At 57.7% G+C, this 114635-nt stretch carries 103 protein-coding genes, 1 other RNA gene, 3 pseudogenes and 1 other annotated feature (1 of these 108 running past the window's edge); of the genes and pseudogenes, 57 read left to right on the top strand and 50 right to left on the bottom strand.

All coding sequences use genetic code 11. The annotated features are described in order from the left end of the window. From GJV78_RS00540 to ybaK, 8 genes are all read left to right on the top strand, one after another. A protein-coding gene (locus tag GJV78_RS00540) for a FecCD family ABC transporter permease (RefSeq protein WP_330998768.1) crosses the window boundary here: on the top strand, positions 1-755 show its 3' portion. The gene continues 238 nt to the left of window position 1, outside the view; 755 of the gene's 993 nt are visible here — the last part of the coding sequence; its start codon lies off the left edge, out of view; it ends in the stop codon at positions 753-755. Continuing rightward, on the top strand, positions 752-1522 hold the full coding sequence (locus GJV78_RS00535; protein ID WP_155106479.1) for a heme ABC transporter ATP-binding protein: 771 nt from the start codon (positions 752-754) through the stop codon (positions 1520-1522). The genes GJV78_RS00540 and GJV78_RS00535 overlap by 4 nt, the downstream gene beginning before the upstream one ends. A 307-nt stretch (positions 1523-1829) precedes the next feature. Then, positions 1830-3224: an MFS transporter gene (locus tag GJV78_RS00530; protein ID WP_155106478.1), complete on the top strand. Its 1395-nt coding sequence runs from the start codon at positions 1830-1832 to the stop codon at positions 3222-3224. Between the two features lie 93 nt (positions 3225-3317). Continuing rightward, a complete protein-coding gene (locus tag GJV78_RS00525; RefSeq protein ID WP_167519290.1) occupies positions 3318-4355 on the top strand; it encodes a LacI family DNA-binding transcriptional regulator in 1038 nt (345 codons plus the stop codon). Between the two features lie 4 nt (positions 4356-4359). Next, entirely contained in the window at positions 4360-5340 is a 981-nt protein-coding gene (locus GJV78_RS00520) for a nucleoside hydrolase (RefSeq protein ID WP_155106477.1), read from the top strand. A 290-nt stretch (positions 5341-5630) separates the two neighbouring features. Beyond that, positions 5631-8132 carry a copper-exporting P-type ATPase CopA gene (copA, locus tag GJV78_RS00515; protein WP_155106476.1) on the top strand — a complete coding sequence of 834 codons (2502 nt, stop codon included), beginning with the start codon at positions 5631-5633 and terminating at the stop codon, positions 8130-8132. Positions 8133-8243: 111 nt separating this feature from the next. Continuing rightward, on the top strand, positions 8244-9038 hold the full coding sequence (locus GJV78_RS00510; RefSeq protein ID WP_155106475.1) for a TraB/GumN family protein: 795 nt from the start codon (positions 8244-8246) through the stop codon (positions 9036-9038). A 284-nt stretch (positions 9039-9322) separates the two neighbouring features. Then, entirely contained in the window at positions 9323-9802 is a 480-nt protein-coding gene (ybaK, locus tag GJV78_RS00505; protein WP_155106474.1) for a Cys-tRNA(Pro)/Cys-tRNA(Cys) deacylase YbaK, read from the top strand. A gap of 84 nt (positions 9803-9886) precedes the next feature. On the opposite strand, the gene ushA is transcribed toward ybaK, so the two are convergent. Next, entirely contained in the window at positions 9887-11539 is a 1653-nt protein-coding gene (ushA, locus tag GJV78_RS00500) for a bifunctional UDP-sugar hydrolase/5'-nucleotidase UshA (RefSeq protein ID WP_155106473.1), read from the bottom strand. A gap of 161 nt (positions 11540-11700) precedes the next feature. Here ushA and GJV78_RS00495 point away from each other — a divergent pair, with 161 nt between their 5' ends. Then, positions 11701-12921: an MFS transporter gene (locus tag GJV78_RS00495; RefSeq protein ID WP_155106472.1), complete on the top strand. Its 1221-nt coding sequence runs from the start codon at positions 11701-11703 to the stop codon at positions 12919-12921. A 211-nt stretch (positions 12922-13132) separates the two neighbouring features. Then, positions 13133-14809: a YbaL family putative K(+) efflux transporter gene (ybaL, locus tag GJV78_RS00490; RefSeq protein WP_155106471.1), complete on the top strand. Its 1677-nt coding sequence runs from the start codon at positions 13133-13135 to the stop codon at positions 14807-14809. A 129-nt stretch (positions 14810-14938) separates the two neighbouring features. On the opposite strand, the gene hemH is transcribed toward ybaL, so the two are convergent. The 8 genes from hemH to GJV78_RS00450 all read right to left on the bottom strand — a co-directional run bounded on the left by hemH (position 14939) and on the right by GJV78_RS00450 (position 23225). Then, on the bottom strand, positions 14939-15907 hold the full coding sequence (hemH, locus tag GJV78_RS00485) for a ferrochelatase (RefSeq protein ID WP_155106470.1): 969 nt from the start codon (positions 15905-15907) through the stop codon (positions 14939-14941). A gap of 147 nt (positions 15908-16054) precedes the next feature. Continuing rightward, entirely contained in the window at positions 16055-16699 is a 645-nt protein-coding gene (adk, locus tag GJV78_RS00480; RefSeq protein WP_155106469.1) for an adenylate kinase, read from the bottom strand. Positions 16700-16976: 277 nt separating this feature from the next. Beyond that, positions 16977-18851, bottom strand: coding sequence for a molecular chaperone HtpG (gene htpG, locus GJV78_RS00475; RefSeq protein ID WP_155106468.1), 1875 nt, complete (start codon positions 18849-18851; stop codon positions 16977-16979). A 110-nt stretch (positions 18852-18961) separates the two neighbouring features. Then, positions 18962-19567 carry a recombination mediator RecR gene (gene recR, locus GJV78_RS00470; protein ID WP_155106467.1) on the bottom strand — a complete coding sequence of 202 codons (606 nt, stop codon included), beginning with the start codon at positions 19565-19567 and terminating at the stop codon, positions 18962-18964. Between the two features lie 164 nt (positions 19568-19731). Continuing rightward, positions 19732-20061, bottom strand: coding sequence for a YbaB/EbfC family nucleoid-associated protein (locus GJV78_RS00465; RefSeq protein ID WP_001515903.1), 330 nt, complete (start codon positions 20059-20061; stop codon positions 19732-19734). Positions 20062-20114: 53 nt separating this feature from the next. Further along, positions 20115-22040: a DNA polymerase III subunit gamma/tau gene (gene dnaX, locus GJV78_RS00460; RefSeq protein ID WP_155106466.1), complete on the bottom strand. Its 1926-nt coding sequence runs from the start codon at positions 22038-22040 to the stop codon at positions 20115-20117. Continuing rightward, positions 20718-20782 (bottom strand) — a sequence feature (DnaX frameshifting element). It overlaps the preceding gene by 65 nt. 112 nt (positions 22041-22152) lie before the next feature. After that, positions 22153-22704 carry an adenine phosphoribosyltransferase gene (gene apt, locus GJV78_RS00455; protein WP_155106465.1) on the bottom strand — a complete coding sequence of 184 codons (552 nt, stop codon included), beginning with the start codon at positions 22702-22704 and terminating at the stop codon, positions 22153-22155. A gap of 143 nt (positions 22705-22847) precedes the next feature. Then, a complete protein-coding gene (locus GJV78_RS00450; protein ID WP_155106464.1) occupies positions 22848-23225 on the bottom strand; it encodes a DUF454 family protein in 378 nt (125 codons plus the stop codon). Positions 23226-23294: 69 nt separating this feature from the next. Between GJV78_RS00450 and priC the strand changes: the two genes are divergently transcribed. After that, a complete protein-coding gene (gene priC / locus GJV78_RS00445) occupies positions 23295-23822 on the top strand; it encodes a primosomal replication protein N'' (protein WP_167519289.1) in 528 nt (175 codons plus the stop codon). Between the two features lie 13 nt (positions 23823-23835). Further along, complete coding sequence (gene rsmS, locus GJV78_RS00440) at positions 23836-24015, top strand: pleiotropic regulatory protein RsmS (RefSeq protein ID WP_155106463.1); 180 nt, start codon at positions 23836-23838, stop codon at positions 24013-24015. A 62-nt stretch (positions 24016-24077) separates the two neighbouring features. On the opposite strand, the gene mscK is transcribed toward rsmS, so the two are convergent. Together mscK and acrR are read right to left on the bottom strand one after the other, a co-directional pair. Further along, complete coding sequence (gene mscK, locus GJV78_RS00435; protein ID WP_407929001.1) at positions 24078-27485, bottom strand: mechanosensitive channel MscK; 3408 nt, start codon at positions 27483-27485, stop codon at positions 24078-24080. A 76-nt stretch (positions 27486-27561) separates the two neighbouring features. Continuing rightward, positions 27562-28203: a multidrug efflux transporter transcriptional repressor AcrR gene (gene acrR, locus GJV78_RS00430; RefSeq protein WP_155106462.1), complete on the bottom strand. Its 642-nt coding sequence runs from the start codon at positions 28201-28203 to the stop codon at positions 27562-27564. 141 nt (positions 28204-28344) lie between these two features. On the opposite strand from acrR, the gene acrA reads away from it, so the two are divergent. The 5 genes from acrA (at position 28345) to GJV78_RS00405 (ending at position 35634) form a co-directional block, all read left to right on the top strand. Beyond that, on the top strand, positions 28345-29538 hold the full coding sequence (acrA, locus tag GJV78_RS00425) for a multidrug efflux RND transporter periplasmic adaptor subunit AcrA (RefSeq protein WP_155106461.1): 1194 nt from the start codon (positions 28345-28347) through the stop codon (positions 29536-29538). Between the two features lie 22 nt (positions 29539-29560). Then, positions 29561-32710, top strand: a complete 3150-nt coding sequence (acrB, locus tag GJV78_RS00420) for a multidrug efflux RND transporter permease subunit AcrB (RefSeq protein ID WP_155106460.1) — start codon at positions 29561-29563, stop codon at positions 32708-32710. A gap of 1312 nt (positions 32711-34022) precedes the next feature. Further along, the gene (tomB, locus tag GJV78_RS00415; protein WP_155106459.1) at positions 34023-34397 is read left to right on the top strand and encodes an Hha toxicity modulator TomB; all 375 of its coding nucleotides are present in this window, start codon (positions 34023-34025) and stop codon (positions 34395-34397) included. A 27-nt stretch (positions 34398-34424) separates the two neighbouring features. Continuing rightward, positions 34425-34643 carry an HHA domain-containing protein gene (locus GJV78_RS00410; protein ID WP_155106458.1) on the top strand — a complete coding sequence of 73 codons (219 nt, stop codon included), beginning with the start codon at positions 34425-34427 and terminating at the stop codon, positions 34641-34643. A gap of 520 nt (positions 34644-35163) precedes the next feature. Beyond that, positions 35164-35634, top strand: a complete 471-nt coding sequence (locus tag GJV78_RS00405; RefSeq protein ID WP_155106457.1) for a YlaC family protein — start codon at positions 35164-35166, stop codon at positions 35632-35634. A gap of 189 nt (positions 35635-35823) precedes the next feature. On the opposite strand, the gene ffs is transcribed toward GJV78_RS00405, so the two are convergent. Next, positions 35824-35920: signal recognition particle sRNA small type (gene ffs, locus GJV78_RS00400), an RNA gene on the bottom strand. 160 nt (positions 35921-36080) lie between these two features. On the opposite strand from ffs, the gene GJV78_RS00395 reads away from it, so the two are divergent. After that, positions 36081-36392 carry an MGMT family protein gene (locus tag GJV78_RS00395; RefSeq protein ID WP_155106456.1) on the top strand — a complete coding sequence of 104 codons (312 nt, stop codon included), beginning with the start codon at positions 36081-36083 and terminating at the stop codon, positions 36390-36392. Between the two features lie 31 nt (positions 36393-36423). Here GJV78_RS00395 and GJV78_RS00390 read toward each other — a convergent pair whose 3' ends face one another. After that, complete coding sequence (locus GJV78_RS00390) at positions 36424-36993, bottom strand: YbaY family lipoprotein (RefSeq protein WP_155106455.1); 570 nt, start codon at positions 36991-36993, stop codon at positions 36424-36426. A gap of 216 nt (positions 36994-37209) precedes the next feature. Here GJV78_RS00390 and tesB point away from each other — a divergent pair, with 216 nt between their 5' ends. Together tesB and GJV78_RS00380 are read left to right on the top strand one after the other, a co-directional pair. Then, the gene (gene tesB / locus GJV78_RS00385) at positions 37210-38070 is read left to right on the top strand and encodes an acyl-CoA thioesterase II (protein WP_155106454.1); all 861 of its coding nucleotides are present in this window, start codon (positions 37210-37212) and stop codon (positions 38068-38070) included. Positions 38071-38411: 341 nt separating this feature from the next. After that, on the top strand, positions 38412-39266 hold the full coding sequence (locus GJV78_RS00380; protein WP_155106453.1) for a hypothetical protein: 855 nt from the start codon (positions 38412-38414) through the stop codon (positions 39264-39266). Here GJV78_RS00380 and GJV78_RS00375 read toward each other — a convergent pair. The 9 genes from GJV78_RS00375 to GJV78_RS00335 all read right to left on the bottom strand — a co-directional run bounded on the left by GJV78_RS00375 (position 39261) and on the right by GJV78_RS00335 (position 50138). Beyond that, on the bottom strand, positions 39261-41372 hold the full coding sequence (locus tag GJV78_RS00375; RefSeq protein ID WP_155106452.1) for a peptidase domain-containing ABC transporter: 2112 nt from the start codon (positions 41370-41372) through the stop codon (positions 39261-39263). The two genes, GJV78_RS00380 and GJV78_RS00375, sit on opposite strands and share 6 nt — an antisense overlap. Beyond that, positions 41365-42648 carry an HlyD family secretion protein gene (locus GJV78_RS00370; RefSeq protein WP_155106451.1) on the bottom strand — a complete coding sequence of 428 codons (1284 nt, stop codon included), beginning with the start codon at positions 42646-42648 and terminating at the stop codon, positions 41365-41367. Before GJV78_RS00370 ends, GJV78_RS00375 begins: the two co-directional genes overlap by 8 nt. Before the next feature lie 371 nt (positions 42649-43019). Beyond that, positions 43020-43292: a hypothetical protein gene (locus tag GJV78_RS00365; protein ID WP_155106450.1), complete on the bottom strand. Its 273-nt coding sequence runs from the start codon at positions 43290-43292 to the stop codon at positions 43020-43022. A gap of 449 nt (positions 43293-43741) precedes the next feature. Then, positions 43742-43969 (bottom strand): hypothetical protein, encoded by a 228-nt coding sequence (locus GJV78_RS00360; protein WP_155106449.1) that lies wholly within the window; start codon positions 43967-43969, stop codon positions 43742-43744. A gap of 300 nt (positions 43970-44269) precedes the next feature. Then, a complete protein-coding gene (gene amtB / locus GJV78_RS00355; protein WP_155106448.1) occupies positions 44270-45550 on the bottom strand; it encodes an ammonium transporter AmtB in 1281 nt (426 codons plus the stop codon). Between the two features lie 30 nt (positions 45551-45580). After that, positions 45581-45919, bottom strand: coding sequence for a P-II family nitrogen regulator (gene glnK / locus GJV78_RS00350; protein ID WP_155106447.1), 339 nt, complete (start codon positions 45917-45919; stop codon positions 45581-45583). 171 nt (positions 45920-46090) lie between these two features. Continuing rightward, positions 46091-47869, bottom strand: coding sequence for a SmdB family multidrug efflux ABC transporter permease/ATP-binding protein (locus GJV78_RS00345; protein ID WP_155106446.1), 1779 nt, complete (start codon positions 47867-47869; stop codon positions 46091-46093). Then, positions 47862-49634: a SmdA family multidrug ABC transporter permease/ATP-binding protein gene (locus GJV78_RS00340; RefSeq protein WP_167519287.1), complete on the bottom strand. Its 1773-nt coding sequence runs from the start codon at positions 49632-49634 to the stop codon at positions 47862-47864. The genes GJV78_RS00345 and GJV78_RS00340 overlap by 8 nt, the downstream gene beginning before the upstream one ends. Positions 49635-49679: 45 nt before the next feature. After that, a complete protein-coding gene (locus tag GJV78_RS00335) occupies positions 49680-50138 on the bottom strand; it encodes an Lrp/AsnC family transcriptional regulator (protein ID WP_155106445.1) in 459 nt (152 codons plus the stop codon). 111 nt (positions 50139-50249) lie between these two features. Here GJV78_RS00335 and GJV78_RS00330 point away from each other — a divergent pair, with 111 nt between their 5' ends. After that, a complete protein-coding gene (locus GJV78_RS00330) occupies positions 50250-51305 on the top strand; it encodes a PLP-dependent cysteine synthase family protein (RefSeq protein WP_155106444.1) in 1056 nt (351 codons plus the stop codon). 61 nt (positions 51306-51366) lie between these two features. On the opposite strand, the gene cof is transcribed toward GJV78_RS00330, so the two are convergent. Next, the gene (gene cof / locus GJV78_RS00325; RefSeq protein WP_155106443.1) at positions 51367-52182 is read right to left on the bottom strand and encodes an HMP-PP phosphatase; all 816 of its coding nucleotides are present in this window, start codon (positions 52180-52182) and stop codon (positions 51367-51369) included. Between the two features lie 166 nt (positions 52183-52348). Here cof and GJV78_RS00320 point away from each other — a divergent pair, with 166 nt between their 5' ends. Together GJV78_RS00320 and queC are read left to right on the top strand one after the other, a co-directional pair. Continuing rightward, a complete protein-coding gene (locus tag GJV78_RS00320) occupies positions 52349-54049 on the top strand; it encodes an SgrR family transcriptional regulator (RefSeq protein ID WP_155106442.1) in 1701 nt (566 codons plus the stop codon). 65 nt (positions 54050-54114) lie between these two features. Continuing rightward, complete coding sequence (queC, locus tag GJV78_RS00315) at positions 54115-54810, top strand: 7-cyano-7-deazaguanine synthase QueC (RefSeq protein ID WP_155106441.1); 696 nt, start codon at positions 54115-54117, stop codon at positions 54808-54810. A 49-nt stretch (positions 54811-54859) separates the two neighbouring features. Here the strand turns inward: queC and GJV78_RS00310 are convergent, their stop codons facing one another. From GJV78_RS00310 to GJV78_RS00295, 4 genes are all read right to left on the bottom strand, one after another. Then, entirely contained in the window at positions 54860-55258 is a 399-nt protein-coding gene (locus tag GJV78_RS00310) for a YbgC/FadM family acyl-CoA thioesterase (RefSeq protein ID WP_155106440.1), read from the bottom strand. 400 nt (positions 55259-55658) lie between these two features. Continuing rightward, positions 55659-56021, bottom strand: a complete 363-nt coding sequence (locus GJV78_RS00305) for a helix-hairpin-helix domain-containing protein (RefSeq protein ID WP_155106439.1) — start codon at positions 56019-56021, stop codon at positions 55659-55661. A 212-nt stretch (positions 56022-56233) separates the two neighbouring features. Beyond that, on the bottom strand, positions 56234-57208 hold the full coding sequence (locus GJV78_RS00300) for a phage integrase (RefSeq protein ID WP_155106438.1): 975 nt from the start codon (positions 57206-57208) through the stop codon (positions 56234-56236). A gap of 27 nt (positions 57209-57235) precedes the next feature. Beyond that, a complete protein-coding gene (locus GJV78_RS00295; protein WP_155106437.1) occupies positions 57236-57505 on the bottom strand; it encodes a helix-turn-helix transcriptional regulator in 270 nt (89 codons plus the stop codon). A gap of 99 nt (positions 57506-57604) precedes the next feature. Here GJV78_RS00295 and GJV78_RS00290 point away from each other — a divergent pair, with 99 nt between their 5' ends. From GJV78_RS00290 to GJV78_RS00260, 6 genes are all read left to right on the top strand, one after another. Beyond that, entirely contained in the window at positions 57605-57868 is a 264-nt protein-coding gene (locus GJV78_RS00290; protein WP_155106436.1) for a hypothetical protein, read from the top strand. A 31-nt stretch (positions 57869-57899) separates the two neighbouring features. Beyond that, positions 57900-58922 (top strand): hypothetical protein, encoded by a 1023-nt coding sequence (locus GJV78_RS00285; protein WP_155106435.1) that lies wholly within the window; start codon positions 57900-57902, stop codon positions 58920-58922. Continuing rightward, complete coding sequence (locus GJV78_RS00280; protein WP_155106434.1) at positions 58919-59911, top strand: P2 family phage major capsid protein; 993 nt, start codon at positions 58919-58921, stop codon at positions 59909-59911. Before GJV78_RS00285 ends, GJV78_RS00280 begins: the two co-directional genes overlap by 4 nt. Then, positions 59911-60237: a hypothetical protein gene (locus GJV78_RS00275; RefSeq protein ID WP_155106433.1), complete on the top strand. Its 327-nt coding sequence runs from the start codon at positions 59911-59913 to the stop codon at positions 60235-60237. The genes GJV78_RS00280 and GJV78_RS00275 overlap by 1 nt, the downstream gene beginning before the upstream one ends. A gap of 224 nt (positions 60238-60461) precedes the next feature. After that, positions 60462-61337, top strand: a complete 876-nt coding sequence (locus GJV78_RS24255; RefSeq protein ID WP_456237466.1) for an ash family protein — start codon at positions 60462-60464, stop codon at positions 61335-61337. A 142-nt stretch (positions 61338-61479) separates the two neighbouring features. Further along, positions 61480-64158 (top strand): DUF927 domain-containing protein, encoded by a 2679-nt coding sequence (locus GJV78_RS00260; RefSeq protein WP_155106432.1) that lies wholly within the window; start codon positions 61480-61482, stop codon positions 64156-64158. Positions 64159-64419: 261 nt separating this feature from the next. Here GJV78_RS00260 and GJV78_RS00255 read toward each other — a convergent pair whose 3' ends face one another. Beyond that, a complete protein-coding gene (locus tag GJV78_RS00255) occupies positions 64420-64962 on the bottom strand; it encodes a hypothetical protein (protein ID WP_155106431.1) in 543 nt (180 codons plus the stop codon). A 776-nt stretch (positions 64963-65738) separates the two neighbouring features. Here GJV78_RS00255 and GJV78_RS00250 point away from each other — a divergent pair. Next, positions 65739-65999, top strand: coding sequence for a hypothetical protein (locus tag GJV78_RS00250; protein ID WP_155106430.1), 261 nt, complete (start codon positions 65739-65741; stop codon positions 65997-65999). Between the two features lie 293 nt (positions 66000-66292). On the opposite strand, the gene ppiD is transcribed toward GJV78_RS00250, so the two are convergent. The 7 genes from ppiD to bolA all read right to left on the bottom strand — a co-directional run bounded on the left by ppiD (position 66293) and on the right by bolA (position 76230). Then, on the bottom strand, positions 66293-68170 hold the full coding sequence (ppiD, locus tag GJV78_RS00245) for a peptidylprolyl isomerase (RefSeq protein WP_155106429.1): 1878 nt from the start codon (positions 68168-68170) through the stop codon (positions 66293-66295). Positions 68171-68653: 483 nt separating this feature from the next. Further along, positions 68654-68947 (bottom strand): nucleoid-associated protein HU-beta, encoded by a 294-nt coding sequence (hupB, locus tag GJV78_RS00240; RefSeq protein WP_155106428.1) that lies wholly within the window; start codon positions 68945-68947, stop codon positions 68654-68656. Between the two features lie 185 nt (positions 68948-69132). Beyond that, positions 69133-71487 carry an endopeptidase La gene (gene lon, locus GJV78_RS00235; RefSeq protein ID WP_155106427.1) on the bottom strand — a complete coding sequence of 785 codons (2355 nt, stop codon included), beginning with the start codon at positions 71485-71487 and terminating at the stop codon, positions 69133-69135. Positions 71488-71746: 259 nt separating this feature from the next. Beyond that, positions 71747-73021 (bottom strand): ATP-dependent protease ATP-binding subunit ClpX, encoded by a 1275-nt coding sequence (clpX, locus tag GJV78_RS00230; RefSeq protein ID WP_155106426.1) that lies wholly within the window; start codon positions 73019-73021, stop codon positions 71747-71749. Positions 73022-73325: 304 nt separating this feature from the next. Beyond that, a complete protein-coding gene (clpP, locus tag GJV78_RS00225) occupies positions 73326-73949 on the bottom strand; it encodes an ATP-dependent Clp endopeptidase proteolytic subunit ClpP (RefSeq protein WP_155106425.1) in 624 nt (207 codons plus the stop codon). Positions 73950-74270: 321 nt separating this feature from the next. Continuing rightward, positions 74271-75569, bottom strand: coding sequence for a trigger factor (tig, locus tag GJV78_RS00220; protein ID WP_155106424.1), 1299 nt, complete (start codon positions 75567-75569; stop codon positions 74271-74273). A 343-nt stretch (positions 75570-75912) separates the two neighbouring features. Continuing rightward, the gene (gene bolA, locus GJV78_RS00215) at positions 75913-76230 is read right to left on the bottom strand and encodes a transcriptional regulator BolA (RefSeq protein WP_155106423.1); all 318 of its coding nucleotides are present in this window, start codon (positions 76228-76230) and stop codon (positions 75913-75915) included. A 290-nt stretch (positions 76231-76520) separates the two neighbouring features. On the opposite strand from bolA, the gene GJV78_RS00210 reads away from it, so the two are divergent. From GJV78_RS00210 to cyoE, 7 genes are all read left to right on the top strand, one after another. Beyond that, a complete protein-coding gene (locus tag GJV78_RS00210) occupies positions 76521-77099 on the top strand; it encodes a lipoprotein (RefSeq protein WP_155106422.1) in 579 nt (192 codons plus the stop codon). Between the two features lie 47 nt (positions 77100-77146). Further along, on the top strand, positions 77147-78619 hold the full coding sequence (ampG, locus tag GJV78_RS00205) for a muropeptide MFS transporter AmpG (protein ID WP_155106421.1): 1473 nt from the start codon (positions 77147-77149) through the stop codon (positions 78617-78619). 594 nt (positions 78620-79213) lie between these two features. Further along, complete coding sequence (gene cyoA, locus GJV78_RS00200) at positions 79214-80170, top strand: cytochrome o ubiquinol oxidase subunit II (protein WP_155106420.1); 957 nt, start codon at positions 79214-79216, stop codon at positions 80168-80170. An 11-nt stretch (positions 80171-80181) separates the two neighbouring features. After that, positions 80182-82173, top strand: a complete 1992-nt coding sequence (gene cyoB / locus GJV78_RS00195) for a cytochrome o ubiquinol oxidase subunit I (protein WP_155106419.1) — start codon at positions 80182-80184, stop codon at positions 82171-82173. Continuing rightward, positions 82163-82777: a cytochrome o ubiquinol oxidase subunit III gene (locus GJV78_RS00190; protein ID WP_155106418.1), complete on the top strand. Its 615-nt coding sequence runs from the start codon at positions 82163-82165 to the stop codon at positions 82775-82777. Before cyoB ends, GJV78_RS00190 begins: the two co-directional genes overlap by 11 nt. Further along, positions 82777-83106: a cytochrome o ubiquinol oxidase subunit IV gene (locus tag GJV78_RS00185; protein WP_155106417.1), complete on the top strand. Its 330-nt coding sequence runs from the start codon at positions 82777-82779 to the stop codon at positions 83104-83106. The genes GJV78_RS00190 and GJV78_RS00185 overlap by 1 nt, the downstream gene beginning before the upstream one ends. 11 nt (positions 83107-83117) lie before the next feature. Continuing rightward, positions 83118-84008 (top strand): heme o synthase, encoded by an 891-nt coding sequence (cyoE, locus tag GJV78_RS00180; protein WP_155106416.1) that lies wholly within the window; start codon positions 83118-83120, stop codon positions 84006-84008. A 40-nt stretch (positions 84009-84048) separates the two neighbouring features. Here the strand turns inward: cyoE and GJV78_RS00175 are convergent, their stop codons facing one another. Further along, positions 84049-84807: an IclR family transcriptional regulator domain-containing protein gene (locus tag GJV78_RS00175; protein WP_155106415.1), complete on the bottom strand. Its 759-nt coding sequence runs from the start codon at positions 84805-84807 to the stop codon at positions 84049-84051. 152 nt (positions 84808-84959) lie between these two features. Between GJV78_RS00175 and GJV78_RS00170 the strand changes: the two genes are divergently transcribed. From GJV78_RS00170 to GJV78_RS00120, 11 genes are all read left to right on the top strand, one after another. Continuing rightward, complete coding sequence (locus GJV78_RS00170; protein WP_155106414.1) at positions 84960-85781, top strand: shikimate dehydrogenase family protein; 822 nt, start codon at positions 84960-84962, stop codon at positions 85779-85781. Continuing rightward, positions 85778-87478, top strand: coding sequence for an FAD-dependent oxidoreductase (locus GJV78_RS00165; RefSeq protein ID WP_155106413.1), 1701 nt, complete (start codon positions 85778-85780; stop codon positions 87476-87478). The genes GJV78_RS00170 and GJV78_RS00165 overlap by 4 nt, the downstream gene beginning before the upstream one ends. Beyond that, entirely contained in the window at positions 87468-87788 is a 321-nt protein-coding gene (locus GJV78_RS00160) for an NIPSNAP family protein (RefSeq protein ID WP_155106412.1), read from the top strand. Before GJV78_RS00165 ends, GJV78_RS00160 begins: the two co-directional genes overlap by 11 nt. Before the next feature lie 10 nt (positions 87789-87798). Continuing rightward, entirely contained in the window at positions 87799-89502 is a 1704-nt protein-coding gene (locus tag GJV78_RS00155; RefSeq protein ID WP_155106411.1) for an FAD-dependent oxidoreductase, read from the top strand. 62 nt (positions 89503-89564) lie between these two features. Beyond that, complete coding sequence (locus tag GJV78_RS00150; protein WP_155106410.1) at positions 89565-90383, top strand: sugar phosphate isomerase/epimerase family protein; 819 nt, start codon at positions 89565-89567, stop codon at positions 90381-90383. Between the two features lie 10 nt (positions 90384-90393). After that, positions 90394-91758, top strand: coding sequence for an MFS transporter (locus GJV78_RS00145; protein ID WP_155106409.1), 1365 nt, complete (start codon positions 90394-90396; stop codon positions 91756-91758). 222 nt (positions 91759-91980) lie between these two features. Further along, a complete protein-coding gene (locus GJV78_RS00140; protein ID WP_155106408.1) occupies positions 91981-92562 on the top strand; it encodes a Csu type fimbrial protein in 582 nt (193 codons plus the stop codon). A gap of 19 nt (positions 92563-92581) precedes the next feature. Further along, positions 92582-93292 (top strand): fimbrial biogenesis chaperone, encoded by a 711-nt coding sequence (locus GJV78_RS00135; protein ID WP_155106407.1) that lies wholly within the window; start codon positions 92582-92584, stop codon positions 93290-93292. Further along, entirely contained in the window at positions 93258-95609 is a 2352-nt protein-coding gene (locus GJV78_RS00130; RefSeq protein WP_167519285.1) for a fimbria/pilus outer membrane usher protein, read from the top strand. Before GJV78_RS00135 ends, GJV78_RS00130 begins: the two co-directional genes overlap by 35 nt. Continuing rightward, positions 95600-96550: a Csu type fimbrial protein gene (locus GJV78_RS00125; RefSeq protein WP_155106405.1), complete on the top strand. Its 951-nt coding sequence runs from the start codon at positions 95600-95602 to the stop codon at positions 96548-96550. Before GJV78_RS00130 ends, GJV78_RS00125 begins: the two co-directional genes overlap by 10 nt. Positions 96551-96770: 220 nt before the next feature. Next, positions 96771-98135 carry an MFS transporter gene (locus GJV78_RS00120; protein WP_155106404.1) on the top strand — a complete coding sequence of 455 codons (1365 nt, stop codon included), beginning with the start codon at positions 96771-96773 and terminating at the stop codon, positions 98133-98135. 39 nt (positions 98136-98174) lie between these two features. On the opposite strand, the gene GJV78_RS00115 is transcribed toward GJV78_RS00120, so the two are convergent. After that, a complete protein-coding gene (locus GJV78_RS00115) occupies positions 98175-98666 on the bottom strand; it encodes a YajQ family cyclic di-GMP-binding protein (protein ID WP_155106403.1) in 492 nt (163 codons plus the stop codon). A 180-nt stretch (positions 98667-98846) separates the two neighbouring features. Here GJV78_RS00115 and panE point away from each other — a divergent pair, with 180 nt between their 5' ends. Further along, entirely contained in the window at positions 98847-99758 is a 912-nt protein-coding gene (gene panE, locus GJV78_RS00110) for a 2-dehydropantoate 2-reductase (protein WP_155106402.1), read from the top strand. Continuing rightward, positions 99721-100314: a protein deglycase YajL gene (gene yajL / locus GJV78_RS00105; protein ID WP_155106401.1), complete on the top strand. Its 594-nt coding sequence runs from the start codon at positions 99721-99723 to the stop codon at positions 100312-100314. The genes panE and yajL overlap by 38 nt, the downstream gene beginning before the upstream one ends. 29 nt (positions 100315-100343) lie before the next feature. On the opposite strand, the gene GJV78_RS00100 is transcribed toward yajL, so the two are convergent. Together GJV78_RS00100 and thiI are read right to left on the bottom strand one after the other, a co-directional pair. Then, complete coding sequence (locus tag GJV78_RS00100) at positions 100344-100976, bottom strand: hypothetical protein (RefSeq protein ID WP_155106400.1); 633 nt, start codon at positions 100974-100976, stop codon at positions 100344-100346. Between the two features lie 23 nt (positions 100977-100999). Further along, entirely contained in the window at positions 101000-102448 is a 1449-nt protein-coding gene (gene thiI, locus GJV78_RS00095; protein ID WP_155106399.1) for a tRNA uracil 4-sulfurtransferase ThiI, read from the bottom strand. 194 nt (positions 102449-102642) lie between these two features. Between thiI and xseB the strand changes: the two genes are divergently transcribed. Genes xseB through dxs form a run of 3 tightly spaced genes read left to right on the top strand, consistent with a single transcriptional unit; the run spans position 102643 to position 105672 of the window. Further along, positions 102643-102885 carry an exodeoxyribonuclease VII small subunit gene (gene xseB, locus GJV78_RS00090; protein WP_155106398.1) on the top strand — a complete coding sequence of 81 codons (243 nt, stop codon included), beginning with the start codon at positions 102643-102645 and terminating at the stop codon, positions 102883-102885. After that, entirely contained in the window at positions 102886-103785 is a 900-nt protein-coding gene (ispA, locus tag GJV78_RS00085; protein ID WP_155106397.1) for a (2E,6E)-farnesyl diphosphate synthase, read from the top strand. A gap of 24 nt (positions 103786-103809) precedes the next feature. Beyond that, positions 103810-105672 (top strand): 1-deoxy-D-xylulose-5-phosphate synthase, encoded by a 1863-nt coding sequence (dxs, locus tag GJV78_RS00080; RefSeq protein ID WP_155106396.1) that lies wholly within the window; start codon positions 103810-103812, stop codon positions 105670-105672. Positions 105673-105746: 74 nt separating this feature from the next. On the opposite strand, the gene pgpA is transcribed toward dxs, so the two are convergent. From pgpA to nrdR, 6 genes are all read right to left on the bottom strand, one after another. Further along, positions 105747-106262, bottom strand: coding sequence for a phosphatidylglycerophosphatase A (gene pgpA / locus GJV78_RS00075; RefSeq protein ID WP_155106395.1), 516 nt, complete (start codon positions 106260-106262; stop codon positions 105747-105749). Continuing rightward, the gene (thiL, locus tag GJV78_RS00070) at positions 106240-107217 is read right to left on the bottom strand and encodes a thiamine-phosphate kinase (RefSeq protein ID WP_155106394.1); all 978 of its coding nucleotides are present in this window, start codon (positions 107215-107217) and stop codon (positions 106240-106242) included. The genes pgpA and thiL overlap by 23 nt, the downstream gene beginning before the upstream one ends. A 79-nt stretch (positions 107218-107296) precedes the next feature. Then, the gene (gene nusB, locus GJV78_RS00065) at positions 107297-107716 is read right to left on the bottom strand and encodes a transcription antitermination factor NusB (RefSeq protein ID WP_167519284.1); all 420 of its coding nucleotides are present in this window, start codon (positions 107714-107716) and stop codon (positions 107297-107299) included. A gap of 19 nt (positions 107717-107735) precedes the next feature. Next, the gene (gene ribH, locus GJV78_RS00060) at positions 107736-108206 is read right to left on the bottom strand and encodes a 6,7-dimethyl-8-ribityllumazine synthase (RefSeq protein WP_155106393.1); all 471 of its coding nucleotides are present in this window, start codon (positions 108204-108206) and stop codon (positions 107736-107738) included. 405 nt (positions 108207-108611) lie between these two features. Next, on the bottom strand, positions 108612-109715 hold the full coding sequence (gene ribD / locus GJV78_RS00055) for a bifunctional diaminohydroxyphosphoribosylaminopyrimidine deaminase/5-amino-6-(5-phosphoribosylamino)uracil reductase RibD (protein WP_155106392.1): 1104 nt from the start codon (positions 109713-109715) through the stop codon (positions 108612-108614). 3 nt (positions 109716-109718) lie between these two features. Further along, positions 109719-110168: a transcriptional regulator NrdR gene (gene nrdR / locus GJV78_RS00050; RefSeq protein WP_155106391.1), complete on the bottom strand. Its 450-nt coding sequence runs from the start codon at positions 110166-110168 to the stop codon at positions 109719-109721. A gap of 98 nt (positions 110169-110266) precedes the next feature. Between nrdR and GJV78_RS24085 the strand changes: the two genes are divergently transcribed. Together GJV78_RS24085 and GJV78_RS00040 are read left to right on the top strand one after the other, a co-directional pair. Continuing rightward, entirely contained in the window at positions 110267-110512 is a 246-nt protein-coding gene (locus tag GJV78_RS24085; protein WP_155106390.1) for a SadB/YajI family lipoprotein, read from the top strand. Between the two features lie 343 nt (positions 110513-110855). Beyond that, the gene (locus GJV78_RS00040) at positions 110856-111740 is read left to right on the top strand and encodes a nucleoside-specific channel-forming protein Tsx (RefSeq protein WP_155106389.1); all 885 of its coding nucleotides are present in this window, start codon (positions 110856-110858) and stop codon (positions 111738-111740) included. A 258-nt stretch (positions 111741-111998) separates the two neighbouring features. Here the strand turns inward: GJV78_RS00040 and GJV78_RS00035 are convergent. Beyond that, positions 111999-112427, bottom strand: a pseudogene (locus GJV78_RS00035) (IS3 family transposase); the annotation flags it as partial. Between GJV78_RS00035 and GJV78_RS00030 the strand changes: the two are divergent. Next, positions 112404-112541: pseudogene (locus GJV78_RS00030) on the top strand (integrase); the annotation flags it as partial. The pseudogenes GJV78_RS00035 and GJV78_RS00030 sit on opposite strands and share 24 nt — an antisense overlap. Before the next feature lie 120 nt (positions 112542-112661). Here GJV78_RS00030 and GJV78_RS00025 read toward each other — a convergent pair. Continuing rightward, the gene (locus GJV78_RS00025) at positions 112662-112823 is read right to left on the bottom strand and encodes a CPCC family cysteine-rich protein (RefSeq protein ID WP_167519309.1); all 162 of its coding nucleotides are present in this window, start codon (positions 112821-112823) and stop codon (positions 112662-112664) included. Positions 112824-112841: 18 nt separating this feature from the next. Then, on the bottom strand, positions 112842-113153 hold the full coding sequence (locus GJV78_RS00020) for a hypothetical protein (protein ID WP_155106388.1): 312 nt from the start codon (positions 113151-113153) through the stop codon (positions 112842-112844). Between the two features lie 209 nt (positions 113154-113362). Between GJV78_RS00020 and GJV78_RS00015 the strand changes: the two are divergent. Beyond that, positions 113363-113548 (top strand): annotated as a pseudogene (locus GJV78_RS00015) (IS4 family transposase); the annotation flags it as partial. A gap of 81 nt (positions 113549-113629) precedes the next feature. Here the strand turns inward: GJV78_RS00015 and GJV78_RS00010 are convergent. Together GJV78_RS00010 and GJV78_RS00005 are read right to left on the bottom strand one after the other, a co-directional pair. Continuing rightward, a complete protein-coding gene (locus GJV78_RS00010) occupies positions 113630-113887 on the bottom strand; it encodes a bacteriocin immunity protein (RefSeq protein ID WP_155106387.1) in 258 nt (85 codons plus the stop codon). A gap of 10 nt (positions 113888-113897) precedes the next feature. Then, positions 113898-114635, bottom strand: a 738-nt coding sequence (locus GJV78_RS00005) for an S-type pyocin domain-containing protein (RefSeq protein WP_209439215.1), incomplete at its 5' end; no start/stop codon positions are given.

Here is a 114635-nt window from a genome sequence, read left to right as displayed (position 1 = left end):
CGATGGCCGATCCGGGCCTTCTTGGCATCAGCAGCGGCTCCGCGCTGATGGTTGGAGTGGCCATCGTCATCCCCTTCTCCTTCCCCGTCGTTCTGGCGCTGTATGAACAGATGATTTTCGCCGTCGCGGGCAGCATGGTGGTATGCAGCGTTATTTTTCTGATTAGCCAGCGTCACAGACACGGCGGCATGATGCAGCTACTGCTGGCCGGGATCGCCATCAACGCGCTGTGCGGGGCGGCCATCGGCATCCTGAGCTACGTCGGCGACGACCAGCAGCTGCGCCAGCTCACCCTGTGGATGATGGGCAATCTTGGCCAGGCCCAGTGGCCGACGCTGCTGGTTGCCGGCTCGTTTATCCTGCCGACGATTATCGCGACCGCCACCCTTTCCGGGACGCTGAACCTGCTGCAGCTTGGCGATGAAGAGGCGCACTACCTGGGCGTGAACGTAAAGCGTCAGCGCCAGCTGCTGCTGCTGCTCAGCTCGCTGTTGGTGGGGGCGGCCGTGTCGGTCAGCGGCATTATCGGTTTTGTCGGTCTGGTGATCCCGCACCTGATCCGCATGACGATCGGCGCCGATCACCGCTGGCTTCTTCCCTGCTCGACCCTGGCCGGGGCCTCCCTGCTGCTGCTGGCCGATACCCTGGCCCGCACCCTGGTGCAGCCGGCGGAAATGCCCGTCGGCCTGCTGACCAGCCTGATTGGCGGCCCCTGGTTTTTGTGGCTGATTTTACGCAACAGGAGAGTGTCATGATCGTCGCAGAAAACCTGGTCTACGGCCTGCGGGGGCGTCGCCTGACGGACGACGTTTCGCTGACGCTGCCCGGCGGCGAAATCGTCGCCATTCTCGGCCCCAACGGTGCCGGGAAATCGACCCTGCTGCGCCTGCTGACGGGCTATCTGAGGCCGCAAAGCGGTCGCTGTACCCTGTTCGGTAAGCCGCTGGCGGAGTGGCCCATCGCCGGACTGGCGAAGGTGCGCGCCGTGATGCGCCAGAACAGCCATATGGCCTTTCCGTTCAGCGTGGAAGAGGTGATCCGCATGGGCCGTCATCCTCACCGCACCCACTCGTCACGCGATGAGACAGCGCACATTATGGCGCTGTGCGACTGCTGCGATCTGGCCTCCCGCGACTACCGCCAGCTCTCCGGCGGCGAGCAGCAGCGGGTGCAACTGGCGCGGCTGCTGCTGCAGCTGTGGCAGCCGGAACCCTCGCCCCGCTGGCTGTTTCTGGACGAACCCACCTCCGCGCTGGATATTCACCACCAGCAGCACCTTTTCCGCCTGCTGCGCCAGCTGGTGCGCGAGCGGCAGTTTAGCGTCTGCTGCGTGCTGCACGATCTGAACCTCGCCGCCCGCTACGCCGATCGCGTGGTGCTGCTGGAGAAGGGCCGGGTCGTCGACAGCGGCAGTCCGCAGCAGGTGCTGAACCAGCCCGCGCTGAAGGCGCTCTATGCGGCGGACATTACGGTGCTCAACGATCCGGCGGGCGACGCGCCGCTGATCGTCATCGATCGCTAACCCCTGAAGGGCCTCCCGGATGGCGCTCCGCTCCCTCTCGCCCTTCGCGATAAGCGATCGCTTTCACAATTCCGACACTTTCCGCTGGTCAATCTACGCGAGTAGATTTATTAAACGCAGTAAAAATCTTATCTACTCCTTAAGTCATTCGGGCAGCAGGACAAAGCGCGGCACGTTTTGAAAAGCCGTGGGCGCGGGGCCGGGGAAAAGCCCCACGTACCGCCTGATGCAGGCCGGGATCAACAAGTAGAACGCGAAGAGTAGCAACCTGTGGCTTATGTCGACAGTTAACCTCAAGGAATACTTTATGAACACGCAATTATCCTCTGCTCCTCAAGCCGAAGACCAGCAGGCCGCCCAGGAGCGCCTCTCCACCCCCGAAGGACGACGTGAATTCAGGCGGGCAGCTTTTTCCTGCTGGCTGGGCACCACCATGGAATACGCCGATTTCGCCCTCTATGGCCTTGCCGCCGGCATTATCTTCGGCGATGTCTTTTTCCCGGAGGCCACGCCCGTGATGGCTCTGCTCTCCAGCTTCGCCGCCTGGTCCGTTGGCTTTATTGCCCGACCAATCGGCGCGCTGCTGTTCGGCTGGATAGGCGATCGCCATGGACGTAAGCTGGTGATGGTGATCACTATCGGGCTGATGGGGCTGTCCACCATGCTGATTGGCGTTATTCCCGGCTATGCCCAGATTGGCGTATGGGCACCGACGTGCCTGGTGCTTCTGCGCTTTTCCCAGGGGCTGGGGGCCGGAGCGGAGCTGTCGGGCGGCACCGTGATGCTCGGCGAATATGCGCCGGTAAAGCGCCGCGGGCTGGTCTCTTCCATCATCGCGCTCGGCTCCAACAGCGGAACGCTGCTCGCCTCTCTGATCTGGCTGCTGGTCCTGCAGATGGACAGAGAAACCCTCCTCAGCTGGGGGTGGCGTATTCCTTTTCTGTGCAGCGTGCTTATCGCCGCCGTCGCGCTGTTTATTCGCCGCCATATGCGTGAAACGCCGGTCTTTGAACGTCAGAAAGCGCTGCTGCAGGCTGAACGCGAGGCCGCCCTGCGCCAGGGACAGGAGCTGCAGCGCCGCGATACCCGCAGCTTCTGGCGACGCACCAGAGCGTTCTGGACGATGGTGGGCCTGCGCATCGGCGAGAACGGGCCTTCCTATCTGGCGCAGGGATTTATTATTGGCTATGTCGCGAAGGTGCTGACGATCGACAAGTCGGTGCCGACCGCTGCGGTACTGATTGCCTCTATCCTGGGATTCGCCATTATTCCCCTGGCGGGCTGGCTCTCCGACCGGTTCGGCAGGCGGATCACCTACCGCGTGTTCTGCCTGCTGCTGATCCTCTACGCCTTTCCGGCCTTTATGCTGCTGGACTCGCGCGAGCCGTGGATCGTCATTCCAACCATCGTTACCGGTATGGGGCTGGCTTCGCTGGGAATTTTCGGCGTACAGGCCGCCTGGGGCGTGGAGCTGTTCGGCGTGACCAACCGCTACACCAAAATGGCGTTTGCCAAAGAGCTGGGGTCGATTCTGTCCGGCGGTACGGCACCAATGGTGGCCACCGCGCTGCTGTCGTTTTCCGGACACTGGTGGCCTGTCGCCGCCTATTTCTCACTGATGGCCGGCGTCGGTTTGATCGCCACGTTCTTCGCTCCGGAGACGCGCGGGCGGGATCTCAACCTGCCGGAAGATGCAATTTAAAGCAGCCGATCCCGATCGGGGCCGTTTAGCGGAGATTTTTGGGTCATAACACCTTATGCTGTGCCTGAAAAGACAATTAACAAGGTGCGCCCTGTGACCCACTCACCTATACCGCGCGTAACGCGCTCCGACGTTGCAAGAGAGGCGGGAACGTCGGTTGCCGTTGTGAGCTATGTTATCAACAACGGCCCGCGCCCCGTGGCCGAGAAGACCCGGCAGCGGGTGCTGCAGGCCATTAAGAAAACCGGCTATCGGCCCAACGGCATCGCGCGCGCGCTGGCTTCCGGCAGTACGCAAACCTATGGCCTGATCGCGCCGGATATCTCTAATCCGTTTATTGCCTCTATGGCGCACGCCCTGCAGCGGGAGGCCTTCGCCGACGGCAAAGTGCTACTGCTGGGCGACGCCAGCGACAGCAGCGGGCGGGAGCGCGAGCTTATTAACAATATGCTGCACCGCCAGGTTGACGGGCTGATTTACACCAGCGTTGACCGGCACCCCTATATCGCGCTTATCGAGGAGAGCGGTACGCCCTGCGTCATGCTGGATCGTATCGATCCAGGCCTGAACGTCAGCGTGATTCAGGTGGATGAGCAGCTGGCCGCCTGGCAGGCGACAAAGCATCTGGTCGATCACGGCTATCGCGATATCGCCATTATCTGCGGCCCGCGTGAAATGCTGAATACGCAGGATCGGATCCGCGGCTGGCGGCAAGCGCTGGAGGAGGCGTCGCTGACCATCAATCCGGAGTGGATTTTTTCCACCAACTATACCCGCGCGGGGGGATATGAAGCGACGCGGCGTATGCTGCAAGGGCGTCTGCCGCGCGCCCTGTTTGCCACCAACGAGCAGCAGGCGTTCGGCTGTTTGCGGGCGCTGGCGGAGCGCGGGCTGCGCGTGCCGCAGGATATCGCGCTGGTCTGCTTTAACGCCACCCAGGAGTCGATCTACAGCGTCCCCTCCATAACGGCGGTCCGTCAGCCCGTCGATAAAATGGCCCGCGCGGCAATCGATATGCTGAAGAACTGGAACGGCGTGGTCCGCCGCATTGAATTTGAATTTTATCTACGAGTGGGAGAATCGTGTGGCTGCCAGGGGCATGAAGTTCAATCCGAACAAGACGAAGAGTGAGCCAATGCGCATCATTATTGACTGCGATCCAGGAAACGGCGTACCCGGTGCCAATATTGACGACGGCCTTGCGCTGGCGCTGGCTATTGCCGCGCCGCAGCTCTCGCTGGAGCTGATCTCAATCGTCGCCGGCAATACGCCGGTCGAAACAGGTTACGCCGTCGCCAGCGATCTGATCCAGCGGCTGGGCGCTGCCGTTCCCGTTCGCCAGGGGGCGGCGCGCGCCCTCAGAGAAGCGCCCGAACCCTGGCGCGACAGGCTCGATCGCAGCGTTGACCGCTGCGGGCTACGGGAGCTGTGGGCGCGGACGCCCGCTCCGCCTCCCCGCCCGGCGGGAAAACCGCTGGCCCCTCAGGCCATCGGCGAGCTTATCTGCGACAATCCCGGCGCGATCACCCTGGTGGCGACCGGCCCGCTCACCAACGTGGCCATCGCCCTGCAGCTCTATCCGGAGCTCGTCCGGGCGGTGAACGAAATCGTGATCATGGGCGGGACGTTTCACGTACCTGGCTATATAAAAGACACCAACTTCGGTCTCGATCCCGAGGCGGCCCACGCCGTCTTAACCAGCGGCGCGCCCATCACCCTGGTGCCGATGGACGTCACCACCCGGACGCAGCTGCGCCATACCGATCTGGATCGCCTGTCGGCGGTGGAAAACGATCTCAGCCGCTATCTGGAGCAAACCCTTCGCCCGTGGATCGCCTACTCGATGCAAACCCGCGGCCTGCCCGGGTGCTGGATCCACGATGCGCTTACCATCGCCTGGCTGCTCGATCCCTCGCTGACGACCGTTGTTGAAGACTATGTTGACGTCTCGCTTGACGGCCTTACCCGCGGCATGACCTGCCGCTACGGGCGCGAGGGGCTGCGCCTCGAGGTAGGCATTCCTGAGCCGCGCGGCGCAAAGGTACGCATTTTGCAAAGTATCGATAATGACCGGCTGCTGGCGCTCATCGAAGGTTACATCCATAGCTACATATAGCGCCCCCCCCTCAGCAGAGGGGGGAAAACCGTTCACCCGGGGCGAGAGGCGGCCACTCCCGGGGCAGCAGATGAATAGACCGGCGGTAATTTTATCCGACGAAGGGGATTCGCGGGCGGCGAACGTTTAATGCCATCAAAGCGCCGCGCGTATGCCCGGTACGCCGGAACCGGCGACGGGCGGGTGTTACACTTATCTGACCGACAGCGCCCCGACGGCTTGACCTTTCCCCTGCGGGAAGGTTTAACCTTCAGGCTGTGTTCGTTAACCTCGCAATTAAGGAGAGCGTTATGTCCCAAACCATCAGCCTGGCCCTGGACGGTTTGTCCTGCGGCCACTGTGTGAAACGAGTCAAGGAGAGCCTTGAACAGCGCCCCGACGTAGAGCAGGCGGAGGTCACCGTGACCGAAGCCCAGGTCACCGGCACCGCCAGCGCGGAGCAACTGATTGAAACTATCCGTCAGGCCGGCTATGGCGCAACGTTAAGCCACCCAAAGGCTAAACCGCTGGCGGAGTCAACAATCCCGTCGGAAGCGCTGACAGCGGTCCCTCACGAGCTTCCGGCAGCCACGACCGACGACGAAAGCCAACAGCTGCTGTTAAGCGGTATGAGCTGCGCCAGCTGTGTCTCCCGGGTACAAAAGGCGCTGCAAAGCGTCCCGGGCGTCACCCAGGCACGGGTAAACCTAGCGGAACGCACTGCGCTGGTGATGGGCAGCGCGTCCGCCGCAGATTTAGTGCAGGCGGTGGAAAAGGCGGGCTACGGCGCGGAGGCGATCGAAGATGACGTCAAGCGCAGCGCGCGCCAGCAGGAGACCGCCGCCGCCACCCTGAAGCGCTTCCGCTGGCAGGCGATCGTCGCCCTTTTGCTGGGCGTGCCGGTGATGGTCTGGGGGATGATCGGCGATAACATGATGGTTACCGCCAACAACCGCAGCCTGTGGCTGGCCATCGGCGTGGCCACCCTCGCCGTAATGATCTTTGCGGGCGGCCACTTCTACCGCAGCGCATGGAAAAGCCTGCGCAACGGCACCGCGACGATGGACACGCTGGTGGCGCTCGGCACCGGCGTGGCCTGGCTCTACTCAATGAGCGTCAACCTGTGGCCCCAGTGGTTCCCGATGGAGGCGCGTCATCTCTACTATGAGGCCAGCGCGATGATTATCGGCCTGATTAATCTCGGCCATATACTGGAAGCGCGCGCCCGCCAGCGCTCCTCTAAGGCGCTGGAGAAACTTCTCGACCTGACGCCCCCCACGGCGCGCGTCGTCACCGACGGCGTGGAGAAAAGCGTACCGCTGGCCCAGGTGCAGCCGGGAATGCTGCTGCGCCTGACCACCGGCGATCGCGTGCCGGTGGACGGCGAAATCACCGAAGGTGAGGCGTGGCTGGATGAAGCGATGCTTACCGGTGAACCGATCCCTTTGCAAAAAGGGGCGGGCGACGGCGTCCACGCCGGCACCCTCGTACAGGACGGCAGCGTGCTGTTCCGCGCCAGCCGCACGGGCAGCCATACCACGCTGGCACGCATTATTCGCATGGTGCGTCAGGCCCAGAGCAGCAAGCCGGAGATCGGCCAGCTGGCTGATAAAATCTCCGCCGTGTTTGTGCCGGCGGTGGTGGGGATCGCCATCTTCAGCGCCGCCGTCTGGTACTTCTTCGGCCCGGCACCGCAGATCGTCTATACCCTGGTGATCGCCACCACGGTGCTGATTATCGCCTGTCCGTGCGCCCTGGGGCTGGCGACGCCGATGTCGATCATCTCCGGCGTCGGTCGCGCCGCCGAGTTCGGCGTGCTGGTGCGCGACGCCGACGCCCTGCAGCGCGCCAGCACCCTTGACACCCTCGTCTTTGATAAAACAGGTACGCTGACGGAAGGCCGCCCGCAGGTCGTGGCGATTAAAACCTTCGGCGACACCGTCGAGGCCCAGGCGCTGCGCCTTGCCGCAGCCCTTGAGCAGGGTTCCAGCCATCCGCTGGCCCGCGCCATTCTTGACCGGGCCGGGGACGTCAGCCTGCCGCAGGTCAGCGGCTTTCGCACCCTGCGCGGCCTGGGGGTCAGCGGCGAAGCGGAAGGCCATACGCTGCTGCTGGGCAACCAGACCCTGTTAAATGAGCGGCAGGTTGATACCGCAGAGATGGCGGAGGAGATGGCCGCCCGGGCCTCCCAGGGCGCTACGCCGGTACTGCTGGCCATCGACGGCAAAGCGGCGGCGCTGCTGACGGTGCGCGACCCGCTGCGCGACGACAGCGCGGCGGCGCTGAAGCGCCTGCACCGCGCCGGCTATCGGCTGGTGATGCTGACCGGCGATAATCCGACCACCGCCAGCGCCATCGCCAGGGAGGCGGGTATTGATGAGGTGATTGCGGGCGTGCTGCCGGACGGCAAGGCCGATGCGATTAAGCGTCTGCAGAGTCAGGGACGGCAGGTGGCGATGATCGGCGACGGCATCAATGACGCCCCGGCGCTGGCCCAGGCGGACGTGGGCATCGCCATGGGCGGCGGTAGCGACGTGGCGATCGAAACGGCGGCCATTACCCTGATGCGCCACAGCCTGACGGGGGTCGCAGATGCGCTCGCCCTCTCCCGGGCCACGCTGCGCAATATGAAGCAGAACCTGCTCGGTGCCTTTATCTATAACAGCATCGGCATTCCCGTGGCGGCCGGGATCCTGTGGCCCTTTACCGGGACGCTGCTGAACCCGGTGGTCGCCGGCGCGGCGATGGCGCTCTCCTCGATTACCGTCGTGAGCAACGCCAACCGGCTGCTGCGCTTTAGGCCGAAGGAGTAAGCCGCCGCCCCTGCGCAGGAAAACCGGGACGCGGCCCCGGAGGGGAATAAGGCGGGGGAATTGCGCCTTTCCGGCCTACGCGCTAGCATGGTGCTCCACAAGGGAGGCCGTATGGATCTGTTGTACCCGGTAAAAAAATGTCTGGCTGCGCTGCGCGGTAACCGCTACGCCTGGCCTGCCGTTGACGTCGTGTTGCCGGGTCATCGCCACTTTCATCTCATCGGCAGTATTCATATGGGCAGCCGCGACATGGCCCCCCTTCCCCCCCGGCTGTTGCAAAAGCTCAGGCGCGCCGATGCGCTGATCGTTGAAGCCGACGTTTCCGGCGACGATACGCCCTTCGCCAACCTGCCCACCTTCGCCGACCTGGAAACCCGCATCAGCGAAGCGCTACTGCATAGCCTGCGGAAGGTCGCCCGGGAGCTGGACATTTCCCCCGCTCAGTTCTCAACGCAGCCGCTGTGGCAAATTGCGATGGCGCTGCAGGCGGCCCAGGCGCAGCGGCTGGGGCTGCGCCCGGAGTACGGCATTGACTATCAGCTGCTGCAGGCGGCAAAGCAGGCGCAAAAGCCGGTTATTGAGCTGGAGGGGGCCGCCAGCCAGATTGAACTACTGTGCCGTCTGCCGGACAACGGGCTGGCGCTACTGGACGATACGCTGACGCACTGGCACACCAACGCGCGCCTGCTGCAGCAGATGATGAGCTGGTGGCTGCAGACGCCGCCGCCGGAGACCTTTACCTCCCTGCCGAACACCTTCAGCCAGCCGCTGTATGACGTGCTGATGCGCCAGCGCAACCTGGCCTGGCGAGACCGGCTGAACGCTATGCCGGCCGGGCGCTATGTGGTGGCTGTGGGGGCGCTGCACCTTTACGGGGAGGGGAATTTAGCGGCCCTGATGCGCTAAAAAAATGGCCAATATCGCTATTGGCCCGTCAAAGAGGAATTTCATCATTATTATTATGCCGCCGCTTTACGCGACGGGCAGATCGATTGTCGCTCAAACTTATCCTTCTGCCAATACCCCTGCGCCGGATAAGACTATTGAATCAATAGCGACGGGCATATACTTTATCTCCCCAATCCGTTCAGGCTGCGGGCGCTGAGCGCAGGGCTTATCCCACTGAGTGACGACCCGCGCGGCCGCAGCCTGAGAGTACCGCTATTTTATCTGAGCCAGGAGCGCTTTTTATGACGCCTGCCGTTAAGCTACTTGAAAAAAACCATATCGCCTTTCAGCTCCACGCTTATGAGCACGATCCCGCAGAAACCAACTTTGGCGACGAGGTGGTGCGCAAGCTGGGCCTGGATGCGGATCGGGTCTATAAAACGCTGCTGGTCGCCGTAAACGGCGATATGAAGCAGCTGGCGGTGGCCGTCACCCCGGTGGCCAGCCAGCTGGATCTGAAAAAAGTGGCCAGGGCGCTGGGGGCCAAGAAGGTGGATATGGCCGATCCGCAGGTCGCCCAGCGTACCACCGGTTATCTGGTGGGCGGCATCAGCCCGCTGGGGCAGAAGAAGCGTCTGCCGACGCTCATTGACGCGCCGGCCCGCACCTTCGCCAGCATTTATGTTTCCGGCGGCAGGCGCGGGCTGGATATTGAGCTGGCGGCGGACGACCTGGCCCGCATTCTGCAGGCCAGGTTCGCCGATATCGCCCGCCGTGACTAAGCGCTTTACCCACCGCGTTCGGCCCTGGACGCCGGGCGGCATCGCTGTGGGTGTTGGCGACCGCCCGGCGGCAAACGGCCCCGGCTAGCGCCAGCTGACCGCGTTTCCAGGTTCGTAAGCGCTCGCCTCCAGCGGCGAATGCTGCTGGATATACTCTTTCAGCACTTCGGCATCAATAAAGCCGGTATTGACGTACCCCGGCTTATCGTCAAGACGCGGATAGCCGTCGCCGCCGACGGCGTTAAAGTTCAGCGTCGCCATTCGGTAGGTTTTATTCGCTTCGATGGGTTCGCCCTTGATTTTCAGCTCGCTCAGCCTGCCGTTGCTGGCCACAAAGCTGACGTTGGCAAACTGCGGGTATGCCCCGGAGCCAGGCTTCATCTGCGCTACGGCGGTCAGGTAATCCACCACCGCCTGGCCGCTCATATCGGCGTACACCACCACGTTGCCGAACGGCTGAACCTTAAGCACGCTTTTATAGGAGATATCGCCAGCCTCAATGGCGTCGCGGATACCGCCGCCGCTCATCACCGCAAAGTCAGCGCCGGTGCGCGCTATCTGCGCCGCCAGAATCAGCTGCCCCAGATTGGTCTGTTCAAAGCGCACCCGGCTGCGATCGCCTTCGAGGCGCTGGTCGACCGCGCCGATTTTCACCTCCAGCTGCGCCTTGCCTTTATTGTGGAACGGCGTCAGCAGCGAAAGCAGCTGCGGATCTTGCGCAATTTCCGGGGTATAGAGCACCCGCTCACTTTTCCCGTCCTCCCAGGTCATTTTACGCTTCAGGTTTACCGGGATCAGGCGGTAATTCACCAGCTTCATTTCACCGTTGCGGAACTCAACGTCCGCGCGGCCGACGTATTTGCCCCACTCGTGGGCCTGCACGATCCAGATACCGTTCTGTTTATCCGGCGCGCAGGGGGTTCCCGGCACGTAGTCAACCTGCTTTTTATTGTCCCCGGTCATGCACACCGGGTCCTGTGAGTGACCGCCCACAATCATCGCCAGCGCGCCGGCGGGCAGGCTGCGCGCCAGCTCCACGTCACCCGGCGCGTTGGAACCATGCCTGCCGTCGTCATAGTGCCCCATATGGGTCGCGGCAATGATGAGGTCCGGCTTCTCGTTCCCCTGCAGCTCCTGAATCACCAGCTTCGCCTCACCGGCGGGAGGGCGAAACTCAATGTCGGTGAAATACTCGGGATTGCCAATTTTCGCCGTATCGTCGGTGGTCAGGCCGATCACCGCGATCTTCAGCCCCTGACGCTTAAAAATGGCCCAGGGTTTAAACAGGCGTTCGCCGCTGCTTTTCTGGTAGATATTGGCGGAAAGAAAGGGAAATTTGGCCCATTTTTCCTGCTGGCGCAGGACGCTGAGCGGGTTGTCGAACTCATGATTGCCAACGGCCATCGCATCATAGCCAATCAGATTCATACCGCGAAAATCAGGCTCCGCATCCTGCAGGTCGGACTCCGGAACGCCGGTGTTCACGTCACCGCCGGAAAGCAGCAGCACGCTTCCCCCTTCGGCGGCAACCTGCTGGCGAACGGCCTCCACCAGCGTTTTTTGCGCCGCCAGACCATATTCGCCGTATTCGCTGCGCCAGAAATGACCGTGATGATCGTTGGTGTGCAGAATGGTGAGTTTATAGGTTTTGTCTTTTTCGTAAGCCCTGGCCGGCTGGCTCGCCAGCGCGAACGCGGCCATTAACGCCAGCGCCGCGCCCCGTATCAACAGTGTCATGCTTCTCTCCCTGGCTCCATTTCAAACGCTGAAATTACCGCTGTGCGAAATAATAGACAAACTTATTTTCAGATTTGCGACTTCCCTCAAACTGCACCCGCGGGTATCGTAGGGCGACAATAAAAGCACCCGCCTCCAGGCACTTTCACCGGCATAACTCTATGGCAACGAATCAGAACGCTCAACCGCTCTCCGGCCCCGCTGCGCCGTCGCAAAAAGCACGCACCTCGTTTGGTATTTTAGGCGCTATCAGCCTTTCACACTTATTAAACGATATGCTCCAGTCGCTGATCCTGGCGATTTACCCGCTGCTGCAGTCGGAGTTTTCGCTGACCTTCATGCAGATTGGCATGATCACCCTCACCTTCCAACTGGCCTCATCGCTGCTGCAGCCGGTGGTCGGCTACTGGACCGATAAGTATCCGATGCCCTGGTCGCTGCCGATCGGCATGTGCTTTACCCTGAGCGGCCTGGTGCTGCTGGCGCTGGCGGATAGCTTCAGCGGCGTGCTGCTGGCGGCGGCGCTGGTCGGCACCGGCTCGTCGGTGTTCCACCCGGAGTCTTCCCGGGTGGCGCGCATGGCCTCCGGCGGCCGCCACGGCCTGGCCCAGTCCATCTTCCAGGTGGGCGGCAACTTCGGCAGCTCCCTTGGGCCGCTGCTGGCGGCGGTGATGATTGCCCCCTACGGCAAGGGCAACGTGGCGTGGTTCGTGCTCGCTGCGCTGCTGGCCATCGTCGTGCTGGCGCAGGTCAGCCGCTGGTACGCCGCCCAGCAGCGGATCGGCAAAGGGAAGCCAAAGGCAGCCACGGTCAACCCTCTGCCGCGCCGTAAGGTGGTACTGGCGGTCAGCGTGCTGCTGATGCTGATTTTTTCAAAATACTTCTATATGGCGAGCATCAGCAGTTATTACACCTTTTATTTGATGCAAAAATTTGGTTTATCGGTGCAAAATGCCCAGCTTCATCTGTTCGCGTTCCTGTTTGCCGTGGCCGCGGGCACCGTAATCGGCGGGCCTGTTGGCGATAAGATTGGCAGAAAATATGTTATTTGGGGCTCTATCCTCGGCGTCGCGCCCTTTACCCTTGTTTTACCCTATGCCACCCTCTACTGGACCGGGATTTTAACGGTGATCATTGGTTTTATCCTCGCATCGGCCTTTTCCGCCATTCTGGTGTACGCCCAGGAGCTGCTGCCGGGACGTATCGGTATGGTTTCCGGCCTGTTTTTCGGCTTTGCTTTCGGCATGGGTGGCCTTGGTGCAGCGGTCTTAGGGCTGATCGCCGACCATAGCAGCATCGATTTAGTCTATAAAATATGCGCCTTCCTGCCCCTTCTCGGCATACTGACCGTATTCCTGCCTGATAACCGGCATAAAGCCTGAGTTCTTCGCGGTCAAAGTTACACTTTGGCCGCGCTCACCGCCTGTTTCTATAAGCGTTTGCCCGACGTTTGACCACTCCTTTGCCAATTACTGTTTTTTTTGTGGCGAATAGCGTATTTCTACAAATTTCAAGCATAATTCTTAAACGCGGCCATAAAAATTGTCATAAACTATTACCTTAATTTTGGACCCACCGACCAAAGGAGACGGAATGCATCACGCCACCCCGCTTATTACCACCATTGTTGGCGGCCTTGTGCTCGCTTTTATTCTCGGCATGCTTGCCAACAAGCTGCGTATTTCGCCTCTGGTGGGCTATCTGTTAGCGGGCGTGCTTGCCGGGCCATTTACTCCCGGCTTCGTTGCCGATACCCGGCTCGCCCCCGAGCTGGCGGAGCTGGGGGTCATTCTGTTGATGTTTGGCGTCGGGCTGCATTTTTCACTTAAGGATTTGATGGCGGTAAAGGCCATCGCCATTCCCGGTGCCATCGCACAGATAGCCGTGGCCACCCTGCTGGGCATGGCGCTCTCCGCCGCCATCGGCTGGTCGTTGATGACCGGCATCGTGTTTGGCCTGTGTCTCTCCACCGCCAGTACCGTGGTGCTGCTGCGCGCCCTTGAGGAGCGACAGCTGCTTGACAGCCAGCGCGGGCAGATCGCCATCGGCTGGCTGATTGTCGAAGATCTGGTGATGGTGCTGACGCTGGTGCTGCTGCCTGCGGTAGCCGGCATGGTGGAAAAGGGCAACGTCGGCCTCGCCACGCTGGCGGTGGACATGAGCATCACCATCGGCAAGGTGGTGGCCTTTATCGCCATTATGATGCTGGTGGGCAGGCGTCTGGTGCCGTGGATCATGGCCCGCAGCGCCGCTACCGGCTCCCGGGAGCTGTTCACCCTGTCGGTGCTGGCGCTGGCGCTGGGCATTGCCTTCGGGGCGGTTGAGCTGTTTGATGTCTCTTTTGCCCTCGGCGCTTTCTTCGCCGGAATGGTGCTGAACGAGTCGGAGCTGAGCCACCGCGCGGCGCACGACACCCTGCCGCTGCGCGACGCCTTTGCGGTGCTGTTCTTTGTCTCCGTCGGTATGCTATTCGATCCACTGGTGCTGATCCAGCAGCCGCTGGCGGTGCTGGGTACGCTGGTCATTATTCTCTTCGGTAAGTCGGTTGCGGCCTTCTTTCTGGTGCGTCTGTTCGGCCACTCGCCGCGCACCGCGCTGACCATCGCCGCCAGCCTGGCGCAGATCGGCGAGTTTGCCTTTATCCTCGCCGGCCTGGGCATGGCGCTGGATCTGCTGCCCCAGGCCGGGCAAAATCTGGTGCTGGCGGGGGCGATTCTGTCAATTATGCTCAACCCGGTGCTGTTTGCGCTACTGGAAAAATACCTTGCGAAGACCGAAACGCTTGAGGAGCAGACGCTGGAAGAGGCTATTGAAGAAGAGAAGCAGATCCCGGTGGATATCTGTAATCACGCCCTGCTGGTCGGCTTTGGCCGCGTTGGCAGCCTGCTTGGTGACAGGCTGATTCAGGCGGGCATTCCGCTGGTGGTGATCGAAACCTCCCGTAGCCGGGTGGACGAGCTGCGCGAGCGGGGGATCCGCGCGGTGCTGGGCAACGCTGCCAACGAAGAGATTATGAACCTGGCGCACCTCGACTGCGCCCGCTGGCTGCTGCTGACCATTCCTAACGGCTACGAGGCGGGAGAGATCGTCGCCTCCGCTCGCGAGAGATGCCCTGATATTGAAATTATCGCCCGCGCTCACTATGACGATGAAGTGGACTACATTACCGAACGCGGGGCCAATCAGGTGGTAATGGGCGAGCGCGAAATCGCCCGCACCATGCTGGAGCTGCTGGAAACGCCCCCGGCAGGCGAAGTGGTCGCCAGCTAAAGCGATACCTGCTGGAGTTCGCCGGCCTGGCGCGGCGGTAGCGCGGCCCGCGCGACGAGGCGCGCTTTTCAGTTTGCGTCTTCGCCGGCCCGGCCTTACGACACAGGACCGGGGAAAAGAAGAGAGCTGTCAGCGCCGAAGGTGAGGCCCGACAAGCTTCAGCATCATCTCTATATGCGCCGGCCCGGCGTTGAGGGCGGGAATATACTCATATTTTTTGCCCCCCGCCGCCAGGAAGAGATCCCGGTTTTGCACCGCAATCTCCTCCAGCGTCTCCAGGCAGTCGGCGGCAAAGCCCGGACACATTACCTGAATATGGCCGACCCCCTTTTCGCCCAGCATCTTCAGGGTTTCGTCGGTGTAAGGCGTCAGCCACGGCTCGCGGCCAAAGCGCGACTGGAAGGACATCATCACCTTCTCCGGGGCAATACCCAGCGCCGAGACCAGCTCGCGGGTGGTATCACGGCAGCGCTGCGGATAATCGTCCCCTTCGTCAGCGTAGCGCTGGGGGATGCCGTGATAGGAGAGCAGCAGCAGATCCGGCTCGCCGTGTCGCGCAAACGACTCGCGCACGCGGTCGACAAGGGCGGCGATATAGCCATCGTCATCCGCATAGTCACGAATAAAAGTCAGGCCGGGAAGACGGCGGCGAGCGGCGAAAATGCGCGCCAGCTCGTCCCAGACGGCGGCGGCCGTCGAGCAGGAGTATTGCGGATAGAGCGGCAGCACCACAATATGATCAACGTTGCAGGCCAGCAGTTGATCCACGGCGCTTTCCAGCGAGGGGGAGCCGTAGCTCATGCCCAGCGCCACCGGCACCTCAGGCAGCCGCGCCGCCAGCGCCTGCTGCTGGCGGCGGCTGTACACCATCAGCGGCGAGCCCTCCTCCATCCAGATGGCCTGATACAGCTTCGCCACCCTGGGTGCGCGCAGCGGCAGAATCACCCCGCGCAGCAGCGGCCACCACAGCAGCGAGGAAACATCGACCACCCGCTTATCGCTAAGGAACTGCCGGAGATAGCGTTTTACCGCTGCGGGAGTGGGAGCATCGGGGGTGCCAAGGTTTGCCAGCAGGATGCCGGTTTTCGTCTGACGCATTAACGCCTCTATCCATTCAAGTAGCTGATAATTGTAGTGGAAAATTGATAACGAAGAACGTACTGCTGCGCGAGATTCAGCCAGGCTGCGCCGGGCGACGCAGCCTGTTTCGGGCCGGCAAAACGCCGGACCTGATGATAAACCTCATTAACCGAGGATTTTTTCCAGCTCGGCGCGAACGTCAGCCACGGGGCGGGTGCCGTCAACTTTGACGTACTGCGTGTTGCCCGCTGCGGCTTCTTTCTGATAGTAGCCAATCAGCGGCGCAGTCAGCTGATGGTACTCCACCAGGCGCTTGCGGACGGTCTCTTCCTGGTCGTCTTTACGGGTGGTCAGCTCTTCGCCGGTCACATCGTCCTTACCTTCTACCTTCGGCGGATTGAATTTGATGTGATACACGCGGCCGGAGGCGGCGTGGACGCGACGACCAACGATGCGGTCAACGATCAGCTCGTCCGGAACGTCGAATTCGAGGACATAATCCACCGCAATGCCCGCCTCTTTCATGGCGTCGGCCTGTGGGATAGTGCGCGGGAAGCCGTCCAGCAGGAAGCCGTTGCGGCAGTCCGGCTGGGCGATACGCTCTTTGACCAGCGCGATCACCAGCTCATCGGTAACCAGCTTGCCGGCGTCCATGATATCTTTCGCCTGTTTGCCCAGCTCGGAGCCGGACTTCACGGCGGCACGCAGCATATCGCCGGTGGAGATTTGCACAATACCATACTTCTCCATGATGAACTGAGCCTGAGTGCCTTTACCCGCGCCCGGAGCGCCAAGCAGAATGATACGCATTACGAAAATCCCCTTAAAGGTTGTCGATATTTTAAAAAAAGCGCTAAACGATACCACCATCACGCCCTTGTCTCAAGGAAGGTGCCCCGGCTGAAACGGTTAATGGTGAGATATTATGCGGAAGGTGCGGTTTGATGTCCTCACCCGGCCCTCTCCCACAGGGAAAGGGAGAAAGCCGGTGCTGAACCTGACTCCTCCCCCGCAGGGTGAGGGAGAAAAGTCGAGCCGGAGCAGTCCCCTCTCCCTTTCAGGGAGAGGGTCAGGGTGAGGGTAAAACTCAGGAGACCAGCAGCTGGTTCATACGGCGGATAAACTGGTTCGGGTCCTCCAGGGTGCCGCGCTCGGCAAGCAGCGCCTGATCCAGCAGCAGCTCGACCCACTCTTTAAACTGCGCCTCGTCCTGGGTGTCCGCGGTGCGTTTTACCAGCGCGTGCTCCGGGTTAAGCTCAAAAATATACTTCACTTCCGGAACCGCCTGCCCGGCGGCAGCGAACAGCTTAGCCATCTGGGTGCCCATTTCATCGGCGTCGGTGGTGACAATCGCCGGGGTATCGGTCAGACGATGGGTCAGACGCACCTCCTTCACGCGCTCGCCCAGCAGGCTCTTCACCCGCTCCACGAACGGCTCCAGAGCCTTCTCTGCCTCTTTGGCCGATTCGTCCACGTCGTCCGCCAGCTTCTCGATGGACTCATCCGCTTTGGCGACGGACTGGAACGCCTTACCGTCAAAGTCGGTCAGGTAGTTCATCATCCACTCATCGATGCGGTCGGAGAGCAGCAGCACTTCGATGCCCTTCTTACGCAGCAGCTCCAGGTGCGGGCTGCTTTTCGCCGCCGCGTAGCTGTCTGCGGTAATGTAGTAGATCTTCTCCTGCCCTTCCTTCATGCGGGAAACGTACTCTTCCAGCGATACGGTCTGGGCGGAAGTGTCGCTATGGGTGGAGGCAAAGCGCATCAGCTTCGCAATGGTTTCCCGGTTGGCGTGATCTTCCGCCGGGCCTTCTTTCAGCACCAGGCCGAACTGCTGCCAGAAGGTCTGATATTTTTCCGCGTCGTCTTTCGCCAGCTTTTCCAGCATCTGCAGAACACGTTTAGTCAGGGCGCTGCGCAGGTTGCGGGTCACGCTGCTGTCCTGCAGAATTTCACGGGAGACGTTCAGCGGCAGGTCGTTGGAGTCGATCAGGCCGCGCACGAAACGCAGATAGTTCGGCATAAACTGCTCGGCGTCATCCATGATAAAGACGCGCTGCACGTACAGCTTCAGGCCGTGCTTATGATCGCGGTTCCACATATCCCAGGGTGCCTGCGACGGAATGTACAGCAGGCTGGTGTACTCCTGCTTGCCTTCCACGCGGTTGTGGCTCCAGGTCAGCGGATCGGTGAAGTCGTGGGCGATATGCTTATAAAATTCGTTATATTCGTCGTCTTTGATATCCGACTTGCTGCGGGTCCACAGCGCCTGGGCCTTGTTGATTTTCTCCCAGGAGACCTCGGTCTCGCCCTCTTTCTCCTCCTGCTTTTCAATCTCTACCGGCAGGGCGATATGGTCGGAATATTTGCTGATGATGGAGCGCACGCGCCAGTCGTCGAGGAATTCATCTTCCCCTTCGCGCAGGTGCAGGGTGATTTCAGTACCGCGATCGGCCTTGCTGATATCCGCGACGGTGTACTCGCCTTCCCCCGCCGACTCCCAGAACACGCCGTTTTCCGGCTTATCGCCCGCCGCGCGGGTGCGCACGGTCACCTTATCGGCAACGATAAACGCAGAGTAGAAGCCGACCCCGAACTGACCAATCAGCTGGCTGTCCTTCGCCTGGTCGGAGCCCATGGACTCCAGGAAGGATTTGGTGCCGGATTTGGCAATGGTTCCCAGATGATCGATGACTTCATCGCGGTTCATCCCGACGCCGTTGTCGGCGATGGTCAACGTGCGCTTATCTTTATCGAAAGAGACGCGGACGCGCAGCTCGCCGTCGCCCTCATACAGATCGGGGTTTGACAGGGCGCGAAAGCGCAGCTTGTCCGCCGCATCCGAGGCGTTAGAGATAAGCTCACGCAGAAAAATTTCTTTATTGGAGTACAGAGAATGGATCATCAGATGCAGAAGCTGCTTGACTTCCGACTGAAAACCACGTGTTTCTTGTCCTTTCATAGAGATCACCCTCAACAATGCCATTCTGAATGGTAAAACCAGGTTGAGGGGGAGATGGGGCCGGGCGGGAAAAATTTCAAGCGGAGGCCGCGGACGTTGCCTCCGTTTGTTCAGAATTTAATCTTATGGCGACCGGCCAGCGAGTGCGACAGCGTGGTGCCGTCAACCATCTCCAGCTCGCCGCCGACCGGCACGCCGTGGGCGATCCGGCTGGCCTCGACGCCGTACTGGCCGCAAAGCTCAGCGATGTAATTGGCCGTGGCTTCCCCCTCAACCGTCGGGTTGGTGGCCAGGATAACCTCGCTCAGCGACTCGGATCCCAGCCGCTGCTCCAGCCGATCGAGACCGATATCATCCGGCCCGATGCCGTCAAGCGGCGAAAGGTGCCCCATCAGCACGAAGTAGCGCCCGGAGAACTGCCCGGTCTGCTCAATGGCGTAGATGTCCGCCGGGCTCTCCACCACGCAGATCTGCCCGTTTTCCCGGCGGCGCGGATTCGCGCAGATGTTGCAGACCTCCTGCTCGGTGAAGGTGCGGCAGTCGGCGCAGTGGCCAATTTCCGACATGGCGCGCGTCAGCGCCTGCGCCAGGCGCATCCCGCCGCTGCGATCGCGCTGCAGCAAAGTAAACGCCATGCGCTGGGCCGACTTCGGGCCGACGCCCGGCAGACAGCGCAGCGCTTCCATAAGCTGAGTTAACAGCGGGCTGGTTTGCATTAAATCATTCCGTCGTCGTAGATTTAGCCGCCCGATAATCCGGGCGGCACGGGCCGCTAAATGTAGCCTGTTTAACCGTTCGCAGGCAAGGCAGCATTATTTGCCGCGCGGCCCATCGCCGGGCCATCATCGCGGCAACCGTAACGGATGAGCGTCGACGACGATCAGAACGGCATCTTAAAGCCCGGCGGCAGCTGCATACCGGAGGAGACGGAGGCCATCTTCTCTTTCTGGGTTTCTTCGATACGGCGCGCGGCGTCGTTAAACGCGGCAGCAACCAGATCTTCCAGCATCTCTTTGTCGTCCTCCAGCAGGGAGGGATCGATCTCCACCCGGCGGCAGTTGTGCGCCCCGTTGATGGTCACCTTCACCAGACCCGCGCCGGATTCGCCGGTCACTTCCAGTTTGGCGATTTCTTCCTGCATCTGCTGCATTTTTTCCTGCATCTGTTGGGCCTGCTTCATCAGGTTGCCCAGACCGCCTTTACCAAACATAGGCTTCTCTCTTAAGTCACGTTAAAAATAACGATCGTAAGCGGAGCTTACGATCAAAGGGGGCGAATACTCTCTTCATCCAGCTCAGCGTCAAAGAAACGACGCAGGGTCTGAACGTTATTATCCGCAATTATCGCTTCGCGCGCCTGCGCGAGTTTCTCTTCGTAAATGGCCTGACGCCACTCCAGCGGCGTCATAACCGCCGGATTATCATCTTCAACGATGGTCAGTTCAACCGCTGAACCGGCTAACGCGCTCAGCGCTTCAGCAAGCCGCTGCCGCGCGCCGTCGGAGTTGAGGTGGCGCTGGCTCGAACGCAGATGCAGACAGACCGCGCCGCCGTTCTCCTCTTTCCAGGCGTTCAGCGCCACCTGCTCCACCAGCTTCGGCAGCGAAAGCTGGCTGACCTGCGCCGCCCACGGATCGCGCTCAATGGCTTCCGCCGCCAGCTTTGCCGCCAGTTCCGGCGTTTTTTCGTGCTCCAGCGCTTTCTTCAGCGCCTTCGGCGTGGCCACCGCCTCTTTGCTCTGCACCACCGGCGTGGTCGATTTCCAGCGATAGGCCTCCGGCTTCGCCGGGGCCTTCTCCCGCGCCGACGAGGCGGGGCGCGACTGCACGCGCTCCGACACCGAGGCCAGCCTCTCCAGAGCAGCGTTGTTCACCGGCCGCGCGCGCGAAGCGGCCGCCGGTTCACTCTTTTTTGTTTTGTTCGCTCCCTGCGCGCGCTGCAGCTGGCTGCGCGCCGCCAGCACCTGGCTGGTGGCGTCCGGCAGCGGCACCTGAGGTGCCTGCTGAGGGGGAGGCGCGACAGGCGTCTGAGGCGGCACCGCCGCCGCCGCGGGAGCGACCGGGGCCAGCGACCGACGCGGCGCTTCCGGCTCCGGCAGCGGCTCACGCGGGTGGAACGCCAGCGCGCGCAGCAGCGTCATTTCGACCCCCATCCGCCTGTCCGGCGCATAAGGTAGCTCTTTACGGCCAATTAATAGCGTCTGGTAATAGAGCTGCACGTCGGTCGGCGGCACGGTGCGGGCCAGCTCGCGCATCCGGACCTCAACGATCGCCATATCGTTGCCAAGTGCCGCCGGCGACAGCTGAACCAGGGCGATACGGTGCAGCAGGCCAAGCATTTCAACCAGCAGCGCCTCCCATTCGACGCCGCGGGCGGCGGCCTCGTTCACCAGCGACATCATCCGCTCGCCGTCGGCAGCAACAACCGCTTCAACCAGCGACAGCGCCTGATCGTCGTCCAGCGTGCCGAGCATCGCGCTTACCGCCCCGGTGGTGACCTGGCCGTCGCCGCTGGCGATGGCCTGATCGGCCAGGCTCAGCGCATCGCGCAGGCTGCCGTCGGCGGCGCGGGAGAGCAGCTGCAGCGCGCGCGGCTCGTGAGCGATGTGCTCGGCGTCGAGAATATGTTCAAGCTGATGGCGGATCTGCTCAACGTCCAGCGCCTTAAGATGGAACTGCAGGCAGCGCGAGAGTATCGTCACCGGCAGCTTCTGCGGATCGGTGGTCGCCAGCAGGAACTTCACGTGCGCGGGCGGCTCCTCAAGCGTTTTAAGCAGCGCGTTAAAGCTGTGCCGCGACAGCATGTGTACTTCATCGATCAGGTACACTTTGAAGCGGCCGCGCGCCGGAGCGTACTGGACGTTGTCCAGCAGATCGCGGGTGTCTTCAACTTTGGTACGCGAGGCGGCGTCGATCTCAATCAGATCGACAAAGCGGCCCTGTTCGATCTCCCGGCAGTTATCGCATACGCCACACGGCGTCGCGGTAATGCCGGATTCACAGTTCAGCCCCTTCGCCAGCAGACGGGCGATGGAGGTTTTGCCGACCCCGCGGGTGCCGGAGAAAAGGTAAGCGTGGTGAATTCGCCCTAGCGACAAGCCGTTTGCCAGTGCGGTCAGCACATGTTCCTGGCCGACAACGTCAGCAAAGGTTTGTGGTCGCCACTTTCGGGCCAGGACTTGATAACTCATGGACGGGCTCTGAAACGCTGGAAGGTGGATTCATAGGGGGGAATGCTAACACAACCTCGCTGATACGGCGAGGCTGTCTCTTCGGCTTAAAGCCGGGCGGCGATGCTCTGGATCAATGACCGGGAAAATCCACCAGGCTGAAACAGGTAACACCCTGTTTTGCAAGGCGCTGCTCGCCGCCCAGATCGAAGAGATTAATCATAAATGCGGCATCGCTGACTTCACCACCCAGCCGGCGGATCAGCTTTACGGTGGCTTCAATGGTGCCGCCGGTTGCCAGCAGATCGTCCACCACCAGCACCTTGTCGCCGGGCCTGATGGCGTCGACGTGCATTTCCAGGCGGTCGGTGCCATATTCCAGGGCGTAGCTCTCGGCAATGGTTTCACGCGGCAGTTTTCCCGGCTTACGCACCGGAACGAACCCTACGCCCAGTCCGAGGGCCACCGGCGCACCGAACAGGAAGCCGCGCGCCTCGGTACCAACGACCCTGGCGATCCCGGCATTTTTATAGTGCCCGACCAGCAGCTCAATGCTAAGGGCGTAGGCTTGCGGATCTTCCATCAGGCTGGTCACATCGCGGAAAAGAATGCCCGGCTTCGGGTAATCCTGTACGCTGCGGATACTATTTTTAAGAAATTCAAGCTGCTGTGCAGTCGCGGTCATGGATATATGCCTGCTGATAACTATTGCTCACGGCGCACCCGTGCGGAGTCAAGGCTCTGATAGCTCTGCCTTTCGCCGCCTGCGCCCGAAAACGGACGAATTTACTGGCTGCGGGCCACAATTGCAACAGCGATGAGCAGGCTTCAGTTCTTTTGTTGCGCTTTATCAATCACCGGTATCCGCCACAAAAAAAGCAGCAGACAGGCCAGAATAACCAACAGCAGAATCCGCACCCACGCCAGCTGCACCAGCCACAGCGAAAGGGCGAACGTCACCAGCATGATAGCGATGGCGCGCGGCTTTGCTCCCGGCGGCATCGCGCGGTGCTTCTGCCAGTGGCGCAGGTAGCCGCCGAACCACGAACGATAGAGCAGCCAGCGATGAAAACGCGGCGAGGAACGGGCGAAGCACCAGGCCGCCAGCAGAATAAACGGCGTTGTCGGCAGTACGGGCAGAACCACGCCCAGCGTACCTAAGGCTATCGCCAGCCAGCCGATGATGATTAAAATAATACGTTGCATAATATATACAGTGAGAACACAGAGTGGCTACTTTAGCATAACGGTTCTCATTTTCATTGGAGTGTCAAAGTGAAAACAGCCCTGCTGCTGCAAAAGCTGGAAGATCGGCTCGCCGACCTGCGCCGGCGCTGCGCGCCGATAGCGCAGCACGCGACCCTGAGCGCCCGCTTCGATCGTCAACTTTTTCGCACCCGCAGCACCCGGCTGCAGGCGTGTCTTGCAGAGGCCGAAGAGCATCTCGCCGCGCTGCGCCTGGCGGTGGAGCGCCAGCAGCTGCCGCAGGCTGCCTGGCTGGCCGGGCAGCTCGCCTCTCAGCTGGAGGCTATCGCCCGGGAGGCCGACAGCTGGCAGCTGAGAGTCTGGGACAGCGCCGCGCCGGGGCTGGCCCGCTGGCAGCGCCGTCGCCTGCAGCATCAGGAGTATGAGCGTCGGCTGACGGCAATGCTTGAGGAGCGCCAGGTCCGCCTCGACCAGGAGCCAGACGCCGACCGTCGACAGGCGCTGCGCAACGAAGTCGTGGCCTGGGAGGGCCGGCTGACGCGCTGTCGCCGGGCGCTGGCAAAAATTGAAGGCGTGCTGGCGCGCTTAACCCGTTAATCCAGGAGCAGATATGTCCCTTGAAACCGCCCCCGATGAGGTCAAGCTGGCCGTCGATCTGATTATGCTGTTAGAGGAGCACGAGGTGGCACCCGATACGGTGCTGAAAGCGCTGGAAATCGTCCGCCGCGATTATGAACGCCGGCCGCCTTCGTCGGCAGGCCGCCAGGGCTACGGGCGCGAAACGAAGTAAGCGCTTCCTGTCCGGCGGGGCCGGATCGGGCCAGCGGGTTTACGCTCCGTCGCGCCGGGGCCTTAATCGGCGGCGGGTGCCGGATCGTCGCCCTTCATCTCGCGCTTCACCTCGGTTACCTCATCGCCCTGCTTATTATGCAGATGCACTTCCAGCTGGTTGAAGGCAATATCAATCCCGTTTTCCCGGCACAGGCGATCGATGGTCCGGTTCAGCTCATCCACCGTATGGCTGCGATCGCGCAGCTCGCGCACGTACAGGCGCAGCTCGTGATCCAGCGTGCTGGCCCCGAAGGTGGTGAAAAAGACCGCCGGCTGCGGGTCATGCATGACTTTTGGATGGGTCATCGCCGCCTGCAGCAGCACCTGCTTCACCTTATCCAGATCTGAGCCGTAGGCCACGCCGAGGCGGATCACCAGCCGGGTGGTGGTGTCCGACAGCGACCAGTTAATCAGACGCTCGGTAACGAACGCTTTATTCGGGATGATCACCTCCTTGCGGTCGAAGTCGGTGATGGTGGTGGCCCGGATGCGGATCTTGCTGACCGTGCCGGAGAAGGCACCAATGGTGACCGTATCGCCAATGCGCACCGGGCGTTCGAAAAGTATGATCAGACCAGAGACAAAGTTGCCGAAGATCTCCTGCAGGCCGAACCCAAGACCGACCGACAGCGCCGCCGCCAGCCACTGCAGCTTATCCCATGAGACGCCGAGCGCGCCGAACACCGCCATCGCCCCCACGGCGATAATAATGTAGTTAAGAATGGTGGTAATCGCGTAAGAGGCCCCCTGACGCATTTTCAGCCGCGACAGGATCAGCACCTCCAGCAGCCCCGGCAGATTGCGGATCAGCGCCCAGCTGACGATGGGGATAATAATGGCAAACAGCAGGCGGCCGAGGGTCACGTTTTTCACCACCGGCGAGCCGGCTTCGCTGCCGTTATAGTGCCAGAGCGTAATGCTGTCGAGATAGCTGAACACGGTGATAAGATCGGACCAGATAGCCCAGAACACCAGGCCGAACAGGGCAACCATCAGCAGCATCGTGATGCGCAGGGTCTGCTGGTTAACCTGCTCCAGCGCGATGCCCGGCTCCTCCTGCGGCTCCGCCCCTTCCGCCCCCTCCTTCACCATGTTCTGGCGGCGGGCGAGCGCCCGACGCCAGGCGATGCGCCGGGCCGCCACGCTCAGGCCGCGCAGCACCGTCTGGTAGAGCAGGTTCCAGACGATGACCAGATAGACGGTTTCGATCCAGCGCCCCGACAGCCGCAGCGTGGTATAGAAGTAGCCGGTGGCGGTGAGGGCCATCAGGGCAAGGGGGACAATCGACAGGACGGTCACCGTCAGCAGCCGCAGGCCGTGGGACTCCTTATCGCGCCAGCTGTCGCGGCACATGGGCCACATCAGACCGGCGATCAGCAGCAGATTGAGAAAAATCATCGACTGGCCCAGTACGTCATCCATCAGATGCAGCGGGGAGAGCCCGGCGACCACCGACCAGAAGTGCAGCGGCAGCAGGGCGAGGCTGATGCGCACGATCTGCCGACGCCAGTGGCCGGTCAGCTGCGCCGGCATACCAAAGTGGCGAATGGCCACCCCCTCTTTTTCCAGCACTTTCCAGCACAGGCCGAAAACCAGCCAGAAGATCGCCAGTTTCTTGCTGAAGGCCCACAGCAGATCGCTGATATTAAGCTGCAGAGTAAGCAGAATCAGGCCGATGGCGAGGATCGTCAGGCACACCGGCAGCGCGCGGATCAGATCGATCAGAATCGCCTTCGGGGTGTTGAGCTGGCTGTCGTTACGCAGCGAGCCGACGGCGGCAGCCAGCTTTTGCTGGTACGCCCTTAGCCACGCCAGCCGCCAGTGGATCAGCCCCCCGATAAGCAGCAGCGGCAGGCCCGCCAGAAAAGCAATAAATAGTGCCGGCCAGGCCTTTTGCCAGTTGACAGTGATGTTCATTGCCGCAAACTGCTCCTTCAGCGTGTCGGGAAAAGCCTTGATCCAGTCCCAGTCCATCGGCCGATTGCTGTTCACCCAGAAAATTTGCTGGGTCAGGATCTCTTTGAGGTTTTTTGAGACGCTCACCAGCTGCTGCTGGTTGATCTGCAGGTTAATCGCCATCATCAGCTGATTGCCCAGCTGTTTGTTCAGTTGATCCAGCAGCTCGCGACGCATATCCACCACCTGCAGCAGCGCGTCGTGAACGTCAGCGTTGACCTCGTCGGCGTGCCCCTCTTCCAGCCGGGCGACGAAGGCGTCGTTCTGAAACAGCGCATCGCGCTGCTGATTAATTTCAAACTGCTCCAGGCGCAGGTCGGCAATTCGGTTGGTCATATCGGCAAGTTCGCCCGCCGAAGGCAGGGTCTGCTGCTGCTGGTAGAGGATACGCGACAGCAGCAGGCTGCCTTTCAGCACGGCGATCTGTTCTTTAATATTGCGTTCTGACTGCAGGGCGCGGTCGAGCCAGTTTTTGATCTTAATGTTCTGCTGCATCAGCATATTACCGTTTTCGGTGGCCGTAATCAGACGCTGGCTCAGCTGCTGATTAACCTCAAGCTCCTGCTTTACCAGCGGGTTTTCCTGAATCCGCGCCGTTTCATCCGGCGTCATTGCCTCCTGCGCCGTTTTTTCAGTCAGCGTCAGTCGCTTATTGTTTACCGCCTCCTGCAGAAGCTGCAGCTGATGCTCCAGGCGATTGCTGTTAGCAGTCACGTAGTCACGCTGCTTTTGCAGGGTATCCTGCAGCACCGTATTGCCTTCAAGGCTTTTGCGCTGCTGGTCAATCTGCGCGTTCAGCAACGCCTGCTGCGCCTGCAACAGCACCTGCTGGCTGGGGCGTAACGCGCTCTCGTCCGCGCTGGCACCGTCGAGTCGGTTACGGATCTGCTGCATCTGCTGCGAAGCGGCGAACATCGCATTCTGCACCCGCTCCGGCTGGGTCTGCAGCGACACCAGCTGGCTGTTGTAGGTCGCGAGATCGTTCTGCGCATTCTGCAGTTCGTCCAGCACCTGCGCCACGCGCAGCTCCAGCTGGCGTAGCGACAGCTGGCGCAGCGTTTTTCGCGTCTCGTCGTCATTATCCACATCGCTGAGGGCGGCCAGCGCCTCCGTCGCCTGGCGCATCTTATCGGGAGCCTGGGCCACCTTTTGCCTCAGCTGGGCGGTCTCTTCTTTTACCCGATCGATGTTTTCCAGCGTGGCGAGGGTTTCAAGCAGATCCTGGCGCACCGGCTTATCGCTGGCGGCCAGCGCCTTTTGCTTATCCAGGATATCCAGCTGACTTTGCACATCCGCCTTCGACGGCAGATCGCCGCTGCCCTGCATACGGGCAAAAACCGTCGCCTGGCCGCACAGCGTCAGCAGAAAAAAGAGGAAGAGGATCAAAAGCGACGGCCGGAAACGGCGATAAAATGGCGACGTTGTCATAATAATGGAGGTTTCTACACCAGAAAAATGACCGAAACTAGTCATTCCTCCAGAATATCACGGCAACCACAGACAAAATAGAGACAACGAAACAGTCCCGGAGAATTCCTGGGGTACAGTTTCAGACCTTAGGGGCGCGAAGCGTTGGACAATGTTGATAGGTTTCCAGCAGAATAGCGACATAGCTGCGGGCCTCTTTATGCAGGTCGAAGGACTGCGGTGCAAACAGCCAGTTTTCCATAATGCCCGAGATAAAGCCGCGCATAATGACCGCCGCGCGGCGGGTGAGCAGATCTGCGGGCAGCATCTTTGCCTGGATGCAGTGCGCTAATATCTGCTCAATGCGGTCGTAGCTCTCCAGACAGAGCCTGCTCTGCGCCTGCTGCACGACGGCCATTTCGCCGACAAATTCGCATTTGTGGAATATAATTTCCATCAGCAGGCGGCGACGTTCTTCGGTTACGGTAGCTTCAAGCAGATGAACTAAGATTTCTCTTAGCACTGAGAGTGGATCGTCAGGGAATTTTGCCTGATACTCAATTTCCAGCTCACCAATACTGGACTCTGACAGCTCCCATATTTCAGTAAATAAATCCGATTTATTTTTGAAATGCCAATAGATTGCGCCGCGGGTAACGCCAGCCGCCTTTGCAATCTCCGTGAGCGAGGTTGCGGAAACGCCCTGTTGCGAGAACAAATGCAGAGCCACATCAAGAATATGTTGACGTGTTGCAAGCGCTTGTTGTTTGGTTTTTCGTGCCATATGTCGGTGAATTTACAGGCGTCAGATTTACATACATTTGTGAATGTATGTACCATAGCACGACGATAATATAAACGCAGCAATGGGTTTGTGGACTTTTGACCATTGATCAATTTGAAATCGGACACTCGAGGTTTACATATGAACAAAAACAGAGGGTTTACGCCTCTGGCGATCGTTCTGATGCTCTCAGGCAGCTTAGCGCTAACAGGATGTGACGACAAACAGGCCCAGCATGGGGGCCAGCAGATGCCCGAAGTTGGGGTTGTAACGCTAAAAACCGAACCTCTGCAGATAACAACTGAGCTTCCGGGCCGCACCAGCGCTTTTCGCATTGCGGAAGTTCGCCCTCAGGTCAGCGGCATTATCCTGAAGCGTAATTTCACCGAGGGCAGCGACGTCGAAGCGGGGGTGTCTCTCTATCAGATTGATCCTGCAACCTATCAGGCCAGCTACGCCAGCGCTAAAGGCGATCTGGCTAAAGCCCAGGCGGCGGCAAGCCTCGCCCAGGTGACCGTCAGCCGTTATCAGAAGCTGCTGGGCACCCGCTACATCAGCAAACAGGAATATGACCAGGCGCTGGCCGACGCCCAACAGGCGAACGCCGCCGTCGTCGCCGCCAAAGCCGCGGTGGAAACCGCGCGCATTAACCTCGCCTACACCAAGGTCACCTCACCTATCAGCGGCCGCATCGGCAAGTCGTCCGTCACCGAAGGGGCGCTGGTGCAAAACGGCCAGGCTACCGCGCTGGCCACCGTACAGCAGCTCGACCCTATCTACGTGGATGTCACCCAGTCGAGCAATGACTTCCTGCGCCTGAAGCAGGAGCTGGCCAACGGCACGCTAAAGCAGGAAAACGGCAAAGCGAAAGTTGAACTTATCACCAGCGACGGCATTCAATTTCCCCAGACGGGAACCCTGGAATTCTCTGACGTCACCGTCGACCAGACCACCGGCTCCATCACCCTGCGCGCGATTTTCCCCAACCCGCAGCGCACTCTGCTGCCGGGCATGTTCGTCCGCGCGCGCCTGGAAGAGGGGATGAACCCTAACGCCCTGCTGGTGCCACAGCAGGGCGTCACCCGTTCGCCGCGCGGCGAGGCGACCGCGCTGGTCGTGGGCGCTGACAACAAAGTAGAGTCCCGCCAAATCGTCGCCGCGAAGGCTATCGGCGATAAGTGGCTGGTTACCGACGGGCTGAAGCCCGGCGATCGCGTTATCGTCACCGGTCTGCAAAAAGTGCGTCCTGGCGCGCAGGTGAAGGTGCAGGAAGCGTCCGCGGAGAGTAACCAGCAGGCCGCCGAAGGTAAACAGCCTGAGCAACCCAGGTCTTAACCTGAACAGGAGCCGTTAAGACATGTCTAATTTCTTTATCGATCGCCCGATCTTCGCCTGGGTGCTCGCCATCATCATCATGCTGGCGGGGGGGCTTGCGATCCTCAAACTGCCGATCGCGCAATATCCCACCATTGCGCCGCCGGCGGTAACGATCTCCGCATCCTACCCGGGCGCGGATGCCCAGACCGTGCAGGACAGTGTTACCCAGGTTATCGAACAGAATATGAACGGTATCGATAACCTGATGTATATGTCCTCCAACAGCGACTCGACCGGGACCGTGCAGATTACGCTGACCTTTGAGTCCGGCACCGATGCGGATATCGCCCAGGTTCAGGTGCAGAACAAACTGCAGCTGGCGATGCCGCTGCTGCCGCAGGAGGTTCAGCAGCAGGGCGTGAGCGTAGGCAAGTCGTCCAGCAGCTTCCTGATGGTGGTCGGGGTCATTAACACCGACGGCACCATGACCCAGGAGGATATCTCCGACTACGTCGCCGCCAATATGAAGGACGCCATCAGCCGCACCCCGGGCGTAGGTGACGTGCAGCTGTTCGGTTCCCAGTACGCCATGCGCATCTGGATGGACCCGACGGCGCTGAATAACTATAAATTAACGCCGGTTGACGTGATCGCCGCAATTAAAGCACAGAACGCCCAGGTGGCGGCGGGCCAGCTGGGCGGCACCCCACCGGTGAAAGGCCAGCAGCTCAACGCCTCGATCATCGCGCAGACGCGCCTGACCTCCACCGACGAGTTCGGCAAGATATTGCTGAAGGTTAACCAGGATGGCTCCCAGGTTCGTCTTCGCGACGTGTCGAAGATCGAGCTGGGAGGCGAAAGCTACGACGTGGTTGCGAAGTTTAACGGCAAACCGGCGTCGGGTCTGGGGATCAAGCTGGCCACCGGCGCGAACGCGCTGGATACCGCGAAGGCTATCCGCGCCGAGCTGGCGAAGATGGAGCCTTTCTTTCCGTCAGGCCTGCAGATCGTCTATCCCTATGACACCACGCCGTTTGTAAAAATCTCCATTCAGGAGGTGGTAAAAACGCTGGTCGAAGCGATCGTCCTTGTGTTTATCGTTATGTATCTGTTCCTGCAGAACTTTCGGGCGACGCTGATCCCGACCATCGCCGTACCGGTCGTCCTGTTAGGCACCTTTGCGGTGCTGGCGGCCTTCGGATACTCAATAAACACACTGACCATGTTCGGGATGGTGCTGGCCATCGGCCTGCTGGTGGATGACGCCATCGTAGTGGTGGAGAACGTCGAACGTGTGATGACCGACGAGGGGCTGCCGCCGAAAGAAGCGACGCGCAAGTCCATGGGCCAGATCCAGGGGGCGCTGGTGGGGATCGCGCTGGTGCTGTCAGCGGTATTTATCCCGATGGCCTTCTTTGGCGGCTCCACCGGAGCCATTTACCGTCAGTTCTCCATTACTATCGTCTCGGCGATGGCGCTCTCCGTGCTGGTGGCGCTGATTCTGACCCCGGCGCTGTGCGCCACGCTGCTGAAACCAGTGGCCAAAGGCGATCACGGCGAAGGTAAAAAGGGCTTTTTCGGCTGGTTTAACCGCATGTTTGATAAGAGCACGCACCACTACACCGACAGCGTCAGCAATATTCTGCGCGGCACCGGTCGTTATCTGCTGCTTTATCTGCTTATCGTCATCGGCATGGCTTACCTGTTCGTGAAGCTGCCAGGCTCCTTCCTGCCGGAGGAAGACCAGGGCGTATTCCTCTCGATGGCCCAGCTGCCCCCTGGCGCAACGCAGGAGCGTACCCAGAAGGTGCTGGACCAAATGACGGACTACTACCTGACCCAGGAAAAAGACAACGTTAAATCCGTGTTTGCGGTTAACGGCTTTGGCTTTGCGGGCCGCGGTCAGAACACCGGCATTGCGTTTGTGTCGCTGAAGGACTGGGGCGAGCGCCCAGGCAAAGAGAATAAGGTCGAGGCCATTACCGGCCGCGCTATGGGCGCCTTCTCGCAGATCAAAGACGCCATGGTGTTCGCCTTTAACCTGCCGGCGATTGTTGAGCTGGGTACGGCGAGCGGCTTTGACTTTGAGCTGATCGATCAGGCGAACCTTGGCCATGAAAAGCTCACCCAGGCGCGAAATCAGCTCTTTGGCATGGTTGCGCAGCATTCGGATCTGCTGGTCGGGGTGCGCCCTAACGGCCTGGAAGATACGCCGCAGTTCAAGATTGATATCGACCAGGAGAAAGCGCAGGCGCTTGGCGTGTCCATCAGCGATATTAATACGACGCTCGGCGCGGCCTGGGGCGGGAGCTATGTCAACGACTTTATTGACCGCGGTCGCGTGAAGAAAGTGTACCTGATGTCCGAAGCCAAATACCGTATGCTGCCGGAGGATATTGGCAACTGGTACGTTCGCGGCAACAACGGGCAAATGGTGCCGTTCTCCGCCTTCTCCACCACCCGCTGGGAGTATGGTTCTCCGCGTCTGGAGCGCTACAACGGCCTGCCGTCTATGGAAATTCAGGGCCAGGCGATGCCGGGCAGAAGTACCGGTGAAGCGATGGCGATGATGGAAGAGCTGGCCAGCAAGCTGCCGTCCGGCATCGGCTACGACTGGACCGGAATGTCTTATCAGGAGCGGCTGTCCGGCAACCAGGCCCCTGCCCTGTACGCTATCTCTCTGATTGTCGTCTTCCTGTGTCTGGCGGCGCTGTACGAGAGCTGGTCCATTCCCTTCTCCGTTATGCTGGTGGTTCCGCTGGGGATTATCGGCGCGCTGCTGGCGGCAACCTTCCGCGGGCTGCCAAACGACGTTTACTTCCAGGTGGGCCTGCTGACCACCATCGGCCTGTCGGCGAAGAACGCGATACTGATCGTCGAATTCGCTAAGGATCTGATGGATAAAGAGGGTAAAGGGCTGACGGAAGCGACGCTGGAGGCGGTTCGGATGCGTCTGCGCCCCATTCTGATGACCTCGCTGGCCTTTATCCTTGGGGTAATGCCGCTGGTAATCAGCTCCGGCGCAGGCAGCGGCGCGCAAAATGCCGTCGGCACCGGCGTTATGGGCGGGATGATCACAGCAACCGTACTGGCAATCTTCTTTGTTCCGGTATTCTTCGTGGTCGTTCGTCGACGCTTTAGCCGCAAGAGCAGCGATCTGGAACACAGCCACCCGGTTGAACAACGCTGATAGATATAAGGCCGCACAAGCGGCCTTCAGGTTGATGACAAAGAGGGAAAAACGTGGTTTTTCCCTCTTTGTGGTTAGCAGCCGGAAATCAATGAATTGATTTTCCTTGTTTATTTTTGTGGTGATTATGGCCGAACGAGTTCGGCCTGGGGTTTGTCATCAGTCTCAAGGCCGCACAAGCGGCCTTTTTTATATACCCGTCATACTTCAGGCTGCACGTGCGTTGGCTTCTGGTTACACGTCTCATCCATAAGACTCACTCCGACGGGCCGCCGCGGCGCGGCGTTCAAATATTTAGGGTATAAAAACACTTATTAACAGTAAGATTATTTCCACCGTTCAAATAACAAAGATCGCCCCGCAAGCCGTAGACTATTCCGACAAGCATTGGTGGATTCTTATTTTTTTCAGTTCTTTCAATAAAAATCAGGACTATTCCTGGCTTTTCTTTTTCTTAATTTCTGCTAGCGGCTGCATCAGTAGCATTATCCCAAAACGCCCTCCCCCAGGTTATATAGCTAAATAACCGGAATGATCTATCCCGCCTGAAAAAGATGAGGCGCGGTAACTACCAGACCCGCGAACGAAAAATCCGCCAGAAAGAGCGTTAAACTACCGCAGGCCGCCGGACCATGTCTGCGATAACGGAGCGGCAAGCCTGCAACAACGCGAAAAACCGCTGAATACAGAGCGTACGGACCATCCGGAGAATAACGGAAAACAAAAGCCATAAGCGGCGCGCCTTCCGCTTCACTGCATTTAAGGTGGCCGGACAGAGTGACATTAGTAATGAATGAAAGACATTAATCTTTCTTTAATAAGTTTCTCAAGCAGGTAAATACCGCCGGACCGGCCGCAGAGGAAGAACGGCCAGGACGTTGCCTCTGAATAATTTACGGATATAACCGGGCGCAGTACGTTTTGCTCAGCCGTAGCGCCGGCCCGAAAGGGTAAGGCGGCAAACATATGACAAAGGTTCTCCGCCGTAGACGGCTTTCAGCGAGGGACAGGGTATCACCCCGTCGGAGTGAACGCGCCGGACTGTGGCTCAGAGGTATGTCGGAGCCAACGCAGAGGCAGGCTGGCGTCTCACAGGTATAAGTCAGTGTAGAAGACGCCACCTGGAGTCTGCTAAAATCTACGGAGAGCATATCGACCATTAAATTGTAATTTTTCGTTCCAGGACGATGAAATCTTTAATAGAGTAGATTATAGTTAAAACATCAGAAGAAGAGCGCAAGTTTCCGGCCAGGTCGTTGTATCCATCCCGAAAGGTGTTCGGTTTGTTCAAGCCACTAAAAAGGGGATGCGTATGGATGAATATTCACCAAAAAGGCATGATATAGCTCAGCTCAGATTTCTCTGTGAAAATTTGTATCATGACTGCCTTGCAAATCTTGAAGAAAGTAATCAAGGCTGGGTAAATGACCCGACCTCGGCAATCAATCTTCAACTTAACGAACTGATAGAGCATATTGCAACCTTCGCACTTAATTATAAGATTAAGTACAATGAAGATAATAAGCTGATTGAACAGATTGACGAATATCTGGATGATACGTTTATGCTGTTCAGCAGCTATGGTATTAACACACAGGATTTACAGAAATGGCAAAAATCCGGCAATCGCCTGTTTCGCTGCTTTGTCAGTGCGGCACAAGCGAATCCTGTCAGTCAGTCCTGCTAAAAAATTCTACAATTATAGGTAAGATTTATGTCCGATAAACCATTAACTAAAACTGATTATTTGATGCGTTTACGACGCTGCCAGTCCATTGACACGCTGGAGCGTGTTATCGAAAAGAATAAATATGAATTATCCGACAACGAGCTGGCGGTATTTTACTCAGCGGCCGATCACCGCCTTGCGGAATTGACCATGAACAAACTGTACGACAAGATCCCCTCCTCCGTATGGAAATTTATTCGCTAATTGTCAGGTGACAGCCCCCTTTTCAGAGCGACCGTCCGTTGTATTGAACACGTCAGTTGACGTGCTTTCTGGCGTTTCCTGGACAACGACGGTCCCCATTCTGTGCGGATTAAACAACCGGTAAAAGCCCATGCGGCGTTACCGCCATTACGCTGCGCAGCCGGCAATGCCCCTGCTGATACCCACGGCGCGCCCGGGCAGAAACGTTAACGGCACCGCCGGGCCATTACGCCGTCTGAATGTCCCCTGCGTCGCCCTTTCCACGCCAGCCAGCGGATTTGCCTTTATCTTTCCGGCTCACGGCACATAAGTAGCAAACGCGCCCTCTCTCTGATGCCAAGACAGGCTATCCTTTACCGGTGGCTACAAATCAGCACGTCAACAAGCCGCCGTGAGAGGTGCGCCAACTACAAATGTAATTTTCTTGATAAATTATGGTTAATTTTTTATTTTAAAAGAGGCAATACGGCACTTGAAATAGCACGTCCTCCCTGGGTTCACGCAATTCCGAAGGCAAAAGATGAAAGAAATACAGCGTCTGCTTACTGAAACCATTGACGATCTTAACGCACGCGAAAAGCGCGATAACCGTCCCCGCCTTAGCCTCAGCTTCATCCGTAAGCACCCCGGACTGTTTATCGGCATGTATATGGCGTGGTTTGCCACCCTGGCGGTCATGCTGCACTCTGACACTCTGGCGGACTCCGTCTGGCTGCTCGTGGCGCTGTTCATCCCGTTAAACGGTTTTTTCTTTTTCGACGTTGCCCCGCGCTACCGCTACGAGGATATCGACGTGCTCGACTTCAGGGTCTGTTACAACGGAGAGTGGTACAACACCCGCCCGGTTCCGCACTCCCTGATCGCCACCATTATGCAGTCTGCCCGGGTGGAGAATCAGCTTAAAACGCAGCTACAGAAAATGGTCGCCCGGAAAGGCGAGCTATCGTTCTACGATATTTTTACCCTTGCGCGCGCGGAAGCGAAGCGTTAACCGGAAAAGCGCCTCCGCTACGGCACATGGCGACCTCCAGCTTTTTTGTCTCTCTTCCGCCTCGCTTCAGGTGCCGGATTTGTTTAGCCTCGTCCATACGCCTGACACACGGCAGCCGGAGGATCGCAGATTATAAAGAAAACAGGGAGATGGCGAACAGCGCGGCCGGGCGGCACAAATGGGTGGGGGCCCTGCCAGCTACATCCCGGCACACACGTCATCTGCCTTGGCTGCTTCCTTCCGGACCTGACCTGGTAAACAGAGTAGCGTTGCGGGAGAACCAGCAGGGCCCCCATTGAGAGCGTTGTTAACCAACGCGCAGGCGCATTATCACTGCTGTACCCGCTAATTGCAACCCGCGCCGCGCCGGATGCTGTTTTCTTGCGCAGCCCGCCCTGAATCTGCGATCATGGCTAATTACCAGCAAAGCAGAACAGGAACCCATAATGGAAACGGAAGATACGTTCCCTCACCGGGTCTGGCAGATTGTTGCGGCTATTCCGGAAGGTCGCGTCACCACCTACGGCGACATCGCCAGGCTTGCCGGCTCCCCGCGCGCGGCGCGCCAGGTCGGCGGCGTCCTGAAGCGGCTCCCGGAAGGCAGCAAGCTGCCCTGGCATCGGGTGGTCAACCGCTACGGCTCCATCTCCCTAAGCGGTCCGGATTTACAGCGTCAGCGCCAGGCGCTGCTGGCAGAAGGGGTGGTGGTTTCCGGCAGCGGGCAGATCGATCTGCACCGCTACCGCTGGGAAGGCTAACTCTCTTTGCGGCAAGAAAGGATTGCTTCCTTTAATACCGGGTGGGTGCCGGGATCGCTGAGGAGGGATTGACCTGCGTCGGGGATGTGTAGGGCACGGTGGTTGTCGCGCCGCCGCTCGCCTGTACCGGCACCGCCGTTTGCTGAACAGGAACCAGCGTCAGATCCACTTTTTTACCACCGTTATTGATTGCCGGCTTCACGGTATCGCTGATAAATACCAGCCTGTTGTCAACGGCAATGGTTGCGCTCAGCAAAATGCGGGCATCCGGCCTGACGTCCGATGGATTAAACGGCAGCACGAAGCTGAACGGTGCCTGTTTTCCTTCGGTGCGTACCGCTTTCTGCGACAGCACCTTAGACGGCGCGTTAGACATTGAAGCATCGGAAAGGGTGACGGTCAGCACGGCATCAGGCGGCAGGGCCACCTTCTGACGGATCCACACCGTACCGGATACGTTAGGCTGCTGAATAGTGGGCTGCGTGGCGTTTATAGACAGATTTGGGTTTGGCGCAGGCGTCTGGATATCTGCGCTCTTATCCGCGCAGGCCGCCAGAGATACCGCAACCGCTAAACCACTTACCATGTGCACGAGTTTCATTCAATTCTCCTTATCATCAATGCACCAGCAGGTTACTTTTCCCCCGCCGGAAGAGTGGTTAACAAAAACATAACGTCAATAAGTGTGGCACATATCACTCTTTTTTGCCTGGAATCAGCCCGCCATTCAGATTTTTGTACCGTTCGGCCCCCTCACGAAATTGCGTTATACTCAGGGCCTGTTCGCTTTGGCACCCTTGTTACCTGGAGAACTCACATGAGTCAGGCACTGAATAACCTGCTGACATTATTGAACCTGGAGAAAATTGAGGAAGGTCTCTTTCGCGGACAAAGTGAAGACCTGGGGCTTCCCCAGGTGTTTGGTGGGCAGGTGGTAGGCCAGGCGCTGTACGCCGCCAAGGAGACCGTGCCGGAAAAGCGTCTGGTGCACTCTTTCCACAGCTATTTTTTACGTCCGGGCGACAGCCGTCAGCCGATCGTATATGACGTGGAGATCCTGCGCGACGGCAACAGCTTCAGCGCCCGCCGCGTTGCTGCCGTCCAGAGCGGCAAACCCATATTTTTCATGACGGCCTCCTTCCAGGCACCGGAAGCGGGTTTTGAGCATCAGCAGCAGATGCCTGCGGCTCCTGCTCCTGACGGCCTTCCCTCCGAGACGGAAATCGCCCGCTCGCTGGCCCATCTGCTGCCACCGACCCTGAAGGATAAATTCCTCAGCGACCGCCCGCTGGAGGTGCGCCCGGTCGAGTTTCATAACCCGCTGAAAGGCCATGTTGCCGGGCCGACGCGCCAGGTGTGGATCCGCGCCAACGGAGAGATGCCGGATGATATCCGCGTGCACCAGTATCTGCTGGGCTATGCCTCCGACCTCAATTTTCTGCCCGTCGCCCTGCAGCCGCACGGCATTGGATTCCTGGAGCCGGGCATTCAGATCGCCACCATCGATCACTCCATCTGGTTCCATCGCCCGTTCAGCCTGAACGACTGGCTGCTCTACAGCGTGGAAAGCACCTCCGCTTCCAGCGCCCGCGGCTTCGTGCGCGGCGAATTCTGGACCCAGGAGGGCGTGCTGGTGGCCTCGACGGTTCAGGAAGGCGTCATGCGTCAACGTAGCTGATGGACACACATCCCGCGGCGGCGGGCCACAGCCACCAATACCGCCGCCGCCCGATATCGCCTTTATTGCCCCACCGGCAGCCCACTCCACGTTCCGCTTAATAATTTTAAGGTCTACCCACCTGCGCTGGCCGCGTTCTAAAAAAGTGGGCTACGGATAAAAAAATAAGTAAAACCAATTTAAAAATTAAAAAACAGGATTGCCCTTGGGAATAAAGAATAACACCCGCGCAAAATTCTCAATGAATAACAAGATCGCCTTCTGCCTTGCGGCTTATCCACTGGTACTGTTAGACTCATTAATTCATCTGAATATTAAGGTTTCCAATGGGGCTATCGCTAATGGATTTACCGCTTCGTGAAACAGTGATTGAACAGATCGTTTGTCATGCCAGCAAAATCAACAGCCATAAAAACCTGAACAAAATGGTGATGATCCATGAAATAATGCTAAGTACCTTTTATGCAAAAAAACCTTTATTTTATAAAATGATATTCAAGAGCATCCGTTTTTATACGGCAGCGGCTATTCTGCTATTTTATTATTGTGATCCAGCTCCAACTTTAAAAAAAGTAAAAAATTTTATTTCCCAACAAGAAAATTTTTTTTGTGCCAACTCTATCAATGCACTATTTACGCAGCTTCGCGTATCGGGTCGTCTCACGCTTCATCGAGCCGAAGGCAACCGTCGGGAAAAGCACTATCTCCCCTCCCCCAGTGCGATTAAAGAGATTTTCGAACTGCTGCAAACTCTGCTTAAGCCCTATCAAATACTGCATAGTAGCGCCGGTTTAGCATGCTACAGCAGCCCCGATGAATTTATTCGATACTTCTTCTGCCGCTATCAAAATATTGTACTGAACCATATTACACTCACCCATATCGAGCCCAACGCCGGGGTGTTCATCAAAAAAGATGGGGGCTACATGATCATGCTGCTGCTGTATAAAGAGCACCTTCAGCAAAACAGCCAAAATATCATTTTGCCCCATAAAAAGATAGCCGAGTATAGCTACGTTTCACGCAGTCATGTTTGCGCGCTGCTGCATGAGGCGCAGTCTGCCGGCCTGCTCTCGCTGGAAAATAATCTGTTCATCAGGCTGTCGGACAATTTTATCCATCTTTTCCGCAATATTTATTCGCTACAGCTGGCCGGGCTTCTCTACTGTATTTGTCCGGAGCACAAGGCATTATAAATTCGTCGCCGTCAGATCGATAACCCGTTCAGCGCTGGCGATCGTCGAAGGGCGATGTGCAATAAAAATACGGGTAATATTCAGTCCACCGATCGCCTGATTAATTTTAGCCTCATTTTCCAGATCCAGATGGCTGGTGGCCTCGTCAAGAAACAAAATTCCCGGTCTCCTGTAGAGCGCTCGGGCAATCAGCAGGCGCTGTTTCTGTCCTCCGGACAGATTCCCCCCCAGCTCACCGATCAGCGTTTCATATCCCATCGGCATCTGCATAATCTCATCATGAATATTACAGTTAATGGCGCACTCATAAATACGCGAATAATCTTTATTCTCGGTAAAACTACAGATATTTTCCGCAATAGAGCCAGCAAACAGCTTATCATCCTGTAGAACGCAGGCTATATTTTGCCGATAGTTATTAAGGCCGATATTATTGATATCGATACCATTAAAATAAACATTCCCCGCCGTTGGCTGCAGTAGCCCGGACATCACCTTCATCAGCGTCGTTTTCCCGGTGCCTGAAGGGCCAATAATCGCGACGCTTTCTCCCGCCTTCACCTGAATATTGAGATGGGTGAAGATCGGCTTCGATAACCTGTCATAGGCGAAAGACACGTCTTTTATCGCAAACTCAACCGGTTCGTCAGGCGCGGCCAGCCATTGCTCCGGCCCCTCCAGCTCGGGCTCGGAAAGCAGTACATCGGCAATACGCTCGTTATGCATCGTCAACAGCCGCATCTGTAAAAAGAGGTTAATTAAGCTGGCGGTACGATCGGAAAACTGACTGCGCCAGGCGTTGAAAGCGACGAACATTCCCAGCGTCATACCGCCCTCTATAACCATCGTCGCGCCCAGCCAGAGGATGATGATTTGATCAACGGCACCGATCAGATTCGACAGGCCACCGAAGAGCAAATCCAGCCTGGTGGTGCGTATTCTGGCGTTAGCAGCGTCGATGTTCAGATTCAGCCAGAACTTCGCACGCAGCCCCGTAATACCCAAAGCCTTAATGGTTCCCACGCCATAGAGCGTTTCCATAAAGTGCGATCCGGCCCGGGCATCTTTAACGATGTGATCTTCAGAAGCCTGCCGATAGCGCCCATAGGTCACGATCCGCAGAGCCATGTAGATCAGCGTAAATGTGAGTACCACTCCGACCAGCCAGCCGCCGTACAGCGCCATCATGATAAAAACGCCGATGGCGACAATGGTATCAATGATACCGTTTACCAAACCATCGGTAAGCGTGGTGCGAATAACCTCCAGCGAGCCAAGTCTGGACTGTATATCTCCCAGTTTACGTTTTGCAAAATAGGCCAGCGGCAGCTTCATTAAATGGTCAAACATGCCCGCTTTCCACTGAATATCAATCAGCGATGCCATGACCAGCGAAGCCCACGCCCGCAGCGTAGCAATAAAAGTACGACAAAGAATAAAGCCCAGCAGTCCAATACAAATTAGCGATAACAGACTGTGATCTTCCGCAATAATAACATGATCCATAACCAGCTGCGTCCCCACCGGGAGCAGCAAATTTATTGCCTCAATCAGCAGGCTGAAACAAAATATCTTACCAAGAAAGGCCGGTAACCCGTGGATATTACCTAGCATATCCCGTAATCGCAGCCGGCTACGCGCTTTCTCGCGGGAGAAGCCTTGATCGGGCCATAGCTCCAGCGCAACGCCGGTAAAGTGACGGGAAAACTCGCGCAGCCCCATGCTCCGCCGGCCAAACGCCGGATCGTTTATGACAAATTTATTGCGCCGGGCCGATAGTAATACGACGAAATGACACATATCCCAATGGAGAATACAGGGGGTTTTTAGCTGTCTGACCTCGTCAAGATCCAGCGACAGCGGTCGATTTTTAAGGCCAGTTTTGTCGGCAATGTCTACCAACACCCCAAGCGTGGCACCATGAGATGAAACGCCAAACCGGTGACGCAGATTAATTAAGTCAACATCTTTGCCATAATAGCGACAAACCATCGCCAGGCAGGCCAGGCCGCACTCTGCGCTTTCCGTCTGGAGGATCTGGGGAACCTTTCTGATAAAGCCAAAATGCAGCCGGTCGCGCAGATAAGTTAATAAGGTATTATTCATTAACAGGTCCCATCAGGCTACGGTAAAAGTCATAAAAAGGGGCAATCATCCACTGGTAGATGGGCCTTTTTTCCAGAAAGACCATCGCCCGCGCTTTCATGCCGGTGGTCAATATCATTGCGGCAAGCCGTTTATCACGACTTATATCGACAATAACTTTATAAAATGGCTCCGCTATTCCGGTCTGTTTCCCCTGCGGAGAGTTGCTGTACGAATTTAACTCCTGTGGCGAGACCGGTACGCTGGAAATCGATTTTATTTCCCCTGGAAAATGGCCAAACTTTTCATAGGGGAAGGCGTCAAAGCTAATATTAATAGGATCGCCCGGCTTAACATAGGGCGTAGCGCTGTTGGGCAACCATAATATTAAAAAATAGCCCTCACTCTCCGCCGGGATCACCTGCGCCAGGCTGTCGCCAGAATTCACCATTTGCCCCTGGGTAACGCTTAGCGTTTCGACTTTACCGTCCACCGGCGAGCTGACAAGCAAGGCTCCGCTCGCATCCATTTCAGCCAGCTGACGACGTAAATCGCTGAGTTCATATTTTCGCCGGGAAATTTCATTATCAAAATCCGTCGCCCGGGTAAACATCTCTCCCCGCAGACTGGTGATCTGCAGGCCCTGCTGAATCAGCTGCGCGTTCAGGTTTTGGTATACGCTTTGCTGTTGATAATAGAGATAGCGTTGATTAGACATCTGATCGATATTAATTAGCCCACGGCGTTTATATTCAGCATAATTGTTCATCGTCGCCTTCATGGCTAACATCCCTTCATTGGCGGTCGTAACCGTAGCTTTGGTTTCCTGATAAGCCTGTTCATACTGCTGTAGCTGCTGCTTCATTTGGCTAAGCGTAACGGCCTTATTTTCTTCCAGCTTGTGGATAATTTCCTCAATCAGGCGAAGTTGTTCCCTGCCCGCCTGGAGAATATTTTCACTGACGTTGCCAGAGCGGGTAATCCTGCTGACGTCAATCTGATACAGGTAATCCCCTTTTTTCACCTGTTCGCCGGGATGCTTCCAGCTGCGGCTGATGAATCCCTGGCCCGGTGAGTAGATATTTATCGCCCGCGGCAGGGTCGTTACCTCTCCGTAAACACTTATTCTGCGGGTATACTCGCCAAAAATAATTACAGACATAAGGGCGGCAAGAAGTAACACCGTTACGAGGATCGCAACCCATAGTGGATAGCTCCCGATGAGTAAAGCCTGGCCAAGCCATCGGGTTCTCAGATTATCGATAGCCTCCCGGCGGAATAAGTCTCTGGTATCCATGGTCATCCATTGTTATGGCAAAATGAAATCTATACCCGTCATACTTCAAGCTGCATGTTCGTTGGCTTTATTCGGCCCAGGGGCCTCACCCCTTCGGGGCCAGCCCTGGGGCTGTTCAAAACGCGCTGCGTTTTGTCCTGCAACTCGAATTATTTAGGGTATATATGCTCCGGCAGCCAGCGGGTAAAAAAAATCGAGTACGAGACTCGATTTTTTAATTAAAGTAAAAATACTTCAGGCGGTCAACGTGCTGGCCAACCTGTTACAGCCGGGCGACGTCTCTCCCGCGCGTTTATAATATGCTTTGCGTTGTAATCTGTAAATATTATTATTCAGAGTAGATAAATAATCTTCACAAAAAAACAGAGGGATTAGATACCCAATATTTTTTCAAAAAGCCCACCAATGGTTTTACCTATTCCGGAACCAATAACGCTGCCTATCTTATTTCCGATGCGGGATGCAAGGTTACCTACGATGGTAGTTCCAATAAGCGGAACTACGGAACCAATAAACGACCCTGCGGCCGTACCAATAACTCCACCGATACCGCCACCAACCTTTTGCCCTATGGTGTCGAGCGTATCCTGGACGATCCCTGCGCCGCTAACATGGTTCATTTCAATTTGTGTTAATTCACGCATAACTTTTCCTTTAATAGCCATAAGCGTACTCTCTTATGGCTAAATAAATCAAAATGAAGAGTATAAAATAATATCCATCGTACTTCCGGCTACCTGAGCTCTGGTTATAAAATCAGGCAACACGAATTTATTCAGGATATACCCGTCATACTTCAAGTTTCATGTGCGTTGGCTTTATTCGGCCCAGGGGCCTCACCCTGAAGGGCCGCCGCCAGCGGCGTTCAAATCGGCTAAGCCGGTTTGTCCTCGCTCACCCCAATCACATACTCCAGTAAGCTCCCAGGGATTAATGAGAGGCAGCCTGCGGCTGTTCAAATTCGTTCCTGACGAATTTGTCACTGGGTCGCCGCGTGATTCGGCCTGAGGGCCTCACCCCTTCGGGGCCAGCCCCGGGGCTGTTCAAAACGCGCTGCGTTGTGTCCTGCAACTCGAATTATTTAGGGTATATATCAGCTTTTTTTACCAAAAAGCCCGCCAAAAATTGAAGACAGAATGCTTATTCCTGCTTCAACAACCTGACCTATACCGGTTCCCATCTGGGTCGCAGCTTCCAGGCCATTCTTGACACCCGCAGCTTCAAGAATTGAACCAATGCCACGACCTAACGCCGTTCCGGCATCAGCAATGATCCCGGCACCGGACACTTCATTTAACTCGCTTGCCTTAAGTTCACGCATTATATAACTCCTGTAAATAATAAATAAGAATTAATATCCTATGGTGAGGCTATTCACCTTTTATTTTATATCGTTTTACCTGAAATTAATCAATCAACCAAATCCGTAAGAGTATATTTCGTAGATATGTAAAAAAATATTACAGAATTATAATGGAGCTTCGCAAGCCAGGAATTTAGTGAAAAAGCCGAACGGAAAATGGTTCGGCAAAGTTTACAGATACTACCCGACGAAATTAAACCAAATTTTGGCACAACGCTTTTAAGCTACGGAAGACGAGCGCACCACACCTTCGCCAGGTCAGGCATTGTAGGCATTTTCGCCGTGGCTGTTGACGTCCAGCCCTTCGCGCTCCTGCTCCTCCGGCACGCGCAGCCCAACCGTCATATCCGCCAGCCGGTAGCCGATAAAGGCGACAACGGCGGACCAGACGAGGGTGACAATAATGCTTTCCAGCTGCACCAGCACCTGATGCCCGATGGAGATCCCTTCGGCAAGGCCAACGCCGCCCAGCGGCCCGGCGGCGAAAATACCGGTAAGGAGACAGCCGACGATGCCGCACACGCCGTGAACGCCAAACACATCGCAGGGATCGTCGACCCGCAGCAGGCGTTTAAGCATGGTCACCCCCCACAGCCCGGCAAGCCCGGCGACGCCACCGATAATCAGCGCGCCGCCGACGCCAACGTAGCCACAGGCGGGCGTCACGCCGACCAGCCCGGCGATCGCCCCGGAACAGGCCCCCAGCAGAGAGGGTTTCCCGCGCAGCGTCCATTCACCAAAAATCCAGCCGAGAATGGCCGCCGCCGTCGCCACAACGGTATTCACAAAGGCCAGCGCCGCAATTTCATTCGCCGTCCCGGCGGAGCCGGCGTTAAAGCCAAACCAGCCGATATACAGCACGGCGGTGCCGGTAAAGACCATCGGCAGATTATGCGGTTTAAAGGACTCCTTACCAAAGCCCACGCGCTTGCCGATCAGGTACGCCCCGACCAGTCCCGCTACGGCGGCGTTAATATGCACCACGGTGCCGCCCGCGAAGTCCAGCGCGCCGTGGGACGCCAGCAGGCCGCCGCCCCACACCATATGGGCCACCGGAAGGTAAGAGAACGTCAGCCACACCGCGACAAAGATCAGCACCGCCGAAAAGCGAATACGCTCGGCCAGCGCCCCGACAATCAGCCCGACGGTAATACAGGCGAAGGAGCCCTGAAAAACGACGTGAATATATTGGTTAATGCTGCCGGTTACCGCCGTCAGGGCAATATTCTTCAGCATGATCCAGCTAAAGCCGCCGAAGAAATGATTCCCTTCGCCAAAAGCCAGCGAATAGCCGAAAACAACCCACAAGATAGAGACCAGCGCAAAGGTAACGGTAACCTGGGTCAGCATGGACAAGACGTTTTTGCCGCGGATCAGCCCCCCGTAAAACAGGGCGATGCCGGGCACGGTCATAAATAGCACCAGCGCGGTACAGATCATCATAAAGGCGTTGTCAGCCTTGTCGGCCGTCGCGGCCGTCGCCAGCCCCGGCAGCAGCGCCAGGGAAGTAAGGGTGGATCTCATCGTGACTCTCTTCATTTTTCGTTTCCCGTTACCCTGTGCCAGTCGTTACAGCGCCGCTTCGTCGGTTTCACCGGTGCGAATGCGTATCACGCGCTGTAGCTCCGCGACAAAAATTTTGCCGTCGCCAATCTTTCCGGTATATGCCGCCTTGCCAAGGACATCGACCACGCTGTCAAGCTGGTCATCGGCAATCGCCACGTCGATCTTCACCTTTGGCAGGAAATTGACGCTGTACTCCGCGCCGCGGTAAAGCTCGGCGTGGCCCTTCTGTCGCCCGAAGCCCTTAACCTCGGTGACGGTTAGCCCCTGAATCCCCACGGAAGAGAGCGCTTCGCGCACATCTTCCAGCTTGAACGGTTTAATCACCACGGTAACCAGCTTCATCGTTCTTCTCCTGTCAGAAATCGCCAATGGCGGCGACTGCGCAACAGAGGTATTGCAAAGGGTGTGCCAGGCCATAAGACCGGTGGAAAGGGGGTGGTCGACGGTGGGAAAAGAAAAACGCACCATGACGGTGCATGATGCGCTGCGTTTTTGCACCAGCGAAGCGGCACATCAGACGCTGAGAGGCTCCTCGCGCGTAATGGCGGCCAGCTCCTCGCCGGCGAGCTGTAGCTGATACATCTGCCAGTAGCGTCCGCCGGCGGCGAGCAGCTGCTGATGCGTGCCGCGCTCCACGATCTGCCCCCGGTGCAGCACCAGAATTGTATCTGCGTCGACGATGGTCGACAGTCGATGGGCGATTGCCACCAGGGTGGTATGTTCACGCACCGCGGCCAGCGCCCGCTGGATAGCCTGCTCGGTGCCAGAGTCGATGCTGGCGGTCGCCTCATCGAGAATAAGCACCTGCGGGGCATCCACCAGCACGCGCGCCAGCGCCAGCAGCTGCTTCTGGCCGACCGACAGATTATTTCCCTGCTCGCCCAGCCGGGTATAAAGCCCTTCGCTCATTCCGCGGGCCAGATCCGCCAGCTGCACGGTTTCCAGCGCCTGCCAGACCTGCGCTTCGGAGATATCGCGCCCAAGGGTAACGTTGGCGAGAAAGGTGTCAGCCATCACGACCGGATCCTGCTGCACCATCGCCACGCCTTTGCGCAGCACCTCGTGGCTAAGGCTCTGCAGCGGGCGGTCGTTAAGACGAATTTCACCCTGGCTCAGCGGATAGTAGCCCATCAGCAGGCTGGCGAGGGTGCTTTTACCGCTGCCGGTATGGCCGACCAGCGCCACAAAGCTGCGGGAAGGCACCTTCAGGCTGATATCGTGTAGCACCAGCCGATCGTCGCGATAGGCAAACGAAACGTCGGCCACCTCAATCGTTCCGGAGTCCAGCGGCCGGGTATCCTGACCATAGCGCTGGCGCGGCCCGTCCATCAGCTCAAACACCCGCTCCCCCGCGACCACCGCCTGCTGCAGCATCGACTGCTGGGTTGTCAGCTCGATTAGCGGCTCGTTCAGCCGCCCCAGATAGCTGATAAAAGCGTACAGCACCCCGACCTCAATGGTCCCGCTGGCGGAAAAGCCGAACAGCATCAGCAGGCCGCACAGGATCAGCGCCGAAAAAAGACTCAGCAGCGGGCGCAGCAAAAAGCCGTCCAGGCGCAGGGTCTGCATCCGCGCCAGATAGTGCGAGCGGCTGGCCTGGCCCATCTTTTCGCCGAAGCGCGCCTGCTGGCGAAACTGCTGAATAACGCTCATGCCGCCGATAATTTCGTTAAAGCCGTCGTTGATATCGGCGAGATAGCCGCGCACCCGTCGCACGATCGGCGTGCTGTAGCGCTGATAGATAGCCATCACCACCAGCACCGCCGGAAAAATCGCCATCGCCACCAGCGCCATACGCCAGTCGAGGCTGAACATCGCCACCAGCATCGCGCCGATCAGCGCGGCGCTGCGCAGCACCGTCGCCACCACCGTCACGTAGAGATCGCGAATGGCCTCGGTATCATTGGTGACCCGGGAAATGAGCTGGCCGACGGGCTGGGTATCAAAAGCGCTGAGCGGCTGGCGCAGCGCGGCGTCCATCACGTCGGTTCGCAGCTGCTGCACCACCCCAACGGCGGTCCGGTTGAACAGCAGCGACTGGGCGTAGTGCAGCCCTGCGGCCAGGATCTGCAGCCCGACGTAGGCCGCCGCCAGCCCGGCGACCACGGTCAGCGGCAGGTTATTTTTCGCCACCATCCGGTCGATAAAGTAGCTAATCAAAAGCGGGCCGCTGACCTCCGCCGCCGCCGCGATCCACAGCATCAGCACCGCAACGGCCAGCGGTTTACGCCACGGCGAGCCGTAGACAAGCAATCTCTTCAGGGTCGGCCATAGCTGCCTGAAACTACGCATTTGCCGCCTCCTCGCTATTTTCCGGCGCGTCGTCCAGCGCCGCCTCAAGCTGCTGATAGCGGTACATATCGCGATACCAGCCCTCCTCCTGCGCCAGCGCGTCGTGGCGGCCGCGCTGGACGATACGCCCGTGCTGCATAACGACGATCTCGCTGGCCTCGGTCAGCGCGGAGAGCCTGTGGGCGCTGATAATCACCGTCCGGCCCTCTCCCCACTGGCGCAGATTGTGCAGGATCTGGTGCTCCGTTCGCCCGTCCACCGCCGACAGCGCGTCGTCGAGGATCAGGATCTCCGCATTGAGCAGCAGCGCCCTGGCGATGGCGATGCGCTGCTTCTGCCCGCCTGAGAGCATCACGCCGCGCTCACCCACCTCCGTTTCATAGCCCTGCGGCAGGCGGAGGATATCCTCATGTACGCAGGCCAGGCCCGCCGCGCGCTCTATCTGCTGGCGGCTGGCGTTCGGACAGCCCAGCGCGATGTTGCTGGCCACCGAGTCAGAAAACAGAAACGGGGTCTGGCTGACCACCGCCAGGCGGCTGCGCCACTCATCCAGCCGCAGGCGCGGCAGCGGAATATGGTGAAAGCGCACCTCTCCGCAGGTGACGTCAAAGTGGCGCTGGATCAGCGCCAGAAGCGTGCTTTTGCCCGCCCCCGTCGGCCCGCAGATCCCCAGCATCTGGCCGGGCTGAAGGCGTAAATGAATCTTCTCCAGCGTAGGATGCGACGTCCGGGGATAGCTGAACGTCTCAATAGCCACCGCCAGTTCGCCCCGCCCTTCCGGCACCGGCTCGCTGCCGTCGTTGACCACCGGCGCTTCGGCGAGCGTCTCGCGAATGCGGCCGTAGGCGGCGCTACCGCGCTCGACGATATTAAACATCCAGGCCAGCGCCAGCATTGGCCAGATCATCAGCCCCAGGTACATCATAAAGCTGGTCAGTTGCCCCAGCGTCAGGCTGCCGCGCACCACCAACCAGCTGCCGCCGCCGATCGCCAGCAGATTGGCCATACCAATCGCGATGTAGATGGTAGGATCAAAGCGCGCGTCGATGCGCGCCACGCGCATATTTTTCTTACCGGTCTCCTTGGCGTCTGCGGCAAACAGCGCCGACTGGCGATCCTCAAGGCCAAACGCTTTAATCATGCGGATGCTGGTCAGGCTCTCCTGGGTCCGATCGTTGAGGCTGGAAAAGGCCGCCTGCGCCTGGCGGAAGCGGTCGTGCAGCCGTTCGCCATAGCGCTTGATGAACAGCGCCATTACCGGCATCGGCAGCAGGGCGAACAGCGTCAGCTGCCAGCTGATCTGCGTGGACATGACGATCAGCACCGCGCAGCCCATTACCAGCGAATCAACCAGCGTCAGCACCCCTTCCCCGGCGGCGAACACTACCCGATCTACGTCGTTGGTGGCGCGGGCTATAAGATCCCCGGTGCGGTGACGCAGGTAAAACTCCGGATGCTGGCGGCTGAGCTGGCGGTAATACTCCTCGCGCAGCTCCACCGCCAGCTGCCAGGATGCGCCAAACAGCAGCACCCGCCAGACGTAGCGCAGCAGATAAACCGCCACGGCAATCAGCGCGATAATGCCGATCCACATCAGCAGCCGTTCGGTGGTAAAGCGCCGGGCGCTTACGCCATCCACCACGATACCCACCACCTTCGGCGGGATCAGCTGCAGAATGGCAATAAGGATAAGCAGGGCGACGGCACCGAGGTAGCGACGCCACTCCCGGCGAAAAAACCAGCTTAGTTGAGCAAATAATCGCACGTATCAGGTCCTGTTCTGGCTTTTCAGCGGCTCACGGCGGAAGGGTTATTCAATGGGCAGCGCCGTTGTAGATTTAATCTGTTCCATGGCAAAGCTTGAGGTGACGTCCGTCAGTCCCGGCACGCTGTTTACCAGGCGCTTGTAGAAGTCGTCGTAGCGCTTCATATCCGCGACCTGAACGCGCAGCAGGTAGTCATATTCTCCGGCCATCCGCCAGAAACCGAGCACCTCCTGTATGGCGCTGACCTCAGAGACGAAGCGGCCGTACCATTCGCTGCTGTGGTGCTGTGTTTTAATCAGCACGAAGGCGGTTAGCCCCAGCCCCAGCTTCTCCGGGTCCAGCAGGGCAACTTTGCCAATAAGGATGCCGCTATCTTCCAGCCGCTTCAGCCGTTTCCAACAGGGCGTGGTGGTCAGATTGACCGCATCCGCCAGCGCCTGCAAAGAGAGCGTGCAGTCCCGCTGCAGCAGCGCCAGCAGCCTGCGGTCAGTTTTATCTAACATGTGGGCACCTCAGAGAACATTTTTCTCCATACATTCTATTTTAAAGGCCAAATGGCAACAATTTTTTCTGTGCTTTTCGCTACTCTGACGCAAACGAACAGACGGACCATCATGATGAACAGTACCTGGGTAAGAAACGCCATTAACGAAATCAACGCCGACTATCAGCGCTCTGCGGACACCCATCTCATCCGGCTGTCGCTGCCTGCCTTTCCGGGGATCGATATTTATCTGAAAGATGAAAGTACCCATCCCACCGGTAGCCTGAAGCACCGGCTGGCGCGGTCGCTGTTCCTTTATGGGCTATGCAACGGGTGGATCAAAGAGGGCACCACCATCGTGGAATCCTCCTCCGGCTCGACGGCGGTATCCGAAGCCTGGTTTGCTAAGCTGCTGGGGCTACCGTTTATCGCCGTCATGCCCGCCTGCACCGCCAGGCGCAAAATCGAACTGATCGAATTTTACGGCGGCCGCTGCCATCTTGTGGAAAGCGCCGGCGAAATTTACGCCGCCTCCGCGCAGCTGGCGCGCGAACTGAACGGCCATTACATGGATCAGTTTACCTATGCAGAACGCGCCACCGACTGGCGCGGCAATAACAATATCGCCGACAGCATATTTCATCAGATGCAGCGCGAGCCGCACCCGGTTCCGGACTATATCGTGATGAGCGCGGGTACGGGCGGCACCTCTGCAACCATCGGTCGCTATATTCGCAGTCAGGGGTATAGCACACGGCTTATGGTGGTGGACCCGGAAAATTCCGTTTTTCTCCCTTACTGGCAGGAGCGGAACCCGACCCTGTGCAGCCCCACGGGCAGCAGAATTGAAGGTATCGGCCGTCCGCGCGTGGAGCCATCCTTTATTCCGGACGTGGTTGACGAAATGCTGCGGGTGCCCGACGCCGCCAGCATTGCCACCGCCCACTGGCTGGAGACACGGCTCGGCCGCCGGGTAGGCGCGTCGACCGGCACTAACATGTGGGGAACCCTGCAGCTGGCGGCACGAATGCGCGAGGCGGGGCAAAGCGGCTCGCTGGTAACGCTGCTGTGCGACAGCGGCGAACGTTATCTGGAGACCTATTACAACCCGCAGTGGGTCAGCGCGCACATTGGCAATTTAACGCCCTGGCACGCGGAGATCGCCCGGCTGCTGAACGTGGATTAAGCTTTGGCGGCCAGGAAGTTAAAAAAACCGGGCAAAGCCCGGTGCCGGAAACACCCGCTCATTAGGGGGAATAAGGCTGATGCGGATTGTCCAGCCAATGCGTTAAATAGTGGGAGACGGCCTGGCTGCGGCAGTGGCCGATAACCGGCAGATGCGGCAGTTCGGCGATCAGCTGCGGCATGGCGTTGCCCATAATCACCCCGTGCCCGACGCTGCCCAGCATCTCCCGGTCGTTCATGGCGTCGCCAAACGCCATACAGTCGGCCAGCGATATTCCTGAACGCTCGCACAACGCCGCCAGCGCAGCGCCTTTATTGCAGCCTGGCGGCAGCACCTCGAGACAGTCAACCCCAGAGAAACAGAGGTGCGCCCGCTCCCCCAGCGCCTCATGCAGCTGCGTCTTCAGGCGCAGAAGATCCTCATGCTCCCCGCAGAAGCAGACCTTCGTTACCCGATCTGTCGACATATGCTTCACGTCGACAATCTGGTAGCTAAAGCCGCTATAGACATGCGCCTGGAGTAAGGCCGGAAGCGCCCGCCCGGTAAACCAGCCGTCATCATTAAAGATATGCATACTGGCTTTGGTGTCCCACGCCTGGCGCAGCAGCGGTTCCGCCACGTCAGCGGTTAAGTCCTGACGATGCACCACTTCGCCCTCCTGCGTATGGATGCGCGTCCCGTTGCCGGCAATCAGAAAAGCGTCCAGCGCCAGGGTGCTCACAATATGCTGCATCTCCAGGGCATGCCGGCCGGTGGCTAAAACCAGCGCAATATCGCGATCGCGAAGACGCGCCAGCGCGGTAAGGGTTGCCTCGCCTAACCGGTGGTCGGGCATTAAAAGGGTGCCATCCATATCAAATGCTGCCAGTCGAACCATCGTTTTCTCCATCAGATGATGCGTTTAACTTGAGGTTAAGTATCACCTGCGATATACGGAAGTAATAGTGAATAGATAGAACAAATTGTTCCGGTTTTCAGAAAAGACGGATGGGCTGCGCCGCTACGACTCCGGCCCGCTCATCGGCCCCCAGAGCGAGGAAAATATGCGGTTACTTAACCGACTTAATCAGTACCAGCGCCTCTGGCAACCCTCCGCCGGCGCACCCCAGAACGTCACCGTCGGCGAGCTGGCCGCACGCTGTTTTTGCAGCGAGCGACACGTGCGCACGCTGCTGCGCCAGGCCCAGCAGGCGGGCTGGCTGATTTGGCAAGCGCAGCCGGGACGCGGCAAGCGCGGCCGGCTACGGTTTCTGGCATCGCCGGCGTCGCTGCGCAAAACGATGATGGAGCAGGCGCTGGAGCAAGGCCATCAGCTCAGCGCGCTGGGCCTGGCGCAGCTGGCTCCCGGCGAGCTGCGCGCCATGCTGCAGCCGTTTATGGGCGGTCAGTGGCAAAACGATACGCCCACCCTGCGCATTCCCTATTATCGCCCGCTGGATCCGCTACGGCCGGGTTTCCTTCCCGGTCGCGCAGAGCAGCATCTTGCCGGTCAAATTTTTTCCGGGCTTACCCGCTTTACCTGCGACGGACAGCGCCCCAGCGGCGATCTGGCGCACGGCTGGGACATCTCTGCCGACGGCCTGCGCTGGGACTTTTATATTCGCTCCACTCTGCACTGGCATACGGGGGATACGGTGGCAACGTCGCAGCTGTACCAGCGGCTGCTGATGCTGCTGCGGCTACCGGCCCTGAACAGGCTGTTTATCAGCGTGAAGCGCATCGCGGTAACGCATCCCCAGCGCCTGACCTTCTATCTGCACCGGCCTGATTTCTGGCTGGCGCACCGGCTGGCAAGCTACTGCAGCCGGCTGGCGCACCCGGATATGCCGCTCGTCGGCAGCGGCCCCTTTCGCCTGACCCTCTTCACCCCGGAGCTGGTGCGCCTGGAGAGCCACGAGCAGTACCACCTCAGCCATCCGCTGCTGAAGGCGGTGGAATACTGGATCGCCCCGCAGCTTTTCGCCCGGGATCTGGGCACCAGCTGCCGCCATCCGGTACAAATCAACATCGGCAAACCCGAAGAGCTGGCCACGCTGAGCCAGGTCAGCAGCGGTATCAGCCTGGGCTTTTGCTATCTCACGCTCAGGAAAAGCGCCCGGCTAAGCCTCCGGCAGGCGCGACGGCTGGTGAATATTGTCCACTCCTCTTCGCTGATGCAGAGCCTGGCGGTAGATGAAAACCTGATTACCCCCAGCGGTACGCTGCTTCCCGGCTGGGCGCTACCGCAGTGGGACGACAGGGAGGCGGTCCCGCTGCCGGCCAGACTGACGCTGGCCTATCATCTTCCGGTGGAGCTTCACGCCATGGCGGAGCAGCTTCAGCGCCATCTGGCGGAGCTGGGCTGCGAGCTGACGCTGATTTTCCACAACGCCAAAAGCTGGGACGGGGCGCATCCGCTGGCGCAGGCGGATCTGATAATGGGCGACAGGCTGATTGGCGAAGCGCCGGAATATACACTTGAGCAGTGGCTGCGCTGCGACCCACTCTGGCCGCACGTTCTTGATGCCCCCGCGTTCGCGCATCTGCAGGCGACGCTCGACGCCCTGCAGATCCTTCCTGACGAAGAGGAGCGTCACGCCGCGCTCCAACAGGTATTCAGCGGCCTGATGAACGAGGCGGTTCTGACGCCGCTGTTCAATTATCACTATCGCATCAGCGCGCCACCGGGGGTGAACGGCGTACGTCTCAACCCCCGGGGCTGGTTCGAGTTTGCCGACGCCTGGCTTCCACCGCCGGAGTGCTGATGGAGGTGGCGACGACGCGGCTGTGGCGCTACCATAGCGCCCTTCGTTATTTGTCGGGATAAATCATGAAACGTGCCGTCGTTGTATTCAGTGGAGGTCAGGACTCCACCACCTGCCTGGCGCAGGCGCTGCATCACTATGATGAAGTGCACTGCGTGACCTTTGACTACGGCCAGCGTCACCGCGCTGAGATTGACGTCGCGCGCAGCCTGGCCCTGAAGCTCGGCGCACGCGCGCATAAGGTGCTGGACGTTGCGCTGCTGGGCGAGCTGGCGGTAAGCAGCCTGACCCGCGATAACATTCCGGTGCCGGACTACGAGCCAGACGCCGACGGCATTCCCGATACCTTTGTGCCCGGACGCAATATTCTGTTTCTCACCCTGGCCGCCATTTATGCTTACCAGATTAAAGCCGAGGCGGTAATCACCGGGGTCTGCGAGACCGATTTTTCCGGCTATCCGGACTGTCGCGACGAGTTCGTCAGGGCGCTGAACCACGCCGTCAGCCTGGGGATGGCGAAAGAAATTCGTTTTGAGACGCCGCTGATGTGGCTCGATAAAGCCGAAACCTGGGCGCTGGCCGACTATCTGGGCAGGCTGGATCTGATACGTCAGGAGACGCTGACCTGCTATAACGGCATCACAGGCGACGGCTGCGGCCACTGCGCGGCCTGCAGCCTGCGCGCTAACGGCCTGAACCGCTATCTGGCGGACAGACCGGGAATAACGGCAGCCATGAAGCAAAAAAGCGGGCTGCAATAGCCCGCCGACAGCGGCGGGCCGCCGGGTCGCGGCACCGTCCGGCGGAAAACTAGCGCATCAACTGCTCCAGCTTATCGCGCAGCTCCCCCTCCAGCGGCAGCGCCTTCTGACTTTTTAAGTCAATGCAGACAAAGGTAATCAGCGCATCCGCCACCGCCAGCCCTTCAGGCTCCAGGGTGACCGCCTGGCTCAGGATACCGCTTTTATCGTTCAGCCGTTCTAGCCGGCTGGTCACGGTGAGCAGATCGTTCAGCACCGCAGGCCGACGGTAGTTGATGTTGATATTGACCACCACGAAGGCGATATTACGCCCGGCCATCCACATAAAACTCTCACAGCTTTCCAGCCAGTCCCAGCGGGCCTCCTCCAGAAACTCCAGGTAGCGGGCGTTATTAACGTGTTGATAAACATCGAGGTGATAACCGCGGACTTTAATCTGTGTTTGCATAGCGCACTCACCTTATCGTGTTGTTATTGGATATATCCGCCCTGTTTCAGGCGGTTTTGTTATGCAGTGCAATTAGGCTGTGTCCCGTAACCGTTCGGGAGCGTCGCTGGCGGTCATTCAGGTCCAGGGCAAGGCGCGAGCCGTAAGGTCTGGTTATTCCAGATGCGCGGCGAGCAACGCGGCAACGGAGCTGAATGGCCACAGGTAAGCAGCCAGCCAGGATACCCCGGGGCGCTTAGCGAAGTAAGCGGCCGGGCGGATACCCCGGGGCGCTTAGCGAAGTAAGCGGCCGGGCGGATAGACGCCGCCAGCGCGCCTGCAGCCTGTAAAACGGCAGAGACAGAGGTCATAACTGGTATGACCTCTATAGCCTGGCAGAGGTTAGCCATTGTGCAAGGGATTACAGGGCCAGTACCGCCAGATTACGCTCCACCAGCGCGCTTCCCAGCCCCGGCACCTGTTTTAGATCGTCCACGGCCTTAAACGGCCCGTACTCCTCGCGATAGTTGACGATCGCCTGCGCTTTCTTTAGCCCAACCCCGTTCATCACCCGCGCCAGCTCTTCCGCCGAGGCCGCGTTAATACTCACCCTGCCGACGGCGTCACTGCCGGACGTCGGGACCTTAGCCTGAGCGGAACCGCCCGCAGCCGCCCTCTCCTGCGCGACCGTTTTCTGCCCCGCGACGGCGGCCTGAGCGCCGAGGGATATACCTGAACAGGCCAGGGTAAGGGCGATAAGCAGCGCGTTGATTCCATGTTTCATACCATTTTCTCCTTCTGTGTTAACGGTTGAATCACCATAGCGGTGGGAGGAAAACGGCACAAACGGCAAACTGCGGATATGGAAAAGGCCGCGAAAGCGGCCTTTTAATATGGTAATTAATCAATTACTTACGTTAAATATCATCATGTTAAAAGCAATCTAAGACTGTACAAGGCTGCATGAATCTGAATAAAAGGGGCAAAATGTGGACACTAAGTCAGTTGCAGCGGATTCAGCTTTACAGCGTCCAGAAGGTGGTCAGGTGAGAAGTGTGCGTAAATCATCGTCTGCGTAATATTTGAATGCCCGAGGATGCGCTGTAAGGTAAGGATGTTCCCTCCACCCATCATAAAATGGCTGGCAAAAGTGTGGCGCAGCACGTGCAGCGCCTGCCCTTCCGGCAACCACGGAAACAGCGTATCGAGAGTTTCCCTCACCCTGTCGTAACGCGCCCCCGGAAACAGTTGCATCGAATCCCCCACAGTGATTTCTTTCCAGAGTTCCTCCGATATCGGAATGGTTCTGCTCCGGTTATTTTTGGTGATGATGTACGTCACCTTGTGCGGAATAACTGCCGTCCGGGTCAGGCGCTTAACCTCTCCCCAGCGGCCTCCGGTAGCCAGACACAATTTGACAGCACGTAAATCATCGCCATCCAGCGCGGCAAGCAGCCGCTGCACATCCTCACGCGAAAGAAAACCCATTTCACGGACGGGCACGCGCACGGGCTTAACGCCCTTCATCGGATTTTCTGCGTGGTAATTGCCCGTATTTATCAGGACAGTGAAAACGCCGTTCAGCAGCCAGCGGGCTTTGTTGATGGTTTCCGGCTTTATGCCGGACTGCATCCGCATGGCCTGATAGTCTGCAAACAATTTGCGGCCAATATCACAGGCGCGTGGGTGCCCCATAAGCTCGTCAATGTTCTGTAACTTGAGGTGCATACTGTGACCGGAAGGTAACTGGCTACCGTGATGTTTCCACCAGAGTTCTATGAGTTCGGCAAGGGGTCTTCTGTCCGTGGGCTTTTCCACCCACCCTTTGTTATGTGCGGTTGCCAGCATGAATTTCTCATACCTTACCGCCTCGTCCTTTGTGGTGAATGTTTTCCGGTATCGCTTCCCGTTCCTGCCCTGTGGCCGCACGTCTACACGGTATTTGCCGCTATCCAGCTTTGTTACTGTCATGTCTTTCTCAGGTTATCCCGCCTCCGTTTATCCCGCACGTTTGCGCGTGGGGTCAGTCACCGGCTCAACCTGCACGGGTTCGGCATCTGGCGTATCGTGAATCACCCACATTGTGTATTTACGGAATGGCTTCTGCACAAGGATGGCCTGAACCACGTACAGCCCGACTGTGTTTTGCCCTGCTTCATAATTTTTTATTGTCCCAAGTGAAAGCCCTGTGAGTTCAGAAAGTTGCTTTTGCGTCATACCTTCGGCCAGGCGGATTTTTTTCAGTTTTTGCTCTATCGCGTTTGACAAGGTAACTCCTTAATTACTATTATCGGGTAATTGAACGATGACTATATAAATACGCATACAGTCTACTGGAATCTGTCAGGACAGAAAAAGGATAAACGCATGGCTACGATGATAAAAAAAGGCGCAGGCATAAAACTGCCGGACTGCCCGATAGTGTTTTATCTTCCACAACCTTCGCTTTCACTTACGGATTACGCCGCACAGACCGGACAAACTGAAAGAGCCGTTCGCCAGCAGGCGGACAATAATCAGCTTGTGCTTATGAAAGAAAAAGCAGGCAGGGAGCGCCGTGTAAATATGGTTTACTTACTTTTATCTGCCTATGAAGAGGCACAGGAAGCCCTGAGCCAGAAAGTTAAATAATTAATCACCACTATTAATTAAGGAAATATAAATGACCATTCCGAATTTACCGGAAGGGATGCGCTTATCCCTGCCACCGATTCACGATATGAATATGCGTATTATTCTGTCTTACACCACATCGAAATTCACTGAGGATAAAAATGATGCCGGATGCATGAAGCGTCTGGCTGAAATATTTCTGCTGGGGCAGATACGCCCGTTGTCGGATAAATTAAAGGCACTGACCAGCGTCAGTCTTCCACAGCCGGACACTACGCCGGAAGAAATTAATCTGTTACTGGAGCGCTGCGCCGTAATTTATAACCGTGAGGTTGAGGAATATGACCGCTGCGCACGAGAAGCCAGCAGAGCCGAACATGCATTGATGGCATTAAAACAGCCTGCAAAATCCGTATCTGATTCCCGCAGTCGAAATAAAACATCGGTAAGCAATGCAGAGGATAATGCAGAGAGAGCGATGGCTTATAAGTCACAGCAGGAGAAGCGTGTAAACGATATGCGCGGACTTGCCGGGCTGCTTTATCAGGAAGCCAGACGCTTTGGCGATGCGGTAGATATTAAACATTTCTTCCCCCGTGCAGATAACAATATTATGCCACGGGCTTATCTTTTACCTGAAATATTCACCCGCCGCGATGAATTTTTATTTATCGCTGCCCATGATACCTGCAATGCCATTCGCTCACTGCGTCTTGCGGCGGAGGATGTTATCAGGAAATGCACACCGCCAACGGATAAATATGAAATCAGTCACGGCGGAATTATTAAATCGCAGGCTTACCGCTATTATTATCAGGCAGATAATGACCTGTTACGGGCAATTACCAGCGCTGACGACTACGCAAAATATATTGCGGAGTTTGGCTGGTTTATGAGGAAAAGACGTGAAGCAACCAAAGTTTCATTGCAGGCATCCCTCAATACACTTATGTCAGAAGAACAACTGAATGAGTGGAAGGGAATGACTGTGCCTGTGCCAAACGATTTGCCCGGCTTCCATAAAAAATATGGCAACGACTGCCAGAATAGCGAAAAGGAAAATGACAAATGATTATTATTAATAAGCCGAAGGCAGCGGAAGAATTTCATAAACGTTTTACACAGTCCGCCAGGTATTTACCCGGTAGCCGCTCATTCAGCATGTCCGGCGAACGCGAAAACATCATTCGTCTGGCCGTGCTCGAATCCGCCTGGATGATGGGGGAAATTACCCTGCTGGACGTCGCCGCCCCGGACGGTCAGGCCATCGATATCGGTAACAGTTCCCTGCACACCGGGCGCGTTGATGGCGGGCGCTTCCGTAAGCATATGGCGGTGAACGGCACGGAGTTTACCCTTAGTGAAACGGACTCAAGCGCCAGTATTTCATTTGCTGAAATGTCCGCGCTCGCCAGTATCGGCCAGCAGGGATTGTTTGAAGAAAGCATGGGCGACTTTTTCGCGCAGGCTTACGCGCTGGATATGCTGCGTATTGGCTTTAACGGCAAGGCTATTGCCGAGACCACTGACCCGGAAGCGAACAAAAAAGGTGAGGACGTGAATATCGGCTGGCACGCGCTCGCCAGTCAGTACGGCGACGGGCAGCAGGTAATCAGCAAGCCGCTGAAAATCGGTGAATCCGGCGACTGGAAGAACATTGACGCGCTGGCAAACCACCTTATTACTGAACTTATCGCGGAGCCGTACCGCGAAGACCCGCGCCTTGTGGTGCTGGTAGGCGCTGAACTGGCCGCTAACCAGCGTCTTAAACTCTTTAACGCCGCAGACCGCCCCGCCGATGTGAACGCCGCACAGATGGCGACAAGCTCCGTGGCCGGGCGCTTTGCCTTTATCCCGCCGTTTATGCCCGGTAAGCGTCTGGCCGTCACCACCCTGAAAAACCTGCAAATCTACACGCAGGAGAACACCCGTTACTTCCGCGCCGACTTTGACGAGGACAGGAAGGAATACACGCACGCTTATCTGCGTAATGAGGGCTACGCGCTGGGGAACCCGGAGCTGTACGCCGCCGTCGATGAATCCGCCGTGAGCTTTGTCTGATGAACACGTTACTTGCTGGCCTGATTCGCCCCCCTGTTTACACCGAACTAATCCAGCCTGCTAAGTCATACGGTTTAACTCGTCCGGCCACGCCGGAGATGTTCAGGAAGCAGCCGGAGCCGGAAAGTCACGTTGTGCGTACCTTCCGGTTGTTCAGGGTGGAACTGAAATCCGTCACACGGCGCGGGAATCGCGTCAGATCCATCTATTACGTCAGAGACAGCCATATCCTTGCCGCGCGTGATGCGGCCGTCAGAACGGCAGAGAAGCGGGGGTTGCGGGAGGTTCGTGTGGTGAAGGTGCGCGATCCACTTTCGCAGGCATAAAAAAAAGCCCCCTGTCCGTGGGGGCTGTGTTTTCCGGGTAAGTTCTTTACCCGCTCACTATGAAGAATAAGGAATGTCGTCTTGTCAACGGAGGAAGCATGTCAGGATGCAGCAAACTATTCAAGCACGGGTATTCGGTTATAAATCCCTTGCGCTTTTCCTTCGGAGCGGGGTATATTTCCTGCGTTGTCCCTCAACGGGCAACCGGGCGTGGAAACCCGAGAATGTTACAGGCGACGACAGACGCGCCTTGCGTCTTTTTTTTCGTTGTATCAGTCGCCACAGAGCGCCATTTTATGGTGTGGTGTGCCGCCAGACGTACAGAATTCATTTCTGCGCTGTACGTCACGGCACATCATATCACCGTGTCAATGGTAGCTCAGGCGGGGCACCCGAAAGGGTGGCCGGTTTCCTGTAACGCCGGTATTTCCACCCCCGTCTGGGCTATCGCCATTTGTGAGCGTGGAAACTCCGGCGATAGCGTAATTACGCTGTTACAGGAGGTTGCCTTATGGCTTCTACCACTCCCCATACTTACCCGCAATATACCTGGCTTTTTCTGGCCGTTCGCCGTTGCGATCTGCGTGATAAACCTCACCGCAGACAGGTTACAGCCCCTGATTACCCCACAGCACGCCGCCTTATTGCGCGGGATTACGTTGCCGCTTATGCCGGGCGTATTCCCTGCTGCACGTCTGCTGATAATGCCGGAAACGAATATTCATCTGCCTATACTTTCGCGCCCTGATTCAGGGGCGGTTAATTCATTTCTGTATTTTATTTATGCGAAAGAAGGATTTTCTATGTCAGATGAAAAAAATAATCCGGATGAAAAAGTTATTTTATTAACCGATGAACATCGTAACAGACCACGGACAGAGCATTTACCCGCGCAGCCGAATATTGTTCTCAGCGAAGAACGGGAGCAAAAGCTGGAGCGTGCGCGGCGCACAGTCTGGTTCGTTAACGATTTTTTAAGGAAAACGCCGCCCACCGTTGAGGCGCTTTTCTGGCTAACTGAAATGCTGAGTTATATCAGCGACGACCTTGATGATGTGATGTGTGAAATAAGGAAAAACAGTCAGGACGGGGAAGAATGATGAAAATCATTGCGTCTGTAACCGCACTGCATATTACGGCGGCGCTTATTAAACAGGCCAGTACAAATTTCATCGCTGAATAATGGACAAAAAAAGCGCCGCTGAGAGGGCGGCGCTTTAAATACAGGAAAAAAGTTTTAACATGAAAAATAATACCACTGTATCTGAATTAATCAAGCAGGCTAACGGCCAGTGGGAAAATATCCTGCCACGGTTCAGTATCGCTGTTCCTGATAACGGCAAACATGGCCCGTGCCCGCACTGTGGCGGCACAGACCGATTCCGTTTTGATAATAAGAACGGGCGCGGAACGTGGTTCTGCAATAACTGCGGTCACGGTGACGGGCTTGACCTGATTAAAAAGGTGATGGGCTGGGATACCGTGGAAGCCACTTCCCGTATTCGTAAGGCGTGCTCATTTGATACCCGTTCATCGCCGGATAACACCACGCCCGCCAGAAAAGAAGCCTCAGAAAAACCGCCTGAATGGTGGGCTAACCAGTTCCGCAACACTGAACAGGGGGAAAGCGCCTATCTCAGCGCCAAAGGGCTGACAGGCTATGTATCTTCCCTGACGCGCCGGATAACCAAAGCCGGGGGAATGGAATTTCCTGCTGGTTCACTGCTGCTTCCCATTACTGACGTTGACGGCCACACAACCGGCGCTCAGATTATCAGCCCGGACAAACAAAAAAGCCTGTTGCCGGGGAGTAAAGCGGCCGGGCGTTTTGTTGCGGCCGGGAAGCCACAGGAAAGCGCACCCGAACGAATTGTTATCACCGAGGGGTACGCCACGGCATTAAGCGCTTCTCTGCTGACCGATGGCTGGTGCGTGGCGGCATTGTCCAAAACCAACATGAAGAACGTGGCCACCGCATTACGTCAGAAGTGGCCGGACGCACAAATCATTCTGGCCGGAGATAATGACTTTGCAGACGGCAAGCCCAACGAGGGGCGCGAATGCGCCATTAAAGCGGCGCTGGCCGTTAAAGGCTGGGTGACTGTCCCTCCCGGACGTTTTAAGGCTGACTGGGACGATTATCGCCGTGAATTCGGCGTTCAGCGTGCGCGTGATGCGTTTGCGGAAGAAATGATGAACCCAGCGGATACCGAAACACGCCTCCCGCATGGATTCAGGCTGACAAAGGATTATCTCTGGTTTGACCGCCCGGCCTCTGACGGTGCGGATAACGGACAGGTCAGGCAGGTTAAAATTTGCAGCCCCCTGCGCGTCAGCGCCATTACCTGCGATGCAGACGGCGGGAAGTTCGGGCGGTTACTGTCGTGGGAGGATTCCAACGGAATGCGGCATGAATGGGCGATGCCGATGACCGTTCTAGCCGGAAGCGGTCAGGAGCTGCGTGAGGTGCTGCTTGATAACGGGCTTCACTTTATCAGCGTTAACGGCTCCGCGCGTGGCTATCTGATGGAATACATCTCAACGTGTCGCCCGGTACGTAAAGTTACCTGCGTGGATAAAACAGGCTGGCACGGTGGTGCCTACGTGCTACAGGATGAAGTTATCGGCAGTGATGCCGATGGTGTCATTCTCCAGTCCTCCTCCTCGTCAAAAAATGACTTTCGTATCAGCGGCACCACGCAGGAATGGATCCAGCACATCGGAACTTACTGTGCCGGCAATTCCCGCCTGGTATTTTGCGTCAGTCTGGCACTTGCAGCCCCCCTCCTCAGCCTTATGGGTGTCGGCGGTGGGGGTTATCACCTCAAGGGCGAATCCACGGACGGTAAAACCACCACAATGAAAGTTGCTGCGTCGGTATGTGGGGGCGCTGACTTCTGGAAGACGTGGAGGGCAACGGGTAACGCGCTGGAAGGTATTGCCCTGCGCCGTAACGATGCTGCGCTGATGCTTGACGAGATTAGTGAGGTTGACGGTAAGGAGGCCAGCCGTATCGCCTATATGCTGGGTAACGGGCAGGGTAAGGCGCGTGGCCGTGTTGATGGTAGCGTGCGTGACCCGGCGACGTGGACACTGCTTTACCTTTCCACCGGGGAGGTTTCCATCATGGAGCACGCCGCCGAAGCCGGAGAAAAACGCACCGGGGCGGGCGTGGGTGTCCGTATGGTACAAATCCCCAGCGACACCGGGAAGCATGGCGCATTTGAGAACCTGCACGGATTTGAGGGCGGTAAGGAATTTGCGGAATATCTGGAGCAGTCCAGCCGTCAGTTTCATGGCGCACCGTTCCGCGACTGGCTGCGCTGGATTTCAGGAAACCTTTCTGGCGTGACTGCAAGGGCAAAGGCCATGAAAAAAGAGTATGAGCGCACCCTGCTCCCCGCGGATTCCGGTAATCAGGTTGGGCGTATCGTCGATCGCTTCGCACTGCTGGCCGTGGCCGGAGAACTGGCGACGGAGGCAGGCATTACAGGCTGGAAGCCCGGCGAGGCGTACAATGCCGCAAGAGCCTGCCTTGATGCCTGGTTAAAGGATCGCGGTCATGCGGCCAATCAGGAAGAAGTTGACGCACTGGAGAAAGTCCGGCGCTTCATCACGGCCAATCAGTACACCCGCTTTGCTGACTGGCACGACGAAAAAAACCGCCCTGCTAATATGGTTGGCTTCCGGCGCGTGGACAGGGGAAGTAACGGCACAGAGCCGGACACCACGTTTTATATTTTGCCAAGCGGATGGAAAGAGATTTGCGGCACATCAGACACGGCCAAGACAGCCCGACTCTGCCATGATGCAGGATGGCTCGATACCGAGGCAGAAAGCGGCAGACTACAGAAAACCGTGAGGCTACCGGAGACTGGAGCCAAAAAGGTCTACGTATTCAGGAGTGAGGTAATCGGGTAATGGAGGGGCGTAATGCCCCTTTTTTTATGTCTGCAATTTGGGGAAAGGATGCCCGCCAGAGAAGAAGTATTCGCGCGTATCCTATTTTTAGGTGGTAACAGTGGTAACACTGGTAACAAGATTGATTTATAAGGGAAAAATCTGTTACCACCTGCTGTTACCATGTGGTAACAGGTGGTAACACCTTTAAAATCAGTAAGATACAAACATCATTTTTCCTTTGTTACCACTGGTGGCAACAGGTGGTAACAAGAAAAACCCTTAAATATCAACGCTGTTACCAGTGTTACCACTGTTACCACCTAAAAAACACATATACATCTTAATTTTGGCAAAAGGGCTTCTTTCCTGGCTGGCAACCCCACGAACCCACAAGGTAACTACATGATTACCTTTTCTGCATTTTTCGGCTATCATGCTTAAACCTAATTCAGGCGCACAGAAGGGGTTAAGAGCAGCATGAGAGTTATGACGATTGGCTGTATAGAGTGTGATGCGAAAGCGAATATGTACAGCATGGAACATGACGGTAAAGGCAATGCCGCAGCAGCTTTCACCTGTACAAATAATTTCTGCCGTGCGACGTTCGTCTTTAGCTGGCGCTATGTGCGTGCAGGCAGGAAACAAGGCGGAAGAAAGATAGAATTCGTCAACTGTAAAGCTGCCAGTGTTACCGGGGCTGGAATTGGTTATGCTGGTCTTCCGTGCCCTGAATGTGGTGACGTTCCCCCTGTAAATAGCAAGGTCAGAACGCACAAAGAAATGTTCACTGCTTACCATGTGTGCAAATCGTGCGGGTTTCATTTCAGTAGCCGGCTTGAGTATTCCCACATGATAACTATCAGCGCCAGCAGGGTTAATGAGGGGCTTAGGCACCTTCTGGGTGTAATGACGCCGCAGCAGCTAACCGGGATAGCAAAGGCATCCGGTAACGCCGCAATGCTGCCAAAAAACTGACAATTCCTTACATTCCGGCGCGACGAATACGCCGCGCACATTTTAATCATCAGCATTATCCCCGCCTCCGGAATCGTTCACGCAGATTTCAGTTTTTCATTGCTGCCAGGCTCACGCCAACCATCTGATTTTATTTAAAATATTTTCTTTTCATCTTCTCGTTACTGACAGCATTTCGCAGGCAGCAAATCCACGTAAAGCAAATAATTCCATTAATATTCAAACAATTAAAAAACGACACACCACCGTTACAACCCCTGAAAACTGAAAAATACTGAAATTCTTTTCACAGATTTCAGTTTGTGTTTTGCCCTCACAACACCAGTGGCGGCGCGGTCTGGCGATATGGTTTGTACCACCGGAAAAACTGAAATCAATTACGAAACGAAAACGGCAGGCGGGTGCGGTGTAGCGCCGTTTTCGTCACTTCCTCCGTTTCTTTCGTCGCATCCTCGCCGCACCAGAAACGCGCTACGGCGTTTAAAGAGAAAGGCTGGCACTGGAGCGCTTTACGGCTTAAAGCCTCTTACAGCGCGTTCTGTGGGTGCTGGATGATGGTCACTCACCAGTTACCAGTGTTAACATCGAAGTGTTGCCGGATAAGGCGTAAAGGAGTGCGGGATATGGGACTGCTGGGACGTGAAGATATTGAACTGGATCTAAGGGGCGGTGACGGTGGAACGGTTATCAGGGTACGCCGTGTCGTGCTGGGCGTGTTCCGGCGAACTGTGGCGCAGATTGCCATGCATCCGGGTATTGATGGTGCCCCTGTGCGAATCAAAGCCGTGTCGCTGCGTCACGCCAGAGATATCGACCTGCTTGAAAAGCTGCTGGACAGTTGCATGGATCTGGTTGCGGCGCTGGAGCCAAAGCGGAACGAATAGCGAAAAAGAAAAACCCCAGCGCGGTGGCCGGGGCTTTTTGCGTACACCACACCTACTAACAGCGCCATACTACAGACCAGAGTACAGCAGGACAAGCCACGGGATTTAAAGGCTTCTTTCCTGGCTGGCAATTGCCCTTATGTGGACACTTAACCCTTGAGGCGTGGTCAAAACGAGGACACCAAAAACATAAAATACATAACAAACATATAGTTATGCTATATATAAAGGCCGCGAAAGCGGCCTTTGGAAGTTACAGGTTTTACCTGAAAATTTGCGAGGCGGGCAGGGATTTACAGCTGCTGCTCAATCACATCACCAGGCTTAATTTTCGCCTCTTTGCGCAGATTGCTCATCAGGGCTTCGAACATAACCTGCGCGTTATTCTGGGTGATTCCCTGAGCCATCGCCTTTTTCTGCGCTTCCGGCATGACGCCAGGTTTCACTTCGTCCAGCACCAGCAGAACCACATTGCCCTGCGTATCGTTGGCCACGCCGTAGCCGGGCTTACCTTTTGTCGGCAGACTAAGGGCGAACGCGGCCTGACCAATCGGGTCCCGATCGGCGCGGCTCAGGGTCTTCGCTTCGCCAAAACGCAGGCCGGCGGCCTGCAGCGCAGCCTCCCCCTTCCCGGCTTTCAGTTCAACCAGCAGTTTTTCCGCGTCCAGACGCGCCTGCTGCTCCGCCTTAGCGTGCTTAACCTGAGCGATAACCTCGTCTTTTACATCAGCCAGCGGCTTAACCGTCTCCGGCCTATGTTCGCTGATGCGCAGCACAAACGCGCGATCGCCGTCGACGGTAATGACATCAGAGTTTCTACCCGGCGCGCCGTTCTCGCCGACCAGGCCGCCGTAAAAGATCGCGTCGGCAACCGGTTTGAACCGCAGCGCCTCCGGCAGACTGTCCTGGCTGAACCAGCCGGTTTCTTCCGCCTTCACGCCCGCCGCCTGTTCAGCGCCCGCCAGGGTCTCGGTATCGTTGTTAGCCGCATCGCTGACCTTCTGCTGCAGCGCGAACCAGGCATCCAGCGCTTTCTCATGCCTGAGCTTCGCGGCGATATCTTCCCGCACCTCGTCCAGCGCCTTCACCCGTTCTGGCTGCACGTCGTCCAGACGAACAATCAGGAAGCCGACGGAGCTTTTAATGACGTCCGACAGCTGGCCTTTCTCCTGCAGACCGGCATTCTTCAGCTCATCCGGCGTGGTAGAGGCCTCCAGCCAGCCCATATCGCCACCGTTGCGGGAGGTGATGATGTCGATGGATTTCTCTTTTGCCAGCGTGGCGAAATCGCCGCCTTTTTTCAGCGCCTCCAGCAGCGCTTTCGCATCGTCTTCAGTTTTGGTCTGGATGACGCTGTAGCGCTTACGCTGCGGCTGTCTGAACTGCTCCTGCTTATTCGCTTCGTAGTAAGACTGGATGTCGGCATCGCTGACCGGCTTCTCCATCTCTGCGGCGTCCAGCTTGATATAGCTGACGCGGAACTGCTCGGGCGCTTTGAAGCTGTCTTTGTGCTGCTCGTAGTAGCCGGCAATTTCCGCATCGCTGACCGCCTGCTTCGCGGCAAGTGCGTTAACGTCGACGATCGCCTCACGCACCACGCGCTGCTGGGAGATCAGCGCCGCCAGTTCATCAACTTCGCCTTTCAGCATAAAGTCGGTGCCGAGGATACCGTTGATCAACTGCTGGGTGGTGAGCTGATTACGCAGCGCTTCTGCATATCCATCGGCGCTGATTCTCATCTGACTCAGCACCGTGTTATAGCGGTTGTTATCAAACTTGCCGTTCACCTGAAAAGCGGGCGTCGCAAAGATAGCCTGCTTAACCTGCTCATCGCTGATGCCCAACTTCAGCTCGCGCGCATACTGATCCAGCAGCGCTTCGTCAATAAGACGGTTAAGCACCTGCTGACGCAGGTTCTTTATATACTCTTCATTCGCCGCCAGCTTTGAGAACGCATCGCCCATTTGCTGCTGCATACGGTCACGTTCACTATTGAACGCATTCTCAAACTGACCGCGGCCAATTTCCTGACCATTCACTTTTGCGGCGTAGTTGCTGCTTCCGCCAATCAGGTAACCACTCACGCCGGTCAAAATGAACGACACGATAATGATACCGAAAATAATCTTGAGCACGAGACTGTTTGCAGCCGTGCGTAAGCTGTCCATCATGGTGTAACCACACTCCGCTGTAGGTGACTGTACACGTATCGCTCGGATCGGCGGCGCGTTGCTCTTCCGGCGCTGCGGACAGCGCCGGGCTTACGCTGGCGCGCGCCCTGAACGATTTTGCGTATTGATATCCGGCGACGTTCAGGCGGCATCTGCGTTGGCGACGTTTTACCCGACTTATCCATCGGATTCGCCCCTGCGGGCCGCCGTACAAACCTGCTCCCGACAGATTTGTTCCGAATCGCCTGGCTTCTGTAAGCTCATCGGAACGCTTTTCGCCACCCCGACGCCGTTGAAAATGCCCCGGGATATCAGCTCCGCGCAGCATAGCGTTTCCGGACGCCGCGCGAAAAGCCTATTGTGACAAGAAACCGGGGCAATTGTCAGCCCGCAATGAGTATAAAGTCCCGGTAATCATCAATAAAAAAAGGCACATCACACGATGCGCCCTTGTACTTTGTCACATCCCCTTGGGGATCACGCTCAGTTTACCGCGTCTTTCAGCGCTTTACCCGCACGGAAACCCGGCACTTTAGCAGCAGCGATGGTGATCTCTTTACCTGTTTGCGGGTTGCGACCAGTACGGGCAGCACGCTCTTTCACGGCAAAAGTACCAAAACCTACCAGCGCAACGTCATCTCCTTCCTTCAGAGATTCGGTTACCGCAGCAATGATCGCGTCTAATGCCCGTCCAGCCGCAGCCTTAGAGATATCAGCCCCTGCAGCAATCTTATCGATCAGTTGAGATTTATTCACTCTTCTCTTCCTCTTTATCATTTATATCGCACCAGAATCCTTCAAAGCGCGACCGCGCAGCAGTTATATCAGGCTTGCCATGCCCTTACAACATTCATGAACAGGGCAACCCGTTCCGACATCTAAATTAGCTATACAAAAAAAGGCTGGCAAGTCCGAAATGGCGTGCCAGCCCTGTTTTTATTAGTGCTCTTTGCGCAAGGTCACTATTTTGCCGTCACCACCTGCATGCCAGACGGCTCGTTTTGCAGCGCCAGGGTCAGAACCTCTTCAATCCGCTTCACGGGATGAATGTCGAGATCGGCGATAATGTTATCCGGGATCTCTTCCAGATCGCGCTTGTTCTCAAACGGAATGAGCACCGTTTTGATGCCCCCACGATGTGCCGCCAGCAGCTTCTCTTTCAGGCCGCCGATCGGCAGAACCTGGCCGCGCAGGGTGATCTCGCCGGTCATCGCCACGTCGGCGCGAACCGGGTTACCGGTCAGACAGGAGACCAGCGCGGTGCTCATTGCGATACCGGCGCTCGGGCCATCCTTCGGCGTAGCCCCTTCCGGCACGTGGACGTGAATGTCCCGTTTTTCGTAAAAGTCCGGATTGATGCCTAATTTTTCCGCGCGCGCGCGCACCACGGTCAGCGCCGCCTGGATGGACTCCTGCATCACTTCGCCCAGCGAGCCGGTATAGGTCAGCTTGCCTTTGCCCGGTACGCAGGCGGTTTCGATGGTCAGCAGATCGCCGCCCACCTCCGTCCACGCCAGGCCGGTCACCTGCCCCACGCGATTCTCGTTATCCGCCCGGCCATAGTCGAAGCGCTGCACGCCCAGATAGTCGTGCAGGTTATCGCCGTTAATCTCGATATGCTTCAGCGATTTATCCAGCAGCAGCTGTTTCACGGCTTTACGGCACAGCTTGGAGATTTCTCGCTCCAGGCTACGCACGCCCGCTTCGCGGGTGTAGTAACGAATGATACTAATAATGGCGCTGTCATCTACCGTCAGTTCGCCTTTCTTCAGCGCATTGCGCTCGATCTGCTTCGGCAGCAGATGGCGTATGGCGATGTTGAGCTTCTCGTCTTCGGTATAGCCGGAAAGACGAATCACCTCCATACGATCCAACAGCGGTGCCGGAATATTCATAGAGTTGGAGGTCGCCACAAACATCACGTCGCTGAGATCGTAATCCACCTCGAGGTAGTGGTCGCTGAACGCCACGTTCTGCTCAGGATCCAGCACCTCAAGCAGCGCGGAGGCCGGATCGCCACGCATGTCAGAAGACATTTTGTCGATCTCATCAAGCAGGAACAGCGGGTTTTTCACCCCTACCTTCGCCATCTTCTGAATCAGCTTGCCCGGCATGGAGCCAATATAGGTACGACGATGGCCGCGGATTTCCGCTTCGTCACGCACGCCGCCGAGCGCCATGCGGATGTATTTACGCCCGGTCGCCCTGGCGATGGACTGACCCAGAGAGGTTTTACCTACCCCCGGAGGCCCAACCAGGCACAGAATCGGTCCCTTAATTTTATTAACCCGGCTCTGTACCGCCAGGTATTCAAGGATACGATCCTTCACTCGCTCAAGGCCGTAGTGGTCGGTGTCGAGGATCTCCTGGGCCTGACGCAGATCTTTTTTAACCTTGCTGCGGGCGTTCCACGGCACCTGCACCATCCAGTCAATGTAGCCGCGCACTACGGTGGCTTCCGCCGACATCGGAGACATCATTTTCAGCTTCTGCAGCTCGGCTTCCGCCTTCTCTTTCGCCTCTTTCGGCATCTTTGCGGCGTCGATTTTGCGCTTCAGCGCTTCGTTTTCATCCGGCGCGTCGTCCATCTCGCCAAGCTCTTTCTGAATGGCTTTCATCTGCTCATTCAGATAGTACTCGCGCTGGGATTTTTCCATCTGCTTTTTCACGCGGTTGCGGATGCGCTTCTCTACCTGCAGCAGATCGATTTCCGACTCCATCATCGCCATCAGATATTCCAGACGTTCATTGACGTCGGACATCTCCAGCACCGACTGCTTATCAGCCAGCTTCAGCGGCATATGCGCCGCAATGGTGTCAGCCAACCGGGCCGGATCGTCAATGCTGTTAAGCGACGTCAGCACTTCCGGCGGGATTTTTTTGTTCAGCTTGATGTAGCCTTCAAACTGGCTGATGGCGGTGCGAACCAGCACCTCCTGTTCGCGCTCGTCGATAGCGGGCGACGCCAGGTATTCTGCCTTCGCCGAGAAGTGTTCACCGTTATCGGAAAGTGCGGTAATACGCGCGCGCTGCAGCCCTTCAACCAGCACTTTTACCGTGCCGTCAGGCAGTTTCAGCATCTGCAGAATAGAGGCCACGGTCCCAACGGTGAAAAGATCGTTTACACCCGGCTCATCCGTTGACGCTTCCTTCTGGGCGACCAGCATAATTTTCTTATCATGGTCCATGGCCGCTTCCAGGCAACGGATAGATTTTTCCCGCCCTACAAATAGGGGTATGACCATGTGCGGATAAACCACCACATCGCGCAACGGCAATACGGGGATTTCAATGCGTTCAGAACGCTCAGGATTCATAGAGCTCTCTCTTAGTTTAGTGTCCGCCAGGTAATCAGGTGACACGACTGTGCTTCATCTCACCTTGTAACATGTAAATCAGTATATGGGGATATTTCTCCCACATTCAACGCTATGATTACGGAAAAATAAAGGGGGGATAAAGTCCCCCCTTTTTTGTTCACTGACTGTATGCTGCGGTGCAGGCGGCGATCCCGAAGACAGAGTGCGCTATGTCTCCGGAAATAGACAAATTCACCGCCTGAATTATTTCGCTGCGTTATTCACCGGACGCCTGCTGCGCCTCCGGCTTGCCGTACAGCAGCAGCGGCTTGCTCTGACCGCCAATGACGGACTCGTCGATTACCACTTTTTCGACATCCTCCATGGAGGGCAGGTCGTACATGGTGTCGAGAAGGGCCGCCTCAACGATGGAGCGCAGGCCGCGGGCACCGGTTTTGCGGGCCATCGCTTTTTTAGCGATAGCGTCCAGCGCCTCATCGCGGAACTCCAGCTCCACCCCTTCGAGGTTGAACAGCGCCTGATACTGCTTGGTCAGGGCGTTCTTCGGCTCTTTCAGGATCTGAATCAGCGCCGCTTCACTCAGCTCGCTCAAGGTCGCCACCACCGGCAGTCGGCCGATAAATTCAGGGATCAGACCAAATTTGATCAGATCTTCCGGCTCCACCTGCGACAACAGTTCACCTTCGCTGGCCTTGTCGGACTTCGCCTTCACCGTCGCACCAAAACCGATACCGGAGCCGGTTTCCACGCGGTTGGCAATTACTTTATCCAGCCCGGCAAACGCGCCGCCGCAGATAAAAAGGATCTTCGAGGTGTCGACCTGCAGAAACTCCTGCTGCGGATGCTTCCGCCCGCCCTGCGGTGGAACCGCAGCGACCGTACCTTCGATCAGCTTCAGCAGCGCCTGCTGAACGCCTTCACCAGAAACGTCCCGGGTGATGGAGGGGTTATCCGACTTGCGGGAGATCTTGTCGATCTCATCAATGTAGACGATGCCGCGCTGCGCTTTCTGCACGTCGTAATCGCACTTCTGCAGCAGCTTCTGGATGATATTTTCCACATCTTCGCCCACGTAGCCGGCTTCGGTCAGCGTCGTAGCATCAGCCATGGTGAAGGGTACGTCCAGCAGGCGCGCCAGGGTCTCCGCCAGCAGGGTTTTACCGGAGCCGGTGGGACCAATCAGCAGAATATTACTCTTACCCAACTCGACGCCGTTGCTGGTGTCGCCGTTGCGCAAGCGCTTGTAGTGGTTGTATACCGCGACCGCAAGCACTTTTTTCGCCTGCTCCTGGCCGATAACGTAATCGTCCAGATGGTTGCGGATTTCATGTGGCGTCGGCAGCGCACTGCGTTCGCGGTGCGGTGCAACCTCTTTAATCTCTTCGCGAATAATGTCGTTACATAAATCGACGCATTCGTCGCAGATATACACGGATGGACCGGCAATCAGCTTGCGCACTTCATGCTGGCTTTTGCCGCAAAAAGAGCAGTACAACAATTTGCCCGAGCCATCTTTGCGTTTATCTGTCATGAGTCAAAACCTCTTCTTTGTTCTTTGTGCCGCACACGACGACGCAAATGCCATTCTCAGGCGCAAGTCGCGACAGCGCGTTGTGCCGCCCTACATTAGTATTACACAAAATCATTCGAGCTACATCGAGGCGGCGGCCGGCGTCGGATTCGCTATCACGAACCGCCCCAGCCACAGACTGCCTTCGGCGAGAAGTATCAAACTTCTCATACTCTCCCCGACCGTTCGCCTCGGCAAGCGGTCGGGACACCCACGGGTAGCATGAAGAAAGAAGCGTATCGCGGCACGCTTGCGTCCGGGGGCATCAGTTACGTTGGGTCAAAATCGAGTCGACCAGGCCGTACTCCACCGCTTCAGGAGCGGAAAGGAAGCGATCGCGCTCGGTGTCACGCTCAATCTGTTCCAGAGATTGACCCGTATGCTGCGCCATAAGTTCATTCATACGCCCTTTTACCTTCAGAATTTCACGGGCGTGAATCTCAATATCCGTCGCCTGGCCCTGGTAGCCGCCCAGCGGCTGGTGGATCATAACGCGGGAGTTAGGCAGGCAGAAACGCTTGCCTTTCGCCCCGGCCGTCAGCAGGAATGCGCCCATCGAGGCCGCCTGGCCCATACAGATGGTGCTGACGTCCGGCTTAATAAACTGCATGGTATCGTAAATCGACATCCCGGCGGTGATCACTCCGCCCGGCGAGTTGATGTACAGATAGATATCTTTTTCCGGATTTTCCGCTTCCAGGAACAGCATCTGGGCCACAATCAGGTTCGCCATATGGTCTTCGACCTGACCTGTCAGAAAAATTACTCGTTCCTTGAGTAGACGAGAGTAGATATCAAAGGAGCGCTCGCCGCGTGAGGTCTGTTCAATGACCATCGGCACCAGCGCCATATGGGGTGCAAAGTTATCTCGTTCGCCGCTGTATGACATTTCCGTCTCCTGGATAAAAAATGAAAAAACTGCTGTACCGATTGTAACCTTATGGACGGATTATCAGCCAGCGCCTTTATGTGCTGTCTCAGCCTTTCAGGCAAACGATGCGTGCTGTCCGCCTGTGGCGATGATGATCGCGCGTACCGCCAGTGTTCAGTAAGTGGGTACGGCATCGCCGTAAATCAAGCATAACAATCTTTTGCGCTTACGCTAACCCTGAAAAGCGCATTTCACACGCCGACATGCAAAATTCGTGACAAAAAAAGCCCGCCACCGGAGGGTGACGGGCTTTTAGACGAAATTAACGCTTTAGCGGTATTACGCCTGCTGGTTCATCAGCTCGGTGAAAGAGGTCTCTTTCTCAGTCACTTTCGCCTTCGCCAGAACGGTTTCCACCGCCTGCTCTTCCAGCGCCACGTTGCGCATGTTGTCCATCAGCTCTTTGTTCTTGCTGTAGAACTCGATAACTTCCTGCGGATCTTCATAGGCGGAAGCCATCTCTTCGATCAGCTCTTTCACGCGATTTTCGTCAGCTTTCAGCTCGTTAGTGCGAATAACTTCGCCCAGCAGCAGGCCAACAACCACGCGGCGCTTCGCCTGCTCTTCAAACAGCTCGCGAGGCAGTTCCAGAGCCTGCTTCTCGTTGCCGCCAAAGCGCTGTGCGGCCTGACGGCGCAGCACGTCCACTTCACCGTCGATCAGCGCAGACGGTACGTCGATGTCGTTCGCTTTAACCAGGCCGTCGATAGCCTGAGACTTGATGCGATTACGCACCGCGCCTTTCAGCTCGCGCTCCATGTTTTTACGCACTTCAGCGCGCAGACCCGCAACGGAACCGTCTTCCACGCCGAAACGCTTAATGAACTCTTCGGACAGCTCCGGCAGCTCGCGCTCTTCAACTTTCTTCAGGGTGATAGCGAATTTCGCCGCTTTCCCTTTCAGGTTTTCCGCGTGGTACTCTTCCGGGAAAGTCACGTCGATGGTGAACTCTTCGCCCGCTTTGTGGCCTTTAATACCGTCTTCGAAGCCCGGGATCATACGACCCTGGCCCATTGCCAGTACGAAATCGGTAGCTTTACCGCCTTCGAACTCTTCACCGTCAACGGAGCCGGAGAAGTCAATAGTCACACGGTCTTCACCGTCGGCCGCGCCCTCTTTGTCTTTCCAGGTCGCCTGCTGCTTGCGCAGGGTGTCGAGCATCACGTCAACGTCTGCATCGGTGACTTCAACAACCGGCTTTTCAACTTCGATGGTTTCCAGGCCAGAGAGCTCAACTTCCGGGTAAACTTCAAACTCGACGGCGTAAGTAAAATCTTCGCCCAGCTTGTATTCGCCCGGCACGTAGTTCGGTGCGCCGGCCGGATTAATTTTTTCTTTGATGATGGCATCAATGAAGTTGCGGCTCATCAGATCGCCCAGAACGTCCTGACGAACGGAAGCGCCATAGCGCTGAGCGACAATATTCATTGGAACTTTGCCTTTGCGGAAGCCGTCAATACGCACTTTCTTCGCTACGTTGACCAGCTCGCTTTTCACAGCGGTCTCGATGCTGTCAGCAGCGATAGTAATCGTTACACGGCGGCCAAGGCCTTGAGTGGTTTCAACTGAAACTTGCATCTTGTTACCTCAAAAAATCACAGTGCTCGGTCAACTCTTCTCCGCAAGCACAGGTTGTTGGCTTCGCGGAACCGGGATGTTCTCATAATCAATCACATTCCCTGTCGCCAGAATCATCCCGAAGACATTCAAATAAGACGCGGCATTATAGCGGCATCACTTTTATGAGTCGAGAACGGTTATCGCGCGTTGCTGCGGCTTTTTTCACAATTCCCGGCAATTTTTTGTCTGAATAGTGACCCGCACGCATAAAATTCAGGCAAAACAAAACGGCCCGCAGGCCGTTTTCACATAATCCTTAGCAACATACTGGAAAAGCGCCAGCGGTTGCAAATCCGTTTTCTCAGGCGATGCTGCCCGCCCCGCGGCAGGGGGGCGATGCAAAGATGGTATCGTGCAGCCCCTCCCACTCCTTAATGGTATAGGTGTGCAGCGCCAGCGCATGGACGGTAGCGGAAAGCTCTGCGCTTAGCGTGCCGTAAATCATACGGTGACGATTAAGGAAGCGTTCTCCCGCAAAGCGATCGCTGACCAGCACGACTTTGAAATGGCTCTCAGCCCCTGCCGGAACATTGTGACGATAGCTTTCATCCACAACTTCAAGAAACACGGGTTGGAACGCCGCCCTTAATTTTTCTTCTATTTGTTCACGTATCATCATGTAAATCTCCTCCGACAACGCTGAGAGGTCACTCATCCCTTTAAATACTAGCCGCTTTTGCTGCTTCCGCTGCGCCAGGCCGGTAAATATTTTGCTTTCGCCGCTTTTTCTCAGTCAAAGGAATGAAGTTCACACCTTTATCTTCCACCGGTAGTCCGGAACGCCAGCGACGCCCAAAAGCGTAAACGAAATAAATTTAGCCGGTTTGCCCACTTCCCCTCATCGTTAGCGGTGTTATGATGGCGGCAATTTTTCCCTGTGCACGCTTTAGATTTACTGAGAGCCAGAACATGTTTAAAAAAATCCTCTTTCCGTTAATCACGCTGTTTATGCTGGCCGGCTGCGCCACCCCACCGACAACCATTAACGTTGCGCCAACCATTACGCTGCCGCAGCAGGACCCCAGCCTGATGGGCATCACTATCAGCATCAACGGCGCGGATCGTCGTCCGGACCAGGCGCTGGCGAAAGTGACCCGCGATAATCAGCTGGTATCCCTGACCGCCTCCCGCGACCTGCGCTTCCTGCTGCAGGAGGTGCTGGAGAAGCAGATGACGGCCCGCGGCTATATGATTGGCCCCGGCGGCGCGAGCAATCTGCAGATTATCGTTAACCAGCTGTACGCTGACGTCTCTCAGGGCAACGTTCGCTACAACATCGCCACCAGGGCGGATATCGCTATTATCGCCAGCGCCGCCAACGGCAACAAAATGACTAAAAACTACCGGGCGAACTACTCTGTGGAGGGGGCGTTTACCGCCACCAACAAAAATATCGCCAACGCGGTGAATACCGTCCTGACCGACACGATCGCCGATATGTCTCAGGACACCAGTATTCATGACTTTATTAAACAGAACGCGCGTTAATTTTCGCGGCCGGTCCCGGCAAAACGCCGGGCCAGTCTGATATCCCAATGAACAGCCATTACTTAACGCTTTTCCGGCAGCCGAAAGCGGCCATCCTGCTGATACTCGGCTTCGCCTCCGGCCTGCCGCTGGCGCTCACCTCCGGTACGCTGCAGGCGTGGATGACCGTCGAGAATATCGATCTGAAAACCATCGGATTTTTCTCACTGGTCGGCCAGGCCTACGTGTTTAAATTTCTCTGGTCGCCGCTGATGGACCGCTACACGCCGCCGTTCTCAGGGCGTCGTCGCGGCTGGCTGCTGGCGACCCAACTGCTTCTGCTGATTTCCATTGCGGCCATGGGCTTTCTGGAGCCAGGCACCCAGCTGCGCTGGATGGCGGCGCTGGCGGTGGTTATCGCCTTCTGCTCCGCCTCGCAGGATATTGTCTTTGACGCCTGGAAGACCGACGTGCTGCCCGCCGAGGAGCGCGGGACGGGAGCGGCGATCAGCGTGCTGGGCTATCGCCTGGGAATGCTGGTCTCCGGCGGCCTGGCGCTGTGGCTGGCCGACCGCTGGCTGGGCTGGCAGGGGATGTACTGGCTGATGGCGGCGCTGCTTATCCCCTGCATTATCGCCACCCTGCTGGCCCCCGAGCCGACGGACGCCATTCCGATTCCCAAAACGCTGGAGCAGGCCATCGCCGCGCCGCTGCGCGACTTTTTTGGTCGTAACAACGCCTGGCTGATCCTGCTGCTGATCGTGCTGTATAAGCTTGGTGACGCCTTTGCCGTCAGCCTGACCACCACCTTTCTGATTCGCGGTGTCGGTTTTGACGCCGGCGAGGTGGGCGCGATCAACAAAACGCTGGGGCTACTGGCTACCATCGTCGGGGCGCTGTACGGCGGCCTGCTGATGCAGCGCCTTTCGCTGTTCCGCGCGCTGCTGATTTTCGGCATTTTGCAGGGGGTATCTAACGCCGGTTACTGGCTGCTTTCAATTACCGACAAGCATATATTCAGCATGGCGGCAGCGGTCTTTTTCGAGAACCTGTGCGGCGGCATGGGCACCTCGGCGTTTGTCGCGCTGCTGATGACGCTGTGCAATAAATCGTTCTCCGCCACTCAGTTTGCCCTGCTCTCTGCGCTTTCGGCAGTAGGCCGCGTCTACGTCGGCCCCGTCGCCGGCTGGTTTGTGGAAACGCACGGCTGGTCCAGCTTCTACCTTTTCTCTATCGCGGCGGCGGTGCCGGGCCTGCTGCTGTTGCTGGTTTGTCGGCAAACCCTGGAGTACACCCGGGAAAGCGGGAACTTCCTGCCGCGTACGCACTACCGCGGCGCCTACGGCCTGGCCCTGCGGCTCCTGCTGGCCGGCTGCGGACTGTTTGCGCTCTGGCTGCTGCTGCTGTCGCTGAACGCGCTGGACTACACCCGCCTCACCTTCCTGCCGGAGCTACTGGAAGCGGGAGTCCTGGTTGCCCTTTGTGGCGTGGTTTTAGGTGGGCTGCTGGACTTCCTGGCGCTGCGCAGGGCGCGTTTGTAGCGAGGAGAACGGGTTATTAAGCCGGTGTAATAACCCTGAGGAATTATACCCGTCATACTTCAGGTTGCATGTGCGTTGGCTTTATTCAGCCCAGGGGCCTCACCCCTTCGGGGCCAGCCCGGGGGCTGTTCAAAACGCGCTGCGTTTTGTCCTGCAATTCGAATTAATTAGGGTATATATCGGCTAAATAATCAGCACCCGCGCGGGAATATTTGTTTTTTCGTGCGCAATAAAATGCGCAAAATTAGTGATTACCTCAGGCACGTTTATTTCCCTTAACGATTCAGCCATCTCACCTTTTATTTTTTCGTTTCCCTTTTGTCTCTATATTGATAATTAACTGTTAATCAATTGTTTTAATTTTACATTGGTTATACCTATTGCCCCACCTGCCGTGCAGATTCTCTCGCTTTGGTTATAATTTTGGTGTTGCAACAGGTTCTTAAAGTTAACCCTGGATAAATTGCAACATATGTGATACGTGCGGCATAATCCGGCAACACAGATCCAATGATGTTTACAGTAATGTAACCTTCCCGTAAAATGCCCACACACTTTAAACGCCACCAAATCCCGTGGAATTGAGGTCGTTAAATGAGACTCAGGAAATACAATAAAAGTTTGGGATGGTTGTCCTTAATTGCATCCGCAACGCTACTCAGCGGCTGTAATTCTGCACTGTTAGATCCCAAAGGACAGATTGGACTGGAGCAACGTTCGCTGATACTGACGGCCTTTGGCCTGATGTTGATTGTCGTTATTCCCGCCATCTTGATGGCCATTGGCTTTGCCTGGAAGTATCGGGCAAGCAATAAAGATGCGAAGTACAGCCCGAACTGGTCACACTCCAACAAGGTGGAAGCTGTGGTCTGGACGGTGCCAATTCTGATCATCATTTTCCTTGCCGTACTGACCTGGAAAACCACGCACGCGCTGGAGCCCAGCAAGGCGCTGGCCCATGATGAGAAGCCGCTCGTTATTGAAGTGGTCTCCCTCGACTGGAAATGGTTCTTCATCTATCCGGAACAGGGGATTGCAACCATCAACGAGATCGCCTTCCCGGCGAACACGCCGGTTGAATTCAAAGTCACCTCTAACTCCGTGATGAACTCCTTCTTTATCCCGCGTCTGGGCAGCCAGATTTACGCCATGGCCGGAATGCAGACCCGTCTGCACCTGATTGCCAATGAACCCGGCACCTATGACGGTATCTCCGCAAGCTACAGCGGCCCCGGATTCTCCGGCATGAAGTTCAAGGCAGTCGCCACCGCGGATCGCGCTGAATTTGAAGCGTGGGTCGCGAAAGCGAAACGGTCGCCGAACGCCATGAGCGACATGACTATGTTCGAAAAAGTGGCTGCGCCAAGCGAGTACAACCAAGTGGAATATTTCTCCAACGTGAAGCCCGATTTGTTTAAAGACGTTATCAACAAATTTATGGGCCACGGCAAGAGCATGGACATGACCCAGCCCGAAGGCGAGCACGCCTCCCATAAGGGAATGGAAGACATGGACATGAGCCACGCGGAATCCGCTAATTCAAGGGGCTGAGGAAGAAAACGATGTTCGGAAAATTAACACTGGATGCAGTCCCGTACCATGAACCCATTATCATGGTCACGATCGCAGGGATTATTGTGGGTGGTCTGGCGGTCCTCGCCTTAATCACCTGGTTCGGCAAGTGGAGCTGGCTATGGAAAGAGTGGCTGACCTCGGTTGACCACAAGCGTCTTGGCATCATGTATGTGATTGTTGCAATCGTGATGCTACTGCGCGGCTTCGCCGACGCCATTATGATGCGCGGTCAGCAGGCGCTGGCCTCAGCGGGCGAGGCGGGCTTCCTGCCACCGCATCACTACGATCAGGTGTTTACGGCGCACGGCGTCATCATGATCTTTTTCGTGGCGATGCCGTTCGTTATCGGTCTGATGAACCTGGTGGTTCCGCTGCAGATCGGCGCACGCGACGTCGCCTTCCCGTTCCTCAACAACCTGAGCTTCTGGTTCACCGTGGTCGGCGTGATCCTGGTTAACCTCTCCCTCGGCGTGGGTGAATTCGCCCAGACCGGCTGGCTGGCCTACCCGCCGCTTTCGGGAATAGAGTACAGTCCCAGCGTCGGGGTCGACTACTGGATCTGGAGTCTACAGCTCTCGGGGATAGGAACCACCCTCACCGGCATCAACTTCTTCGTCACCATTCTGAAGATGCGCGCCCCGGGCATGACGATGTTTAAAATGCCGGTCTTTACCTGGACCGCGCTGTGCGCCAACGTACTGATTATCGCCTCCTTCCCGATTCTGACGGTCACCGTCGCGCTGCTGACCCTGGATCGCTATCTGGGCACCCATTTCTTTACCAACGATATGGGCGGCAACATGATGATGTACATCAACCTGATCTGGGCGTGGGGCCATCCGGAAGTGTACATTCTGGTGCTGCCGGTATTCGGGGTATTTTCAGAAATCGCCGCCACCTTCTCGCGTAAACGCCTGTTTGGCTACACCTCGCTGGTCTGGGCGACCATCTGTATTACCGTGCTGTCGTTTATCGTCTGGCTGCACCACTTCTTCACCATGGGCGCAGGCGCTAACGTTAACGCCTTCTTCGGTATTACCACCATGATTATCGCCATCCCGACCGGGGTGAAGATCTTCAACTGGCTGTTCACCATGTACCAGGGCCGCATCGTCTTTCACTCGGCCATGCTGTGGACTATCGGCTTTATCGTTACCTTCTCGGTGGGCGGTATGACCGGTGTGCTGCTGGCGGTGCCGGGGGCGGACTTCGTGCTGCACAACAGCCTGTTCCTGATTGCGCACTTCCATAACGTGATTATCGGCGGCGTGGTCTTCGGCTGCTTTGCCGGGATGACCTACTGGTGGCCGAAAGCGTTCGGCTTCACCCTGAACGAAACCTGGGGCAAGCGCGCCTTCTGGTTCTGGATCATCGGCTTCTTTGTGGCCTTTATGCCGCTCTATGGGCTGGGCTTTATGGGGATGACCCGTCGCTTAAGCCAGCAGATCGATCCGCAGTTCCATCCGCTGCTGATGGTCGCCGCCTGCGGCGTGGCGCTGATTGCGCTGGGCATTCTGTGCCTGCTGATTCAGATCGTGGTATCCATCCGCGACCGCGAAAAGAACCGCGACCTGACCGGCGATCCCTGGGGTGGCCGCACCCTGGAGTGGGCGACCTCTTCCCCGCCGCCGTTCTACAACTTCGCCGTGGTGCCCCACGTTCATGAGCGCGATGCGTTCTGGGAAATGAAAGAGAAAGGCGAAGCATACCGCCAGCCGGCGCGCTATGAAGAGATTCATATGCCGAAAAACAGCGGAGCGGGCATCGTTATCGCCGCCTTCTCCACCCTGTTCGGCTTCGCTATGATCTGGCATATCTGGTGGCTGGCGATCGCCAGTTTCGCAGGCATCATCATCAGCTGGATTGTGAAAAGCTTTGATGAAGACGTGGATTACTACGTGCCGGTTAGCGACGTCGAAAAACTGGAAAACCAGCATTTCGATGAGATTACTAAGGCAGGGCTGAAAAATGGCAACTGATACTCTGACGCACGCGACCGCCCACGCGCACGAAAGCGGGCACCACGACGCAGGTGAGAACAAAATCTTCGGATTCTGGATCTACCTGATGAGCGACTGCATTCTGTTCTCTATTCTGTTTGCCACCTATGCCGTTCTGGTGAACGGCACCGCGGGCGGCCCGACGGGTAAGGACATTTTTGAGCTGCCGTTCGTGCTGGTTGAAACCTTCCTGCTGCTGTTCAGCTCCATCACCTACGGCATGGCGGCTATCGCCATGCACAGAGGCAACAAGAGCCGGGTCGTCTCCTGGCTGGGGCTGACCTGGCTGTTCGGCGCGGGCTTCATCGGGATGGAAATTTATGAGTTCCACCACCTGATCGTTGAGGGGATGGGGCCGGATCGCAGCGGCTTCCTGTCGGCGTTCTTCGCGCTGGTCGGCACCCACGGCCTGCACGTCACCTCCGGGCTTATCTGGATGGCGGTGCTGATGGTGCAGATCGCCCGCCGCGGCCTGACCAGCACCAACCGCACCCGCATCATGTGTCTGAGCCTGTTCTGGCACTTCCTCGACGTGGTGTGGATCTGCGTATTTACCGTGGTTTATCTGATGGGGGCGATGTAATGAGTCATTCTGGCAATCGCAGCGGGGCGTCCCACGGCAGCGTAAAAACCTATATGACAGGCTTTATCCTGTCGATCGTCCTGACGGTGATCCCGTTCTGGATGGTCATGACGGGCGCTGCTTCGCCGGGCGTTATTCTGGGAACTATTCTGGCAATGGCAGTGGTGCAGATCCTGGTGCATCTGGTGTGCTTCCTGCACATGAACACCAAATCTGACGAGGGCTGGAACCTGACGGCCTTTATCTTCACCGTGCTGATCATCGCCATCCTGGTTGTAGGCTCCATCTGGATTATGTGGAACCTCAACTACAACATGATGATGCACTAAGAGCGGCGGCTATGATGTTTAAGCAATACCTGCAAGTAACAAAACCAGGCATCATCTTTGGCAACCTGATCTCGGTGATTGGCGGTTTTCTGCTGGCCTCCAAAGGCAGCATCGATTATCCGCTGTTTCTCTCTACGCTGGTCGGGGTGTCACTGGTTGTGGCGTCAGGTTGTGTATTTAACAACTACATCGACAGGGATATCGACAGGAAGATGGAAAGGACCAAGAACCGGGTGCTGGTTAAGGGCCTGATTTCTCCTGCGGTCTCGCTGGTATACGCCACCCTGCTGGGTATTGCTGGCTTTATGCTGCTGTGGTTCGGCGCTAACCCCCTGGCCTGCTGGCTGGGGGTGATGGGCTTTGTGGTCTACGTTGGTGTCTATAGTCTCTATATGAAGCGCCACTCGGTTTACGGCACGCTGATCGGCTCGCTCTCCGGGGCGGCACCGCCGGTGATTGGCTACTGCGCGGTGACGGGCGTTTTTGACAGCGGCGCGGCTATCCTGCTGGCGATTTTCAGCCTCTGGCAGATGCCGCACTCTTACGCCATCGCCATCTTCCGCTTTAAGGATTATCAGGCCGCCAATATTCCGGTGCTGCCGGTGGTGAAGGGCATTTCGGTGGCTAAAAACCACATCACGCTGTATATCATCGCCTTTGCCGTGGCAACGCTGATGCTTTCGCTGGGCGGCTACGCCGGATATAAATACCTGGCGGTCGCCGCGGCGGTGAGCGTCTGGTGGCTGGGCATGGCGCTGCGCGGCTATAAGGTGGAAGATGATAAAATCTGGGCGCGCAAGCTGTTCGGCTTTTCCATCGTCGCCATCACCGCGCTGAGCGTGATGATGTCCGTCGACTTTATGGTGCCCAACGCCCACAGCCTGCTGGCCTACGTCTGGTAAAGGCGTATCCGCGAAGCAACCCCGCGCCACGCGGGGTTTTTTATGCGCTCAGCATCGCCTGGGCGCTGTAGAGTAAATCCAGATGGTCGCGACACAGGTTCTCCATCGAAGTACGCGACAGATGGCTCGTCAGGCTTAACGCCCCCCAGTACTGCCCTTCCCTGTCGGCCAGCGGCACCGCCACCACCAGCATACCGATTTCAAACTCCTGCTCCACGGTGGCATAGCCAAGCCGGCGCACCTCCTCCATCTTCGCCATCAGCTGCGCCACGTCGGTAACGGTGTAGGGCGTGCGCCGCTCGCGCTGAATGCGCGTTAGCACCGCCTCGCACTCCGCCTCCTCAAGGGAGGCCAGCCACAGCCTGCCCCCCGCCGTGCAGTAGATCGGCACCCTCTCCCCAAGGCGAACCGAGGTGGAGTTAAAGGGCGTGTGCCTGCTGCGGGCGATATAGACCAGCTCATCATCATCAATAACGCCAACCGAGGCGTGCTCCCCGCTGCGGCTGGCGATGTACTCGACAATCGGCCGCACCATCCGGGGAAACTGTGCCGAATCGACATAGGCCTGGCCCAGGCGCAGCGTCTTTGCCGTCAGCCAGTAGGCGCGCCCGTCGGTATGCAGATAGCCGTCGTGCACCAGGGTAAGGAAAAAGCGTCGGGTGGCGCTCTGGGTCAGCCCGCTGAGCTTCGCCGCCTGCGGCACGCTGAGGCGTGGGTGTGCCTTAGAAAACAGCTGAATCAGCGCCAGCCCCTTCTGCAGGCCGACGATCAAATCGCGTGGGTGAATTGGGTTTTGCATTCTTGTTCACACTTTTGCAACAAAATAGACATATTAGCGCGATTATCGCAGCGCTGGTGCGATTAACAACCGGTATGGCCGAATTCTGCGTTGTCGCTCTCAGCTTCCATTGAAATACTTCCACAACATCGCATTAACAAATGAGGTTCAACATGATCAGTGGATTCACCCAGGTCGTGGCCGTGATCGGCCACCCTGTCAGCCAGGTAAAATCCCCGGAAAACTTCAACCGCTACTTTGCCGACCGGCGGATGGACAGCGTGATGATCCCGGTCGACATCGCCCCGGAGGCGGTGGCCGACTATCTGAACGCCCTGCGCGGCTGGCAGAATATGAGCGGCATCCTGGTGACCGTGCCGCATAAACAGCGGGTTGCCGCCCTGCTGGATGAGCTGACGCCGCGCGCCCTGCACCTCAACGCCGTTAACGTGGTGCGCAAACTGCCGGACGGACGCCTGCAGGGCGATATGCTGGACGGCGTCGGCTTCCGGCTGGCCGCCGAGGCGCACGGCTTCCGTGCCGACGGTAAAAAAGCCCTGCTCTCCGGCTGCGGCGGCGTCGGCAGCGCCATTGCCTGGGGACTGTGCGAGGCGGGCGTCACGCATCTCGCCATTCACGACCAGAACCCGACGACGCAGCGGTTGCTCCATAGCCGGCTGGCCAGCCACTTTCCGCAGGTGCATCTCTCCTCCCTGCCAGCGACGCTTGCCGGCATCGACCTGCTGGTCAACGGCTCTCCGGCGGGAATGGCGGGCTTTGACGCCCTGCCGCTGCCGGAAGATCTGCTGACCACCCTGACCGCCGACACCCACGTTGCGGACGTCGTAACGGCACCAATCGAAACCCCGCTGCTCCAGTTTGCCCGCCAGCGCGGCTGCACGATCCAGACCGGCCCGGAAATGGCGCTGGCGCAGATGACGCTGATGGGTGAGTTCATCGGTGCCATCCCGGCCGGGGAAGAGGCGGCCGCATGAAAAGCTGGGACACCATCGTCATCGGCAGCGGCGCGGCGGGCTTCGCCGCGGCGGCCACCGCCTGCTGTAAGGGGCTGTCGGTACTGATGCTGGAAAAGGCACCGCACTTTGGCGGCACCTCCGCTATCTCCGGCGGCGCGGTGTGGATTCACGACAGCGATCAGGCACGGGCGGCGGAAAAAAGCGGCTCCGCGGAGGCCATCAGGTGCTATCTGAAAACCATTATCGGGCCGGAAAACTACCGCCCGGAGCTGGTGGACGCCTTCGTTGAATCCGGCCGGGAAGCGCTGGCCTTCCTGGAGAAAGAGGGTGCCGTCAAGTACAGCCTGCGCCCCCTGTCGCCGGATTACTACCCTCAGCAGCCGGGCGCGGTCGACGTTGGCCGGGCGCTGGAGGTGGTTGAATACGACGGCCGGGCGCTGGGGGCGCGCTTTCGCGACCTGCGTTCGCCGCCTCCCGGCATGTTGCTGTTCGGCGGCATGATGGTCAACCGCGTGGATATTCAGCACTTTCTGGATATGCGCCGCTCCCTGCGCTCCTTTTCACACTGCCTCCGGCTGCTGCTGCGTTACGGCCGGGATCGGCTCCGCTATCCGCGCGGCACCCGGCTGGCAATGGGCAATGCGCTGATCGCCCGCATGGCGGAGCTGAGTCTGCGTAAGGGCATGGAGCTGAAGCTTAACGTTAACGTTCTGTCGCTCATCGAAGAGGCAGGCCGGGTCACCGGCGTGGTGGTTGAGCAGGAGGGGCAGCGGCAGCCCCTGCTGGCCCGCCGCGGCGTGGTGCTGGCCGCCGGCGGATTTGCCGCCGGGGAGCTGGCGGCCCGCTATCGCCCCCATACGCGCCAGCACTTTACCCTGTCGCCGCCGACCAACGACGGCGCGGCGCTTCGCCTCGGCGGTGCCGTCGGTGCCAGAGAAGGCGCAGATCTCGACTCCAACTTCTTCTGGGCACCCGTCTCCGTTCTGCGTCACGCCGACGGAACGGAGGAGCGCTTCCCACACCTGGTCACCGACCGCGCGAAGCCGGGAATCATTGCCGTCAACCAGCAGGCGCGGCGGTTTGTTAATGAATCCAACTCGTACCATCACTTCGCCAGCGCCATGCAGAGCGAAAGCGAGAACGCCCCCTGTTTTCTGATCTGCGACGCGCTGGCGATGAAGCGCTACGGCCTCGGGCTGGCGCGCCCGGCTCCCGTCAATAATGACGCGCTGATAAAGGCTGGCTATCTGCAGCGGGCGGATTCGCTGAGCGCCCTTGCCGAGCGGCTCGGCCTCGATCCCCGGGCGCTGGAAGAGAGCGTGGCCCGCTACAACCGCGACGCCGCCGACGGCAGGGACGACGAGTTCGCCAGGGGCGGCAACAGCTACAACCGGGCGATGGGCGATCCCGGCCACCGCCCCAACCCCTGCAACGCGCCGCTGGTTCGCGCTCCGTTTTACGCCGTCACCTTATACACCGGCGATCTGGGCACCGCCAGAGGGCTGCTCACCACCCCCAACGCGCAGGCCATCGGCCAGAACGGCGAGCCGATAGCGGGCCTGTACGCCGTAGGGAACGACATGAACTCCATTATGGCGGGCACCTATCCCGGCCCTGGCATCACCCTCGGCCCGGCGCTCACCTTTGGCTATCTCGCCGCCTCTCATATGGCGCACCCGCTTTCACCGATAACAGGAGAACAACATGATTTATGAAAAACGCACCTACACCATCAACCCGCTCAGGATGGCCGACTGGCTGGCGCTGTACAAAAGCGACGCCCTGGCCGTGCAGACCGAGCACCTGGGCAAGCTGATCGGCTTTTTCTTTACCGAGATCGGCGTGGTCAACCAGGTGGTACATATCTGGGCCTATGAGAGCCTCGACGACCGGCTGGTGCGCCGCGCCCGGATGGCCCAGGACGAACGCTGGCTCACCTTCTCGCGCAAGAACCGCGAGCTGGCGGCGGTGGAGCGCCTTGAGTCGGTCTTAATGCGCCCTGTCGATTTTTCACCCCTGCAATAAGGAGGCAGCCATGCGCGGGCAGGTTAACGTTGACATACTGGTTATCGGCTCGGGCGCGGCGGGACTTTCCGCCGCGGTCACCGCCGCCCACTTTGGTGCCAGGGTGCTGGTGGCTGAAAAAGAGTCCGTGCTCGGCGGCACCAGCGCCTGGTCCGGCGGCTGGCTGTGGATCCCCCGCAACCCGCTGGCCCGCGAAGAGGGGATCGAAGAGGCCCCCGACGCGCCGTTAACCTACCTTACCCATGAGATGGACGGGCAGCCCGCCGACGCGCGGCTGCACGCCTTTCTACGCTACGGCCCGGAGATGGTTGACTTCTTCCGCCAGCATACCGCCGTGCAGTTCCTGTCCGGCAGCCGGATGCCCGACTTTCATAACGCGCCCGGCTCCGCGAAGGGCGGCCGCTCCATTACCGCGCAGCCCTTTGACGGCAGGCTGTTAGGCGACTGGCTGCACCGGCTGCGCCCGCCGTTAGAGACCATCAGCCTTGCGGGAATGGGCATCGCCGGCGGGGCGGACATGGCACACTTTTTTAACGCCACGCGCTCTCCGCGCTCGGCCTTCTATGCCACCCGCCGCCTGCTGCGTCACGGCTGGCAGCGTCTGCGCTTCGGCCGCGGGCAGCATCTGGTCAACGGCAACGCCCTGGTAGGCCGCCTGCTGCGCTCCGCCCTTGACCTCGGCGTACAGTTCAGGCTTAACGCCCCGGTAGAAACGCTGTGCACCTCGCCGGAGGGCGTCACCGGCGCGCGGCTACGCAGCGATGAGGGCGAGTTTCAGGTTAACGCCCGCGCCGTGGTACTCGCCTGCGGCGGCTTTCCGCACGACCGTCAGCGGCTGGCGCAGCACGTGCCCCACGCCGCCGCCGGCTACGGGCATTTTTCAGCCGCCCCGCCGGGCAATCAGGGAGACGGCATTCGCCTTGGAGAAGCCGCCGGGGGCGTCTTTGACACCACGCTCAGGCATCCGATGGCCTGGGCACCGGTCTCCAGGGTAACGCTAAACAGCGGGCTGCAGCTGCTGTTTCCACACCTTATCGAACGGGCCAGGCCGGGGTTTATCGCCGTGCTGCCCGACGGCAGGCGCTTCGTTAATGAAGCGGATTCATATCATGATTTTATCGCCGCGCTGCTGGACGCCACGCCGGCAGGCCAGACGCCCCGGGCCTGGCTGCTGGCCGACAGCCGGACGCTGCGCCGCTACGGCCTGGGGCACGCCCGCCCGTTCCCCTTCCCGGTTACGCCGTGGCTGCGCACGGGATACCTGCAGTCCGCCGGCTCGCTGACGGCGCTGGCGGAAAAGTGCGGCATCAACGCCGGGCAGCTCATCGCGACCGTCGCCCGCTTTAACGCCGGGGCGGAAAAGGGAATTGACGAAGAATTTCAGCGCGGCACCTCCGCCTATAACCTTGCTCAGGGCGACGCGGACAACCCTCTGCATCCCACGCTCGGCAAGCTGGAGCATCCCCCCTTTTACGCGGTGCGCATTCTTCCCGGCTCCCTTGGCTCCTTCAGCGGCCTGATCACCGACGAATATGCCAGGGTGCTCAACGCAGAGCGTCGCCCCGTTAGCGGCCTTTACGCCATCGGCAACGACATGTCGAGCGTCATGCGCGGCTATTACCCCAGCGGCGGAATTACCCTTGGCCCGGCGATGACCTTTGGCTATCTGGTGGGTAAGCAGCTGGCCGAAAAGATAACCCACACAGAGGACTAACCCCCCACCAGGGACGGCGCAACCCTGACAACAGCTCACCTGCAACTGTACTGGAGACATTGATGAACATGCGAACCCTGTCCCTCGCCGCACTAACTCTGCTGGATGTCTCTCCGGCAGAGCAGGTGCGAATTGCCGCCTCAACCGGTTTTACCGGGGTGGGGATCCGACTGCTTCCCGCCACGCCGCAGGACCCCGACTACCACATGCTGGGCGACACGCCGGCGGTACGTGAAACCCTGGCCGCCCTGCGGGATACCGGTATTGACGTGACCGACGTCGAGATTGTACGCCTGACCCCCGACTTTGCGCTTAACGACACCCTGCAAACCTTTCTGGAAACCGCTGCCCGCCTCGGTGCCCGCCAGGTGCTGGTGGCGGGAAATGACGACAACGCTTCGCGCAGCGCCGATAATCTGGCGCAGCTCGGCCAGGCCGGCAAAGCCTTTGGCCTGACGATGAACCTGGAGCCTATGCCGTGGACCGCCGTGCGCACCCTCGCCGACGCCCGCAGGCTGATCGCCGCCAGCGGCCAGCCGGAGGTTGGCATTCTGATCGACGCGATGCATTTCTGGCGCGCGGGGGAGTCCCTCGCCACGCTGTCGCAGCTGCCGGAAAGCTGTCTTAACTATATGCAGCTGTGCGATGCGCCGGCGGCTGCGCCGACCAGCGAGCAGGAGCTGATCCGCCAGGCGCGCGAGGCGCGCAACGTGCCCGGCGAAGGCGGCCTCAACCTGCACGCGCTGATGGCGGCGCTGCCCGCCGGGCTGCCCGTCTCCGTGGAGGTGCCGCTCAGCGGCGCTCAGGGGGCGCTTCCCGCCAGCGAACGCGCCCGGCTGCTCTTTAATGCCGCCCGGCGCTACCTGCAGCCAACGGCATAGGGAGCGGATAATGAAGCAAATACACCGTCTGGATGTCAGAGAGTTAATCAACGGCAATCCCCTGAGCCGCTATCAGAAGCGGGTGATTCTGTTAGGCTTTATCGTAATCGCCCTGGATGGTTTCGATATCGCCATCATGGGCTTTATCGCCCCGACGCTGAAGCAGGAGTGGGGGGTCAGCAACCATGAGCTGGGCTTTGTCATTAGCGCCGCGCTGATTGGGCTGGCGCTCGGTGCCATTTTCTCCGGCCCCCTTGCTGACTGGCTGGGGCGTAAAAAAATCATCATTAACAGCGTCTTTTTCTTTGGTTTCTGGACCATCGCCACCGCGTTTTCACAGAATATTGAGCAGATGATTTTCTTTCGCTTCATGACCGGGCTGGGGCTGGGCGCGGCGATGCCGAATATGAGTACCCTGGTCTCCGAGTACGCTCCGGAACGCCAGCGCTCCTTTATTATTACCGCGATTTTCTGCGGCTTTACCTTCGGCGCGGCGGTGGGCGGTTTTGCCGCCTCATGGTTAATTCCCCGCTTCGGCTGGCACGCGCTGATGGGGCTGGGCGGGGTGCTGCCGGTGGTATTCGCCCCGCTGCTGATCGCCCTGCTGCCGGAGTCGGCCCGCTTTCTGGTGAGCAAACGCGCCCCCGCCGCGCAGATTCAAAAAATCCTCCAGCGGCTCTATCCGGGGCAGATAGCACAGGACGTTGAATTTATTCTGCCCGCCCACCCCGTCCGGCAGAGCGCGGTGCGCATCGTACTTTCACGCCCGTATCGCTTTGGCTCCATGATGCTGTGGCTGGTCTATTTTATGGGACTTTTTCTGGTCTATATCCTCGGCAGCTGGATGCCCACCCTCGTAAAAGAGGTGGGATTAACCGTCAGCCAGGCCGCGCTGATGACGGCGATTTATCAGGGTGGCGGAACCATTGGCTCGCTTTTTGCCGGCTGGCTGATGGACCGCATCAATCCTCACCGCGCGCTTGGGGTCATCTATGCGGTGGGCGGGATAGTGACGATGGCCATAGGCTATGTCTCCGCCAGTTTTACCCTGCTCTGCCTGCTGGCGCTGATTGGCGGGGCCTGCCTGAACGGTGCCAATACCGGCATGAACGCGCTTTCCGCCCGCTTCTACCCCACCCAGGCCAGGGCCACCGGCTCCAGCTGGATGCACGGCATTGGTCGGCTGGGTGCCATTCTCAGCGCCTTCGCCGGCGCGGAAATGATGGCGATGAACTTAAGCTTTGAAGCGGTCTTTCTCATCCTCGGCATCCCGGCGGCCTTAACCGTTATCGGCGTGGCCGCCAAAGGGCTGTTTGCCCCAACGGTAGCCACGCAAACGCCGCGTGCGCCTGACGCCATCAGTCACCCGCTATAGCGCGGGCCGCGCTCTGCGGCCCTTTTTTAAACATTAACGGCGCGTTCGCCCCTGCCGCGAAATCAGAGGAGGCGCGCCTTTATCTCTGGGCGTTAAAAACGGCTCCCCTGGAAACCGCCCCGGTAACAGATTAATCGGCCCGCCACACACTATTTATTTACGTGCTACGCTTATAAAAAATATATTTACAGAGAGGCCTTTAACCCTGTTAAAAGCAAGGCTATGACGGCCCGAAATACTTTATTTGACTATCTTAACCTGCTGCCTGAATTTTTTTACGATACCATCGAGGTTTATATGATTCGGACAAACAAAATCGCCTTTGTTTTGTGCACTTTTGTACTGTTGGCCAATACAGAAGCCAGGGCGGCGACAACGGCTACCGCGAATATGGATGTGACCCTTACGGTGGAACCGTCATGCCTGCTATCCGTCGACCCGCTAAACTTCGGTACTCACACCATCGGCGACACCGGGGTTGCGTCACAAACCAACGCCACCGTTACCTGCACCGCCGGCACGCCCTACATCTTAACCTCCGACAATAGCCATACCTATACGCTGACCAACCCTTCCGGTACGGCGGGCAGCAATACCGTGCCTTACACTCTCTATCTGGATGCGGCCGGAACGCTACCGCTGGCCCAACAGCTGCCTGATGATACCGGCGTTGCCGCCTCCTCCACTATTGGCACAGGCAGCGCTCAGCCGGTGCCTATTTACGGCAGGATTGCGGATGCGTCGATGACGGGCATCGGTGCCGGAACCTATACCGACACCGTTACTTTGCAACTGACTTATTAAGTTTATTTCTGGTTTGCTTATGAAATCTCGCTTTATTCGTGTGGTTATTTTTTTTATTGGCTATTTAACCTTTCCGGCATTTGCCGCCAGCCTGCAAATGTACCCGGTGACGGTAAATTTTTGTCATGGTGAAACCGCACGGCCGGTTTATATAAAGAATACCGGCACGGAGCCTATCGGCACGCAAATGCGCCTGTACCTCTGGCAACAAAAAGATCGAAAAGATATTTTGACCCCTGCCCGCGAACTTATTATCAGCCCGCCGGTGGCGTCAATTCCGCCGGGCAGGCAGCAGCTGGTCAGGATCATCGCTCCGGCGGGCGCGACCGGGGCCGGGCAGAGTTTCCGGCTGATCGTCGACGAGCTGCCGGGAGAGCAGCGTAAGGTTACCACCAGCCAGGTCAATTTTCTGCTGCGCTACTCCGTTCCGGTCTTTTTTACCTGTCGCGCAGCCAGGGTCGATATCTCAGCCATTCGCGCATCGCTGGAAACCCGTGGCCCGACTACGCGCCTTATCGTCAGAAATAACGGAGCGCAGCCCATAAAGCTGAGCAATGTTTCGCTGCTGACGGCCGGGAAAAACGTGGTCATTAACCGGGGCCTGATGGGCTATGCGCTGCCCGGCAGTGAAATGGCCTGGCCGTTACCTTCAGGTATACGGACAGGGACGTCCTTATCCGTGACGGTCAATGACAATGAAATCAATAAGATCATTCCCCTTACGCCTTAGCGTTTTTTTCTGTGCGCTCTGCTTTTCCGCCAGCGGCTGGGGAGCCGCCGATGACGATGGTCAGCTTTATCTCACCGTCAGCGTCAACGGCTCCCGGCTTAGTGAGCTGGTAAAGGTGAACAAGCACGGCGACAGCATCAGTATGCTGCTGTCCGATTTTCGTCGACTGCATCTGCGGGCGGACGATCTGCCCGTTTCCGGCGATTATGTGGAGCTAAGAAAGAAAAAGGGCTTTAATTACCGCTATGACAGTCTGAATCAGGCGCTGCTGATTACCGCCGATCGCGCCCGGCTTGCGGGCGATCCGCAGCGTATCGCCCCGCAGAACGCCCGCCTGATCCGCGAAGATCAGCTCTCACCGGAGGTCAGCGGGGTTGCGTTAAACTACAATCTTTTTAGCAGCCATAGCGACCATGACTCCTATTTAACCGCCTACACCGAACTTCGCACCTTCGGCATCGGGCCGGGCCATTTTTCCAGCTCGTTCAATAGCCGTTTTTCTGACGACGGCTACCCCGGCGAGAACACCGGCACAACGCGGCTGATGACCTACTGGAACTGGGAAAATATCGACAGGCTGCTCACCCTGACCGTCGGCGACAGCTATACCGCCAGCCAGTCCTGGAGCAACAGCGTGCGTTTCGGTGGGATAAGCCTGGCGCATAACTATTCGCTTCAGCCGGCAATAAATACCTCCACCCGCGATATTTTAACCGATACCGTCACGCTTCCCTCGACGGTAGATCTCTATATTCAGGGCATAAAAACCGCTTCACAGCAGGTGGAACCGGGGCAGTTCACCCTGAATACCGCACCGATTTTATCCGGTGCCGGCAGCGCTCAGGTGGTGATTACCGATATGAACGGCCAGCAGCGCGTGGTGGATCTGGCGCTGTACGGCACAAACCGTCTGCTTACCGCGGGTTTAACGACCTGGGCGCTGAATGCCGGCTGGATCCGAGAGGATTACGGCTATCGCTCCTTCAGCTACGATTCTGATTTTATCGGCGTCGGCGACTGGCGTTACGGTGCCAGCAACCGCTTAACGCTTGAGAGCCATACCGAGCAGGGAGAGAACCTCAATAATGTGGGCCTCGGAGCAAACTATCTGCTGTCGCCGGCGCTGGGGCTGATACATGGCGATGTGGCCCTGGGGCGCTATCGCCATGATTCCGGCAAACAGTGGGGAGTCGGCTGGCAATGGAACAACCGTTTCCTCAATATTGCGCTCACTCATACCCAGCGGGAGGCCGGCTATCGTGATATCTCCGCCGTTGCGGACAACCTCCTGGCCACCCGGCAGGACAGCGCATTTATCAGCTGGTCGCTACCGACTATCGGCACGCTGGGTACCAGCTGGATTAACCAGCAATATCCCGCCCAGGACCGGCAATACGTTGGCTTGTCCTGGTCTAAATCCTTTGGACGACACGCTATCGTTTCGAGCAGCTTTACCCGGTCGCTGGAGGCGGATCGGGATAAAACATTTTACGTCAATCTCACTATTCCACTATTCAGCAATCGTGACTATTTAACCCTGCAGCATAATCATGACGCCGCCGGTAGCAGCGAGCAGATTGGCCTGAACCATACCCTGGAGTCCAATCGTCCGGGATGGGGATGGAACGCCTCGGCCCGCAGCGGCGATAACGACAGCCTTCATGCCAGCCTCCTGCGCCGAAACACCTGGAGCGATATGGAGCTGGGGTTCAACGGCTACCGCGGTGAGAAAGATTATTATGCGGCCATGTCCGGGGCGGTCGGGCTGTTTATGGGCAATCTTTACGCCACCCGGGAGCTTGGCGATGCTTTTCTGCTGGTTGACACCCAGGGGATTGCGGGCGTTCCGGTGCAGCTTGAGCATCGCAGCGTGGGGAAAACTGATGGCAACGGGCGTCTGTTCCTTACCGATCTCCTCCCCTATCAGAATAACAGTGTGGATATAGACGCGCTGAATCTTCCGGCGGATTACCGGGCACCCTATACCTCGCAGTCCGCGATCCCCAGGCGCGGCTCGGGTGCCTGGGTGCGCTTTGCGATATCGCAGGTAAAAGGGGTGATGCTGACCGCGCGGGACGCCCAGGGGCAATTGCTGCCGTTTGCCGCCAGGGTGTCGGTAACGGACCGCCGGGGAGAGACGCCCACCGCAGGGACCGCCTCAACCATCGTCGGGTACGACGGCGCGGTCTACCTGGAGAACCCGCCTTCCGGCGGCCAGGCCGTTGTGGTCTGGGAAAATGGCCGCTGCGCCATCTCCCTTCCCGACCTGGAGAAATCCGGTGAAGCGATAATCAGGAGAAACACCACATGCATGTAGTTCGCCTCTGCCTGCTGACGCTGTGCGGGCTGTTTATGTTGATGGCCATTAGCCCCCGGGCGCAGGCGGCCGAATGCTGGAACTTAAGCCCGGCAGCCTTCAGCTTTGGCACCGTTACCGGCGGCGAGACGGCCAGAGCCAACGCCAGCCTGCAGTACAGCTGCAACAACTATGAGTCGACGCCCAAATATGTCCGCCTGTGCCTGAACCTGACCAGCGTCAGCGTTCCCCAGATGCATACCAACCCGCCCGTCACGCCCCTTAACTACCTTGTCTATCAGGCAAGCGATCTGAGCAACAACCTTGGCTACGACAGCGGTTCGTACTATCAGCAGACCCTCTATCTCGGCCCCGCCCAGACCAACTACACCTTTGATTTTGATCTCGCCGCCATCATTCCCGCCGGACAAACCGGGCTGACGGCCGGGGACTATTTTGATTACGGAACGGATATCACCATCAAATATACCGAAAGCGACACGGTGGATGGGCTGCCCTCCTGCCCGGCGATGGCCGGCACCGTTGTGGCAGATCGTATCTCCTCTACGGCGACGATAAAAAACGGCTGTGATTTGCTGAGCGTAGCGCCGATGGATTTCGGCAGTAAAAGCCCGGTTAACGGCGGCCAGTTGGCCGGGGATGCGGCGGCGGGCGTCGCTATCCGTTGCCCGGTCAATACAACCTTTACCGTGGCGATAGGGCCGGGCGTGAATAATGACGGTACCAGCCGCAGAGTGTGTAACGGTGCGAACTGCGTGGCTTACGGCCTGTATCAGGATGCCGGTCATACCACGCCGTGGAACGATAGCGACGCGGTGCAGACCCAGACCGCGACAACGGGCGATGCGCAGACGCTGACCGTATACGGTATGATCCCCGCCCAGAGCTGGCCCACTCCGGGCACCTATACCGACACCGTGGTGGTTACGCTGAGCTATTAGCGAACGGCGCTGTGCGAATCAGGCCGCGCCCTTTACCGGACGCGGCCGCAAAGTCATCCACTGACATCAGGCTCAGCCCACGCTTCCGGCGATCCGCCCCGCAGGGAGAGGCAGGGCGAAATGCCGCCTGAACAGAGAAATCCTGGCCGTTCATTATCCCTCTGTTTACCCGGCCTTCGGCTCGCTTTACACTAGTCGCGGAATTTATACAGAGGTAGGAATGAACGATTATAAAATGACACCGGGTGAACTCCGCGCCACCTGGGGTTTAGGCACCGTCTTTTCCCTGCGTATGCTCGGCATGTTTATGGTTCTGCCGGTTTTAACCACCTACGGCATGGCGCTGCAGGGGGCCAGCGAGGCGTTAATTGGCTTCGCCATCGGCATCTACGGTCTGACCCAGGCTGTCTTCCAGATCCCCTTCGGGCTGCTCTCTGACCGCATCGGTCGTAAACCGCTGATCGTCGGCGGACTGGCGATATTCGTTCTCGGCAGCGTTATTGCCGCCCTCTCTGACTCCATCTGGGGCGTGATCCTCGGCCGCGCGCTGCAGGGTTCCGGAGCCATCGCCGCCGCGGTTATGGCGCTGCTTTCCGACCTGACCCGGGAGCAAAACCGCACCAAGGCGATGGCCTTTATCGGCGTCAGCTTTGGCGTAACCTTCGCCATTGCAATGGTTCTCGGGCCGCTGATCACCCATACCCTGGGGCTGAACGCCCTGTTCTGGATGATTGCCGCCCTCGCCACGCTGGGCATTATCCTGACCATCTGGGTGGTGCCGGACAGCCAGAACCACGTGCTGAACCGCGAATCCGGCATGGTAAAAGGCAGCTTTCGCAAGGTGCTGGCGGAGCCGCGGCTGCTGAAGCTTAACTTCGGCATTATGTGTCTGCACATTCTGCTGATGTCCACCTTTGTGGCCCTTCCCGGCCAGCTTGCCGACGCCGGATTCCCCGCCGCCGGGCACTGGAAAGTCTACCTTGTCACCATGGTTATCGCCTTTGGCTCCGTGGTGCCGTTCATTATCTATGCCGAAGTCAAGCGCCGAATGAAGCGCGTCTTTCTGCTCTGCGTTGGGCTGATCGTCATCGCTGAAATCGTGCTGTGGGGCTCGGGAACCCACTTCTGGGAGCTGGTTATTGGCGTGCAGCTGTTTTTCCTCGCCTTTAACCTGATGGAGGCCCTGCTCCCCTCGCTGATCAGCAAAGAGTCTCCGGCGGGCTACAAGGGAACCGCGATGGGGGTTTACTCCACCAGCCAGTTTCTGGGCGTGGCCATCGGCGGCTCGCTGGGCGGCTGGATTGACGGCCTGTTCGACGGCCAGACCGTGTTTCTGGCGGGCGCGGTGCTGGCGATGGCGTGGCTGGCGGTGGCCAGCACGATGAAAGAGCCGCCGTACGTCAGCAGCCTGCGCGTGGTGATCCCGCCGGATATTGCTGCGGACGACGCGCTGAAGCAGCGCCTGCTGGCGACCGAAGGGGTCAGCGAAGTGTTAATCGCGGATCGGGAGCATTCCGCCTACGTGAAAATCGACAGTAAAGTCACCAATCGCTTTGAGATCGAGCAGACGATAGCCCGGCGGTAAGGTTCAGAAAACGGTCCGGGCGCGCCGGACCGTAACGCATCAGTCGCGGAAGTTTTTGAACTGAAACGGCTGGCCGAGATCGCCGCCGCGCACCAGCGCCATCACGGACTGCAGATCGTCGCGGGATTTCCCGGTCACCCGGATCTCCTCCCCCTGAATTTGCGCCTGCACCTTCAGCTTGCTCTCTTTTATCAGCTTGACGATCTTCTTCTGCACCGCGCTTTCAATGCCCTGCTTCAGCTTCGCCTCAACAAACCAGGTTTTGCCGCTGTGGACGAAGGTTTCCGGCACGTCCAGAGAGCTTCCCTCAATGCCGCGCTTGAGCAGCCTGGCGCGCAGGATATCCAGCAGTTGATTAACCTGGAAATCGGACTCGCTCAATACCTTGATGGTTTTGCTGGCGTCGTTCAGCTCAAACGTAGCTTCAACGCCACGAAAATCAAAGCGTGACTCCACTTCGCGGCTCGCGTTATCGACCGCGTTGCGGGCTTCCTGAAGGTCAACTTCAGAAACAATATCGAAAGATGGCATCTTTTCCTCTCCCTTCGTTGGCAATGGACAGCATAATACCCGCAAAGTCGCGCAACAGACAGCGCTATACCAGGCTATTGTAGCGACGCCTGGTTACAGGTCTGACAACGAGCGTGCGCCGTCGACGCCGCGCCCGACCGGGTAAATCACCCCTGCTACCGTTACAGGCGAGGAGGATAAATGAAAATTACCGTACTGGGCTGCGGCGCGCTGGGCCAGCTCTGGCTGGCCGCATTATGCCAGCATGGGCATCAGGCCCAGGGCTGGCTGCGCGTGCCGCAGCCCTGGTGCAGCGTGAACCTGCTTGAAACCAACGGGACGATCTTCAACGACATTCTGATGGCCAACGACCCCGACTTTCTGGCGCAAAGCGACCTGCTGCTGGTGACCCTCAAGGCCTGGCAGGTATCCGACGCGGTCAGAAGCCTGGCCGGCAGTCTGCCCGGCACCACCCCAATCCTGTTAATTCATAACGGCATGGGCACCATCGACGAACTGCGCGACGTTCCGCAGCCGCTGCTGGCGGGCATCACCACCCACGCGGCCCGCCGCGACGGAAACCTCATTGTCCACGCTGCGGCCGGCACCACGCATATTGGCCCGGCGCGGGCGCTGAGCGGCGACTACAGCTTTCTGGCCGACAGGCTGCAACAGGTTTTGCCGGACGTGGCCTGGCATAACAACATTAGCGCTGAGATGTGGCGCAAGCTGGCGGTGAACTGCGTGATCAACCCGCTGACCGCCCTGTGGGACTGTCCGAACGGTGAACTGCGCCGGCATCCGCAGGAGGTCTTAACCCTCTGCCAGGAGGTCGCGGCGGTGATCGAACGCGAAGGTCACCATACCTCGGCGGCGGATCTGAGCTATTATGTCGGCCAGGTGATTGAGAGTACGGAGGAAAACATCTCCTCTATGCTGCAGGACGTGCGCGCCCGGCGTCATACCGAGATTGATTACATTACCGGTTACCTTCTGAAGCGCGCCCGCGCGCACGGCGTTGCCGTACCGGAAAACGCCCGTCTGTTTGCCATGGTTAAGCAAAAGGAGAATCATTATGAGCGCATCGGCACTGGTATGCCTCGCCCCTGGTAGCGAAGAGACCGAAGCGGTCACCGCTATCGATCTGCTGGTTCGCGGCGGCATTCGCGTGACGACGGCGAGCGTCGCCAGCGACGGCGACCTCACTATCGTCTGCTCGCGCGGGGTCAGGCTGCTGGCCGACGCGCCGCTGGTGGCGGTGGCGGACGGCGACTACGACGCCATCGTGCTGCCCGGCGGCCTGCAGGGCGCGGAGTGCTTTCGCGACAGCCCCCTGCTGGTGGAAACCGTCAGGCAGTTCCACCTCTCCGGGCGGATCGTCGCCGCCATCTGCGCCGTGGCCGCCACGGTGTTTATCCCGCACGATCTTTTCCCCGTCGGCAACATGACCGGCTTTCCGGGGCTGAAGGACCGCATCCCCGCCGATCGGTGGCAGGATAAGCGCGTGGTCTGGGATCCGCGCGTGAAGCTGCTGACCAGCCAGGCACCGGGCACCGCCATTGACTTTGGCTTAAAGCTTATCGATCTGCTGGCCGGCCGCGAAAAGGCGCACGAGGTGGCCTCACAGCTGGTGATGGCGGCGGGAATTTATAACTACTACGAAGCCTGAGTAAACGGCGGATATCTCCGCCGTTACCCTCACAAATGTTGCTCAATAAACGCCAATACCTGCGGACGGGGATAATCGGCCATATCGGCGGGGAGCCACAAAAAGCCAAGCGTTCCTAAATCCAAATAATCAATATTCCCTTTGCTTTTTACTGCCTTAACCTTATCCCACGTCACAAAAACCCGAAAACTCTGCCGACCGCACGCCGTCCAGCCTGCCCCCTGCTCTGTCAACTGTAGACAATAGCCGTAACGAATAGCCTCATTTGCGTCATACAGGCTGCGGCACCATCGTCTCTGTTGCCGATTAAAAAATAGTCGGGTTATCAAAACGCCGGCAGTATAGCATCCGACAAATACGGATATCACCTCGGTATTGCGTAATCTGAAGAGGTAGCCGCCAGCTTCATGGTTTAAAGCCCAGGCCGACAATCTGAACTGATAGTGACCGTCGATCGCTGATATCAATAAGGCAAAAATCAGCCATATAGCAAAGGCGCTAATAAGAAATACCGGCATTCCCCCAAAACGACGGCGGCGTTCCGGCAAAGATAGCCGGAGTAGCCGCGCCCCCCACAAATATTGGGCGAACGATAATGAGTGTCCCGGTATGTTAAGGGTAAACGACACATCTTCCGGGAGTGTCAATTGTTTATTATCCATGAAACTTCCTTGTTATTAACAGGCTACGGGCGATACACCTTCACGTTCGCAAAGCCCTGCTCGCGCAGATAGAGCGCCTGCAGACGGCTCATCACTCCGCGCTCGCACCACAGCAGCCAGGTTTTGCTCTGGTCGAGATCGCCAAATTGGGTGCTCAGCTTATAGAACGGCAGGGAAACCACATCAATCCCCTCCACCTTCAGCGGCCTGTCGTCCTGCTCGTCAACGGCGCGGATATCCAGAATCACGTCATTCGGGCCAAAGCCGCTGACGGTTTCCACTTCCACCGTCTCCTGCCCGGCCTGCCGGGCGATATCGCGAATATCGACGTTGCTCGCCTCTTCCACCACCCGATCAAGAATGGAGAAATCAAAGTTCTCCTCTTCCGCTTCGATCTTCGCCTTGACGGCCTTTACGGTCGGGCTTTTGGAAATCACGCCGCAGTATTCCGGCATGGTGCGGGCAAAATCCTCGGTGCCGATCTGCCGCGCGATAGTGATAATGTGCTCTTTATCGTGTGCAATCAGCGGACGCAGGATCAGGGTATCGGAGACGTTGTCAATCAGGCGCAGGTTGGTCAGGGTCTGGCTGGAAACCTGGCCCAGGGCCTCGCCGGTGACCAGCGCCTGCACGCCGTAGCGCTCCGCCACCTTCGACGCCGCGCGCACCATCATGCGCTTGAGCACCACGCCCATCTGACCGTCGTCGACTTTTTCAAGGATCTCGCCGACCACCGGCTCAAAGTTAATGGCGACAAAGCGCACCCGGTGGGAGCTGCCGAAGCGGTTCCACAGATAGTGGGCGACCTGGCGTACGCCGATCTCATGCGCCGCGCCCCCGAGGTTAAAGAAGCAGTAGTGCACCCGGCAGCCGCGACGCATCAGCATATAGCTGGAAACGCCGGAGTCGAAGCCGCCGGAAATCAGCGACAGCACATCTTCCTGGGTGCCAATCGGGAAGCCACCAAGGCCTTCATAGCGCCCTTTGATCAGCAGCAGGCGGTCATCTTCCACCTCCAGATGCACCGTCACTTCCGGATGGGTCAACTTCACGCGCGCCGATTCAATATGCTGATTCAGGCCGCCGCCGACGTAACGTTCCACGTCAATGGAGCTAAACTCATGTTTACCGCGACGCTTAACGCGCACGCAGAAGGTTTTGCCTTCCAGCTGTTCCCGATATTGCGCCAGCGCTTTCTCAAAGATGTCGTGCATGTCGGTAAAGGGCACGTCGTCAACTTCGAGAATATGGTGGATGCCCGGAATGCGGGTCAGCGCGTCACGGATGGCCAGGCGCTGGCTTTCATCTTTGGCGCGAACCTCAATATTGTCCCAGTGGCGGACTACGGCGAGGGCCTCATCGTACTGTTTTAAAACGTTACGAATGTTTCCGGTAAGCATTTTTATAAAGCGCAAACGCACAGATTGGCTTTTGATGGTGATTTCCGGGAACAATTTAATGATAAACTTCATGGCGGCAAGGGTTCGTTGACAGGTTCTGACAACCTGTTATGGGCGAAAACACAGCAGCCCACACCTGCGGCTGCATCCAGGCGCGCAAGTATACCATTATCGCGCGGCTCCTGGGCATATTGCGCCTTATTTGCTAATTATCCGCAGTCCGTTACCATATTCGGGCTAAAAATATTGAGAGTCAGACATTCACTATGCCAAAAAAAAATGAGGCACCCGCCAGCTTCGAAAGCGCGCTGGGTGAGCTGGAGCAGATAGTTACCCGTCTGGAAAGCGGCGATCTGCCGCTGGAAGAGGCGCTGAACGAGTTTGAGCGCGGCGTGCTGCTGGCGCGTCAGGGGCAGGCGAAGCTACAGCAGGCGGAACAGCGCGTGCAAATTTTACTGTCTGATGACGAAGACGCCGATCCCACGCCCTTTACCGCGGACAATGCGTAAATGGATTTTACCCAGCAGCTTCAGGCCTGCGTAGAACAGGCCAACCGGGCGCTGAGCCGTTTTCTCACGCCGCTGCCCTTTCAGAACACCCCCGTGGTCGAAACGATGCACTATGGCGCGCTATTGGGCGGTAAGCGCCTGCGGCCTTTTCTGGTCTACGCCACCGGGCGAATGTTCGGCGTCAGTATGACCACCCTCGACGCTCCGGCGGCGGCCGTGGAGTGTATCCACGCCTATTCGCTTATGCACGACGATCTGCCGGCCATGGACGACGACGATCTCCGTCGCGGCCTGCCGACCTGCCATATCAAATTTGGCGAAGCCAACGCGATCCTTGCCGGCGACGCCCTGCAGACGCTGGCGTTTTCCATTATCAGCGACGCGCCGATGCCGGAGGTGAGCGATCGCGACCGCATCGCCATGCTCTCCGAGCTGGCCAGCGCCAGCGGGATCGCCGGAATGTGCGGCGGCCAGGCGCTGGATCTGGAGGCCGAAGGCCGACAGGTTTCACTGGAAACCTTGGAGTGCATTCACCGCCATAAGACGGGCGCGCTGATCCGCGCCGCGGTGCGCATGGGTGCCCTTAGCGCCGGGGAAAAGGGGCGAAATACGCTACCTGTACTGGACAAGTACGCAGAAAGTATCGGCCTGGCGTTCCAGGTTCAGGATGACATTCTGGATGTGGTGGGCGATACTGCAACGTTGGGTAAACGTCAGGGTGCCGATCAGCAGCTTGGCAAAAGTACCTATCCTGCACTTCTGGGCCTTGAGCAAGCGCGGAATAAAGCCCGGGATCTGATCGATGACGCCCGTCAGTCGCTGAATCAGCTGGCCGCGCGGTCGCTCGATACCTCGGCACTGGAATCGCTGGCAGACTACATCATCCAGCGTGATAAATAACCATTACATCCCGATGAGTTTCTGATGAGTTTTGATATTGCCAAATACCCTACCCTCGCGCTGGTTGAGTCCACGCAGGAGCTACGGCTGTTGCCGAAAGAGAGCCTGCCGAAGCTCTGCGACGAGCTGCGCCGCTACCTTCTCGACAGCGTCAGCCGTTCCAGCGGGCACTTCGCCTCCGGGCTGGGCACGGTGGAGCTGACCGTGGCGCTACACTACGTCTATAACACCCCGTTCGACCAGTTGATCTGGGACGTGGGGCATCAGGCTTATCCGCACAAGATCCTCACCGGGCGTCGCGATAAAATCGACACCATCCGCCAGAAAGGCGGGCTGCATCCGTTTCCGTGGCGCGGCGAAAGCGAATATGACGTACTGAGCGTCGGCCACTCCTCCACCTCCATTAGCGCGGGCATCGGCATCGCCGTCGCCGCCGAAAAAGAGGGCAAAGATCGGCATACCGTCTGCGTCATCGGCGACGGGGCGATCACCGCCGGGATGGCCTTTGAGGCGATGAACCACGCGGGGGACATCCGGCCGAATATGCTGGTGATCCTCAACGACAACGAGATGTCGATCTCAGAGAACGTGGGGGCGCTCAACAACCACCTGGCGCAGCTGCTTTCCGGCAAACTCTACTCCACCCTGCGCGAGGGCGGCAAAAAGGTCTTCTCCGGCGTTCCGCCGCTCAAAGAGCTGCTCAAGCGCACCGAAGAACATATCAAGGGCATGGTGGTGCCGGGCACGCTGTTTGAGGAGCTGGGCTTCAACTACATCGGGCCGGTGGACGGCCACGACGTGCTGGGGCTGATTACCACGCTGAAGAACATGCGCGACCTGAAAGGCCCGCAGTTCCTGCACATCATGACCAAGAAAGGGCGCGGCTACGAGCCTGCGGAGAGAGATCCCATCACCTTTCACGCCGTGCCTAAGTTTGATCCCTCCAGCGGCTGCCTGCCGAAAAGCAGCGGCGGCCTGCCGGGCTATTCGAAGATCTTCGGCGACTGGCTGTGCGAAACGGCGGCCAAAGACGACAAGCTGATGGCGATCACCCCGGCGATGCGCGAAGGTTCCGGGATGGTGGAATTCTCCCGCAGGTTCCCCGATCGCTACTTTGACGTGGCGATTGCCGAGCAGCACGCGGTGACCTTTGCCGCCGGCCTGGCTATCGGCGGCTACCGGCCGGTGGTGGCTATCTATTCCACCTTCCTGCAGCGCGCCTACGATCAGGTGCTGCACGACGTGGCGATCCAGAAGCTGCCGGTGCTGTTCGCCATTGACCGGGCGGGGATCGTGGGCGCGGACGGCCAGACGCATCAGGGGGCGTTTGACCTCTCCTACCTGCGCTGCATACCGGATATGGTTATTATGGCCCCCAGCGATGAAAACGAGTGCCGCCTGATGCTGTTCACCGGCTATCACTACGACAATGGCCCGACGGCGGTGCGCTACCCGCGCGGCAACGCGCTGGGCGTGGCGCTGACCCCGCTGGAAAAACTGCCTATCGGCAAGGGCGTGGTAAAACGTCGCGGCGAAAAGCTGGCGATCCTCAACTTCGGTACGCTGATGCCGGAAGCGGCGAAGGTGGCGGAATCGCTGAACGCCACGCTGGTGGATATGCGCTTTGTGAAGCCGCTCGACGAGGCGCTGATCCTCGAGCTGGCCGCCGGCCACGAGGCGCTGATCACCATAGAGGAGAACGCCATTATGGGCGGCGCGGGCAGCGGGGTGAACGAGGTGCTGATGGCGCACCGCAGGCCGGTGCCGGTGCTGAACATCGGCCTGCCGGACTTCTTTATTCCCCAGGGGACGCAGGAGGAAGCGCGCGCCGAGCTTGGCCTTGACGCTGCGGGCATCGCGGCGAAAATCGCGGCCTGGCTGGCCTGAGCCGCGCCGCTTACCGGGCGGCATCGACGCCGCGTGCCGTAACCCCCCCCCCCCCCCGGCGCTCAGGGCGTCGGTTAAAGGATCCCGAGCGGCCAGTGATGGCCGATAAAATAGAGCAGCCCGGCGGAGATCACTCCGGCGACAATGTCGTCGATCATGATCCCCATCCCGCCGTGGACGTTGCGGTCAAACCAGCGGATCGGCCAGGGCTTCCACATATCGAGAATGCGGAAGATAACAAACCCGGCGGCTACCCAGCGCCAGTCGCTGGTGGGCAGCGCCATCAGGGTGATCCACATTCCGATGAATTCATCCCAGACGATGCTGCCGTGGTCGTGTACGCCCATATCTTTGGCCGTCTGATGGCATAAATAGACGCCCAGGCAGATCCCCAGCATCACCACCAGCGAATAGAGCTGCCACGGCAGAAAGGTCATCAGATACCAGAACGGGATCGCCGCCAGCGATCCCATGGTGCCGGGGACTACCGGGCTCAGCCCGCTGCCGAATCCGGTGGCCAGCAGATGCCAGGGGTTGCGCAGGCTCAGGCGGCCTTTGGCGATATCTTTAGGGCGCGGCAAAATGGTCATATCCTTTCCAGTCAAAAGTGACAGTCTCCCCGTCACGTATGAAGCTAACGCCGTCGACGTCGGCGCTCATCTGCCCGATGCAGGTAAAGGGCACGCCAAGCTGTCCGATAGCCACGTCCAGCGCGCCGCGGTTCAGCTCCGGCACCGTAAAACATAGCTCATAATCTTCGCCGCCGGAGAGCGCCAAGCGCAGAGCCTGCTCCGGCGCAACGTGGCGGGAAAGTGCCGCCGAGCGCGGCAGGGCGTTTACGTCGACCCGCGCGCCGCAGCCGCTGGCCTTGACGATATGCCCTAAATCGGCAATCAGGCCATCAGAGAGATCGATAGCGGCGCTGGCTAAATCGCGCAGCGCCTGCCCCTGCAGGATACGCGGCGTCGGGCGCAGATGGCGCTTACGCAGATACTCCGCGTCCTTCGCATCAACCACCTGCAGCTGGTTGAGTAAAATAGCCAGCCCGGCGGCGCTGTCGCCCGGCGTGCCGGTCACGTAGATCCAGTCGCCCGGCTTTGCTCCGGCGCGTTTCAGGGCGCGGCCCGCCGGAACGTAGCCGTGGATGCCCAGCGTCATGGCGAGCGGCCCGCGGGTGGTGTCCCCGCCGATCAGCTGCATATCGTAATAGCCCAGCAGCTCAAACAGGCTGTCGCTGAAGGCTTCCAGCCACGCTTCGTCAACCTCAGGCAGGGTCAGCGCCAGGGTCAGCCAGACCGGGTCGGCCCCCATCGCTGCCAGGTCGCTCAGGTTAACCGCCAGCGCCTTATACGCCAGATCGGCAGGATCGATATCGGCCAGGAAATGGTTCCCCGCCACCAGCGTATCGGTGCTGATCGCCAGGGTCTGTTTTTCGGGAACGTTCAGGAGTGCGCAGTCGTCGCCAATACCGGCTTCGACGTCGCGACGGGGATTTCGTACACGATCAAAATAACGGGCAATCAGGGAGAACTCGCCGCATGCCATACGTTATGCCTCAAGCAGGAAAAAAGATAAGGCCGCCCGGCTGGCGGATAACGGTTCCGCTGCACGGACGGCCTGACAATCACTTTCTATTGGGGCGGATCACGGGAGCTGCTTTATCCAGAACGCCGTTGACGAACTTGTGGCTGTCCTCTGCGCCGAACGTTTTCGCCAGCTCAATCGCTTCGTTGATGGCCACTTTATAAGGCACATCGCTGCGTTTAGACAGCTCGTACAGCGCAATGCGCAGCACGGCTTTTTCCACCTGCCCCAGCTCCTCCAGCAGGCGGGAGAGATAAGGCTTCATCAGGCCGTCCAGGTACGCGCTGTTAGTCGCCACCCCGGTCAACAGCTCCCGGAAGTACATGACGTCAACATCTTTCACGTCCTGTTCCGCCAGGAACTGGTATTCAACATCAGCGATGTCGTTCTGGGACAACTGCCAGGAGTAGAGCGCCTGAACGGCACACTCACGGGCGCGGCGACGAGCAGCAGGTTTCACGGATTTCCCCTTACAAAAATCAGCCCTTGATGGCTTTTACTACGTTAATCATTTCAAGCGCGGTCAGTGCTGCTTCCGCGCCTTTGTTTCCGGCCTTCGTGCCGGCACGCTCGATAGCCTGTTCAATGCTTTCGGTGGTCAGAACGCCGAAAGCGACCGGAATCTCGCTCTGCTGGGCGACCTGCGCCAGGCCGTTGCTGGCACCGCCAGCCACATATTCAAAGTGCGCAGTGCCGCCGCGAATCACCGTACCCAGCGCTATCACCGCGTCATACTTACCGGTTTTGGCAAGCAGCGTGGCCGCCAGCGGCAGCTCATAAGCACCCGGCACCCAGACAACGGTAATATTTTCATCTTTCACCTGGCCGATACGCTTCAGCGCGTCCACCGCGCCTTCCAGCAGGCTGTCATTGATAAAGTTGTTGAAACGCGCAATGGTGATGGCGACGCGAGCGTCCGGGGTAGCAACGTTAGCTTCAATAATGTTCATATTCTTCCTTCGGGTTCGATATAGCCCCGTAAGGGGGGCGGATTCTATCATAATTATTTATAGCCGTCATACTTCAAGCTGCATATGCGTTGGCTACATGCCTGGCCGGCTCGTCCATAAGCCTCGCCCTTGCGGGCCATAACCGTGCGGCGTGCAAACCGGCTTCCGACCGCTTTGCTGCTCGCTCCGGCCCGGGTTCGCTATGTTCCCGGAGATGAATGAGAAGCCTCCCTGTCTCTCACCAAAAGCAGCCTGCGACCGGGCAAATTTCCTGCTTTATTCGCCCACCGCGTTATTCGGCCCTGCGGCCTCCGCGCCGCGAAAAGCCCGCCGCTGGCGGCTTGCCCTTCGGGTCGTTCAGCCGGGTACGGGTACGTTTTCGCCTTTGGCCTGTAAAATTAAGCGTTAAGCGTTTACCAGATGCAGGCAAAGATCCGCACCGACCTGGCGTATCTCAGAAAACGTAAACGACGGCGCTTCGCTAAGGTTTTCCAGCCCCGGCAGTACGCACAGGCCGCGGGCGTTATTGCCCAGAAGCTTAGGCGCGACGTAGACGATAAGCTCATCCACCAGGCCTGCCTGCAGCAGCGCTCCGGCCAGGGTCGCCCCGGCCTCCACCCAGATGCTGTTAATCTGCAGCTTGCCCAGTTGCATCATCAGCGCGACCAGATCCAGACGGCCGTTGTGTTCGGGTACGCGCAGGCTGCGCACGCCCTCAGGCCAGACGAGCGTATCCTCCGTCGTACGCGCCAGCCAGGTTTCCCCCGGCTGCTGCACGAGGCGATGCGCTGGCGTAACCCGATTCTGGCTGTCGATAACAATACGCACCGGCTGGCGCAGGCTCGCCTGCGGACAGGCCGCCTGCGTGGCCGGATCCAGCTCCGGCCAGCGCACGGTCAGGGCGGGATCGTCCGCCAGTACCGTTGCGCTGCTGGTCAGGATAGCATGGCTGGCGGCGCGCAGGCGCTGCACGTCGCGTCGCGCCTGGGGTGAGGTGATCCACTGGCTCTCGCCGCTGGCCATCGCCGTACGCCCGTCAAGAGAAGCGCCCATTTTCAGCTGCAGGTACGGAAAGCCGGTGCGCATACGCTTCAGAAAGCCGCGATTCAGCCGCTCCGCTTCGCTCATCATCAGACCGTGGCTGACCTCGATACCCGCCTGCTGCAGGCGGTAAAGCCCGCGCCCGGCCACCTGCGGATTCGGGTCCTGCATCGCCGCGACGACCCGCGCCACGCCCGCATCGATCAGCGCCTCGCAGCACGGCGGCGTGCGGCCGTGGTGGCTGCACGGCTCCAGCGTCACGTAGGCGGTAGCGCCACGGGCCTTCTCTCCGGCCATGCGCAGCGCGTGAACCTCGGCGTGAGGCTCGCCGGCGCGGTAATGAAAGCCTTCGCCCACGATCTGACCATTGTTAACGATAACGCAGCCGACGTTGGGGTTAGGATGGGTGGTAAAACGCCCGCGCTGCGCCAGCTTCAGCGCCCGCGCCATGAACTGCTCATCCGCCATTAATTAATCCTCCAGACGCGCGATCTCTTCGCCGAATTCTTTGATGTCCTCAAAGCTCCGGTAGACGGAGGCAAAGCGGATATAGGCGACCTTATCAAGCTTTTTCAGCTGCTCCATCACCAGGTTGCCGATGAGCTTGCTCGGCACTTCGCGTTCTCCGGTGGCGCGCAGCTGCGATTTAATATGATTTAACGCCATTTCGACGTCATCGGAGCTGACCGGGCGTTTTTCCAGCGCCCTCTGCATCCCGCTGCGCAGCTTCTCTTCATTAAAAGGCTCGCGCACGTCGTTACTTTTCACCACGCGCGGCATGACCAGCTCTGCCACCTCGAAGGTGGTAAAACGTTCGTGACAAACCAGACACTGCCGGCGGCGGCGCACGGAGGCACCCTCACCCACGAGACGGGAGTCAATAACCTTAGTGTCTACGGCGAAACAGAATGGGCAATGCATACGGCGTCCTGACCTGTGGTTGACAGAGGCCCATTTTACCCTGAACTGGCGAGACAACAAAGGCGCAGCGCTTTTTGGGACAAAGGATCGCTGTCTTTATGCGCGGCGCAACCTACCCTTACGCTATTGTGACGGCGGAGGAGATAAGCCAGATGACCAGAGGTTATCGGAGAAAAGTCCTGGCGGGAAGCCTGCTGAGCCTGAGCGCCTGCGCCCGGCAGAGCGACGTTCGCCAGATGCGCCAGAGCCTCAGCGCGCTCAACGGCGAAATGCAGCAGCTTAGGCTGTGTCCCTTAACCAGGCGTGGCGTCGACGCTGAGCCAGAAGCGCGCGATCAAGCCTGACAACACAGAGCACGCGCTTGTGGTTCACGCCACGCTGATCCGACGGCGCATCGGGTGCGTTCCGCAACATTCCCGCCCGTTTTTTGTGACTTTTCTGACATGACTCTTCCGATAGCCGCGGTCGGCGGAACAGGGTAAAGCCGGCCCCTGCCCGCCGCCGAAAGCGAATAAACGTGAACGCAATCGATTACCTGATTGATGAATGTGTGAAACAAAACATATTTTTGTGAGCAATGATTTTTATAATAGCCTCCGCAGAAATATGAAAGAGACAAATGCGTACATCAGGTGCTCCCCGCGCCTTTCGTCTTCCCGCAAGGGTTTTTAAACAGTGGCCATCGATATGAAAAAATTCTCACTTGCCGGCTGCGCCGCGCTGGCGCTCTCCGCGTCTTTCGTCGCTACCGCGGCGGAAAACAACCCACCGCAGTATCTCTCCGACTGGTGGCACCAGAGCGTTAACGTGGTGGGCAGCTACCACACCCGCTTCGGACCGCAGATCCGTAACGACACCTACCTGGAGTACGAAGCCTTCGCTAAAAAGGAGTGGTTCGATTTCTATGGCTACCTGGACGCGCCGGTATTTTTTGGCGGCAATACCGACGCCAGAGGTATCTGGAACCACGGTTCGCCGCTGTTTATGGAAATCGAACCGCGCTTCTCCATCGACAAGCTGACCGGTGCCGATCTCAGCGTCGGCCCGTTCAAAGAGTGGTATTTCGCCAACAACTACGTCTACGATATGGGACGCAATAAAGCGGGCCGCCAGAGCACGTGGTACATGGGGCTGGGCACCGACGTCGACACCGGCCTGCCGATGAGCCTGTCGTTGAACGTTTACGCCAAATACCAGTGGCAGAACTACCTGGCGGAGAACGAAAACGAGTGGGATGGTTACCGTTTCAAAGTGAAATACTTTGTTCCGCTTACCCGGCTGTGGGGTGGCAATCTGAGCTACATCGGCTTTACTAACTTTGACTGGGGCTCCAGTTTAGGTGACAAGAGCGGCTACGCCGGGAACGGCATCAGGCAGCGCACCAATGACGCCATCGCCTCCAGCCACATCCTGGCGCTGAACTATGACCATTGGCACTACTCGGTGGTGGCCCGCTACTGGCACAACGGCGGCCAGTGGAATGATGATGCCCAGTTGAACTTCGGTAAAGGTAACTTTAACGTCCGCTCCACCGGCTGGGGCGGCTATCTGGTGGTCGGGTATAACTTCTGATCGCATCGCCTGAAGTCAGCGAAGCCAGCCCGCGGGCTGGCTCAGTTCTTTAATAATCCTCAGTTTTTTTCCTGGTTTCTTCTTCATATCGCAGACGTAAACAGCAATCACCCGGATTGTCATCTAACACCTTATCCAATACTTCGAAAAAACGTCTGACATAAATTTAATCATTTACTCTTGCAATAAACTCAAAAATATACTCCCCTTTTTCAATATAGCCTAACTTATCATTAAAGATATATTGAGGACATCGCCCTAAGCGAGGTTCTGGTTTTCAAACTGTTCCGGGCTGAGTCCGCCACAGGCACTGTGGCGATACCACCGGTTGTAATCACACTCGATATAATTAAATATCGTCGTTCGCATTATTTCCCGGCTGGTAAACTGCTCCCCGTGGATACATTCTACCTTCAGCGTGTGGAAAAAGCTTTCCGCGCAGGCATTATCGTAACAGTTGCCTTTTGCGCTCATGCTGCCCCGCAGATTATACCGTTTCAGCAGGGCCTGATAATCCCCTGAACAATACTGACCGCCACGGTCGGTGTGAACGATAACATTTTCAGGCCCCTTGCGCCGCCACACCGCCATCTGCAACGCATCGCACGCCAGTTGCGCCGTCATCCGCGACGACATTGACCAGCCAGTAACGGCGCGTGACCACAGGTCGATGACCACCGCCAGATGCGGCAGTTAACAAGGCTGGCGGTGGTGTTGACTCTCTACCTGTTTATTCGTTCCAGCGAACTGCGCTTCGCCCGCTGGAGCGAGATAGATTTCAGACACAAAATCTGGTCCATTCTCTCCAGAACTGGAATTTGACATTGTCGCAGTTAGCCATTTATTTTGAAAGGCGACTGAATAATGTGATGACGCTGTAAATTTTTTAACGTGACACAGAATTCTGAACGCTCTCAATTGTTATTTGACTTTACGAGCTTCGTTCAAACTCATGACATTCACCCCACCGCCATAGCCTGGATCTTCTTCTTGAACTGGAGCATCTTCCCAATTGCAAACCGGACAGTTTTCATAGCTTCCAATATCCGAAAATTCATATTTATAGCAACAGGGGGAAAATATACTGAACGATTTATTATTTCATCCAATTGCTGTTCTAATTTTCGATATTAGTTCATTTTTATTCCATCCCGCACTATATTTTGACTCCGGAGCATCCCAACAACCATTAGCTATTCGATTAATAATAAATTCGCCATTCTTTTCAAACGCAGGATACCAACCAACATCAACAATAACCCCAGATTTAAATGATAATTGTAATAAATCCTCATCCAGGGCCATTATCTGTGATTCTATACCTTGCGAGAAATCAATAGCTGACAGCTCGTCAAATATATTGATGAGATCAAGATCAAAATCGGTTCCCAGAATATTGTATTTCTTCATCATTTTAAAAGTTTCCTTGCTACGTCAGCATCTATTGGTCGACGGTAAGCTTCGTCAGCATCCGGGAAAACTGGTTAAGATCAGCTTCGGTTTTAGGGCTTTAAGCCAGTTCAGCAGCCAGTGCTTTGAGTTTATTTTCGTCCATAATTTGCCTGTCTCCGGTGTTGGAGTGAACATATCAAAAACAGGCAATTACATAATTTAAATGACAGTCTCAAAATCAAGGGTTACATCTTAGGTACCAGGCCAATAGTATTAAAACACGGCGTGTAATCTCGTATCTGACGTTAGCGGAGAATGTCTTACGACACTCTCCACTAATTTTAAAACGAACGGTGCTAAGCACCGTTCTTAATCATCTCGCCAGAACCTACCAGAATATGGTATTGGTTTATTAGCGCTGATTTATGGGGATTCCTCAGCGCCTGAGCGTTCACCTTTAACGAGTGGGCAGTTACACAGAATTGCTGACAGGCTCGCTAATTTTTAAAGCCCGGTTTACCATTGGCCTGACGCCATTGTTTTACTTCCTGAACAACGCCTTCTGGACTATCATCTTTCCCATCCTCTGGGTAGAAGATAAGGTCGGAACCTGATGGATGTTCAACAAGTCGTCTAAACTCCCTAACTCGGCGATTATCGTCCTCTTCTGTTGGCCCTTCGGCATTATAAATTTTACGAACTAATTCTAAGAATTCGCTTTCTGTATAATCAGATAATATTTTTTTATCACCCATATTATTTACTCTACCTCGTTGAATGAATATCGATATGCCGCTTAGGTGAAGTTATGCCCATATTATCGACATTATAAACCTCTCCACCTTTACTTATTGGAATAATATGATGGATTTCATAGCGTTCTCTTCCTCCAGCACGATCCTGTTCTCGTGTGAAAGGGGAGTTTCCATTGCGTATATGAATTTTGTTACTCCCCCGAAACTGACTTGATAGCTCAGGGTATTTTGAAACCTCTAACCAAAAAGCCTTGCGGAACTGGTCAAAGTTTTCAAAGGTTCGCCCTCGTAGCTTATCTGCTATCTGACCTGGAACCGGAGAACCATTCCCCGTGTTAGCATCAGACAACCAAATACCACTAACCTTCTGGCCTTTATCCGTTACCTGACCGGGATTGTTTCGCAGATATATATAAATCGGTGGAATATCCGATACAGGCAGAATAAGAATATAATCCGCAAAATTCTTCTCTTCCAGTGTTGGGCTGGTTGTAGCCTCAATATTAGTATCTTCCGGCAGCGGATCAACAACCACCGGGTTTGGTATCCTTACCGGGTTCTGGTTACCTGTATTTGAAGGAATATTGACACCTGAACCGTCGGGCGTCCAGATAATTGTTATACGGGGATCTTCCTCTGTGGTGAACGTATAGGCTTTTCGACTGCTATCCCACTCCATTTTGCGCACACGCACCATATCCCGACCTGGTGGTGTATGCCAGCCATGAGGAACAGGATTACCTTTGTC

The organism is Intestinirhabdus alba (genome assembly GCF_009711095.1).
In the GTDB taxonomy this organism is placed as follows: domain Bacteria; phylum Pseudomonadota; class Gammaproteobacteria; order Enterobacterales; family Enterobacteriaceae; genus Intestinirhabdus; species Intestinirhabdus alba.
The sequence above is the reverse complement of the archived record's forward strand: the minus strand, read 5'-3'. Positions and strand labels throughout refer to the sequence as shown.

Excerpts from the sequence above, each read along its gene's own strand:
- GJV78_RS00535 (WP_155106479.1), top strand. The coding sequence starts at position 752 with ATGATCGTCGCAGAAAACCTGGTCTACGGCCTGCGGGGGCGTCGCCTG.
- GJV78_RS00530 (WP_155106478.1), top strand. The coding sequence starts at position 1,830 with ATGAACACGCAATTATCCTCTGCTCCTCAAGCCGAAGACCAGCAGGCC.
- GJV78_RS00520 (WP_155106477.1), top strand. The coding sequence starts at position 4,360 with ATGCGCATCATTATTGACTGCGATCCAGGAAACGGCGTACCCGGTGCC.
- copA (WP_155106476.1), top strand. The coding sequence starts at position 5,631 with ATGTCCCAAACCATCAGCCTGGCCCTGGACGGTTTGTCCTGCGGCCAC.
- GJV78_RS00510 (WP_155106475.1), top strand. The coding sequence starts at position 8,244 with ATGGATCTGTTGTACCCGGTAAAAAAATGTCTGGCTGCGCTGCGCGGT.
- ybaK (WP_155106474.1), top strand. The coding sequence starts at position 9,323 with ATGACGCCTGCCGTTAAGCTACTTGAAAAAAACCATATCGCCTTTCAG.
- ushA (WP_155106473.1), bottom strand. The coding sequence starts at position 11,539 with ATGACACTGTTGATACGGGGCGCGGCGCTGGCGTTAATGGCCGCGTTC.
- GJV78_RS00495 (WP_155106472.1), top strand. The coding sequence starts at position 11,701 with ATGGCAACGAATCAGAACGCTCAACCGCTCTCCGGCCCCGCTGCGCCG.
- ybaL (WP_155106471.1), top strand. The coding sequence starts at position 13,133 with ATGCATCACGCCACCCCGCTTATTACCACCATTGTTGGCGGCCTTGTG.
- hemH (WP_155106470.1), bottom strand. The coding sequence starts at position 15,907 with ATGCGTCAGACGAAAACCGGCATCCTGCTGGCAAACCTTGGCACCCCC.
- adk (WP_155106469.1), bottom strand. The coding sequence starts at position 16,699 with ATGCGTATCATTCTGCTTGGCGCTCCGGGCGCGGGTAAAGGCACTCAG.
- htpG (WP_155106468.1), bottom strand. The coding sequence starts at position 18,851 with ATGAAAGGACAAGAAACACGTGGTTTTCAGTCGGAAGTCAAGCAGCTT.
- recR (WP_155106467.1), bottom strand. The coding sequence starts at position 19,567 with ATGCAAACCAGCCCGCTGTTAACTCAGCTTATGGAAGCGCTGCGCTGT.
- GJV78_RS00465 (WP_001515903.1), bottom strand. The coding sequence starts at position 20,061 with ATGTTTGGTAAAGGCGGTCTGGGCAACCTGATGAAGCAGGCCCAACAG.
- dnaX (WP_155106466.1), bottom strand. The coding sequence starts at position 22,040 with ATGAGTTATCAAGTCCTGGCCCGAAAGTGGCGACCACAAACCTTTGCT.
- apt (WP_155106465.1), bottom strand. The coding sequence starts at position 22,704 with ATGACCGCGACTGCACAGCAGCTTGAATTTCTTAAAAATAGTATCCGC.
- GJV78_RS00450 (WP_155106464.1), bottom strand. The coding sequence starts at position 23,225 with ATGCAACGTATTATTTTAATCATCATCGGCTGGCTGGCGATAGCCTTA.
- rsmS (WP_155106463.1), top strand. The coding sequence starts at position 23,836 with ATGTCCCTTGAAACCGCCCCCGATGAGGTCAAGCTGGCCGTCGATCTG.
- mscK (WP_407929001.1), bottom strand. The coding sequence starts at position 27,485 with ATGACTAGTTTCGGTCATTTTTCTGGTGTAGAAACCTCCATTATTATG.
- acrR (WP_155106462.1), bottom strand. The coding sequence starts at position 28,203 with ATGGCACGAAAAACCAAACAACAAGCGCTTGCAACACGTCAACATATT.
- acrA (WP_155106461.1), top strand. The coding sequence starts at position 28,345 with ATGAACAAAAACAGAGGGTTTACGCCTCTGGCGATCGTTCTGATGCTC.
- acrB (WP_155106460.1), top strand. The coding sequence starts at position 29,561 with ATGTCTAATTTCTTTATCGATCGCCCGATCTTCGCCTGGGTGCTCGCC.
- tomB (WP_155106459.1), top strand. The coding sequence starts at position 34,023 with ATGGATGAATATTCACCAAAAAGGCATGATATAGCTCAGCTCAGATTT.
- GJV78_RS00410 (WP_155106458.1), top strand. The coding sequence starts at position 34,425 with ATGTCCGATAAACCATTAACTAAAACTGATTATTTGATGCGTTTACGA.
- GJV78_RS00405 (WP_155106457.1), top strand. The coding sequence starts at position 35,164 with ATGAAAGAAATACAGCGTCTGCTTACTGAAACCATTGACGATCTTAAC.
- GJV78_RS00395 (WP_155106456.1), top strand. The coding sequence starts at position 36,081 with ATGGAAACGGAAGATACGTTCCCTCACCGGGTCTGGCAGATTGTTGCG.
- GJV78_RS00390 (WP_155106455.1), bottom strand. The coding sequence starts at position 36,993 with ATGAAACTCGTGCACATGGTAAGTGGTTTAGCGGTTGCGGTATCTCTG.
- tesB (WP_155106454.1), top strand. The coding sequence starts at position 37,210 with ATGAGTCAGGCACTGAATAACCTGCTGACATTATTGAACCTGGAGAAA.
- GJV78_RS00380 (WP_155106453.1), top strand. The coding sequence starts at position 38,412 with ATGGATTTACCGCTTCGTGAAACAGTGATTGAACAGATCGTTTGTCAT.
- GJV78_RS00375 (WP_155106452.1), bottom strand. The coding sequence starts at position 41,372 with ATGAATAATACCTTATTAACTTATCTGCGCGACCGGCTGCATTTTGGC.
- GJV78_RS00370 (WP_155106451.1), bottom strand. The coding sequence starts at position 42,648 with ATGGATACCAGAGACTTATTCCGCCGGGAGGCTATCGATAATCTGAGA.
- GJV78_RS00365 (WP_155106450.1), bottom strand. The coding sequence starts at position 43,292 with ATGCGTGAATTAACACAAATTGAAATGAACCATGTTAGCGGCGCAGGG.
- GJV78_RS00360 (WP_155106449.1), bottom strand. The coding sequence starts at position 43,969 with ATGCGTGAACTTAAGGCAAGCGAGTTAAATGAAGTGTCCGGTGCCGGG.
- amtB (WP_155106448.1), bottom strand. The coding sequence starts at position 45,550 with ATGAAGAGAGTCACGATGAGATCCACCCTTACTTCCCTGGCGCTGCTG.
- glnK (WP_155106447.1), bottom strand. The coding sequence starts at position 45,919 with ATGAAGCTGGTTACCGTGGTGATTAAACCGTTCAAGCTGGAAGATGTG.
- GJV78_RS00345 (WP_155106446.1), bottom strand. The coding sequence starts at position 47,869 with ATGCGTAGTTTCAGGCAGCTATGGCCGACCCTGAAGAGATTGCTTGTC.
- GJV78_RS00335 (WP_155106445.1), bottom strand. The coding sequence starts at position 50,138 with ATGTTAGATAAAACTGACCGCAGGCTGCTGGCGCTGCTGCAGCGGGAC.
- GJV78_RS00330 (WP_155106444.1), top strand. The coding sequence starts at position 50,250 with ATGATGAACAGTACCTGGGTAAGAAACGCCATTAACGAAATCAACGCC.
- cof (WP_155106443.1), bottom strand. The coding sequence starts at position 52,182 with ATGGTTCGACTGGCAGCATTTGATATGGATGGCACCCTTTTAATGCCC.
- GJV78_RS00320 (WP_155106442.1), top strand. The coding sequence starts at position 52,349 with ATGCGGTTACTTAACCGACTTAATCAGTACCAGCGCCTCTGGCAACCC.
- queC (WP_155106441.1), top strand. The coding sequence starts at position 54,115 with ATGAAACGTGCCGTCGTTGTATTCAGTGGAGGTCAGGACTCCACCACC.
- GJV78_RS00310 (WP_155106440.1), bottom strand. The coding sequence starts at position 55,258 with ATGCAAACACAGATTAAAGTCCGCGGTTATCACCTCGATGTTTATCAA.
- GJV78_RS00305 (WP_155106439.1), bottom strand. The coding sequence starts at position 56,021 with ATGAAACATGGAATCAACGCGCTGCTTATCGCCCTTACCCTGGCCTGT.
- GJV78_RS00300 (WP_155106438.1), bottom strand. The coding sequence starts at position 57,208 with ATGACAGTAACAAAGCTGGATAGCGGCAAATACCGTGTAGACGTGCGG.
- GJV78_RS00290 (WP_155106436.1), top strand. The coding sequence starts at position 57,605 with ATGGCTACGATGATAAAAAAAGGCGCAGGCATAAAACTGCCGGACTGC.
- GJV78_RS00285 (WP_155106435.1), top strand. The coding sequence starts at position 57,900 with ATGACCATTCCGAATTTACCGGAAGGGATGCGCTTATCCCTGCCACCG.
- GJV78_RS00280 (WP_155106434.1), top strand. The coding sequence starts at position 58,919 with ATGATTATTATTAATAAGCCGAAGGCAGCGGAAGAATTTCATAAACGT.
- GJV78_RS00275 (WP_155106433.1), top strand. The coding sequence starts at position 59,911 with ATGAACACGTTACTTGCTGGCCTGATTCGCCCCCCTGTTTACACCGAA.
- GJV78_RS24255 (WP_456237466.1), top strand. The coding sequence starts at position 60,462 with ATGTTACAGGCGACGACAGACGCGCCTTGCGTCTTTTTTTTCGTTGTA.
- GJV78_RS00260 (WP_155106432.1), top strand. The coding sequence starts at position 61,480 with ATGAAAAATAATACCACTGTATCTGAATTAATCAAGCAGGCTAACGGC.
- GJV78_RS00255 (WP_155106431.1), bottom strand. The coding sequence starts at position 64,962 with ATGAAACCCGCACGATTTGCACACATGGTAAGCAGTGAACATTTCTTT.
- GJV78_RS00250 (WP_155106430.1), top strand. The coding sequence starts at position 65,739 with ATGGGACTGCTGGGACGTGAAGATATTGAACTGGATCTAAGGGGCGGT.
- ppiD (WP_155106429.1), bottom strand. The coding sequence starts at position 68,170 with ATGATGGACAGCTTACGCACGGCTGCAAACAGTCTCGTGCTCAAGATT.
- hupB (WP_155106428.1), bottom strand. The coding sequence starts at position 68,947 with ATGATAAAGAGGAAGAGAAGAGTGAATAAATCTCAACTGATCGATAAG.
- lon (WP_155106427.1), bottom strand. The coding sequence starts at position 71,487 with ATGAATCCTGAGCGTTCTGAACGCATTGAAATCCCCGTATTGCCGTTG.
- clpX (WP_155106426.1), bottom strand. The coding sequence starts at position 73,021 with ATGACAGATAAACGCAAAGATGGCTCGGGCAAATTGTTGTACTGCTCT.
- clpP (WP_155106425.1), bottom strand. The coding sequence starts at position 73,949 with ATGTCATACAGCGGCGAACGAGATAACTTTGCACCCCATATGGCGCTG.
- tig (WP_155106424.1), bottom strand. The coding sequence starts at position 75,569 with ATGCAAGTTTCAGTTGAAACCACTCAAGGCCTTGGCCGCCGTGTAACG.
- bolA (WP_155106423.1), bottom strand. The coding sequence starts at position 76,230 with ATGATGATACGTGAACAAATAGAAGAAAAATTAAGGGCGGCGTTCCAA.
- GJV78_RS00210 (WP_155106422.1), top strand. The coding sequence starts at position 76,521 with ATGTTTAAAAAAATCCTCTTTCCGTTAATCACGCTGTTTATGCTGGCC.
- ampG (WP_155106421.1), top strand. The coding sequence starts at position 77,147 with ATGAACAGCCATTACTTAACGCTTTTCCGGCAGCCGAAAGCGGCCATC.
- cyoA (WP_155106420.1), top strand. The coding sequence starts at position 79,214 with ATGAGACTCAGGAAATACAATAAAAGTTTGGGATGGTTGTCCTTAATT.
- cyoB (WP_155106419.1), top strand. The coding sequence starts at position 80,182 with ATGTTCGGAAAATTAACACTGGATGCAGTCCCGTACCATGAACCCATT.
- GJV78_RS00190 (WP_155106418.1), top strand. The coding sequence starts at position 82,163 with ATGGCAACTGATACTCTGACGCACGCGACCGCCCACGCGCACGAAAGC.
- GJV78_RS00185 (WP_155106417.1), top strand. The coding sequence starts at position 82,777 with ATGAGTCATTCTGGCAATCGCAGCGGGGCGTCCCACGGCAGCGTAAAA.
- cyoE (WP_155106416.1), top strand. The coding sequence starts at position 83,118 with ATGATGTTTAAGCAATACCTGCAAGTAACAAAACCAGGCATCATCTTT.
- GJV78_RS00175 (WP_155106415.1), bottom strand. The coding sequence starts at position 84,807 with ATGCAAAACCCAATTCACCCACGCGATTTGATCGTCGGCCTGCAGAAG.
- GJV78_RS00170 (WP_155106414.1), top strand. The coding sequence starts at position 84,960 with ATGATCAGTGGATTCACCCAGGTCGTGGCCGTGATCGGCCACCCTGTC.
- GJV78_RS00165 (WP_155106413.1), top strand. The coding sequence starts at position 85,778 with ATGAAAAGCTGGGACACCATCGTCATCGGCAGCGGCGCGGCGGGCTTC.
- GJV78_RS00160 (WP_155106412.1), top strand. The coding sequence starts at position 87,468 with ATGATTTATGAAAAACGCACCTACACCATCAACCCGCTCAGGATGGCC.
- GJV78_RS00155 (WP_155106411.1), top strand. The coding sequence starts at position 87,799 with ATGCGCGGGCAGGTTAACGTTGACATACTGGTTATCGGCTCGGGCGCG.
- GJV78_RS00150 (WP_155106410.1), top strand. The coding sequence starts at position 89,565 with ATGAACATGCGAACCCTGTCCCTCGCCGCACTAACTCTGCTGGATGTC.
- GJV78_RS00145 (WP_155106409.1), top strand. The coding sequence starts at position 90,394 with ATGAAGCAAATACACCGTCTGGATGTCAGAGAGTTAATCAACGGCAAT.
- GJV78_RS00140 (WP_155106408.1), top strand. The coding sequence starts at position 91,981 with ATGACGGCCCGAAATACTTTATTTGACTATCTTAACCTGCTGCCTGAA.
- GJV78_RS00135 (WP_155106407.1), top strand. The coding sequence starts at position 92,582 with ATGAAATCTCGCTTTATTCGTGTGGTTATTTTTTTTATTGGCTATTTA.
- GJV78_RS00130 (WP_167519285.1), top strand. The coding sequence starts at position 93,258 with ATGAAATCAATAAGATCATTCCCCTTACGCCTTAGCGTTTTTTTCTGT.
- GJV78_RS00125 (WP_155106405.1), top strand. The coding sequence starts at position 95,600 with ATGCATGTAGTTCGCCTCTGCCTGCTGACGCTGTGCGGGCTGTTTATG.
- GJV78_RS00120 (WP_155106404.1), top strand. The coding sequence starts at position 96,771 with ATGAACGATTATAAAATGACACCGGGTGAACTCCGCGCCACCTGGGGT.
- GJV78_RS00115 (WP_155106403.1), bottom strand. The coding sequence starts at position 98,666 with ATGCCATCTTTCGATATTGTTTCTGAAGTTGACCTTCAGGAAGCCCGC.
- panE (WP_155106402.1), top strand. The coding sequence starts at position 98,847 with ATGAAAATTACCGTACTGGGCTGCGGCGCGCTGGGCCAGCTCTGGCTG.
- yajL (WP_155106401.1), top strand. The coding sequence starts at position 99,721 with ATGAGCGCATCGGCACTGGTATGCCTCGCCCCTGGTAGCGAAGAGACC.
- GJV78_RS00100 (WP_155106400.1), bottom strand. The coding sequence starts at position 100,976 with ATGGATAATAAACAATTGACACTCCCGGAAGATGTGTCGTTTACCCTT.
- thiI (WP_155106399.1), bottom strand. The coding sequence starts at position 102,448 with ATGAAGTTTATCATTAAATTGTTCCCGGAAATCACCATCAAAAGCCAA.
- xseB (WP_155106398.1), top strand. The coding sequence starts at position 102,643 with ATGCCAAAAAAAAATGAGGCACCCGCCAGCTTCGAAAGCGCGCTGGGT.
- ispA (WP_155106397.1), top strand. The coding sequence starts at position 102,886 with ATGGATTTTACCCAGCAGCTTCAGGCCTGCGTAGAACAGGCCAACCGG.
- dxs (WP_155106396.1), top strand. The coding sequence starts at position 103,810 with ATGAGTTTTGATATTGCCAAATACCCTACCCTCGCGCTGGTTGAGTCC.
- pgpA (WP_155106395.1), bottom strand. The coding sequence starts at position 106,262 with ATGACCATTTTGCCGCGCCCTAAAGATATCGCCAAAGGCCGCCTGAGC.
- thiL (WP_155106394.1), bottom strand. The coding sequence starts at position 107,217 with ATGGCATGCGGCGAGTTCTCCCTGATTGCCCGTTATTTTGATCGTGTA.
- ribH (WP_155106393.1), bottom strand. The coding sequence starts at position 108,206 with ATGAACATTATTGAAGCTAACGTTGCTACCCCGGACGCTCGCGTCGCC.
- ribD (WP_155106392.1), bottom strand. The coding sequence starts at position 109,715 with ATGGCGGATGAGCAGTTCATGGCGCGGGCGCTGAAGCTGGCGCAGCGC.
- nrdR (WP_155106391.1), bottom strand. The coding sequence starts at position 110,168 with ATGCATTGCCCATTCTGTTTCGCCGTAGACACTAAGGTTATTGACTCC.
- GJV78_RS24085 (WP_155106390.1), top strand. The coding sequence starts at position 110,267 with ATGCGCGGCGCAACCTACCCTTACGCTATTGTGACGGCGGAGGAGATA.
- GJV78_RS00040 (WP_155106389.1), top strand. The coding sequence starts at position 110,856 with ATGAAAAAATTCTCACTTGCCGGCTGCGCCGCGCTGGCGCTCTCCGCG.
- GJV78_RS00020 (WP_155106388.1), bottom strand. The coding sequence starts at position 113,153 with ATGATGAAGAAATACAATATTCTGGGAACCGATTTTGATCTTGATCTC.
- GJV78_RS00010 (WP_155106387.1), bottom strand. The coding sequence starts at position 113,887 with ATGGGTGATAAAAAAATATTATCTGATTATACAGAAAGCGAATTCTTA.